Here is a 115,343-nt window from a genome sequence, read left to right as displayed (position 1 = left end):
CGTTTATCTATGTCGCTAAACGACATCAAGCACAGTATCAACAACCTTTGTCTGGTTGGATGGGACACAGCTCGCCTTTCTCATTTTCTCCTGATTACGCTGGCGACAATTCCGTGAAGCAAAACTTGTGCGGTACGCCAGGAATTGTTGGAATGAGCATTTTAGATGCGGCATTAGACGTATTTGAAGATGTATCACTTAAAGCTATTGATGAAAAATCCAAAAAGCTACAGGCATTTTTCATCGCTGAAGCCAAGCGCGCAGGCCTTCTGGACAAGTTTTCTATTGTAAGCCCCAGCATTGATAACCGAGGTAGTCAGCTTGCTTTCGCGCACGACCACGCTTACGCCATTTGCCAAGCGTGGATCGCTGAGGGGGTGATTGCAGATTTCCGTGCACCAAATATTCTGCGAATAGGTTTTGCGCCACTGTATTTAAGCTTCGTCGATATTGAAAAAGCGGTGGCAAGCCTTACCAAAATTATGAATGAAAAGCGCTATGAAATCGATGAGTTTCAGCAAAGACAGAGCGTTACCTAGCTGAAAAGCGAGATTATCAGCTAAATAATTGCAATTTTTGAATTTACGCTTAATACTTCGCGGTTGTCATCGATATCTTCACATGTTTTGGGTGTGCAGTTGAAAAAAATAAAAAAATATCTGCTTTGTACCATGTTGTTTGTAGGAGCGAATTGTTATAGCGCGCTCCTACAAGCAGAAGCTGGTCAAAAGGCGGCATCTGAACAATCTAATAATGTAACGTACTGTATAGATCCTAACTGGGCGCCTTACGAAGCAATCAGAAACGGTATCCATGTGGGGGTTTCTGCTCAGTATATGCAACTGATTGCTGAACTATCTGAATTAACGTTTACCCTAGTGCCCACTGAGAGCTGGCAACAGAGCCTAGAGTACGTTCAGCAGGGGAAATGCCAAGTTATCCCCATGCTAAATACTTCAGACTATCGAAAGCAGTTCCTCGACTTTAGCGTGCCGTATTTTGAAGCGCCCAATGTGCTTGTGGCTAAGTCTGGTATGCCAATGATCCAAGGCTATGCTGGAGTGGGAAATCGAGTAGTAGGGATTGTTCAGGGTTATCGCCAAGTTGAATATATTTCACGTCATTATCCAAGGTTACGTTTAAAGCTTATTCCGTCTGAAGAAGAGGGGCTAAAGCAACTGGCGAATGATGAGTTTGATGTAATGGTGGGCTCATTAATGAGCGTGAATATGCACATCAATAATTTGAAGCTAAAAGACCTCAATATTGTTGGTTACGCCGAGCCCTTCGACTCATTAGCTTTTGGTGTGAACAAAACCTATGGCCACCTGGTGGACAAGCTTAACTTTGCCATTGAGCGTATTCCAGAAACGCGAAAGGTAGAAATTTATAAGCAGTGGAATAATGTCCAAGTTCGCTATAGTCGTAACTATGTCGTTATGGTTTTGAGCACCGCAATTGTCATTTTAGTTTTCTTGCTTTTTACTTTTAGAAATAGAAACGTTAGCGGCTACAAGCGTATTATTAACCAGAAAAACGAGGAAATAGGTGCGTTACAAGCAACCTTGTTAGAAAAGAACAAGACCCTTGCTTTCTTGTCTGCTCACGACACGGTAACGGGGCTATATAACCGCAATCATATGATCCAGCGAGCGGAAGAAGAAATCTCACGTTTCCATCGATTTCACACTACGGCTTCGTTAATTGTTATCGAACTAACCCCTGTAAGCGATGACAGAGATTCAATTGAGCCCTCGGCTAAAGAAGAGGCGCTAAAAGCCGTGGCAACGAATTGTCTAAATACCGTTCGAGAAGTCGATGTTGTTTCGCGTTTTAGCGGTGAACAGTTTATTATCTTGTGCCCTCAAACCGAGTTAAACGCAGCTAAAAATCTTGCAGACAGATTGTTAGACTGCATTTCTACCCATCACTCGCTTGTCGAGAGCTTTAAAACGGCCATGGGTTTATCTGAGCTCAGGGAGTCTGAGGAATTCACAGAGTGGTTTGAACGCACCATGAAGGCACTGTACCAGTCAAAGCGCCAAGGGTATGGCAACGTAACTGTGGCACAGTAACTTCAGTGAACTAGTTAGGTCAAATTAAAGGGTCGTAGTGCCATTGGTGCGAATCGTAACGAATTTGCGCCCTGTCGTATTCTCGCTCAGAACGCCAGTTACGGTTATTAAGCTTCGCCGAGACCCCGGGATAAAGACGTTTGTTTGCGATAAGTTTTATATCTGATTGGTAGTCTTCTTTTGCTGCTTTGACGTCGTTGGCTTTGTTTTCAAGCCACTCCAGCAATGCGCTCTCATTGTTAAAAAGCTCTAACGCTTCAGCTACTTTACGTTGAAGCTCTTTAGGTACTTTCTTACCTTGAATAAGGTTAATCTTTTCTTTGTGTTTAAGATTGTTTTCGCGAATTTGCTTCAACAATTCATCTAAAGAGTCTTTGCGCTCTAACAATTGGTTAAAGCCTGGGCTAAAATCAACTTTCAACGTACTGCCAGATACAGCGCCTAAAGTGCCAGCTTCAACGCGATCTTGGCTGATAATGTCACAAGCAAATAGATTTCCCATGGGCTTATCAATTTGTCCAACTATGACTGCGCCGCCGCAACGCAGGCGACTATACGCCAACTGACGACCAACGGTAATATTACCGCTACATTGAATATCAATGCCTTGACCGTGTTGAACGTGGATACTGCCGGCTGCGACTAATTGGCATTGGAATTCACCTTGGGTATCGTTAACTTTACCCATCGCGCCTTCGGTAATGATGATATCGCCGCCAGACTCGATATACGCCGACTCCACAAAGCCGTTAATGGTTACATCTCCAGCGGCCTTGATTTGCATTTTCTCTGTAACATCGCCGTTTACCAATACTGCACCTTCGTAATTCACGTGCCCAGAGCCAACGTTCACGCCGCTACAAATGAAGGTATCGTCAATGTTCATTATCTGGTCTCGGTATTTCGGCATACCAGAAATTGCAGACATTAATAAATTGGCGTCGCTGTCGGACACCACGGTGCCGCTGCCCATTTTAAAGTTAACCCATTCGCCCGCAACGGCTGGAATTTTATTCCCTTTGATATCGAAGCCAGAACGGCCCTGAGTTGGCTCGGTTCTTCTCAGCACAGGCGTGTTCACTTTAACGCAAATTACTTCGCCTAAATTACGCATGTCCACGCGCTCGCCATCACCCGTCTGGGGTTTTAACACCCTTTCAAGTGCGTTTGGTACCAGGGGAATAAACTTTGAGTTTTTGCCATTTCTAGCTGGTAGGCCCTTCGCGACAATTTGTTCTAATACTGTGCCTGGAGGAGACTGCCTTGCTTGGGTAAGCATAGATTCAATGGTTTTGGTGCTTAAGCCACGAATGATTCTGTTTTTTACTGCTAGAGATTTAACGGTACTTAATGAGGGAAGTTTACCGCCATAGGGTGTGGTCAGCACAAGGTTCGCCTGCATCCCATCCTCGGAAATGCGAAATTCAATTTCAGCATTTTTGCGCTCGCCAACACGTTCCTGAACAACAGTGCTATCACCCGTCTTAAAATAATGATTAGCCGTATCACAGGCCGACTTTAACGCTTTTTCAGAAACATACAGCCGCTTAGTTTCTCCGCTCTCTAATTGCTTTCTTATTTCCCTACTATCAACTTCTGACGTGAAATCAGAAGGATTTAACTGTAAGTTAATGTAGGTTCTTGATTTGTCGAAGCTTATTGTTACGCCATTCATAACTTCTTTATTCCCTTGCGCACGTGTATTCTTTTTATCGGCGGCATCTATCGATTACTTGACGTTGACTTGTTCTCGGCCTGACTATTTTTTTCATCTACTAATTTAAGGCGTTCTAAAACGCTCGTCAAAGGTTTTCGGCATATTGGTAAAGTGCGCGTAAAATGGCCTGCTTCTCAGGATTGTCGCTGTGTTCATGCGCCAGTGATTCCAACCGCATCATATAGTTTTCTAATGTGATTGAGCCGTGAAAAGCTGAATCAGTCAGGCGAGCTTGGCGATGATGCTGCCACCTGGTCATTTCATCTGCGGTCAGCGTATTAGGATAATTTCTAGCGCGGTATCGAAATAGCTGCTTTCTGAGCCCTTCGTGCTGTGTTTTTTCACTCAGAGTGGCTAAATCATCGGGCTGTGCTTCAATTACACGCTCACACCACCTTCTGTCTTCGTCATTAAGAAACCCACCACTATATAGCGCGTGATCTATATCCAGTTCACCACTTTGAATGTCGTCATCATAGACATCTACGATTTTAGTGGCGAGTTCGGGCATACTGGCAAGTACTTTGTAATTGTCTAAGCAGCGCTCGCGATCCAGTCCTAGTCGTGCGGCATTGTCTTCTGTCATTGCTTTGGCTGTGGTAATAAACGGCGAGCGGTTGACGTGAATGAGCTTAAGCCCTGGTCTTTCTAACGCATCGTCAAATGTATCTGCCGGGGCATAAAGCGCCTGTCTAATCTCTTCTGGTGTGTCATTCACTAAACTGTCAATGTCATGCGATAAATCAATAGCGATAAATGCATTGTTGTTGGTTGGGTGCTTTGCCACAGGCATAACCCAAGTGCAACAGCCTTGAGAGGCTGGGAGTTTAGACGAGATATGAAGCAATACCGATGGTTTAGTGAGATCAATTTGCTGCATAACCGTGTGTTTACTGCGTAACGACAGCGCATAATCGAAAAGGCGAGGCTGCTTTTCTTTTATCAGTTTAGCAAGGGCTATTGTGGCGTAGACGTCACTCAAAGCATCGTGAGCGTTTTCGTGGCCAATATTATTAGCTGCAGTTAACGCCTCAAGTTTAAAGCTTGGTGCACCATCTTCTCGGCGTGGCCAATTAATACCATCGGGTCTCAGCGCATAGCACGCTCGCGCTAAATCGATTATATCCCAACGGCTATTGCCATTTCGCCATTCACGTGAATATGGGTCGTAAAAGTTTCTATAAAACAGGTAGCGGGAAACTTCATCGTCGAATCGGATACTGTTAAAGCCCACACTACAGGTATTTGGCGTCGACATTTCCTGATAAATTCGCGCGGCGAAGTCAGCTTCGTTAGAACCGTCGCGAATGGTTTGCTGCGGTGTTATGCCGGTCACCAAACACGCTTCTGGATGTGGTAAATAATCATTCGCAATGGCGCTCATGATATTTATGGGTTTACCAATCACATTTAAATCCATATCAGTTCTTACTGCAGCGAATTGGCAGGGGAGATCTTTTTGTGGGCTGGTGCCAAAGGTTTCAAAATCGTGCCACAAAAATGTAGGTGCGTGCATAACCACTATTGCGATGTTAGAGAAATATTGATGGCAGTGTACACCGCGAGAAATTGAATACCAAATGCTGGCGTTAATATGAACAGTGATTTACTTGTTCGCCATCGGCAAGACCTAAAAAAACGCGTTAATCATTGTCTTTTTTTGAGTATTTTGCGTTTTGATGTATCGCGCGAAACTTGCGCATTAACAAAATGATGACTAGCTTTAAGTTATCAAAATTTATACGGATATTGCCTGTTTGTCGTTCCTTAAATCCAGTTCATCCATCAGTGAAGCTAAGAGTACTTTAGGCTTAGCGTTAGTACTTGCAACAGTGCTTGTTGTACTTGTTGTTGGTTTGTTCGAAAGTAATATCAAAGCGACGGCTGAATCTCAAACTTTCACGGCATTAGAAGAGAGTGCCGCCAGTGCTGAAAATGCTGCAAACTCTCAGGTGAGAAAGTATATCAATGCGCTTAACTTTCTACATCAGACACCACCTATAAGCGGCATCGTCCGCGCGACTGAAAATGAAAATCTAGACCCCAAAGACGGTACGACGTTGGAACAGTGGAAGCATCGACTAGAAACGATTTTCGTTGCTTTTATCGAAAATAACGAAGAAGTCGATCAATTAAGGATCATTCAAGCCAATGAGGATGGAAATGAGTTTATTCGAGTGGAAAGAAACGGGGAAAGTGTTTTAGTAGTTAAGGGCAACGATTTACAACCTAAAGCAGCGAGAAGTTACTTCATAGAGAGTGTTAAGCGCAATAAGGGCGAGTTTTATATTTCAGATATCAATTTGAATCGTGAATATGGGAAGCTCGAGTTTCCTTATAAAAGCGTTATTCGCCTTTCTCTTCCAATCTTCAGCAGCTCTGGTGAGCGTTATGGTTTTATAATCATGAACGTAAACGCCCAGTTTCTACTGTCGCAAATGGAACAAACGCTTGTCGGCAATCAATTGCTATTTGTTACCGACAGTGAAGGCTTTTTTGTAAGTCATCCAGACAGTGATAAGTCCTTCTCCAGAGATTTAAATCCTACGGTGAATTGGGCGAGCGAATTCGAAAGCCCTTCGAAAATAGGTAGGGCTAAAATTAAACAGACCGCACAGACAAACTCATCTTTGTATACGGTCACTCGTGCTTTTACGATAAATGGAAATCAGCAAACCGCCCCGTTTTTTCTTCATACGGCATTGTCTCAGTCAGAAGTGGCAGCCCTTATCAATGAGAAGAGGATTAGCGTTTACAGTGTAATTGGGGTAGTTACGCTAATTTTTGTAAGCGTTTTACTATTCGTACACCGAAGTAACAGTAAAAACATTGAGCTGGCTAAGGTGCGCGGTGAGTCCGTTGCTATTATCGCTATATCTAAAGATGCGATTTTTAGCGTAGATTCTGCTGGCGTGGTGAAAAGTTGGAATATGGCAGCGGAGTCACTTTTTGGGATCCCAAGCCAGCTTATTTTAAATCATCACTATTCGTCATTTGAGCAGCTTTCTCTATTAGGGCTTGAATCGGTTCTCACCAAAGGCGGAAAGCAAAGTACCTTTACAACCCCTTACACCGATGACGAAAAAGAAGAGCACACGCTACTTATAACCGCATCTACCATTTGGGGTGAACAATCACAGTTTTCAGGTGTTGCTGTTGTAATTAGAGATGTGACTGACGAACGAAAGGCAAAAGACGCGATAGAAAGGGTAAACCTGAAGCTTGAAGAAAAAGTGGTAAGCAGGACGAAAGAACTTGTTGAAGCGACGCAAGAGGCGCGAAAAGCGAGCAAAGTGAAAAGCTCTTTTATTTCCAATATTAGCCATGAAATGAGAACACCGTTAAACGGGGTAGTTGGCTCCTTGGCGCTACTTAAGCGTCAGCCCCTTAATGAAAAAGCTGAACAGCTTGTTTCCATGATGGAAATAAGCTGCAACAATCTCAGTGTGCTGATTAACGACGTTCTCGACTTGTCTAAAATTGAAGCGGGCAAGCTTGATATTAATAATCAATATTTTGATCCGCTTGCACTTATCGAGTCTATCGCCAAGGTCTTTGCCGTTAAGGCAGCTTCTAAAGGACTACAGCTTCTTGTTGATACAACAGGTCTTCCCCCGGTGGAAATAAACTCAGATCCACACAGAATCAACCAAATTCTTAGTAATTTATTGAACAATGCTATTAAATTCACTGAAGAAGGGCATATAAAGCTACAAGCATCGTTAAGTGATGTAGATGCGGGGACACAACAGCTTCATTTCAGCGTATGTGACACGGGCGTAGGGATAGCACAAGAAAATCAGCCCAAACTGTTTACCGCGTTTACGCAGGCTGATGCATCTGTTGCTACCCAATACGGAGGTACCGGACTTGGCTTGTCTATCTGCAAGCAATTGAGCCAGCTTATGGGAGGAGACATTACGTTCAATTCTGAAGTTGACATAGGCAGCACCTTCTCATTTTTCGTTACGCTTCCTGAAACAACGTACGACAGCGCGTTCGAGCATAAAATGGCGGTGGAAAACGAAAGTATGCTGCTTAATGGGATCACAATTGGTGTTTCTGCAAGTTATCCACCTTTAGAGGAAAACATCTGTTGTTTAGCCTTACACGTCGGTGCAGAGCCGCAAGTATTAGGTAAGCATTCTGAGTTAGGAACAGTACCTTGGACGCAATTAAATGCCATTATTGTGGACGAGGCCAGTTCACTCATTCGTGAGCTAGATGATATATGGCAGGCACAAGCTGCAACTAAAGACGCTGGTACGTTACCTGTGGTTTATATTCTTCAAAAACTAGAAGGGACACCTTTCCACTTTAATCACCTTGTGCCGCTTTACTTGCCAAAGCCATTATTCAGGTCGAGTTTTGCAATTGTCCAACAAGGGTTAGACGCTGCGCTGTCGGGATATACATTAAACCAGTCAGATATCTCATCAGGTAAAGGGAAAGCTGAGGACATCTCAAACGATGAAGGGGCAGCAGACGATACTGAGCAGCAATTGTCTATTGAGAATGCCAACTTATTGATAGTTGATGACAATATGATCAATCGCGAGGTGGCGAAGGGAGTGCTGGAAAGTTTACCTGTTAAATTGTTTACCTGCAGCGATGGTGAGGAAGTTGTGGCGTTCTTGACGAAATGTGAAAGCAAAGGCCGCAGAATTCACAGCATATTGATGGATTGTCAGATGCCTAATATGAATGGTTATGACGCTACCCGAGCCATACGAGAAGGTAAGGCAGGAGCGATGCACAAAGATGTACCTATAATTGCCATGACAGCCAATGCCATGCTCGGCGAAAAAGAGAAATGTTTAGAGGCAGGTATGGACGACTTTGCGACAAAGCCTGTCATGGCCGATGTACTTATTCCTAAAGTGAAACAATGGTTAGTGCATCAAATAACGGCATTAGCAAGTGCAGAGCTTAACGATACTGATACGAGGTCAAGTACCGGAATCACTGCCAGCGAACCCCCACTGGTTGACAGTTTGTTGAGTGCCATCTCAAAAGAAATGGACTGCGACACGCTATCGGATTCAAGAACAGAGGCTCAGTCAAGTACAGAGTCTGGAGTAGAAATAGATCCCGCGTTACAGAATGCGAAAATAGCTAATGATATTGCCGCTCGCGAGGGCTCGGAGAAGGAGGCTGAAATTGATAACGTCAATCAAACTCAAGCTGATGAAAACAATTCAGAGGGGCTTGATGGATGTTGGGAAAAAGACGATGCCATTGCTCGGATAATGGGCGATAAAGCGCTATTTTCCCGTGTCTGCGACCTGTATTCCAGAAGCGCGCCTGACAAGCTTAAATTACTGCAGCAGGCTGTTGATAGTCGAGACTTCGAAAAGGTTCAGGTGCTTTCATTGAAGCTCAAAGGTATGTCTGCAGATATTGGTGCCGTACAGTTACAACGAGACTTTGAGAGCTTATGGGAATTGTCAAAGGCGAAAAAGTGGGAAGACGCTGAAGCGCTACTCCCTTCCATCACCGATGATCTTAATACTTTCTTAGAGATCCTTGAGGTAGCCTAGCCTAGCCTACCTAAGCTAATTGTGTCATCTTACGTCTAAGGTCGCGTAAAAATCGCATCAACAGAGTGCGTTGAATTGATTCTAGAAATCTGTACTCAAACCATCTCACAGATTATGCGCGCACGTAAAACGTAGCTATTAGGAGTAAAGCTTTTGAACCCATCTCGTATTTTTCGCCAGCCCAATAAAGTTCGACATGCACTGTATGCAATAGGCGCGCTTGCTGCATCGTTTGCCATTACGAGTGTTCCCGCATTAGCGGATGATTCCAAACAATTAGGAAAAACACCCGTAGCTATCGCTATTCATGGCGGTGCAGGAACCATTTTAAAATCATCGATGACGCCAGAAAAAGAAGCGGACTACAAAAGAGTATTAACCCAAGCGGTGCAGCATGGCTACGCCTTGTTGCAGAAAGGCGAAAAAGGTGAAGTGGCGGTAGTAGAAACCATCAAAATTCTTGAAAGCTCGCCGTTGTTTAATGCTGGCATCGGTGCGGTATATACCTTCGACGGTGAGCACGAGCTTGATGCTTCGATAATGCACGGCGGCAGTAAAAATGCAGGTGCTGTTGCGGGGGTGAAAACAATAAGAAGCCCAATAGAGGCTGCGTTATTGGTAATGAATGAATCTCCACACGTTATGCTTTCAGGGAGAGGCGCTGAAGATTACGCAAAAGAAAATGGCCTTGAACAGGTAGACAACACCGTTTTTGATACCGAGTTTCGCAAGCAGGCTTTAGATAAAGCGAAAGCACGTATGCAGCAGGTCTCGAGTGGTTACGGTTCGCAGCAAGGCAATGAGCGCTTTGGCACTGTTGGAGCCGTAGTATTGGATCAAGGAGGCAACATTGTCGCGGGAACATCCACTGGCGGAATGACGGCTAAACGGTATGGACGTATTGGAGACTCGCCTGTTATTGGAGCGGGTACCTATGCCGACAATGAAAGCTGCGCGGTATCGGCCACAGGACATGGTGAATATTTTATTCGATACAACGTGGCAGCAGATATTTGTGCGCGAATGAAGTACCAGGGGTTAACGTTAAACGACGCTGCGAACACTGTAGTTAACGACGTACTTGTAAAAGCCGGTGGCGATGGCGGTGTGATTGCTATTGACGCTAAAGGTAACGTCGCTATGCCGTTCAATTCTGCGGGTATGTACCGCGCTAGTGTTGACATAAATGGTAAAGTTAAAGTGGCAATTTACAAGGACTGATCACTGAAAAACTATTTGTTATTTTAATGTTAAATGTGCTGGCTTGTATGCAACGAAACGTCTAATCTTAAAGTGTGGGGGAAAATTGCTTTCACATGTGGTTAAAAATAATTGAAGTGCCGTAACGCCAATTAAGTCGCAGTATCGGTCACATTAGGCGCCACGGCTGGAGAATTGAAAATGGAATCGTTGCAAGTCAGTGATTATATGAATACTCACCCAGTGAAGCTTAATGTCGATATGCCCGTTGCGCAGGCTGTCGAAGTGTTATTAGCCAGTGGGCAGAGTGGTGGTCCGGTACTCGATAGCAAAGGTAGAGTGGTGGGCTTTTTGTCTGAGCAAGACTGTATCGCTCAAATGATTGCGTCAAGCTACTATCGCGAACAAATTTGTAGAGTAGGGGAAATCATGAAAACCCCTGTGATTTCTATCAAACCTTATATGTCGGTAATAGAGTTAGCGCAGTTGCTGTTAAAGGAAAAGCCGAGAGTTTACCCCATTGTTGATGATGACGGGGTACTGTTAGGCTCAATTAATCGAACGGCAGTGCTACGGGCTATCGATGTTCAATTAAACGATGGATACCGACGCGCGGGCTAGACGTTGGTTGGGATAACGCACTTTTATTTAGCTTGGTAGGATTTAGTGCTGCAGGTAGCGTAATGAATGAAAGTGCGGCGCTGGGTTAGAAAGGCCAGAAGCTAGTGCGGCGCCATGCATTTATCATATACCAGAAAGGAGGCGTTAACTTGCTTAACGCCTCCTTCTTATTTATTTACTTTACGTATTATTTATTACATGTGTGAGTGGCGTTCACGCTTGGCGCTCGATAATTTTCTGATCGCATCTTTAAGTGAGGCACCAGCAACTAGCTTAAAGTTTTGGGTCTCGCTAGGCATGACGTTTCTTCCATCTTGTACTACCCAAAGCCCTTCGGTGAACCTTCCTCCCAAGTTAGCGTTGGTTACATCAAGCCCATCTGTTTCCGACACGCCGTCAATTTGCGTGGCTTTATCTGCCGCAATATGAACAAGCCCCATAAGTTCCAAGACTTCAGGGTTCTCAGTGTGTACGTGATAGATAGCATAGCTGTTATTACCCTGACTCGATGCGATTAGGTAAGTTTGTGCATCTACATTAAACAGTGCCAAACCTTCTACATCTGCTTCTACCGGGGCTTCTATCTCAGCGATGAACTGAGGCTGATTGCTGTTTGTTGTTATATCCAGGGCCCAGATACCAGCACCTTCCTCACCTAGGTATGCCGTGCTCGTTTTTGTATCCACTACACATCCTTCTGGCTGTGAGGGCAGTGAAAAGGATTGTGTTAAGTGTCCATCAACAGTTTTGTCTGGAGCGATAGACACGCTATATCGTTCGAAGCGGCCGCTGGTGTCGTTAGCAAATACATGAGCTATTCCGCCTGACACAAACAGACACATGCCGTATATATCATTGAGTGTAGTGCTTATGTGGCCAAGTTGAGTCATATGACCGCGTTTATCTATTTCAAATACAGACAAACTGTTATTCGACCGGTTTGATGCCACTGTGATATCGATAAGTGGCGTATCGCTTTGCTGAGCTTTGGTTTCTGCCACAGATACCTTGTATCCCACATCAACGTTATTCACTCTGCCAACAGGAAGGCTTTGCACTAGCTTGCCGGCTAAGTCATAGCTATTTAATGCGCCTTTTTTGTCGGTGCCGATTATGCGGCTTTGTGAAGCGCTGTGCGAGTTGACCCAAATGGCTGGGTCGTCAGCAGCGTCGCCATGATTTTCCACTGGGTCAGTTTCAACATCGGGTTTAACCTTGATAGTGAGGTTTGCATGTTGGGATGCGCTGTTATTTGTATATGCCTTCTCCATGTGATTTTCTTTTGGCGAGGTAGCTTTAAAATCGGTGCCGCATTGTCGATGAAGTAAAGCTGCGCTTAGTTTTGAGGGAAGTTCGGCAGAAAACACGTCGCCTGATTCATCATCATCAACAACAAGAGAAATATGCGTGCCTTCTTCACTTAACGACAGGTGAACGAATTCAGGCTGAATAAAAGTAGACTGGTTGGTTGCTTTTAATTGGCGATCTGCTGAGTTACTTTCGTTCGCCGTATTTATTAGCGAGAAAAATTGCGTAAGACATGGAGCTTTAAGCCATATCCCGCTGGCATCCGGGCTCACCCAGGCAGCGATATCCACGCCATCTACCGTCGTTGAAGATAGGGTGGCTACACCTTCAATGGCAACATCTTGATCGTGAAAAATAAGGGTTTTTGCTAGCTCACTTTCAATATCGGTATCTAATTGCCACACACCGGCAAATTCGTCAGCAAGATATAGCGTTTCGGTGTTGGCATTTATCGCGCAACTTTTAATGCCTGGACCTATCGCAAAGTCTCTAAGCGATAAAAAACGCCCGTTATGAAATTCATACTGATTCAGTGTGCCTGTCGCATCGATATTAACAATTTGCAGTTCGCCAGCGCTTGATGTTGTAGCACAAATGGCTTCAGAACCTTTGGTCAACTGGGTTTGCGGTTGGTCAACCTCAAGAGACGCGGCGTTAATGCGATACACCTCTATGTACTGGGTGTTGTTATTGAACACTACTAAAGACACCCATTGTTTTGAATTAGACTCCACAACTTCGGCACGTGCTAAGCTGTAATGTCCCGCAATGAAGTGTTTTTTTCCTTCAGGGTTGCTTAGTGAAATACCCTTATGTTCGTTAACATTAATGTTGATAGCGTGGGTGTCATCGTAAACTTTATGTTTGTTGTTGGCGCGGGCGTCCTTGCTAGTGTTGTTAGCATGGGTGTCTTTGTAAGCGTCTTTGTAAGCGCTTTTGGTGTTGGAATGGTCGGCGTGCGTTTGGTAGTGCAGAGTTAGGCCTAAACCATTTTTTAGCTTTGTTAGCGGTAATGCGATGTCTTGGCTTTCTGCTTTTACTAGCTGGCTTTCGCTGTGCGCTAACTTGATATTTGCATGGGTATCTGCGCTGGTATTGGTACCGTGAGACGCTGCGCAACCGAACAACGTCAAAAGTGCGCTTGAAAGTGCCGCTGTGGTAATTGTGGTTTTAAAAACTGTTTTGGTGTGACGCTGATTGGTCATTGTTGTTATTGTCCTGAAACTTACTGAGATCAAACCATGCATGGCGCATCGACTAAAACATGGCTTACAGATTATTAAGAGCAGGTTTGAAGGCCAAACTACCTACGGCCTTCAAACCCGATAATTAACTTTCGATATACCTGCCTAGTTAAGCTGCCAAGTAAAGCCAAGTTCGAACGTGCGGCCGTATTCTTCATACTGCGCGTTTTGGTTGCGCGTATCGAAATAGTTGTAGAAAGGTTCGTCACCTAAGTTGATGCCGTTGAAATACACCTGCATGCTGTCGTTGATGTAGTAGCGCGCCATGAAATCAACCTGTACGTGGTCGTCTTCAAATCTGAGCATGTCACCATCAATCTCTTCGAAATTGTCGCTTTTATAGGTGGTGGCTAGACGTACACTGAAGTCATTCGCTTCGTACCCAAAGGTGATATTGCCAATACGGTCTGATTGATTTGGCAACTGGGTTTCAAATTTTTCGCCATCTAAGAAGGTAGTCGCTTCAGAATCGGTAAAAGTAGCATTGGCGGAAATAATGAAGCCATTGTTAAAGGCTTTCACCCAAGAAAGTTCTAAGCCGGTTAAATCGGCAGAGTCGCCGTTAATTGGCTGTATGACTTCTTCAAAACCTTCCCAACCGGTTGTATCTGCAACATCAGCGTACACAACGAAGTTATCGATATTCTTGTAGAACAGCCCTGCTGAAATTACACCGATGTCACCAGGATAGTATTCAATCGACAAATCAACGTTTTGTGCTTCGTATGGCTGAAGGTCAGGGTTGCCAACTTCCGCCTCTCGTTCAGTCACAAATACGCCATCATCTTCTTCTGTTTTGCTCTCGATGATTTGAAATGCCGCTACATCTTCAAACTTTGGTCTTGAAATAGTTTGGGTGTAGGCAGCGCGAAGCTGAAGTTTATCTGAAACAGTGTATCTGGCATTTACACTGGGTAACCAGTGATCGTAGTCGCGCTCCGCTTCCCATGGCGTATTTACCACTTCTTCCACGTCGGTTTCTTCGTTTTCTACAAGCTCTACTCGCATACCCGATGTAGAAAAGTCAGTACGTTCATAGCGTACACCTGCTACCAAATGAAGTTTATTTATATCTACGCTACCCATGATATAAGCGGCAAAAATATCCTCTTCATTCACATAGGTCGCGCCACGAGACTCTACTTCAGAATTTAGGATGTCTAATTCCAAGCTCTCGCGGTTTTCGTTAAAGTAGCTACGCATTTCACTTCGATTAAGCCCTGGCCCAAAGTCATCAAGAGAGTAGTCTGGACTGGCAGCTCCGAATTGCGAAGCGTCTAGGTCGTCGAAGTCTCCATCAAAAATAGCGATGCTGCTGTCGCGGTCTTTTTCTCGGCTTCGGTATTTCGAGCCAATTTTTAACTCACCGATATAGCCACCAAGGTTGATGGGGCGGGCGGCGTCGAATTTAATACTGGTTTCGGTATCTTTGGTGTAGTTATCTTCAAAGCTGATCTCATCGACTTCATAGGTTGATAAGTCCATGGCATCAGCGTTTTGTGACACGGTTGGACGCATAGTATTTAAATCTGCGTCGATACTGTCATTTTCAGTTTTGAATACGTAATACAGTGCATCTGGCTCGTCTTCATCAGACTTTGCATAACCAAGCTGCCAGTTTGCTTTCCAGGTATCTAGTTGGTGTTCACCACCTAACGCCACAGTAAAGATACTCTGACTTTCAAAGCGGTCTTTACTTTCTCTTTCTATTTCTGAGTCTTCGCCATCGAACGTGAATATATTACCTTGACGGTATTCGTCGTCAGAAAACTCACTGTAAAGTGTGCGAAGAAAGTATTGGTTGTTGAAGTCAGGACGAAAATCGATATTTAACGCACTACCCAAACGTTCGCGAGTGATCGTGTAGTGACGTTGCTCAAGCTCATCGTCACCGTTACTTTCAACATTGTCTGAACCAAAATCTCGGTCAAAGTAGGAAATAGCGCCAGCCACCCCCCATTCAGGGGAAAGCTTCTTGGTAAACGTACCAGAAAGCTTTGGACTGGTTTCATCGCGTAAATCATTTTGACTGGCTTGCACGGTAACGCTCGCGGTATCTCGAGCCTTATCAAACGCACTCACACTTTTCACCGCGACTGAACCACCAATGGCGTCTCCGTCCATATCGGGCGTTACCGATTTAGACACCTCTAACGTTTGGATGAGTTCAGAGGGAATAACGTCAAGGGCTACTGAACGTACGCCTGATTCAGGCGAGGGAATATTCAAGCCGTTAATGGTTACGTTATTCAAGTTGGGGTCGATACCGCGTATGCCGACGAAACGACCTTCACCCTGATCTCGCTCAATCGACAAGCCAGGTAAACGCTGTAACGACTCAGCAGCATTTTGGTCTGGAAATTGTCCAATGGCATCTGCGGATACAATAGATGAAATACGATCTGACGTTCGCTGCTGGTTTATGGCACTTGCCTGACCGCTTCGTTGACCACGCACCAAGATCTCATCGATAGTATCGCCGCTGCCAAACTCCACGGCTGCGCGCGCAATGCCGTTGTCTGTCACTTTTATCGCTTGCGTAACCGTTTCCTCACCAAGATAAGAAATTTCTAGCGTGTAAGTACCCTCTGGAATAGAGGGAAACCGAAATGTACCGTCTGTGCCTGCTTCAGTAACCAGTCCTAATTCTTTAAGCTTAATTTGAGCACCGGTATAGCTGCGCGTCTGTGCGGCGTCTTTTACTGAACCGATAATTACGCCATCAGCAGCTGAAGCAGGTGTAGCGACGCTAAGGCCCATTGCCGCTATGCAGGCAAGTGTTAGAGAAGAGTACGCGGTTTTAATTTTCATTTATTTTCCAATTAATTAAGCAGTAAAAAGGTGTTTTGAATAAGTGCTAAGTAAGTGAATGAGTACCCTAAGAATCCTGCATGACAGTTATATGACGATTTGATGGAACAAGCGGTACACAATCGGTAATTGTCGCCTATTTGCAATTGGCTGAGCTAAATTGACCCTTGCTTAAATTACTGATTTTGTTTGGTTTGTGTGTCTTTTTTTATGCTCCTAAAGTTCGCTGCCATCAAGATGTCACATTGCTGAGCCAAACTGACCCTCGACAGTTTCATCAGATTTGGGCAAGACTCTCGTTTTGTTATAAACGCTGGCGCTGGCCGGACTAACGCGTGATGTATCCAATTCAAGAGATTTCCAAAGAGAGCACTATGTTTACCTTTACAAATTCAACACAATTTAGACATCACAAGCTTTGGCTAGCATTTACATTTTGCGTAGTGGCGTTGGCGGTTTGTTTAGCTTTTATATTTGGCAATGCAAAAGAAAGCACCGTGATATCAGGCCTCGATATTGTGGGAGAGGGAAGCATTGCTTTTTTAACTTTGGCGTGGATGCTAGCTGCGCTTGCCAGCCGTCCTCCAGGTAAAGTAACGAGCCTTCTCACGGTAGGACTCGGCTTCTTTCTATTTTCAGTCAGTTTAGATTTCTTGGATGAGTTTTTTCATTATCCTGAAGAGGCTTATTGGCTAAGCATGATTGAGTCTTATCCTGCGGCTGTGGGTATGGTAGTAATGACCGCGGCACTGTATCAGTGGCACCTAGAGCAGCGCGCGTTAAACTTGCAATTACGACGCAGAGAATGGGACTTTCGCGATCACGATGCTATCGATCCCATCACTCAGCTTTACCGCGCAGAGTATTGGAAAACACAAATTAATAAATTACAGCAGTCTGGCAAGTCAGCTGTCATCGCCATTATCGATATCAATAACTTCTCTTTGTTCAACCAAAAACATGGGTATACAGAAGGCGATAGGTATCTGCACGATATTGCGCAATTGGTGATTATGAATTTGCGTCAGCAAGATTTAGCGTGCCGCTATGCCGGTGATAGGTTTGCTATTTTGATGCCAGACGTCTCGCCCATGCAGGCCGACGTTATCCTCAACGATATCAAAGTGAGCATTCAGCACCTTGCGTTTAGACACAGCCAAAATGCAAACGCTATTTACACTACCGCTCGCAGTACTCAAGTGACTTTGTTACCTAACCAACGCCTTGCGACAGTGCTTAACACCATGCTCTTAGAACTTGAGCGTGCCCATGGTAGCGCAGCGTAATTAGGCCGGTTTGGTCAGTGTATTTGGCGATAGTAATTGGTAGAGGTAACCGGTGAAGATGAATGAAGATGCCTGCAACGAGTAACTTATGGATTTAATGTTACCAAGACTAAACGCACTACGAGACTCTGAGGACGAAGCAGCAATTGCGGGTGCTGAGTACCGTCATTCAACTCGTCTTTCTGGAGTGGGTGTCTCTCTAAAAGATGATGCTAAAGCGCTTGGCATGGGTGTCACTGTAAAAGATGACGCTAATGAGCTAGACATGGGTGTCATCGATAGTGCTGGTAGTGCTGATGTAGTGATGTCTAGCCAAGATAAAGTAATAGTTGGGTATTGGTTAGTGAGGGCAGCACTTAATGTGGCGCTCTCTCGTGGCGCGAATAAAAATAAGCTCTTGCGCGGTACAGGTATTTTTGAAGATGCGTTGCAACACCAATCACTATTAAGCATAAATCAATATTCATCGCTGTTAGTGAATGTTCAAAGCCAGGCGAGAGGCGGCGACGTTAGTTTTTTGCTGGGGGGAGCTTTCGCCTCGCAGTGGCTATCTAGTCCACTTAATGCGCTCAAAGCATGTGAAAATGTAGAGCAGCTACTTTTACAGCTGACTCAACGCCAAACATACCGGTGGTGTAGCCTACCGCTCTGTCAGTTTCAGCGTTTTGAAAACGCAGACCAAATAATGTTAGTGCCTCAGTTTACAGGGGTAAGCAGCAAACAGCTTCAGTTCTCCATTGAAGTGGCATTCGCAAGCGTTGTTGCACTTATGAAAAGTATAGCGAATAAGCGAATTCGTTTATCTTTCTCTTTTACCGAGAGTCGACCAAGAAATATTGCTGATTACGAAACCCACCTTGGGCTTAAGTTATCGTTTAATCGCGCTTTTAACAGTATTTGGATTGAGAAAGACGTATTACGCCAACCTTTGGAGCTAACAGCTCAGTCGGATTGTTCTGCTGAATCACATGTTTCTATGGAAGGTGTCGTTAGTAATAGCGCAACGCAAACAAAAGAAGGGGCTTCTATTGAATTGCAAAACCGCTTGTCTTTGCCTGATTTTGTGAGGCGTTATGTTTATGCATCCTCCAACACACAGGCAGCAAATATCGGATTACCCGAATTGGCGGAAACCCTAGACGTAAGCGTAGCAACGCTGAAACGGAAATTAAAAGAGTTCGGCACTAGCTATCGCGCTCTGTCTGAAGAAGTTCAGCGCAATCATGCGCTTTTACTTTTATCGGTGCACAAGGTGAGTAACGAGGCTGCGGCCAATGCAATGGGCATTAACGATTTGCCTAACTTTCGACGAACGGTAAAACGGCTTACAGGTAAAACCCCTAGCGAGCTTAGGATTTAACGTGAATGACTGATAGCGCCTCTCCATATTTCTACGTAACAGAGCTATGCCACACACTTATGCCAAACATTTATGCAACACAGCTATGAAAAATAGCTAGGCGGCAGTCGCGTTCTACGGCTAAATGGTTGTAGCTTCACTCCTTTAATAACTCGAAATCTAATCGTAGCGTCTGGCACAGTGCAGATGAGTTAATTATTGGAAAGTAAATTTCTTTTCAATGCTTTAAAAACCTTTTATCCTTTGCAGCTTTAGCTTTTCACTGTTCAAGACCGTCAAAATATGGTTTCGTTGAAGCTTTTTCTTACGCATTTGCAACCGGCAGGTGGCTTTTCCGCGTAGCCTTTAAACTGTTGCTAGCAGGCAATAAAACCCAAAAAGAGAGTTTTCTGTGCACGAAAATAAAGACATTGCACCAAATTCTATTGCACCTAACCCGCTAGGTTTAACGCCTATTTTGCTTTTTGTGATCCTTGTTGTGGTAACCGGCATTACTACAAACGACATCACTGCGATGCCTATTTTGGTTGCGTTTTTTATCAGCGCTGGCTATGGGCTATGTTTAAACCCGAAAGGGAAAAAGGTCAGCTTCTCTGAAAAAGTACAAACGTTTTGCAAAGGCGGTGGCGATAAAAACATTATTCTTTTGGTGCTTATTTTCCTGTTAGCCGGTGCGTTTTATGCGGTGACTATAGATATTGGCGCTCGGGATGCCACGGTGAATATGGCACTTCAATTTGTGCCTTCTGCACTTATATTGCCAGGCCTGTTTTTGATTTGCTGTTTCATATCATTTTCAATGGGCACGTCCATGGGCACCATTACCGCGCTCTCGCCCATAGGTGCAGGTCTTGCCACAAGTTTAGGGCTGCCGGTGGAAATGGCGCTTGGTATTGTGGTGGGGGGCGCAATGTTCGGTGATAACCTCTCGTTTGTTTCAGACACCACCATTGCCGCAACCCGTACCCAAGGCGTTCAGCTAAAAGACAAGTTCAAGGCAAACTTAATGGTTGCTGTGCCGGCCTGCATCGTTACTATGGCGTTGCTGCTTATGGTGGATGTTGATACTTCTGGTATTGTTGAAAGTGGCAGCTACGATTTTTGGCGCATAGTACCGTACTTGTGCATTATTGCTTTTGCGCTAACAGGGTTTAACGTTATTAGCGTACTTGCAGTGGGTATTGCCAGTGCCTGTGTAGTAGGCTTGCTACAAGGAAGCTTTACGCCACTTTCAATGATGCAGAGCATCCAAAAAGGGATGGGCTGGATGCAAGATTTAGCGATGATCGCCATAACCATAGGCGGCATTGTGGCGCTTATGCACGCTAACGGCGGTATAACCTGGTTAATCGAGCGTTTAACCCGTAAAGTCACGTCAAAGAAAGGCGCTGAGTTCAGTATTGCTGGCTTAGTTAGCTTTTTAGACGTTACAACGGCGAACAATACTATTGCGATTGTTACCGCAGGCCCAATTGCTAAAGACCTGAACGAAAAATACGGCGTTGACCCTCGTCGTACTGCATCACTTTTGGATATCTTTTCGTGCAGTTTCCAAGGTTTAGTCCCTTACGGTGCGCAGCTTTTAAGTGCCGCAGCCGTAGTAGGTATTTCACCGTTAGCTATTACACCGTACTGCTGGTATCCCATGCTGATTTTCGTGTTTGGTGTGGCGGCCATTTGGTTCGGTTTTCCCCGTTTTGAAACGCCCCAAGACGATGAATTAACCCAAAGCGCTTAAATTCTCGTAACGCTTAACACGCTGGCTTTTTAGGGCGGTATCTTCTAGGATCACCGCCCTAATTTTATTGATGATTAGAAACACGCTTTAGGATGTCACTTTGTCTTCAACACTTGCAATAAAACCTCTTTACAACAAACTAGATGATTGTTTGAGCGCAGATAAATTTCGCTTGAAGCGCCGCATTACACAGCTTGCACAAAAAGTGAATGATACATCTGGTGTTGACGGAAAAGGGGCGGAGAAAAAAGCAGCTAATCCCAAAGTTTCAAAACGTGATAGCGCGGTTAGCGATGAAAGCTTAAAAGCACAGTTTGAAAAGCTCGAAGGCGACATCAATACATCAATAGAAAAACGCAAATGGCGTAAAGACAACCTACCCAAAGTTGAATACCCACCGCTGCCGGTTAGCGATAAAAAAGAAGATATCAAAGAAGCGATTGCGAATAACCAAGTGGTGATTGTTGCGGGTGAGACTGGGTCGGGTAAAACTACGCAGTTACCTAAGATATGCTTAGAGTTAGGTCGCGGTGTTAATGGCATGATAGCCCACACCCAGCCACGACGATTAGCGGCGCGAAGTGTAGCCACCCGTATAGCCGAAGAGCTCAACACGCCGCTTGGCGAAAAGGTGGGTTTTAAAATTCGCTTTAGCGATCAGGTAAGCGAGCGAAGCTACGTTAAGCTTATGACCGACGGTATGCTGCTAGCTGAAATGCAGCAAGACCGCTTTTTAAATCAATACGATACTATCATCATCGATGAAGCTCACGAACGCAGCCTTAATATCGACTTTTTGTTAGGCTATTTGCGTCAGCTTTTAGATAAGCGCCCTGATTTAAAACTCATCATAACATCAGCTACTATCGACCCAGAGCGATTCTCTAAGCATTTTAATAATGCGCCTATTATCGAAGTGAGCGGACGTACCTATCCGGTAGAAATTCGCTACCACGCGCCAGAAGACAATGATGACGATATTGATCAAAGCGATGCCATCGTAAATGCTGTCGACGAGCTAATGCGTGAAGCGCCGGGCGATATCTTAGTGTTTTTAAGCGGGGAGCGCGAGATACGCGACACCCAAGACGCCTTGAGCAAACAGCATTATCGCAACACTGAAATTGTTCCGCTGTATGCGAGGTTGTCGGCGGCAGAGCAAAACCGGATATTTCAGTCTCACAGCGGTAGGCGCATTGTCCTTGCCACCAACGTGGCAGAGACCTCGCTCACGGTCCCCGGCATTAAATACGTCATTGACCCGGGCTTTGCCCGTATTTCACGCTACAGCGCCAGAAGTAAAGTACAGCGTTTACCTATTGAGCCCATCTCTCAAGCGTCAGCGAATCAGCGGGCGGGGCGATGCGGCCGTGTGTCTGACGGTATTTGTATTCGCCTTTATAGTGAAGAAGACTATTTAGGCCGCCCAGAATTTACCGACCCAGAGATCCTGCGAACCAACTTAGCGTCGGTTATTTTGCAAATGCTTGCTTTAGGGTTAGGCGACATCGCTGCGTTTCCATTTGTTCAGCCGCCTGATAACCGCAATATCAACGACGGTTTCCGTTTACTTGAAGAAATTCAAGCTATTGCGAAAGGCAAAGATAACCGGAAAACCAAGCAAAGCGGCAAGATGCAGCTTACTCCGTTAGGTCGTCAAGTAGCACGTTTGCCTATCGACCCTCGCTATGCACGCATGGTGATTGAAGCCGAACGCACTAATGCGCTAGGCGAAGTCATGGTGATTGCAGCGGGGCTCTCAATTCAAGATCCGCGAGAGCGCCCTCAGGAAAAACGCCAGCAAGCAGACGAGAAGCACAGCGAATACCACGATAAAGATTCTGACTTTATCAGTCTTTACAACTTGTGGGTGGCGTTTAGAGAGCAGCAAAACGCACTCAGCCAAAACCAATTGCGCAAATGGTGTAAGCAAAATTTCATCAACTATTTACGTATGCGTGAGTGGCAGGACATTGTTAGCCAGCTCAAAAAATCTATTGCTGAGCTGGGCTTTGGCATCTCAAAGCAAGAAGCCGACTATCAGGCTATTCACCAAGCCATCGCCAGCGGCTTGCTGTCGCACATGGGCTTTAAAGATAAAGAGCGCGAGTATATGGGCTCGCGTAATTCGCGCTTTCTTATTTTCCCGGGTTCAGGGCTATCAAAGTCTCAGCCAAAATGGGTAATGGCAGCTGAACTTGTAGAAACCTCTAAGCTATTTGCTCGTATGGTGGCAAAAATAGACCCAGCATGGGTAGAGCCTTTGGCCGAGCATGTTGTGCAAAGAAGCTATTCAGAGCCACACTGGTCGAAGAAACGCGGTGCGGTGATTGCCTTCGAAAAAGTAATCTTGTTCGGGTTACCCATAGTGATGAAGCGTGCGAAGGTTTATAGCCTCATCGACCCTCCAATTTGCCACGAGCTATTTATCCGCGAAGCGCTAGTCGAAGGCAATACTAAGCTCAATTACAGCTTCTTACAGGAAAATCAGGCGCTGCTTGAGCAGGCAGACGAGTTTGAACAAAAAACCCGTCGTCGCGATTTGATAGTCGATGATGAAGAACTGGTAAGCTTTTACGCGAAGCGTATTCCAGTTGAAGCCAACAACGACGCGGCGTTTAAGAAGTGGTTTAAGCAACACGGAAGCAACGACAGTTTAACGTTTAAAGAAGAAGACGTATATCGTCAGCAGCCTGGGCAGTCGGTAGCAAACGCATTTCCTGATGTATGGCGCCAAGGCAATATTACGCTGCCGCTTCGCTATAACTTCGAACCTAACGCTGAAGACGATGGCGTAACTGTTGTCATCCCGCTGCCTGTGCTTAACCAAGTCGACAATATAGGTTTTGATTGGCTGGTGCCGGGGCTAAGGCACGACCTAATTGTGGGTTTAATTAAAACCTTGCCTAAACGCTTGCGTCGTAACTTTGTGCCTGCGCCTAATTTTGCTGAGGCGTGCCTTGCTGATATCAGTGAAACAGATAAGAACAACCGTCCGGTGCCTTTGCTTGAAGCTGTAACCGATAAGTTACGCAAAATGACGGGCGTAATTATTGAAAGCGAAGAGTGGAATTTAGATCAGCTTGATAAGCATTTGAAAATGCACTTTGCGGTAGTTAACGATAATGGTGATGATATTGCTAAAGGTGACGACCTTCACGCGCTTAAACAGCAGTGTGCAGGGCAGGTGAAACAAACCTTTGAGAAAGCCGCAACACCGGAGTTAGAGCGAAATAACATAGAACAATGGGATTTCGAAAGCTTGCCAGAAACCTTCGTGCAGAAAGTAGGCGGGTTTGAAGTTCAGGCGTTCCCGGCTCTGGTACAAAAGGGCGATAAGGTAGATATTGCGCTCATTGAAGAAGCAGATAAAGCCCAAGTGCTGCATAAGCAAGGCGTGAATGTCTTGATTAAAAACGCCATGCCTTCGCCGCTTAATTATTTGCAAAGCAAATTACCTAATAAAGCCAAACTGGGTTTGTATTTCAACCCATTTGGACAAGTGAAAGCGCTAATTGATGATTGTATTTTTGCGGGTATCGACGCCATCGTCAGTGATTACTGCAAAACCAATAACACCGACATTCGCAGCAAAGCCGATTTTGAAGCCTGTTTAGAGATTGCTCGTGCAAACATTAATGACAGAGTGTTAGAGATCGCCAAACAAGTGGAGCAGGGGCTTACCCTCGCGCACCAGTGCCAGAAGCAAATGAAAGGTAACGTGCCGCTGACGATGATAAACGCCTTAGGTGACTGTAAAGCCCACTTGGCATCGTTAGTTTTTCCTGGTTTTGTTTCTGAAATTGGCGAGAGCAGATTAGATGATTGGAATCGTTACATTAAAGGTTTAGCTCGTCGGTTAGAGAAGCTCCCCATTGATCCCAACAAAGACAGAATGCATCAGGTCACGGTAGAAAAGTCGATTAAAGAATGGGAAAAGGCGTGCAGCAAATACCCCAAAGGTAAAGTACCTCAAGCTCTTAATGACGTGCGCTGGATGATAGAAGAATTACGGGTTTCCTTGTTTGCGCAGCAGCTTGGTACGGCTTATCCCATTTCGGCTAAGCGTATCACTTTGCACCTCGCTGACTTTTAAAAAAAGGCGTTAGGTGTAAGCTAGCATCAATGGACCAGGCTAGGGCATGAGGGCACATATTTGTTATCGCAAACAAAACAGCGGGCAGAAACGGCTGAGTCGCTGATTTAAGTGGGAAGGTAGTCGAAATTAGACCAAAGTACACTTTTAATAATTGTTGAATAAATATTATACAGTTCGATTGACAAGTTACCGGCATCGCCCTATAACATCAAATGTAGTCGTCAGCGTAACGCTAAAAATCAGGAGAAGTAGACATGTTGGGATACGACGATAAGCGAAATTTTTTCAGGATGATGGTAAATTCGCCTTGTCAGTTGCAAATTACTGATGATGAGTCGAGCCGCACCATGCAGGCAATGTGTAGAGATATCAGTGCTACAGGTATGTCTTTGGAAGTCGATGAACCCTCAATTGAGGTGGGTACACAAGTGAGTGTTGCAATAGAGTCATCTAGTTCGCAAATCCCATCTTTGGCAGCATTAGCGACTGTTGTGCGCTGTGAACCTGAATCCGAGTCAAGCTGCATTATAGGCGTCGAAATTTCTCAGATGAAATAGTCTAATCTAACGTGTTAGGGCGGGGTAAAAGCTTCGCCTTTTCGTGTCTAACTAAAAAAACAAAGCGTCAGGGTCTACATCAATGACGTACTCGCGGTGTTGCTTCTTTCTTTACACTCCTATGTTGACCAGCCCGTTGTGGTTTGAAAACAGTCTTTCAGCTTTCATATACTAAACCGAATAGGCCGTTCAGTTTTTTCTATTTTAACTCTTAGTCTTAATTGCTAATAATTCTCATTAACGAAAAAGCAAACTGATTTAATATTTTGAGAGAGCGATGAATATGAAAAAGACGATGACCTTTGCAGTGATGCACTTTTCAGTGGCCTTTACGGTTGCCTACTTATTGACAGGAAGTGTGGTAGTAGGCGGTGCTGTAGCGTTGGTTGAGCCAGCCATTAATACCGTAGCGTTTTATTTTCACGAGATGGTGTGGAAGAAAGTTGAAGAAAAAGAGGGTGTTGGTAAGGAACAGTCAGATGATAGTTCACAACAGTTATCAAGTCGCTTTTCTAACAATGAGATAACCTTTGCATCTTAGGGGAATGGATTTACCTTCGTAAGCTTTTCGCACAATGTAATGTTAGCTCAATGGATTTCGTTAAGCGCCCTATACATCAACAAGGGCGCTTTTTTAATAGCTAGTCGTCGGTGACTTCACACACTAGACCTTTCAAGTAATAGCCTTCTGGATAGCTGCCAATGATAGGATGATCTGAGGCTTGATTAAGCCTTGCGATAATTTTGATAGTACGACCTGCATCAAGTGCAGCGTCTGCCACAACTTTCTGGAATAAATCTGCCGGCATAAGGCCAGAGCAGCTAAATGTAAGCAGCAGCCCACCAGATTTAACAGCATGTATGCCGTACATATTAATGTCTTTATAGCCGCGGGCAGCACGGTTTAATGTTGCCTTGCTGTCGACAAACTTTGGCGGGTCGAGTATCACCATATCAAACTGTTTGCCCTGCTCGTGATACTCCCTGAGTGCCTTAAACACGTCTTGGTTTACGTAATTGGCTTTGTTTTCGTCTAAACCATTGATGGCTACATGGTGCTTAGCCAAATCAAGAGCAGGCTGAGATACATCAACGTTTGTCACTGACTTAGCACCGCCAGCAAGTGCATAACAAGAAAACGTACCTGTGTAGCTAAAACAGTTGAGTACGTCGGCATCTTTCGCGTAATGTGCAGCCGCCGCGCGACTGTCTCGCTGATCTAGGTAAAAACCGGTTTTATGGCCGTTCTCGATATCAACCACTATGTTGATGCCGTTTTCTTTTACTGTAACTTGCATAGGTGGTTCACCATGCAGTACACCAGTTACAGGCTCTAAGCCTTCTTTCTTGCGCACGTCCACGTCGCTTCGCTCGTATATGTGTACATTAGGCATCAGCTTAGTAATTGCCCACACTATCTTATCTCTGTGTTTTTCGCCGCCCGCGCTTAAAAGCTGAAGTACTGCAACGTTGTCGTATAGGTCTATAGTGATCCCTGGAAGGCCATCACTTTCAGACGCTATCCAGCGAAACGCGTTGGTTTTGTTTGGGTCAAACAAGCGTTTGCGAAGGGCTAGTGCAGTTTCTAAACGGCGTAGGAAAAATCCGTTATCAATGCTTTCGTCTTTTTTGAATGTCCACATACGAACGCGAATTTTTGAATTTGGAGAGTAAGCGCCTCGCCCTAACCAGTCGCCTTCAGAGTCAAACACGTCTACTGTATCGCCAACTCGCGCGCGGCCCTTTAGTTCAGCCACAGCGCTTTCGAATACCCAAGGGTGTTTGCGGCGAAGTGATTTGTCTCTGGATGGCTGTAATATGACCTGTGCTGACATGAAGGCTCTCGTACTAATTTAATAAATGTGAAACAGAGTTAAGCGAACTTACTCGCTTATGAGAATGGTCGCGATTATACGCAATTTCATAAGTTCTGTGTTAATAATACCAGTCCGCATAGATCATTACCCACTCAGCGAGAGTTAAAATACTCTATCCGGACTGGTATAAACATAAAAAAAACCAAACTGTTTGATATAAAAGTACGTAGCCAAATTACGATTGGAATTTAAGACTAGGATTGGATGTAAATTATGCGATATGTCGATTTTGAAAAAGGATGCGGCCCAAGCGAACTTGTTGTAAAGGAATGTGAAGGGCTGTCGCTAGCACCAGGGAAAGTAAAAGTTGACGTAAAAGCGTTTGGGGTGAATCGTGCGGATACCTTACAACGCCAGGGGAATTACCCACCTCCACCAGGCGAGAGCGATATTCTTGGATTAGAGGTAGCTGGCGTGGTGTCAGAGGTTGCCAGTGACGTTACTGCATTTAAAGAAGGTGACGAGGTATTCGGTTTGGTTGCAGGTGGCGGCTATGCCACTGAAGTGATGGTTAATCCAGCCCATTTAATGCCCATCCCCAAAGGCATGCCGTTTTTTGAAGCCGCGGGTTTGGCCGAAGTGTTTCTTACGGCATTTCAGTGTTTGCGCACAATCGCGCATGTAAAGCCGGCTGAACGGGCGTTAATTCATGGCGGTGCAAGCGGTGTAGGGCTGGCTGCCACGCAACTTTGTCGATATTGGGGCGTACACAGTGCGGTAACGGCTTCAAGCCAAGATAAGCTTTCGTTGTGTGAAAGCAATGGCGCAGAGCATCTTATCAATTATAAGCAGCAACAGTTTGATGATGTGCTTAAAAAAGTCTGGCCTGAAGGGGTTGATATGGTGCTTGATATGGTAGGTGGCGACTACCTCAACCGTAACCTTAAAATACTGAAACAAGATGGAAAAGTGGTTTACTTAGCGATGCTGGCAGGGAGATATGCTGACAACCTCGATATGGCTATGCTGTTAGGTAAAAGGGCGTCCATTATTGGCACGACACTTAGAAATCGAAGCGACGATTATAAAGCTGATCTAATTCGTGACTTTACTACCGTATGCTTGCCCGCTTTTGAGAATAAAGAGCTTAGGGTGAATATCGATACTCACTATAGCATTGAAGATATCAGCGAACCCCACGTGCGTTTGGAAAACAACGATACGCAGGGCAAGCTGGTTCTTTCTTGGTAAATTTGCTTTACAGTAAGCTTATCTAATTGCCAACGAAGCCTTCGTCGGGTTTCGTTGGATTGGCTTCTGCCGCATTGCGGGCCAGGTCGTCACAGCGCTCATTTTCAGGGTGCCCCGAATGGCCTTTTACCCAATGCCAGTTTACCTGATGCTTTTTTACCGCTTCATCTAGTCGCTTCCACAAATCTGCGTTCTTGACGGGTTTTTTATCTGCCGTGCGCCAACCGTTCTTGCGCCAGTTATGGATCCACTGATTAATACCGTTTTTTACGTACTGGCTGTCGGTAGTTAATTCAACGTTGCACGGTTCGTTTAAACTATTAAGCGCTTCGATAGGGGCTAATAGTTCCATACGGTTATTAGTTGTGTGGGCAAAGCCGTCGCTCAACTCTTTTCTATGCTGCTTGTAAATCAGTACAGCTCCGTACCCGCCCGGTCCAGGGTTGCCTAAGCACGAGCCGTCGGTGTATATATGAATGGTCTTTTGAGCCACAGCGTTTCCTTTGATTTAACTGGCTTAATTTATATTGTCTTTTCCCTTAGCGGATTGCGAAGGGGTTGATATACTATCAAAAAATGAAAGTGTAATTATAGTAGAGGTTCCATGCGCCAAATTGTTCTCGATACTGAAACCACAGGTATTGACCCCAAAGAAGGCCACCGCATTATCGAAATAGGGTGTGTTGAAGTTGTTAACCGCCGATTGACGGGGAATCACTTTCACGTTTACATCAATCCGGGCCGTCACATTGAACAAGAGGCAATTGAAGTCCACGGTATAACCAATGAATTTCTTGCCGACAAGCCTACCTTTTCTCAAGTGGCTCAGGAGTTTGTGAGCTTTATCAAAGGGGCACAGTTAGTCATTCACAACGCGCCCTTCGACGTTGGGTTTATGGATCACGAGTTTGGCATGGAAGCGTCTACCAAAGGCGTTATTACTAACCAAATTTGCGATGTTCTCGATACACTTACTCTTGCTCGCCAAATGCACCCAGGCCAAAAGAACAACCTCGATGCCTTGTGTAAGCGTTATGGTATAGACAATAGTCATCGTACCCTTCACGGCGCTTTGCTGGATGCGGAAATCCTGGCAGATGTTTACCTGTTGATGACCGGTGGGCAAACTAAGCTAAAATTGGCATCTAGCTCTGGCAGCGACGCTGACTCAACTGCCATTCGTAGAATTAACCGAAGCGCAAATAAATTAAAGGTTATTAAAGCCTCCGCCGATGAAATAACACAGCATGAGGCCCGCTTGGATATTGTCGAAAAAGCGGGTGGCAAATGTTTATGGCGTCCTCAGCCTGAAGAGGTGTCTTAGCAGAACATAATCAAACAGAACTAAAATAGCCAAACAATGCAGGAGCAGCGTAGCGTGAGAGTGTGGTTTTATTGGGTAATTTTTTTATCATTGTTTATACACTTAAGCGCTGGCGCTCAGTCGCAAGAAGACGAACGCGACGCTGCAAGGCAGCTTGCTGATAGCGCTGTACAAAATGCTCAATCAAGCAACACAACAACAGATACATCTCCTCTTACAGAGCTTGGTGATGAATACACCAACTCCATTCAACTGTTACAAAACCGCTTTCGCGTTGACTATAACGTTAAAGAAATCACCATGGTTTTCTTTAGGGAGTACGGTTCTGCCCCTGTAGTGCTGGTTAGACCCGATGGTTCAAAGCTATTTCAAGGGCGCGTCGACGAAGAAAAGGTGCAGTGGTACGACGCTGATACCTTTGACATGATCACCATCAAAGATCCTGTGCCAGGGCCTTGGCAAGCTGTAGGTCAAGTATTACCGCAAAGCCGTGTAATGGTTTTGTCTAATGTTGAACTTCATGCTGAGCCGTTACCGAATGTGCTGTTTGCCGGCGAAATACTTAAATCCACAGCCTATTTAACCAACAACGGCAAGCCTATAGAAAACAAACAGTTCAGAGATGTCGTCGACTTAGAGATTGAGTTTAAGAGTACCAATAACCCTAACTACGGCAACTTTGGTACAAATGACCAGCGCATAGCGACATTTAAAGACGATGGGCGAGGGATGGATGAGCGACCAGGAGATGGCGTTTTTACTGGCCAGTTCAACTTGAAAATACCGGCTGGTGAATGGAAGCCTATTTTTCGCGTAAGCACACCAATGTACACCCGCGAGCAAATAGGCGAACTTATCGTCTTACATGAAAATCCCGTGTCTATTGATGTTGAAATGGATGGAGGCGGAGAGGGCTATCATAAAATTATTATTGATGTAGACCGTGAATTAGTCGACATCGAGTCACTGCTAGTCGATGGCAAAGTGAAGTTTCCTAATTCCGATATGCAGAATTTTTCGCTAACAGAAGGCGGTGTGGATCCTCGAGAGCACTTGATTGTCGCCTACGAAGAAGGAATTTTTAGGGTAAAGCTCACTGCTTACGGCACGACAATGGATGGGCGCGATTTTATATTAGATGTCCCTGAATATAGTTTTGTGGCAGAGGGACCAGCCGAGCCTGAGGTTGAAGACCCTTTAATCAATGGAAAAGATCCTATCGTTGATGGCAGTGCACCCTTAATAACGCAACCTGAAGTGCCACAAGACGATATGCAGCCAAATTCGGTAGAAGATGAAATGGATGATGGGACGCTAACCCTCATTCTGGTGGCCGTAAATGGGTCTATAGTGCTCATCGGAGTAATCGCTGCTGCTGTAATTATTATTATGCGAAAAAAGGCGTCTGCGCCTAAGCAAGCAAATAGTACTGCAAAGCCATCGGGAGAAACCACCGATGCTGACCTTACTATGGAATCTGAACCTAAGGGGTTTAAAAAACTGCTAGGGCTATTCAAAAAGCGTGAAAAAGCTGAAAAGGAATAGCAGGGAGACCAGCGCTTCAGTTTAAGGCGTCGCTAATTTGTTCAGTTTGAATTTTATTTCGACATAATGCCTATTTAACAGGCAAACAAACCGCAGATGACAATTTTATTAATAAAAAGCGTTGACTCCACATAGGGGAATACGTATTATCTGCGCCGCAGTCAGGGGACAGGGCAACAACAGCCAAGTCAACTCACTGATAACATTGAAGATGTGGAGCGGTAGTTCAGTTGGTTAGAATACCGGCCTGTCACGCCGGGGGTCGCGGGTTCGAGTCCCGTCCGCTCCGCCACTCTTTCAATGGTATAACTAAAAGGTCTTCGGAGCGGTAGTTCAGTTGGTTAGAATACCGGCCTGTCACGCCGGGGGTCGCGGGTTCGAGTCCCGTCCGCTCCGCCATTTAGTTATACAGCGCAATCTCGATTATGTGGAGCGGTAGTTCAGTTGGTTAGAATACCGGCCTGTCACGCCGGGGGTCGCGGGTTCGAGTCCCGTCCGCTCCGCCATTAATCGAATAAAGCGCGCTTCCCATTATGCGGAGCGGTAGTTCAGTTGGTTAGAATACCGGCCTGTCACGCCGGGGGTCGCGGGTTCGAGTCCCGTCCGCTCCGCCATTAATGATAAGCTTTTCCTTCTTAGATAATTCCCCCTTCTGGGTACATTCAAAAAGCTCTCTTTTTACTCTGTCGTTAAAATTGCTGTTCTCGCAATCGCACTTTATTTATTCTTACCCCCTTGTCATTTAGCCATTCAAGAAATTGCTCCATTTCCCAATTGCACAATGTGACACTAGAAACATTATTCCTCTTCGATTAATAGTCTTCTATAAAGTAAAAAAACATCCAACAAACAGTAACATGCCCTAAAGTCGTAGTGTCTTTTTTTTAATTTGTACTAAAGTTAGGTCGCTCACGCTAAAAAACACGGAAACCATGAATAAAAGCAACCAAAAACAGTACTTTCTTGCTGATAATGTAAAAGCAATTGGGGTGTCATTGCTAAGCGTAGTGGGTGTGACCCTATTACTCGCTATCGTTATGTTTGTGTTTATTCGAGAACAAGAGGAGAGTCGCGCTACAGAAATACTAGATAATGTGCGCGTAGTATTTAGAGATGCTGAGATCACGCTCGATTACCTAAATGCGCTGCCGTATCAAACCTGTGGAATGGATAACTTAGCGGAAATGCGAAAAACCTTGTTTCGCTCTCGATTTGTAAAAGAGATAGGTTTTTATCAAAATAACGAGCTATTGTGCAGTACTTATTAGGACATTCTAGAAGAGCCCATGAAAGAGGTTAAGCCTGATTTTTATACTCAGCTTGGCGACGCTTTTTGGATTAATACTCCTCTTCAGCTTTTCGATAAACAAGCTACTGGTACTATAGTACAGCGCGGACGTTACAACGCAGTATTGGATATGGATAGTGTCATTGGTTACAGCTACACGCAAGATTGGCAACTGTTCTACAATGGCGATCAGTTTTATCATATGGCAGGTAATCCTAGCCTTGTCGGTTCTACCCTCAGCGAAGATGACATGGACGCACACACTGGCTATTTTTCCTTACAATTTATCCAGTGTGATGAACGCTACAATCATACCTGCCTAAAAGTGAAATCTGATCACGGTCGCGTATTAGATTTGCACATGGGCAAGCTGGTGTTGTTCGTGTTTGCTATGATAATGACAGCAGCGTTGACGCATATGCTTACCTTTAACTATTTAAGACGACGACGTTCACTTGAGTCTCGCGTCAGTAAAGGGCTAAAAGAACATAAGTTCTATTGCTTGTACCAACCTTTTGTAAATTTGGAATCGGGAAAGGTCATTGGGTGCGAAGTATTGAGTCGATTTGAGGATGAATTTGGGCCGATTTACCCTGACAAATTTATTCCTCAGGTAAAAGAGCAGGATATGACCTGGGAATTTACGGTTGATATGATTACCACCGCCATGAGAGAACTCAACGAAAACCCAGAGATCCCCGAAGGCTTTAAGGTATCGTTTAATCTATTCCCCTTCGATTTTACCCGCGAAGGTTGTTTGGACCTAGACTTTGTACTAGATATGAACGTAAAGAACTTCAAGTTAGTTTTAGAGATCACTGAAGATGAGCAAATCGCCACTCATAGCGCGGTGAAGCATATTAAGTCGCTGAAGAGCAAAGGCTTCTTATTTGCAATTGACGACTTTGGAGTGGGTTATTCAAATTTAAGCCAGCTTAAAACGCTAAACTGTGATTACCTTAAAATTGACCGCAGCTTTGTTATGGATATGGAAGATAACAGCATTCGTTCATCGCTCATCCCTCACATTGTGAGCATTGCCGAAGGACTTAATATTGATTTAATTGCAGAAGGGGTCGAAAACATTGATCAATGCAATGAACTGAAAGGATTAACCATCGGCTTTGGTCAAGGGTGGTTATTTGGCAAGCCACAGTCGGTGGATGCGTTGGCCAAAAGCGTTCAAGGCATACAATAATACGGATTGATATTTACATTTTAGCGCTGTTATTTTTCAGTTGGTGTTGGTAGCGTTTAACGCTACCATTCACCGTCTGGAAATTAAAGAAGAATACTCGCATGCAGGACGTGCTAATTTGCCGCAATATTAATAAAACCTATCAAGATGGCAGTAATGCTACCCCCGTTTTACACGATGTCTCTCTTTCAATAAAAGCTGGCGAACATGTTGCTATTTTAGGTAGCTCCGGCTCAGGTAAAAGCACCCTTTTACATATTCTTGGAGGGTTGGATAAACCTTCTAGCGGCGAAGTCGAATTCAATGGAAAATCACTCGGTCAATTATCTGGAAATGCATTAGCAAAGCTTCGCAATGACGAAATGGGCTTTATCTATCAATTTCATCATTTGCTCGGTGAATTCACAGCGTTAGAAAATGTAGCAATGCCGCTAAGAATTAGAGGGCTCTCGACCAAATTGGCCCACGGCAAGGCTCGTGAAATGTTAGATGAAGTTGGGCTTTCTCACCGCGTCGACCATTTACCATCGACCATGTCAGGCGGTGAACGACAGCGTGTGGCAATAGCACGAGCTTTAGTTACCGAGCCATCAGTGGTGCTGGCCGACGAACCTACAGGAAATCTTGATGACTCGACGGGTGAGCAAATTTATAAACTGCTTACTAGCTTAAGTGATAAAAAAGGGACAGCGTTTGTCGTCGTTACCCACGATATTACCTTGGCTAGGAAAATGGACAGGGTGCTGAAGATAAAGGACGGCAGATTAGCGAGCGATACGTTGTTCAAGGAGAGCCAAGATGCTCGCCTTTGAATTGGCCCAACGCTTCAGAAAAACACGTTCAGAACAGCGTTTCATCTCTTTTATTTCGATGTCATCCACCATTGGGATTGCCCTTGGTTGCTTTGTACTAATTGTGTTGCTAAGCGTAATGAACGGATTTGAAAAAGAGCTTACAAGTCGTATTTTGAGTGTGGTTCCTCATGGTGAATTATATAGCAAAAGCGAAAGCGGAATAGAAAATTTAGACGCGCAGCTCTATCGTTTGTCTCAAGATAGCCGTATTGCGTCTGTCACTCCATACACAGGGATAACCGGAATGTTGCAGTCAAAGGGGGAGTTGAAGGCAATTAGCGTTACTGGTATTCCGGTTAACAGTGTTAGCGACAAATATGCTGAAAGAGTCACAAGTGAGGATTGGCAACGTTTTTTGACGCAGAAAAATGGTCTCATTGTTGGAAAGGGCATTTTCGCTTCCATGGATTTTAATATTGGTGACATTGTTCAAATACTCATTCCCCAAACAACTCAGGATCTAACCTTCAAAGCCCCACGTTCAATTAGGCTTTCTATTTCTGGAGTGCTATCTGTTGGCGGTGAACTCGATAACCAGCTGGGTTTAATGCACTTGGAAACAGCGTCTGAAGCTATTGGTATTTCATCTAAGTCACAAGGAATTCAATTTACACTTAACGACCCATTTTCATCTTACGACACGATGCGAGATATAGGTTACAGCTATCCTCAGGCTGTTTACATGTCTGACTGGACACGTACCCAGGGCCATTTGTATAACGATATTCAGCTAGTTAGAGCTGTGGTGTATATCGCCTTGACGCTGGTCATTGCCGTTGCTTGTTTTAACATTGTGTCGTCACTGGTTATGGCGGTTAGAGACAAACAGGCTGCCATCGCAATATTAAAAACCATGGGAGCGACGGATCGTTTAATTCGCAATACCTTCGTGTTACAGGGCGTTATCAATGGCGTTATAGGCATTACTGTAGGTGTGGTTTTAGCGCTACTGGTAGCACCTAACCTCTCTGAGATTGTTCGCTTTATTGAGGTGGCGATAGGCATAGAAATTCTATCAGGCGATATATATTTCATCGATTTCCTACCATCTGATCTACATTGGCAAGACGTTGTAGTAACCGTGGTTGTTGCTATGTTCTTGAGTGTGGGCGCTACTATTTATCCAGCGCAAAAGGCAGCCAAAGTATCACCTTCATCAGCGCTTCACTAACTTTAAGCTCAATAGGGTAAGTAATACCAGTCAGCATAGATCATTACCCACTCAGCGAGAGTTAAAATGTTCGTAATCGCGGCGTGTTACCGCAGGTATAGTGGTTCTACATCAAGGTGACACAACAAAGAGTACGGACAAACTAACTAAAAAGGCCAGCAATTGATGCTGGCCTTTTTTAGTTTGCGACTGCTTATGTAAACTCATATGTAAATCGTGCTACAGAAGCTTTTGTAGTCGTTATTTATTCTTTTCAAAATGTTCGAAGTCCACATCTTCCTGCTTCAAACCGGCTTTAGGATCGTTATAAACGCTTTCGTCCAATGCTCCTTCGCTTTTAGCTACAATGCACGACACCATACAGTCGCCTGTAATGTTTACCGCAGTGCGTGTCATATCCAGCAGTCTGTCTACACCGATAATAAGTGCGATCCCTTCAACCGGTAGGTTCACTTGCTGCAATACCATAGCTAGCATGATAAGGCCCACACCTGGCACACCAGCGGTTCCGATAGAAGCAAGGGTGGCGGTAAGTACTACCATCATATAGTCGCCAAGGCTTAAATCGACAGCGTAAACCTGGGCAATAAAGACCGTGGCAACACCTTGCATTATGGCCGTGCCGTCCATGTTAATTGTTGCGCCTAGCGGCAGGGTGAACGACGATACCGAGTTACCTACGCCAAGCTTGTTTTTCGCCGTTTCCATTGTGACGGGCAAGGTAGCGCTACTGCTTGAGGTACTAAATGCGAATAGCGCAGCGTCACGCATTTTCTTCATCAAGATAACAGGGTTTAATCCCGATAGAGCTTTTAGCAGCACTGAGTAGGTTACCAGGCCGTGAAGGATTAACACGCCAAATACTAAGAAGAAATATTTCGCCAGGCTCAGAATTGTTTCGCCACCAATAGTGGAGAAGAGTTTCGCCATCAACACGTACACGCCGTACGGCGCTAAGTTCATGATGATGGTAACAAGACGCATGATTACCGTATTAATATCTTCAAAGATAGCGGTAAGACGCTTGCCCGCATCACCTGTCATCGCCATAGCTATACCAAACAGTACGGCAAACACAATGATCTGTAGCATGTTGCCCTGTGCCATTGAGTTAATTGGGTTGCTTGGGAACATGTTAACGATAACGTCAGACAGGCTAGGGGCCTCTTTCGCTTGGAAGGTAGTTTCTGTTGTTAGATTTAGCCCGTCACCCGGAGACACCACTAAAGCTATACTCATGGCTAGTGTTATGGCAATGGCGGTTGTGACAACATAGAGTCCGACTGACTTTGCGCCAAGTCTTCCCAATTTACTAGGGTCAGACAGTGTGCTGGTTCCGCAAATTAAGGAAACAAACACAAGAGGAACCACAAGCATTTTTAAGCTGGCAATAAATATTTGGCCGAGAGTGGAAAATATACCTTCTACAAGAATGTTATACGTTGAGAACTCTAAACCGAATATCGAAAAAGTAAAATCTCCGCTATCATCAAACAATAATTGGAGAAAGACACCAGTCAAGATACCGGCAGCCATGCCGATAAAGATGCGGGCGGTTAAACTATATTTATGTGCAGATGAAGACATTGATGTTCCCTGTGCATTTTTATATTTTTAATCTTTCGTAGTGTGCCAGATTCAGTTGATTTTTAAACATAAAAAACGACGCAATTGTCAATAAAAGAGGTTCAGGAACGAATTATGTCGACATTAGCGAAAACGCTAAGCCTAATTAGCGCATTATTTATGCTAACAGCATGTGGTGGGGGCGGTTCATCAGTCTCTCGAGATAACACGGATAACGGAAGCGGAGACGGCGGTACCACATCACCAACCTATACAATCGCTTTAACACTGGAAAATGAGAGTGGAGCAAGCGACAACAGCTTATCCTCTAGCAACGCATTAGTTGCACTGGCAACCGTGACCAATTCTGAGGGGGAGCCTCAAGCCGATTTGCTCCTAACTTTCTCATTGAGCAACGATGATTTAGCGACGTTTTCTAACGATACTGCCACTGCACTGACTAATGCTGAAGGCGTAGCGTCGATCGGTATGTCGGTGGGAAGCGCATCAGGGGATGGTGAAGTAACGGCTACTTTGCCAACGGGTGAAGCGGATTCAACTACATTCAGCTCTACGGGCAGTACAACGGTAAGTGAAGAGCCCGCGTCACTGGAGCTTTATGCTAACAGCATTCAGCTCGCCTCAAGCGGTAGTGATGAAGTTGAGTTGATAGCACTGGTTAAAAATGAACAAAGTGTGCTGATGGAAGGGGTAGAAGTAAGCTTCTCTGCCGCATCAGGCGATGGGGTTGAACTTCAATTAACTCAACCAGAAACCGCCGCAGATGGTACAGCGCGCGCAATATTAACGTCTCAAAACGATGCGTCAAACCGCACCGTCACCATTACAGCCGGTGCAGGCAGCCTTACGCAAACAGTTGAAATTACCATTGCTGGTACAGAAGTCACCATCAACGGTGCATCGTCAGTTATTTTGAACGACAGCGTAGATTATACAATTCGTGTTCAGGACTCTGACGGAACATCAATTCTCAACCAAGACGTAGTGCTAAGTGCGGTTAACGGAACGCTTAGCAGCACGACTGTTAATACGGGCGCAAACGGACAAGCGACAGTGTCTTACACTGCATCAACGTCTGGCGAAGATACTATCACTGCGGCAGCACTTAACGCTGAGACAAGCTTTACGGTGCAAGTTCAGCAAGACGAATTTAACTTTGTCAACTTGCCTACAGAGGAAGTGCCGCTAGGGCAGACTCAAACTATTACGGTCCAGTGGCGTCAAGACAATACGCCTGTGGTAGGTCAGAATGTTACTTTTAGCGCGTCACGTGGCGTTATTGCGGGCAACGCAACTGTAGTGACCGATGCAGAAGGGCAAGCAAGTATTGATATCAGTGCGAATAATGCAGGTATTTCTTCAATTACTGCATCAGCGAGTGACGGAAGTGGGAATGTGTTGGTTACAGCACTCACTCAGATTGAGTTTATTGCTACCACACCTCACACACTGATTGCCGATGCATCACCTGACATCATTGGCCCTGACGGTCAAACTAGCACCATCAGTGCAGTAGTCCGCGACGTTGATGGAAACTTAGTGAAAAACAGTGTGGTTAACTTCTCCGTATCTGACGTATCGACTGGCTTTGTATCACCTTCCCAAGCGACAACCGATAGCAAGGGTATAGCAACCACAGTTTTTACTTCCGGTTCAGTCACTTCTGAAGACGATGTAGTAATAACAGCCACGGTTGCTGACGATGAATCAATCTATGACGAGATAATGCTGACAGTGGGTGCAAGGGCATTCGATATCGTCATTGGTACGGGTAACGCTATTGAGACACCCAATACTACTTCTTATCTTAAGCGTTTCGCGATATTTGTCTCTGATTCAGTGGGGCGCCCAGTCAGCGGGGTAAATCTGACTGCATCAGTTACCCCTGTGAAGTACGGCGATGCTAGCGGACTTGGTGTTTATCTCAGAGGGGAGTGGCAATATAGTACGATAGATTCAATCTGGCAGCCTGTTAATGTTACGGAGTGTAATAATGAAGACCAGAATTTCAACGGTATATTAGATGCTGGAGAAGATCTCAACGATGACAAACAACTGACACCTGGAATAGTCGGTACCGTAACATTAACCAACGATGGTATTACGGATGAAAATGGATATGCAGAACTAGAATATCGTTACCCTGAAAGTTACGCGGTATGGTATTTCGCGGAAGTAACGGTGTTTGGGCAGTCCACAGGTAGTGAAGCTCAAGCATCCATGAAGTATCGACTGGAAATTCTTGCAGATGATATTAACGACGAAGGTGTTAGCCCCCCTGCAAACCCTTTTGGTGAAGGCGATGATGATTTCACGGATGACGACTTAGTTTGTGAAACTGGCGTACCTTTCAACTAAGGTAATCAGAACGCTAAATTTGGTTTAAACCGCGAGTTACGAAGAGTAAATCGTTTGAAGTTTGAATAAAGCCTGAGTTTGATTTTAACCTCAAATTCAGGCTTTTTTAGTAGAGCCTTATAAATATAAGGACACGTGATAAGAGTGAGGAAATGTTGCTTTTAATTGCTTATTTTTTCAATTCATCGAGTTGATAATGATTATTTACCCCTGCTGGAACGGGTAAACCGAACCAATCTTAAGGAGCTGTGTTAGCTCATCAAGCGCAGTACGAGACTCAATTAGCAACTGCGGATCGCGCAAGTCATCTTCGCTTAATTCATCGCGATAGTGTTTGTCGACCCATGCATTTAAGCGTGCGAACTGTGAATCGTTAATTAACGTATTTTGATTAACCGCGGCGAGTTCTTGGTCATTCATTGCAACGCGCAAGCGCAAACATGCCGGACCACCGCCATTACGCATGCTTTGTTTAACATCAAAATAATTAACCGACTTAATAGGCGTGCCCAGAGTTACCAGCTTGTCTAAATAGCGCTTAACGGCTTCATTTTCCTCACACTCAGTTGGCGCGATGATGGTCATATCACCACCTGGAAGCGTTATAATTTGCGTATTGAACAAGTAGGTTTTTACTGCGTCTTGTACAGAGACTTCAGCAGTCGGCACTTCAATAAAATGCAGCGGTTCGCTACCAAATTTAGCTTGAAGCTCTTTAAATCCAGCGTCTTTTTGATAAAACGCTTGCTCGTGGAAAAACAACACATTTTGGTTACCAACAGCGATCACATCGTTGTGGAATACGCCCTGGTCGATAACGTCTGGGTTTTGCTGCATGTAAACTACGCCATCGTCGTCTAGACCATGTAAGCGAGCTACTGCTTGGCATGCTTCTAGCGTTTGGCGAGCCGGATATTTTTTCGGTGCTGGTTTGCTGGTATCAAATGCATGACGACCATAAACAAACAACTCTACGCCTGCCTGACCATAGTTGCTGCAAAGTCGCGTGTGGTTAGCTGCACCTTCGTCACCAAAATGCTCGTTATCTGGCAAGTGCTGGTGATGAGCAAAGTGCTTTTCATTGGCAAATGTACCGCGCAGGATATTGCCTGTAACCTGAGGCTCTAGTGAACGATGGAACTTGTTGGTTAAGTTTGCAGGGGTAAAGTGAACGCGACCATCGGCAGTATCGGCACTAGGAGACACAGTGGCGGCATTTGCAGTCCACATGCTACTGGCAGAACAACAAGCAAGGAAAATCTCGCGAGATTGCTTTGCAGCGCTTTCTAGCACGCGAGCATCAGAGCCTGTGAAGCCTAATCGGCGTAGTGCGGCGATGTCAGGACGCTCTTGTGGGGCCAACACACCTTGAACCATTCCCATATCGGCCAACGCCTTTGCTTTGGCTAAGCCTTGCTTTGCAGCTTGCTTTGGACTGCTCTTTGCGTTTGCGTTGTTCAGGGAAGCGACATTGCCAAACGACAAACCGGCATAGTTATGGGTAGGTCCTACAAGACCATCAAAGTTAACTTCAAACTGCTTCATACTTTCCCTCATTCTTGGAGTTTTGGCGCTTGACCCTATATGTTACTTTTCCATACGCACTGCGATTAATTTAATAGCAGCGGCAACGCTTTCGTTCTTTTACAGGGACAAACGATGCACTTCTTCACACCTGAACATGTTGTCAGGCTAGGTTGGAATGGCTGGCATTATACGGCTTTTAAGGCCAATGCCAATCGCACTGTTTATTTATTGTACAGTTTTTGCGCGTGTTTAAAGCAAAGGAAAGAATAAGTATGAAGAAGATCTTGTTTTCCATTCACTTTGTAGATATATGTTAAAAAAGAGCGAGTACCCTATATATAGTGCAAGGTTGCTCCAATTTTCAGAATTTGACGTAAATAGTCATTAAAAATCAATAGGTTTAGTTCAATTATATGGCAAAATCACTGGTCATAGTCGAGTCACCAGCCAAAGCGAAAACGATAAATAAATATCTCGGTAAAAATTTTATCGTAAAAAGTTCGGTTGGCCACGTGCGAGATCTTCCGACGAAGGCTTTAGGCAAAGTAGAGCCTAAAAAACCGGCTAAAGAACTCAAAACTTTAAGCGAAGAAGAGCGTCAAGAATATCTTCGCCGTCACGAATATTTGAAGCTTGTAGACAGAATGGGTGTGGATCCAGAGAAAGATTGGAAAGCCCACTATCAAGTGCTACAGGGTAAAGAGAAAGTCGTTAACGAACTTAAAAAGCTTGCTAAAGATGCTGACACTATCTATCTCGCGACCGATTTGGACCGCGAAGGGGAAGCGATTGCATGGCATTTACAAGAGCTGCTAGGTAAAAAAGACAAAACTTACCAGCGAGTGGTGTTTAACGAAATTACTAAAAACGCGATTCAAGATGCGTTCTCAGATCCGGGCGAACTAAATATCTCTCGCGTCAACGCCCAGCAGGCTCGTCGATTCCTAGACCGTGTTGTAGGCTTCATGGTATCGCCACTTCTGTGGAAAAAAATTGCGCGAGGCCTCTCAGCAGGGCGAGTTCAATCGGTAGCGGTTAGACTTGTTGTAGAGCGTGAGCGAGAAATTAAAGCGTTTGTACCTGAAGAGTTTTGGGACGTACACGCAGATTTAACTAGCCAGCAAAAAGCGGCACTGCGCATGCTGGTAGCAAAGCACCAGGGCAATGCGTTCAAGCCTAAAAACAAGGCCGAAACTGATAAAGCGCTTGCTGACTTAGAAGGGGCTAACTACACGGTAGAAAGCCGCGAGTCAAAGCCTACGCAAAGTCGTCCTTCTGCACCATTTATTACCTCAACGCTACAACAAGCGGCAAGTACTCGATTGGGCTTTGGTGTTAAGAAAACCATGATGATGGCACAGCGCCTTTATGAGGCGGGCTACATCACCTATATGCGTACGGATTCAACCAATTTAAGCCAAGAGGCGTTGGACAGTGCTCGTGCATACATTTCAGATAATTTTGGTGACAAGTACCTGCCTGATTCGCCAAATCGCTACGGCAGTAAAGAAGGTGCGCAAGAGGCGCACGAAGCGATCCGTCCTTCAAACGTGAGCATAAGTGCTGCAAGTTTAGGCGATATGGAACGCGATGCACAGCGTCTTTATGAGCTTATTTGGCGCCAGTTTGTGGCCTGTCAAATGACTCCAGCTAAGTACGATGCAACCACTATCAAAGTGGCGGCGGGTGATTACGAGCTGACGGCGAAAGGCCGCGTACTTAAGTTCGATGGTTGGACTCGCGTTCAACCTCAGCTTCGCAAAAAAGGCGAAGAAGAGCTCATGTTGCCTGATGTACAAAAAGGCGATGTGCTTGACTTAAAAGCGCTTGATCCTAAACAGCACTTTACCAAGCCTGTAGCGCGATTTAATGAAGCTTCGTTGGTAAAAGAGCTTGAAAAACGTGGTATTGGTCGTCCATCGACCTACGCCAGTATTATTTCGACGATTCAAGATCGCGGCTATGTGCGCTTAGAGAATAAGCGTTTTTATGCCGAGAAAATGGGCGAAATCGTAAACGATCGTCTGATGGAAAACTTTGACGATTTAATGAGCTATGACTTCACTGCCAACATGGAGCAGCATCTTGATGATATTGCTGAAGGCAAGAAAGATTGGAAGGACGTGCTCAACGACTTTTACAGCGGCTTCTACGGAAAACTGTTAAACGCTGAGAAAGACCCTGAAGAGGGCGGTATGCGCTTGAATCAGGCAGTGCCTGCAGGTGTTGAGTGCGATAAATGCGGCCGTGAAATGAACGTGAGAACCGCGTCAACTGGCGTATTCTTGGGCTGTTCAGGCTACAATTTACCGCCGAAAGAGCGCTGCACAAACACCATGAATTTAACGCCTGGTGACGAGGTCGTGAAAGTGGACGATGAAGAAGAGCTCGAAACAGAAGCGCTTCGTTCTAAAAAGCGTTGTCCTAAGTGCGGCACGGCGATGGACAGTTACTTGGTTGACGAAACCCGTAAACTTCATGTGTGTGGTAACACACCAACATGTGATGGCACCTTAGTTGAAACAGGCACATTCAAGATAAAAGGCTATGACGGCCCCATTATTGAGTGTGACAAATGTGGCAGCGATATGGAGCTTAAAAACGGTCGATTTGGTAAATACTTTGGCTGCACTAACGAAGAGTGTAAGAATACTCGTAAGCTGCTTAGAAACGGCGAAGCTGCGCCGCCAAAAGAAGACCCGGTAGATTTACCTGAGCTTCCGTGTGAAAAGTCTGACGCGCACTTTATGCTACGTGATGGCGCTTCGGGAATTTTCTTAGCGGCGCATAACTTTCCAAAGTCGCGTGAAACTCGTGCACCGAAAGTGGAAGAACTTGCTCGCTTTAGAGATAGAATTTCGCCGAAATTCTACTATCTTGCTGATGCGCCACAAACAGACCCTGATGGTAACCCTGCAATAGTTCGATACAGCAGGAAGACCAAACAGCAATACGTGATGTCTGAGAATGACAACGGTAAAGCAACAGGATGGTCTGCGTGGTACGACAATGGCAAATGGCAGGAGCAAGCCGCTAAAAAGCCAGCGACTAAAGCCAAGAAGAAGTAACGCCTTTACATCGGAAAAGGTAAAAATAGACCTTTAATTGAAATTCACAAGCCCGACATTGCTCGGGCTTGTTACGTAGTTAAAAGACGGTAAGCGTCTGCAAAGCGTATCAATAGAAACAGAGTAACAGAGAGTAATTATGGCCTCCTTACAAGACCAACTACTGAAAGCCGGTTTGGCCGATAAAGCGTCTGCTAAACAAGCGCGTGCAGATAAACGAAAAAAACAAAAGCAAAAGAATAAGCAAAAGCAACCTGTCGTTGATGAAGCGACTATTGCTGCTCAACAAGCAGCTGAAGAGAAAAAAGCGCGCTCACGCGAGCTAAACCAGCTTCAACAGCAGGAGCGAGAGAAGCGCTCAATTATTGCGCAGGTAAGGCAGCTTATTACGGTAAACAAACAACCGCGCAATGGCGAAACTTTACTTAACTTTACACACGACAACGTAGTAAAGCGTCTGTATGTAAGTGAAGAGATGCATAAGCAAGTGACAAAAGGTCGTTTGGCTGTTGTATTGTTAGATGACGCTTATGAACTAGTACCAGCCCCCGTTGCTGACAAAATTGCGCAGCGCGACGAGGCTTCAGTTATTTACCGTGCTGATTTAGATAAGAGCGGAGCCGACGGTAAAGATGAAGAAGAAGATGATTGGTACGCCGATTATGAAATTCCAGATGATTTAACCTGGTAGTCCCTCAAATTCATTCTCGCAGCCGCGCTCTGTATCACAGAGCGTGGTAAGGGGGAAAGTCGACGTAAAAAAGTTTCAATAATTCGCCCCCTCCCAATACGTCGTTGTGCCAATGGCGAACGACTTACCACTGAACATTCTCTGTTAAAAAATTCAACACGTTGATCTTTAGTAATTTTTACTTTTGCCGTTAACAAGCAATCTTTCTCATAACTACTTACGGTTTTCTCTACTATAGTTTTTTAGTCCTTACCCTGTTGAGCTTTGAAATACAGCAAAGATAAACAGGCCTACGTTACTCATTTTATTTGCATCGAATGTTTTTTCTTAGTTTTGGAGGGGTGCCATGGGTGTCTCAATTAAGTGGTTCTTCAGTGTTGTGGTGTCGTTGTGTGTGTCTTTTTCAGCAAATGCAGGACTATTCAAAATTTCTATTAACGATCTTGGTGGTTTAACACCTTCACAATCCAGTGTTTTTGATGATGCAATCGCTTATTGGGAGTCTTACCTAATAGGCGTTCAAAGCGAGTTTAATCACAATATTGTTATAGATGCGAGTGGCGTTGCACTTGATGGTGTGGGTGGCGTATTGGGTAGTGCTGGCCCAACGGGTATCACTCAGCTACCAGACAGCACTTTTGTTTATGCAAATAAAGGCCGCATGCGCTTTGATACGGCAGACCTTGCTAGCTTAGAAAGTCGCGGTACGCTTTTTGATGTCATCGTACACGAGATGGCCCATGTAATTGGATTTGGAACATTGTGGACGACCGACTTTTTTATTGCGGGCAGCCAATCTAACTACGTCAGCGGTTCAGGGCGTTACACCGGAGAGTACGCTTTGGAAATTTATCGCCGCGAGTTTGTTGAAAACGCCACATTTATTCCTGTAGAACTGGGGGGAGGAGCCGGCACTGCCAACAGTCACTGGGACGAACCTTGGCCTGGTGGTTCATCAGACCTAATGACAGGGTATTTGGGGCCATATCCAATTTCGTTAAGTGATACCACTGTAGCGTCGTTTGCTGATATTGGCTATTTGACTACAGTTACTCATGCAGTAAGTGAAGCCGCAACGGTATGGCTATTTCTATTTTCAATGGGACTTGTTGTAACAAGGCACCATCAAAGGACAACGGGCGCTAGTACACGTCGTCTACAAATTTTTCAGGCGATGTCGGTCGAGCAGCGTTGAAGCGCTTGCGCAGAACAAAATGCTTAATCTATGCTGGGCGAATAATCTTGAGTGATAGTTTCTATCAATCAGTATGTGCACATATTTTTGGGATTTTTGGCTTATTCTAAAAACATGCGTTTAATGTACTTACAAGTCAATCATTCCATTGGTAGAATCATGATAGAAGCTATCTATCATGATTAAGGTATTGGTCTTTGGATATTCGTCAGCTCCGGTTTCTGGTCGCGTTAGATGAGACGCAGCACTTCGGTAAAGCGGCTAAGTCGTGCAATGTTACACAACCCACGCTTTCTTCACGCCTTCATAATTTAGAAGATGAGCTTGGCATTCAGTTGGTGGCTCGCAACCACAGATTCCAAGGCTTTACGCCGGAAGGTGAAAGAATTTTGGCATGGGCAAGGAATATCTTAGCGGCGTGTGACGGACTACAAGCGGAAGCTGCATCGTGCAAAGGTGCCTTAGTTGGCCGACTTCGGATCGGTGCCGTTCCTCTAGCGAGTGTCGATCCTATCGACATTATTGACACCCTCTCAAAACAGCACAGTGCACTACAGTTTTCCTTACAAACACATAGCAGTGAGTATATCGTTAACGCGCTACACCGTAACGAGCTTGACCTGGGTCTTTGTTACCTTGAAGGCATGAGCGCGCAACACTTCCATATTTTGCCGTTTAAAGCTACACCAATGGTGTTGCTGTATCACCCTAATCATTACTGCTTTGAGCAAGATACCCTAAGCTGGCAGTCTCTTTCATCACTGCCACTTGGGTTATTAACACCTTCAATGCACTTTAGGCAGTCAATCACGTTAAACATGGCTAATGTGGGCGTGAACAATGAGCCTGTTATTGAATCAGACTCGGTTCATTGTTTACTGCAAGCAGTGAAAAAGGGGATGTGTTGTACGATCCTTCCAACCAACGTCGCAAAGGCCAATGATGATTTAGGGCTCGCCTATGTTACTGTTGACGATGGTAAAACCATTTCGCCTTTAGGGCTCATCATGCGAAAAGGCGAACCCAGCTCTCCCATTGCCAAACAATGCTTTGAGTTTTTAAAAGGATATGAGGAGATTTTCAATAAAGGGGGCATATGCAGTGAGTAAAGTGAATACGACACTCATCGGTTTAGTGCTTGCGGGTGGTCAATCGCGCAGAATGGGGCAAGATAAAGCACTTATGCGTTATCAGGGCCGTACTCTCATCGATAATGCTTCGTTACTTTTACAGTCTGCGAGTTGCGATAAAGTGTTAATTAGCCGCAACGCGCCAGGCTTTTTGAATGACAAAATTGAAGATGCAGGTCCGCTTAGCGGAGTACATGCTGTTTTAGACGCACTATCTCAACCTGATAATCACAATGGCAATCCTTGTGAACTACTTGTTCTTCCCGTTGACATGCCGCAGATGACGCCCGAGCTTTTGAGAATATTAGTTTCGCGAGGGCGAGAGGCTGAAAAGGCATGTTATGTGGAAAAACGCTTTTTGCCTTTCTACTTACCCGTTACGCAGAAGACCAAAGCCCTCTTAGCCAACTATCTAGTTGAGCAAAAAAAAAGACGAGTGGTAGGATTTTTAGAAATTCTCAATGCAGTTTCTCTTAAAGAAGGCGACCTCAAAAAAACAGCGCGTAAAGATGAAAGCGATAACAAAAAGCGTCTCGCAAATATGTCCAATGAAGATGGCGTAGAGTGGTTGAATGTGAATACTCCAGGTGAATGGCCACATGAAAAGTAACACTGAACTGCACGCATTAGTTTTAGATGCTACACCCTATACTCAAAAGTTTGCCCTTGCCGAAGAAGTCGCTTTAAGCATTAGTTATAACGGTATTAATTATGCCGTAATGCTGATAACCCCAAACGACATTGAAGATTTCATTGTGGGCTTCAGTTTAAGTAACGACATTATCGAACATCCCCGCCAGCTTTACGGTATTGAATTGACGCATCACAAAGAACACATCAATGCGGAAGTTGAAATTGCCAATCAGGCGTTCTGGAAGTTAAAGGAAAATAAGCGGCAATTGGAGGGGGCGTCGGGCTGTGGGCTCTGCGGTGTTGAGGCATTAGACAACGCTTTGCCTCAATTGACGTCTATTGATGTATCGCCTTTGCCTGATGTGAGCTGGTTTAAAGGATTGCGAAGCCTTATATCTAATGCGCAAGCATTAGCTCAGCAGAGCGGTGCGGTGCATGGAGCGCTCTACATTGATGCTAAGCGCAATGTGCTGGCATGCCGAGAAGATATAGGAAGGCATAATGCTTTTGATAAATTAATTGGTGCTATCACCACCAAAAAACTCTTTCAACCTGAAGGTATTGTTGTGCTCACAAGCCGCTGCAGTTTAGAGTTGGTTCAAAAAGCGATAAGAGCTAAATTACCTTTGGTAGTGACGCTATCTGCTCCTACAGCCTTATCAGTAAAGTGGGCAAGCCGTTATGGTCTCACCCTGATCCATGTACCTAAGTATGACCCTCCGAGAGCTTACGCACCGCAAGAAAAGTAGTGCGCAGCGAGCCAGTTAGAAACAAAGGGCCTGTACTGATAAGTACCGGATAAGCAACGAAAAGCTTACACCGCAGAGACTGCTATTCGGCCATCTGATTCAGATTTCGAAAGTTTGATCGCGATAAATTTCGATGTTGGTGTGAACGTGCCATCACCGTAACTTTCTAGTGGTACTAACGGATTGGTTTCGGGGTAATATGCTGCTGCTTGACCTTGCGGGATGTCGTAAGCCACCAACATAAACTGTTTAACTTGGCGTGTTTTGCCGTCGTTCCACATTGACGTAATGTCGACTTTATCGCCATCGTTAAAACCCAGCTTCTTAATGTCACGTTCATTGACAAACAGAACGTCCCGCGCGCCAAACACGTTTCTGTAGCGGTCATCCATACCATAAATAGTTGTGTTGTACTGATCATGAGAGCGCAGTGTTTGTAAAATGAGGTCCGGCTCTTCACCTTTCGCAACGAGGTCAGCATTTAACAGTGAATCAGGCAGGGCGTTAGCAGCAAACTCGGCTTTGCCCGATGGTGTTAACCAGCGTCTCTCACCTGCTGCATTACCTAAATGAAAACCACCTGGTTGAGCGAGTTTGGTGTTAAAGTCTTTAAAACCGTCTATGGTGTCGGCAATGAGCTCACGAATATTGTCGTAATCGCTTATTAAGAAGTCCCAGTCTACCGGCGTGTTGCCTAACGTCGCCTTCGCGATACCAGCAATAATAGCGGGTTCAGAGCGAAGTTCGGGCGAGCTTGGCGGAAGTTGGCCATAAGAAATATGGACCATAGAAAACGTATCTTCCACAGTCACGCCTTGTTGCCCGCTAGCCTGCATGTCAATTTCAGTACGTCCCAAGCAGGGTAATATAAGCGCGTCTTTACCTGTGGTTAGGTGAGAACGATTTAACTTGGTGGCGATATGAACGGTTAAGTCGCATTGTGACAGCGCAGCGTGAGTACGCGGCGTATCTGGCGTCGCCTGGGCGAAATTACCGCCTAGGCCGATGAAAACTTTGGATTCACCACTTTCCATAGCCTGGATAGCTTGAATCGTATTGTGACCTCTTTCTCGTGGAACGGCGAAGTTAAACTTGTTCTCTAGTGCGTCAAGCAATGCTTTGGGGGGTACTTCGTTAATACCCACAGTTCTATCCCCCTGCACATTGCTGTGGCCACGAACGGGAGAAAGCCCTGCACCAGGCTTGCCCACGTTTCCTCGTAGTAGTTGTACGTTCACTATTTCCTGAACCGTAGCTACTGAGTGCTTGTGTTGGGTGATCCCCATTGCCCAGCACATGATCACCCGTTCTCCACGTTTGTACATGGTTGCCGCGTGACGTATTTCGTCTTTTGATAAACCGCTCTGCGCTTCAATATGCTCCCAGTTCGTCGCTTCAACGGCACTCAAATAGTCGTCCATTCCATTGGTATGTGCGTTAATAAAGTCGTGGTCGAATACGGGAGGAGCATTGTTTGCTTTGGCTTCTTGTTCCCAAGTTAATAGCCATTTAGCGATGCCGCGCATAACCGCCATGTCACCACCAAGAGCTGGCCTGAAATAGGCGCTATTAGTTGGCTCAGAGCCATTGGTTAGCATCTCAACCGGATGCTGCGGGTTTTGAAATCGTTCAAGGCCACGCTCTTTTAACGGGTTGAAGCATACCACTTGCGCCCCTCTTCGTACTGCTTCACGAAGAGGTTCTAGCATACGAGGGTGGTTAGTTCCCGGATTTTGGCCGATAACAAAAATGGTGTCTGCTTTTGCAAAATCATTGAACGTAACTGTGCCTTTGCCCACGCCAATCGTAGGTTTCATACCTTGCCCCGACGCTTCGTGGCACATATTTGAACAATCGGGAAAATTATTTGTGCCAAATGCGCGCACGAATAACTGATATAAATAGGCGGCTTCGTTACTCGCCCGCCCGGAGGTATAAAACTCCGCCTGATGAGGGGAATGTAAACCCTTCAAGTGTTTGGCAATAAGTGCGAAGGCATCGTCCCATGATACTGGTTCGTAATGGTCTGCTTGAGCATTGTAGCGCATAGGGTGGGTGAGTCTCCCTTGTGACTCAAGCCAGTAGTCGGTGTGCTTTTTCAGTGAGCCGACCGAATACTTTGAGAAAAATGTTGGGTCTACATAGCGACCGGTAGACTCCCAGTTCACTGCTTTAGCACCATTTTCACAAAACTTCACTAAACCACTTTCTGGTGATTCACCCCACGCACAGCCTGGGCAGTCAAAGCCTTTGTCTTGGTTCGTCTTGAGCATGGCTCGTAGATTCTTAAGTGGCTTTTCGCTTTGGATCCAGCTCTGGGTTACACTCTTTAGTGCTCCCCATCCGCCAGCGGGTTTGTTGTACGTTTTGATGTTGCGCTTATCACTCATGTTCTGCCCCTGTGTCTACGCGGGCATTTGCCCTTGTCTACAAAACCTAACCAAGACTTTTTGTCTAAACAGCGTAACCATTCTGGTTACGGTATTCCAATTGATTACGCTAACTAGATGATAGGGTTCATCAATTAACCGCTTATTTCCAGTCGCCTGTCTTTAGTGCATAGGGGGACATGTCTGTGATCTCATGGGAGTAGGGATACACACCCGAAATATGTGTTATCGAGAGTACCGAAAGAGACACAAAGCGCTCTGCACCTTCAAATGCGGTTATATTCGACTCGAGGGATTCGATACTCGCCTTTGCTTTAATAAACAGAAGGTCACCTGTTTCATTATCCCAAAAACACAGACCGACGCGTGGGTCTAGTAAGATGTTGCCCAAGGTATTAAAGAATTTATTACCGCTAAAATCGGGAAAGATTAACGAATTCCCTTCCACTTTAACAAAGCCTGCTTTGCCCCCCCTGTGAGAAACGTCTAGCCCTTCATTCGCTGCATGGCCTAAAGATTTATGTCGTGAGGCAATAAAAAACGTTTCAGCCCTTGATATTAGCGAGCGTGCGCTTGGGGTGAGCACATTCGATGTTGAAGTAAAAAATGTAGAATCACCGGCACCTACTGTGTTTTTCATTGGGGCAGTCTGAACGGCACGTTGTTTTTTGACTGTGGTTCGTTTGTGAATGTATTGGGGGCAGTTACCGAAACTTTGATCTACCAATACCGTAAGGTTTTCATTAGTTGCGTGACTTATCGTACCGTTCAACCGATTTCTTCGCCTTGTAGCGTATTCAATGCCGACGATTCCAATTTTGCTGCCTGAAGTCGCGTCGAGATTTAACGAGTGTTGCATCATATTCCAAACTTCTACTGGTAGGCTAAAGCGCAATTGGGTAGCAGAGGGACTTTCTATGAAATCTCCTTCTCCCCAAACAGGCGTGGCTACAGGGTGGCCTTTTTCGTCTACCAAGGCGAAAACAGTGAACGGACTGGATGTAAAGAACTGCCTGTGTTGTTCCGGCATAAAGCTACGGATAAAACCATTCGTTCGCTCACCGATTTCCCTGTCAATTTCCAGCTTTTTTTGCAGTGCAATTTCGCCTTGATGAAACGCTGGGTTCAAGGATGATAGCTTAGGTAGAGACATAACGACCTCAATTAACTATGCTGACTGGTATTGCGCGCTGGTGCGATGTCAGACGCTGGCATTGGGACAAAATTATCCAGACTCTCAACCGCATTTATCCAAGCATTGATAAGAGGAAACTTGGACAACGATATTCCTCCTTCAGGGGCATGAGCTATATACGAATACATGGCGATGTCTGCTGCGGTAACGTGTTCGCCAACCAAAAAAGCACTTACCGTGTTTTCTAGATGAGCCTCCATGTTTGCAAGTAACGTCTCGCTGGTGGCTAGTACTGTGGGCACATGAATAGTTGCTCCAAATACGTATTCTAATCGCGCGGCGGCCGGCCCTTTAGCAAGTTCACCCGCTGAGACTGATAGCCAGCGTTGAATTAGCGCTTTTTCTTTGGCGTCCTTTCCGAGCCAATAGTCACTGTCTGCGTATGCGTGGATCAAATAAACCAGAATGGCATTGGAGTCAGCCAAAGTGATATCACCGTCTGTTATCACGGGGACTTGTTTAAACACGTTAAGTGAGCTGAAGCGTTCACTCTTGTGCTCGCCTTTGGCCATGTCAGGCTCAACGGTTGTGAAAGGGATGGCATTCAGTGCCATAAACAATGAAACCTTGTGGCAGTGGCCAGATTTAGGGTTTTGAATCAAAACAATAGGGCTTTTTGGCAATGTATTGCTTGTTGGATTTGTCATAAATTCATCCTCTCAATAGAAATGGTTAGTTGGGTGTTATTATCAACATTGTTTACAGCTCAAGCTCGGACAGAGTGGGAAAATCGTCAGGGCGTCGTTCGCCATCCCACGTGAACTTTCGGTCACTTTCTGAAATAGGATGTTCGTTGATACTGGCAATACGTTTTTCCATTAGGCCATCAAGGTTGAACTGCCAATTTTCATTACCGTAAGCTCTATACCATTGACCAGAATCGTCCTTGTACTCGTATGCAAAGCGCACTGCTATGCGGTTTGCGTTGAATGCCCATAGCTCTTTTACTAATTTATAGTTGAGCTCTTTGTTCCACTTTCTCGTCAAAAAACTCACTATTTGAGCACGTCCTTCAATAAATTCTGCTCGGTTGCGCCAACGGCAGTCAAAGGTATAAGCACCTGCAACTTTTACCGCATCTTTGGTGTTCCATGCGTCTTCAGCAAGGCGCACTTTTTGCGCTGCGGTTTCAGGTGAAAAGGGGGGAAGCGGTGGTCTCATAAATAACTCCTGTAGGCATTGGGCTGTAGTGTAAAAACGTTAACCTGAACGAAAACGTGTAAAAGCTGATAGCGATACTAGAACTTTCCTTTTATTTAATAATTAGCTATTTTTGAAATTTATAATTTCATTGAGTGAAATAATATGGACAAGCTTTTGTGCATGAGAGTGTTTGCAGAGGCTGCTAAGTCGGGAAGCTTTGTAGGAGCTGCAGACGTGATGTCGATGTCAGCGCCTGCGGTTACTCGGTGTATTGCGCATTTAGAGGCACAGTTAAATACTCGACTTTTTCATCGCACAACGCGGCAAGTGAAATTGAGTGAGGTTGGTGAACATTACCTTATTCATGTTTCACGTATACTGGCAGATATTGAGCAATGTGAAGCTGCTGTGTCTGGCATTGATTTAGTGCCCAAAGGTGAGCTTAATATCACGGCACCCATTTTGTTCGGCGAACGTTATGTAACGCCAATAATATCCCAATTCCTTAAGGACTATCCCGACATTAGGGTTAACGGGCATTTTCACGACGATGTGGTGAATCTAATTGATAGCAATATGGATGTAGCAATACGTATAGGTAACCCGAAAGACTCCTCGCTTTACGGTGTTACGGTAGGATACGTACGGCGTGTAACCTGTGCGGCGCCTAGCTACTTGGCGAGTAGCCCGGCCATAAAAAAGCCAGAAGATTTAAAACGGCATAGTGTGCTTTATCCGACGCGCTTTAACGAGCCAGCGGTATGGACGTATCACAAAAACGGCAGACCTATTGCCATTAAGCTCACACCTCGTTTTCAATCCAACCAAAACAGAGCGGCTATTAACGCCGCCATTGCAGGCGTTGGGGTTGTTCGGTTGATGTCCTATCAGGTTGCAGAAGCACTTAGAAGTGGTGATTTGGTAAGTTTGTTAGAAGATGTGGAAGACAAAAAGTTGCCTATACAGGTGGTAAGTGTTGAAGGGCGTAAGAACCTTACTAAGGTTAAAATGTTCATTGACTATGTCAAGGCAGGGTTGGCGAACAACGAGTATCTTAACCCTAGAGCCTGAATAATCCAGAGTATCTTGACCTACGCGTGTGGTGCTCAGGCTGTAGCATAAGTTGTGAGTAAAATGGGTTGCGTTACACTAAACCAATCGTTATCGTCGCAGAGATTTTAAAGTTAGCATTTTAAAATTGGCATCTTAAAATTTGTATTTTGACATCTATAACTTTAACAGGATCTGTTAAAGGCGCTACTCAAACGTTAATAATAAAAAATCATCGAGGCAACATGGTTTCCTGGCAATCACTTACATTTAATGAACTGACTAATCATCAACTCTTCGACTTGCTCAAGCTGCGTGTCGATGTTTTTGTCGTTGAGCAAAACTGTGCCTATTCGGAGCTTGACGAAAAAGACCGCCATCCAAAAACTCATCACTTAATGGGGTTTCAAGATAACAAATTGGTAGCGTGTGCACGATTACTTGGCGAAGGGGTTAGTTATCCATCGGTGAGTATCGGTCGAGTAGCTACCAGCGAAGCTTTCAGAGGTAAAGGGGCGGGCAGAGCACTTATGCGTGAAGCCATTGATCATTGTGAGGCGTTATGGCCAGGCTGTGATATTGAAATTGGCGCGCAAGAGTATTTAAAACGGTTTTATGAAGGTTTTGGGTTTGAAGCCACCTCGACTATGTACTTGGAAGACGATATTCCTCACATCGATATGAAAAGAGCAGGCACGGCAACAGAGTAGCTCAGTGCCTAGCTCGAAATATTGGTTTGCATGACCTTTTATGGCCCAGGCGTTTAACCTAATAATTATGTTTACCCGTGCCAACCTTTAAGCTGTGCTTTTATGTGCACCTAGATACCATCAACCCTAACGCTTATTTGGCATCAGGTAATTGGGAGACTAATTCATCTAGTCCGCTTACCACCGTGTCAGGCGCTATTGCTAACGGGTAAAGTACCTTACCGGGGCGTGCAATGAACGCGGCTTGCCAGCCTGCCTGTTTAGCACCAGCAATATCCCAACCGTGGGCCGCCACTAACATAGCGTCTTCTGCTGCTATACCCATTTTTTCAATAGCCCACTCATACGTGCGTGTATCGGGCTTATATAAGTTAATGTCTTCTACACTTAGTCGTTCGTCGAAATAAGACAAAAGATCAGCATTCTTAAATTGAGTATATACGCCTTGATTAGACGAGTTGGTAAGGCTTACTAGTTTATAACCCTTGTTTTTAAGTGCCTGTAAGCCATCGCGCACGTCAGGATGGGGTGGTAGGCTTCGCAATGGCGTGACAATTGCCGTTTTCGCTTGCGCTTTGGTCAATTCAATACCTTCAATTTCAGCCACCATCAGCAAGGAGGCAACGCCAATTTCTCCAAAGGTATGAAAGCGGCCAGTCGTTGAATCAACCAGTGAATGATGCAGCATAGTAGAGAACCACAGTGGCAACAAATCATCTCGACCGCCCAAGGCTTCGCCTACCGAGCTGCGCATGGCGGTGAGGTCAAGTAAGGTCTCATTAACATCGAAAAAGATAACCTTTGGTGCTCGCAATTCCCGTGCAGACATTGCTGTATTCTTATCAGGCTGCGCGGCACCTCTGGTGTCTGTCTGAGCGAAGACTGGTGATGACAATAGACTAATGCCTACAGCGGTTGCGCAACATAGCCTTGAGAGTAATGAAGAAGGTGAGCGAGCCATAATTATCCTTTATAAAATTTGAACGAGTGTTCAAATTAGGCGGGATAACACATGAATGCAATAGCTAATGAGACGAAACGACTATTTTCTGGTGGTCAACCGATAGCCGTTGCCTCTCAGAGTTTCAATAAATATGGCATCACTGCTGTGAAGCTTTTGTCGCAGCCTACTGATATACACATCAACAACATTAGTTAACGGATCGCTGTGGCTTCGCCATACTCGACTTAATATGCGTTCTCGAGACAGCACTTTTTCAGCATTTTCTGCGAAGTAGTAGAGCATGTCGTATTCTAGTTTGGTGAGTGAAATCTCTTCCCCAGACAATGTCGCAATACGTGACTCGTCATCGATGTTTAACGGTCCGATGGTGAGGCCTAATTGGGTAACCGGTGTATTCGTCACTCTTCGGCTTAAGGCCGTTATGCGCGCAAGTAGTTCGTCAAAGTCAAATGGCTTGCACAAATAGTCATCCGCGCCTTGTTTTAAACCATTCACGCGCTCGCGTACTTCGTCCACCGCGGTTAGTAACAAAACCATAGGGGCATGGGGAAGCGACTTGATTGCGGGCAGCAGCTCTACGCTATCTTCATCACCAAACATGCGATCAAGTACAATAATAGCAGGGGCTTCATGGCGAATGCGCGTGACTAAGTTGTGTAATGCCGACTCTTCGATGCACTCAAAACCTTCAGCGCTTAAGCCTCGTGATAGAAAGCGTAGCAAGGGGGCTTCGTCATCAGCAATAAGAATTTTCATTGTTGTTATGATCCTAGTCGTTCGAAGTTACTTAACGGTTGTTATTAATCTAAGGACGTCGCGTGGTCTTGTAAAACTGGCAGCGTCAACGTGAACTGCGAGCCTTTACCTAATGTGGAATGCGCACTCAATGTACCGTGGTGGGCTTCTGCTATCGCTTTAGCGATAGACAAACCTAGCCCCATTCCATTGCCTTTGCGCTTTAACCTAACGAAGCGTTCAAAAACGTGCTGCAAATCACTTGACGAAATGCCTTCACCGCTATCAATGACCGATACGTTGATATTCGGGCCTTCGCTCTCAACGCGCAGCACAATGGGCGTATCGGGATAAGAATATTTGTGCGCGTTTTCGATAAGGATGGTCAGTACCTGCGCAATTCTGTCTTTGTCGATGAGCACTTGGACCTCATTATTGGCAAGCCATTTAAGATCTAAGTCTCTTGGCTTTGTGAGCTTTTGCCATAACGCCATATTTTGTGTAAGCAGGTTATGTAAGTCAGATTTAACCAGATCTACAGTAAATTCGTGCATCTCGGCACGCGCTAGCAGCAGCAAATCATCAACCAACTTACTTAAGTTCACGGCTTGCTCAAGTATGGTTTCTAGCGTTTCTTCATAAATCTCGTTGCTAGCCGCAGCCTGCCTAAGGGTTACCTGAGCTTCGCCACGAATAATGGTTAAGGGTGTGCGCAATTCGTGACTTACATCAGCCATAAATTGTCGGCGCTTTGCGTCCAGCTGAGTGAGTTTATTGTTGGCTTCTTTTAAAGCCCGGGTTCGGCTCTCCACTTCAAACTCTAAGTGCTTACGATGGGCATCAGCCTGGTCTTCGTGTTCTTGTAGTCGCGCTATCATGGAATTTAGTGCTTTGACCAAGTCAGTAAATTCGCTATCCAGGGTTTCAGGCAATCGATAGTGGTAGTTTCCCGAGGCAATGGCATCGGTACCCGTGCGAATAACTGTAAGCGGCTGATACAGGGCATTGAATAGCCAATAACAACCCAGCAGAATGAAAGGACAGGTGATAAGGCCTAAACTGATAGTAAACCACACAATGCTGCTGTTTAGCGTTTCAATGCTAGCGTTAATGCGGGATACAACGCCTGTCTGGCGGTTTACTGCAGAGTTGATGGCCTCCCTAAACTGGTTGTCGATAGTTATTTCAAGTAATGTTTGAAGGCGCTGCTGTTGATTAAGTGGAGTACTGTCGTTACTTAGCGCAATAGCTCTAAACTCTTCCACAATGCCTTGAATCAGCGCTTCAAGTTCATCGGTATCTTCAACACTTCCTAATGTTGCCTCAAGCCCTAGTGCTTCGCGTTGGGCAAGTTCCAGAGATTTTATACGGTTCAACGAGTTTTCTATTTGTTGTTGTTTGTTTCTCACTTTCGCTTGGTTCGCATTCTTGCCAAAAATAAGCTCATCGGTTAGCTGTTTGAAAAGCCTGTAGGAAATACTTGATAACTGCTGGTGCTCTGACAGCAGGGATTGAGCGAGTTGAGCTTGCGCTAAGTTAGTGCGCGTTAAATGCGCAGATATGGCTGCACTGGCTAAAGCAATCAACAGAATAAAAGTGGAAAGTAGCCCAAAAAGGTAGAGTTTACGTTTGTACATTGGCAGCAGCGTTATGATTATTTGTCACTATATACGCTAAATGTAATTTAATGGTGCAGTTTCACGGCAATAAAATAGTAAGTCAGAGCAGATGGGCTACCAGCGACATGTCGTCTGAATTGGTGTAGAAATAGAACGTAAAAAAGGGCGCGCGAGAGAGAAAAAGTACGTTCATAAAAGTCGTGATCACTATGAAAACGTAATCGTTTAAGCCGTGCGCTCAAGAATAGACAAGGCAATATCTGTTTGATATTGGAGCTCTTCATCTATTTTCCAGTGTTCGGGGCTCCAACCCGCTAAGAACCGATAAAAGTCAGCGCAGGCGAAGGGGTACAGGTACTTCCATTCAGCAATGATAAGCGCAATATCAGCACGCTTGAAACAAGCCGAACTATCATTGTTAGCCAATCGAGTGTGTAGCGCATCTTCGAGCGCTTGAAAGTAGTTATCGAGCAATGCATCACGATGTTTCATGTGGGTTTGGGTTGATAGGGCACTGCCCAAAAAATACGCCACGTCCTTTATGCCTGCGCCATAACCCACGTACTGAAAGTCGACAGCTGCACAGTCAGAAAAATCTTCGGTAAAACAAAAGTTAGCCACTTTAGCATCGCCGTGCACCAAAGTGTGATAGTGAGCGTCGCCTAACGTGGTAGATATATCGACAGCATGTTGCTTTAGTAATCCATCCGACATGGCGTTGAACTCATCTTCACGGGTTGCCAAGTGCCAATAAGTGCCTTCAGGCCATAATTGTAAACGTCGGCTATCAAATTCATCTCTCACATTGACAAAGCGTGCATGAAAGTTGGCAAGCCATTTTAGAACAGTGATGCATTGCGCAGCGGTAAGTGAAGAGGCCGTGCGAGAATAGCCGCTGTGTGCTAAGTCTTCCATAACAAGAAGGGAGGCTTCGCCCTGTTGGCTGTGCCCTAAGTATTTAGCTGTACGGCACGACGCATCAGTTTGGACTTGAACGTCGCTATAAAAACAGTTCTCTACCTTAAAAGATTGGCACTTACGGTTGTGGCTAGCTTCACCATTCCAGCCTTTAGGGTGAGAGAGCCTGTGTGGCGGAGTGGCGCATTTCACGACTACTTTTAGCGCTGCTTCGTCTCCACCTTGTTGCGCGCCAAGTGGGTTTTGTTGAGCTTGGTGATACTGGCTTTCTTGGAAAGGGCTACTCTCGTCCTGGTTCTTTGAAAAAGTACTATTGGGATAGCCCAAAGTGGCACGAAAGCACGCACCGTAGCCACTCCAAAGAGGTTGAATCATTTGTGTGTCTAATACTTGCGCGCTACATACTTGGCTTAACCAATCTATATACTGCTGGTTTACCGTATCTGACATTTTATTCTCAACTCGGACTCGATGTTAAACGTACACTAGCAAACAAAAAAGCCGCTCGAAAGCGGCTTTTACATCAATTAGCTAGTAGCGCACTAGCGACTGAAAATTATTCAGCCACTGCTGCTACTTCGGCAACGTCATCTACCGACTGAGGAAGCGTTGTTACTGCTGATGCACGTGACGTTACGTGCGACATCGCTGCAGTTTTACCCGATACTGCGAGTGCAGGTCGTGTGTCGTCAGCTTTAGCGGTAAGCGCTACATCAACAAATGCGTCGTTTACTGCTGCAGGCAATGCCATAGGGTGCGATGCGCCACGCTTTCCTTTGCCACTCGCTGCTAGGCTCGAAGAAGGCGCTGCTGTTGTTTCAGCCTCTTCTTTAGCCGCTGGCGTATCTGCTTTCGCCTCTTGTACCTGTGCTTCTGGTTCTGCAACTACAGGTGCGTCAGCCAAGTTTATTTCAACTTGCTCTGGCGATGCTGTTGCTTCGTCTTTAGCTTCTGGCGCCGTATCAGCTTGCGTTGTTTTAGCTTCAACTGCCGGTTCCGCTTGTGCTGCCGGAGCTGTTTCTTCAACGTTGCTTTCTTGCACTGAAGTTTGAGCTTCTTTAGCCGGTTTAGCTTCAGTTGTCGCGTTATCGTCTGCTGACGTTACTTCATCAGTTGAGTCTACAGCTTCCGAAGGTTTATCGTTCGCTGACGGCTCTGCATCCGCTGAAGGCTTATTTCCCGCTGAAGGTTCTTTACCCGCTAAAGGCTCTGCATCAAACTGAAGTTCGTCCTGAACGGCTTCAACGTCAAGTTTTGCTTTCTCTTGCTTAGCAACAGGTTGCTCTTCAGCTGGCGCTAGTTGCCCAGGCTCTTTTGCTTGTGTTTCTTCGACAACAGGTGCATCTGTCTTAGCTGTCGCTTCAACTTCTGCTTCTGGCTGCTGCGGTGACAACTCACCAGGCTGTTTAGCTTGCGTGTCTGAATCGTCAACTTGCTGCGACTCTTTCTTACGACGTTGACCAGCGGCACGAACGTGACGTGGAGAGCGGCGTGAACGGCCACGGCCTTCACGTTTTTGACCATGCTCTTCGCTGTTAGCGTCGGTATTTGCATCAGTGCCGTCAACGGCATCACTGGTAATCGCTGATGAGTCATCTTCACCCTTAACAGCATCCGATACTGGCTTCGCTTCAGCAGGTTTATCCGCTGGCTTTTGCGCGGCTTTGACTGCTGGCTTTTGCTCATCCTTCTTCTGTTCAGCAGTGTTTTCAACCGGTGACTCTGCTTTCGGCGCTTTAGGCTTGGCGTCAGCTTTAGCTTTGTGCTGCGATGGCGCTTCTTTAACTACTGGCGCAGCCTGGGCTTCGTTTTGTTCAACAGTAGTTGCCCCGTTGTCATCTTTCTTCACACGGACGCTGCGGCGCTTGTCACGACGTTTTCTGCGTTCAGCAACTTCACGCTTCTTCTGCGCTTGGTTTTCTTGCTGCTCGCCGTCTTGCTTCTCGTGCTTAGGCTTTTGTTGCTCATCGCGAGGTTGTTGTGCCTTACGAGGCTTACGACCTTTGTTATTGCGCTTATCATCTTGATCTTGGCGCTGGTCTCGCTGCTGATCGCCGCGCGGTTTGCGATTATCATTCTGCTCACCATCGCGATTTTGGTCTTTACCTTGGTCTCTGTTTTGAGACTGATTGCCACGACGATTGTTCTTGTTGCGCGGCTTGCGGCGACGGTCGTCATTATTGCGGCTGCGGTTGTTTCTATTTTTATTACCAGACTGTGGCTTCTTGTCTTTATTGGTTTCTTCTTCGCTTTCGCTACCGAATAAATCACTAATCCATTTGCCAAATCGGGCAAATAGTGAAGGCACATCGTCGGCTTTCTTTGCTGTTTCTTCTTTTGGCGCAACTACAGGTGCAGCCGTTGGTGCAACAAGGCCTTTCAGTGCTGGCTCTTCACGCTTAACCGGTGCAGAAGTCGTTGTTTCCGTCTCAGCTTCTACCGCAGGCATTAACTCTACGTCGTAACTCGCTTCAGATATAACGTCATCTGGACGTCTGCGTAATACCTGGTAGTGCGGTGTATCTAGGTTTGCATTAGGAATAAGCAGTAAATCTACGCCGTGACGCTTTTCGAGAAGCTGAATTGACTTACGCTTTTCGTTAAGTAGATAGGTCGCAACTGGAACGGGTAACTGCGCTTCAATTTGCCCCGTGTTTTCTTTAATGCTCTCTTCTTCCAAAATACGAAGAATAGACAGTGCCAAAGACTCAGTGCCACGAATGGTACCGTGACCAGAGCATCGTGGGCACACGTGGTGCGCAGATTCGCCTAGAGAAGGACGTAAACGCTGACGGGACATTTCAAGAAGGCCAAAGCGGGAAATACGACCCAATTGTACTCGTGCTCTGTCGCTTCTCACCGCGTCTTTCATGCGGTTTTCAACTTCACGTTGGTGACGTACTGGCGTCATATCAATGAAGTCGATTACAACCAATCCACCTAGATCACGAAGACGCAGTTGACGGGCAATCTCGTCTGCCGCTTCTAGGTTTGTGTTAAGCGCTGTCTCTTCAATATCACCACCTTTTGTTGCACGGGCAGAGTTAATATCTATAGAGGTTAGTGCTTCTGTTGGGTCGATAACAATTGAGCCGCCAGAAGGCAAACGCACTTCGCGTTGGAATGCAGACTCAATTTGGCTTTCGATTTGGTAGTGACTAAATAACGGCACTTCACCACGATAGAGCTTTACGCGATTTGCAAAGTCAGGGCGCACTAATTGAATGTGCTGTAAAGCTTGCTCATAAATACTGGTTTTATCGATAAGGATTTCGCCAATATCGCGACGTAGGTAGTCGCGGATAGCACGAACAATTACGTTACTTTCCTGGTGAATTAAGAAAGGGGCTTCGCGTTCTTCAGCAACGCTAGAGATAGCTTCCCAATGGGTAAGCAAGACTTTTAAATCCCATTCTAGCTCTTCGTAAGATTTGCCAACCCCCGCAGTGCGAACAATCAAACCCATACCTTCAGGAAGGTCCAATTTGCTTAGTGACTCTTTAAGCTCTGTACGCTCATCGCCCTCTATTCGGCGTGAAATACCGCCAGCGCGAGGGTTGTTTGGCATAAGTACTAGGTAACTGCCTGCGAGCGATAAGAATGTAGTTAATGCAGCGCCTTTTTGGCCGCGCTCTTCTTTATCAATTTGAACAATTACTTCTTGGCCTTCTTTAATCACATCTTTGATGTTAGGGCGGCCTTCGAATTTGTAACCTTTAGGGAAGTAAGTGCGGGCAATTTCTTTGAGGGGTAGGAAGCCGTGGCGCTCTGCACCGTAGTCAACAAAAGCAGCTTCTAAGCTGGGTTCAACGCGGGTAATTTTACCTTTGTAGATGTTCGCTTTTTTCTGCTCGTGTCCTGGACTTTCTATATCTAAATCATACAACCGTTGCCCATCGACAAGAGCAACGCGCAACTCTTCTTGCTGAGTTGCATTAATTAACATTCTTTTCATTGTATCTAACTCTGTTTTCGTACAGCCGTTAAGACACAAAATTAAAGTGACATGTGCAAACCCTCACCGCGCAACCTCACGGCTGGACGGGGACCTTGTTGTAACGTCGCATTATCCCTGGTGGGCAAACACTCACGCGAATAAACAAGCGCCTTTATCTTAAGCGCAAACCCATACGATCGTGAATTGACACGTATAATCGTACAGATGCATTCATGTTCACACTGCTTTAAGGATGTCGGGAGCGACTAGCCCTTATTACTCATTTCATTTTTTCAAGCGGCATCATTTTTGCCACTCAATTGTCATTTAATTCTGTTAGCTAAACGGCAAACTTATTTTATGTTCGCAAGCATGGCCTCGCTTTTTACGGCAGTGTAGTCGTTGCCTCTCTCGCGGGGTCGGTATGAATGTGTTATTTCATCGAACACTTATCATTGCTGATGTCACCGACGCTCAAACCATGCTTTTATCGTTTACAAGTTAAAACAACACACTCAGATGCGTGCTGATTTTCGGTCTTGTTGTTGTTTTTATAACGCTGTGTTTCACATTGTTAAAGTGCGGCAACGAAATGCCTGTTCCACACCTTTCTTTTTACGTGAATTTAATCGTGTTAAAAACATCGATAATTATCGCACTAAAAGTCAAATTTTAGCAAGGAAAGCGAATGAATAAATCCCATAAATTGAGATGTTAAATACAGAAAACATGCGCTTTGGATAAAAAGTATGCGCAAAGGTGGGTTTTCTAAGTCCTAGCTAAGCGCTGATATAATAATTATTTAGTAAAACGTAACTTTCAGTATGTTGGGCACTTTGCAATAGGGTATAATGCCCCTATGAAAGAAGAAGCTCCCCAAAAAGTACGTTTTGTAACGGTTGAAGCCGACTTGGCTGGTCAACGTATCGATAATTTTTTGCGCACCCAGCTAAAAGGTGTGCCGAAAAGCATGATTTATCGCATTTTGCGCAAAGGTGAAGTGCGGGTGAATAAAGGTCGTGTTAAGCCTGAATATAAGTTACAAGCCGACGATTTAATCAGAATTCCACCGGTTCGCGTGTCGGAAGGTGCGCCTGCGCCATCGCCAAAGCTCGATAAAATTGCATCATTAGAGTCGCATATTCTTTTCGAGGACGACCGTATACTTGTTATCAACAAGCCATCGGGAATGGCAGTTCACGGAGGAAGTGGCTTGAGTTTTGGTTTAATCGAAGGCTTAAGAGCCTTGCGTCCCGATGCCAAATTTATGGAATTGGTACACCGATTAGACCGTGACACGTCGGGCTGCATTTTAATTGCTAAAAAACGTTCTGCCCTTCGCCACATGCATGAGCAGCTTCGCACTGGCAAAATGGACAAGCGATATAATGCGCTAGTTGCAGGTGAGTGGCCTAAAACTCGATTTAAAGTTAAAGCGCCGCTTCGTAAAAATGTGCTGCAATCGGGTGAGCGCATGGTAAGTGTAAGCGACGATGGTAAACCGTCAGAAACTCGCTATCGCATATTAGAGGAATACGCGGGTGCAACCTTGGTTGAAGCGTCGCCTATTACAGGTAGAACCCACCAAATTCGCGTTCACTGTTTGCATGCGGGTCATCCTATTGCTTGTGACCCAAAATACGGTGATGCGGATTTCGACGCGGCAATGCGCCAAAAAGGGCTGAACAGACTGTTCCTTCACGCTCGCAGTATTTCACTGCTGCACCCAGCGACTGAAGAGCGCGTCACATTTACCGCGCCATTAGACGACACTCTCTCAAATACACTTAAAGCGCTGTAAGTTATGCATTCAAAAAAACAGGCTGTGGAAACACAGCCTTTCATTTCGTTAGATAAAACACTGCCTAAGTACAAACTTGTTATCTTCGATTGGGATGGCACGCTCATGGATTCGGCGACAAAAATTGTTAGCTGCATGCAGCTTGCTGCAAAGCAGTGTGATATGCCTGTTCCTACCTACGATGAAGTAGGTCACATTATTGGTATAAGTTTAAAGCCTGCCATTAAACAGCTTTTTAATATCAAAGACGATGAGTTAGCCGAACGTTTAGTCGCCGCCTATAAAGAGGCATTTGTCACTCGCGATACAACGCCGTGTCCTTTGTTTGATGGCGTTGAACAGTTACTTAGCAATTTGAAAGAAGCGGGATGCACATTGGCCGTTGCGACAGGTAAAGCGCGCCGCGGTCTTGATCGAGCGTGGGCACAAACAGGGACGGGACCTTTCTTTAGTGCGTCACGTACCGCCGATGAGGCAGAATCAAAGCCTTCGCCCGATATGCTCCTACAGTTACTTGATGAACTTAGTGTAAAAATAGAAGACGCCGTGATGATTGGTGACACAACCTACGACATGCAAATGGCGAAAACGATTGGTATGGATAGGATAGGTGTGTCATATGGCGTTCACGCGCAGGTTCATTTAGAAGCGTTGTTACCTGTAGCACTTGTACACTCTATAAGTGAACTAGAAACAGCGCTATTCAAATAGCGCTGGTTTGTAGCACTGCTTTGATACAACTGCTCTGATACAACTGCTCTGACAGAATTAGTGGCTTACTGTGCAGCCATTGCTAATAAATCGACATCGAAGTGTGCGCCCAGTAATTCATTTAGCAGCATTATCGGAAGACCGATTAAACTGTTAGGGTCGCGGCTTTCTATTTTATCGAACAGTAATACACCCAAACCTTCGCTTTTAAAACTGCCGGCGCAATCGAGTGGTTGCTCTTTATCTACATAGGCGCGAATGGTAGTTTCACTGTTATGCCGAAAGAAAACGCGTGTTTCATCTACCTGCGTTATCGTTTTATTGGCACTAGGTTGGTGAAGGCAAAGTGCAGTATAAAATGACACTTGCTTACCTTGGCATGCCATTAGCTGGTTTACTGCATTTTCAAACGTGCCAGGCTTGCCAAGTAGCTGCGGGCCCGCATCGGTTTGGACCAAAGCTACTTGATCACTACCTATAATAATGGTGTCGTTATTTACCTTTTCTAATTCAGCGGCAACCTTGTGCGCCTTTTGTTCGGCTAAACGTAAACTCAATGCAGTAGGGCTTTCGTTCGCAAAGGGCGTTTCGTCAATATCTGGTGCGTGGGTGTCTACCTGAATACCAATGTTGGCGAGCAACATTTTTCGGTATTGCGATGATGAGGCAAGAACAAGGGAGGCCACAATTACTCCTTTTATAAAATCAATATGTTGCGTACTTTCAGTTAGTAGTACAATGTTACATTATCACTGCGTACCACATACAGCGTTTTATTGTAGGTTAAAACGCAATTTTGCTTTGACAGGAAGGGGTTGACCCTATATCATGCGCGCCCTATGCAGAAAGTGAAACTCCCTCATTCGGTTGAACCGACTAAAAGTGCCATGAAACGTTCCGATTACCGGGGCGTGATTGCGTCTAAAGATATGGAACGATTGAGTGAAGCAGTTGTCCGATGCAATGACTATGTGGACGCAGAAGTACAGTTCGAAAAAGACGCGCAGGGTCTTACTGTCTTTCACGGCCATCTAGCCACGCAGGTAACACTTATCTGTCAAAGGTGTAATGGTGAACTCGATTATCCCGTGGAAGCGGAATTCTGTTTTACTCCAGTGCAGGGAGAAGAACAGGAAAGCGATGACATCATTCCCGAGGCTTACGAACCGGTAGAGGTCAACGACCACGGAGAAGTTAATCTGCTTCAAATTTTTGAAGACGAGCTACTGTTATCTTTGCCAATTGTGCCCCTTCATGCAGAGTCGGAGTGTACAGTGAAGCAGGACGATATGTCGTTTGGAAAGATTGAACCGGAACAAGAGCGACAAAACCCTTTCGCGGTTTTGAAAGAACTTAAGCGAGACCAGGAGTAAGTTATGGCAGTACAACAAAATCGTAAAACGCGTTCTAAGCGCGGTATGCGTCGCTCACACGATGCATTGACAGGCGCGACTTTGTCTGTCGATTCAACGTCGGGCGAAACTCACCGTCGTCACCACGTGACCGCTGACGGTTATTACAAAGGCAAAAAAGTAATCGGCGCGTAATACGGCGACTACATTTTGTCTAAACTAACCATCGCGTTAGATATCATGGGGGGCGATCATGGTCCCCCTGTTATCCTTTCCGCAGCCGTAAAGGCTATTCAACTTCACCCAGACGTGCACTTCACGTTATGCGGTGATGAAGATACCATCAAAGCAGGTATACAGCCCCTTACCAACGCTGAACGCAACCGCGTTACTATTGTGCACTGCTCACAAGTCGTTGAGATGGGCGAAGCGCCAACGTCAGCGCTACGAAACAAAAAAGATTCTTCTATGCGTCGCGTTATTGAACTTGTCGAAAGTGGCGAGGCAAACGCGTGCGTAAGCGCAGGTAATACCGGTGCACTGCTTACTTTATCATTCTATTTGCTTAAAACCTTATCAGGCATTGATAGGCCCGCACTCATTAATATGATGCCTACAACAGGGCACCATAACGTATTTCTTTTAGATTTAGGCGCAAACGTGAACTGTACGCCTGAAATTCTTTTCCAATACGGCGTTATGGGCTCAGTGCTTGCGCAAGAGGTGGCGGGCATAGCATCGCCACGGGTTGCCTTATTGAACGTAGGCGAAGAAGATATTAAAGGTAACGCACAGGTAAAATCTGCCGACCAGCTTTTTAAAGATGCGCCAGGCATAAACTATATTGGTTATGTAGAAGGCGACGACATTTTCACCGATCATGCCGATGTAGTGGTAACAGACGGTTTTACTGGAAATGTAGCGCTTAAATCGAGCGAAGGGCTGGCTAAGTTAGTGATAAACGAAGTAAAACGCCAGTCACAGAAGAACTTTTATACCCGATTATTGGCAAAAATTGCCTTCCCATTACTGAAATCTATCTATAACAGCGTGAACCCCGACCAGTATAACGGTGCGAGTCTGATAGGATTGCGCGGCATTGTTATCAAGAGTCACGGAAATGCACAAAAAGACGCCTTTTATTACGCCATCGTGCAAGCAATGAAAGAAGCAAAAATGCATTTACCTGAAAAGATAAAGACAAAGATAGAAACGGTATTGTTGGAGCAGCTTTGAGCAAATATTCACGCTTTATAGGAACAGGTAGCTATTATCCCAGCGACGTGCGTACAAACGCAGATTTAGAGCAAATGGTGGACACCAGTGACGAATGGATCACTGACCGTACCGGGATAAAAGAGCGACGTATTATTGGAGCAGATGAAACCGCTGCTACCATGGGGGCAGAAGCCAGTAAGAAAGCCATTGAGATGGCTGGCATTGACCCGAATTCTATCGACATGATTGTGTGCGCTACCACAAGTGGTCGCTATGCGCTTCCAAGCACAGCATGTGAAATTCAACGCATTCTTGATATTGACGGTATCCCTGCATTTGACGTAGCTGCTGCATGTGCAGGTTACTGCTACGCATTAAGTGTTGCCGATCAATACATTAAGTCTGGCATGGCGAAACGTATTCTTGTAGTCGGTACCGACTGTTTGAGCCGCTTGATAAACCCTGAAGACAGAACCATGGTTATCTTGTTTGGCGATGCGGCAGGCGCAACGATTATTGAAGCGAGTGATGAACCTGGCATTCTTTCCACACATATCAATGCATCAGGCTCTCACGGTGATTTGCTGTACGTGGGTAATCCAACCCGTGGTGACGAGCAGTCGGTTCACGAGAACTGGGGTGTGATGCGTGGTAATGAAGTCTTTAAGGTTGCGGTAACCAAGCTTTCAGAAGTGGTAGAACAAACCCTTGCTGCCAACGGTATGCAAAAATCTGATCTTGACTGGTTAGTACCTCACCAAGCAAACTTTAGAATTATTAAAGCGACAGCTAAAAAGCTGAATATGTCTCTTGATCAAGTAGTGCTTACGTTAGAGCAGTATGGTAATACCTCTGCTGCTACTGTGCCTACAGCGCTTGATACCGCTATCAGAGACGGGCGCATTCAACGCGGACAGCACTTATTACTAGAAGCATTCGGAGGCGGATTTGCTTGGGCATCGGCGCTTGTACGCTATTAGCCTTGCAGATATTTGCCTTGGTGATATTTGCCTTGTTAGGGGGCACTCCAACTCCGACGTTTTCTCGCTTCTAGTAAATTAAAAATAATAAGGAATCGACATGACAAAGACAGCCTGTGTATTTCCAGGACAAGGTTCTCAAAGCGTAGGTATGCTAAAGGAACTTGCTGAGACTTCTCCGATTATCGAAGCAACGTTTAAAGAAGCCTCTGACGCGCTCGGCTACGATCTGTGGGATTTAGTCCAAAATGATACAGACGGTAAACTTAACGAAACCCATATCACTCAACCAGCGTTGCTTGCTGCTAGCGTAGCAATTTGGCGTGTTATTCGCGAGCAGGGCATCGATGTAGATTACCTAGCGGGTCACAGCCTTGGTGAGTACTCAGCATTAGTATGTGGCGGCGCCATGGATTTTGCTGATGCTATCAAGCTTGTGGAAGCCCGTGGTAAATACATGCAAGAAGCTGTACCAGCAGGTGCGGGTGCCATGTATGCCATTATCGGATTAGACGATGCCGCCATTGCGGATATTTGTCAGCAAACTGCTATTGCTACAGGCGATGTAGTTGCACCAGTTAACTTTAACTCTCCAGGCCAAGTGGTTATTGCAGGGGAAAAGAACGCCGCCGAGCAAGCTGCTAATGCGTGTAAAGAAGCGGGCGCCAAGCGCGCACTTCCTCTTGCGGTAAGCGTTCCTTCACACTGTGAGTTAATGCGTCCTGCAGCAGACAAGTTAGAAGACGCGTTATCGTCATTGAACGTTAATGAGCCTGCAATCAATATCGTGAATAATGTTGATGTCACTATTGAAACCCAAGGTGATGCAATCAAGAACGCATTAGTGAGACAACTATATTGCCCCGTTCAATGGACGCGTACTGTTGAATACTTGGCGGCAGCGGGCGTTGAGCGCGTTATTGAAGTAGGTCCTGGTAAAGTACTTACTGGATTGAACAAACGTATCGACAAGAGCCTAGAATCTCTTGCAGTTAATACACCTGATGGTGTTGAAGCATTAAAACAATAAGGAAACGCAATGAGTCAATTAGACGGTAAAATTGCGCTTGTTACCGGCGCAAGCCGAGGTATAGGCAAAGCGATTGCTACGCAGCTTGCACAGCAAGGTGCTACGGTTATCGGCACAGCAACCAGTGAAAATGGTGCACAAGCAATTAGCGATTATCTTTCTGAATTCGGCGGCAAGGGCTTTGCGCTAAATGTCACCGAAAAAGAAAGCGTAGATACCACGATTAAAGCGATCAATGAAGCACATGGTGGTATCGATATCTTGGTCAATAATGCCGGTATCACACGTGATAATCTGCTAATGCGCATGAAAGATGACGAGTGGCAGGATATTATCGACACCAACTTAACCTCAATTTTCACACTGTCAAAAGCGGTACTTCGCGGTATGATGAAGAAGCGTTTTGGTCGCATCGTGAACATTGGTTCAGTGGTGGGCAGTGCAGGTAATGCCGGACAGGCAAACTACACTGCAGCGAAAGCAGGGGTCATTGGTTTTTCTAAATCTATGGCGCGTGAAGTGGCTTCTCGTGGTATTACCATCAACGTTGTAGCGCCTGGTTTTATCGATACCGATATGACAAAAGCGCTGACCGATGACCAAAAAGAAGCCATTTTCAAAGATATTCCGGCTAACCGATTAGGCGAGCCTGATGAAATTGCAGCCACTGTTGCCTTTTTAGTAAGCGATGGTGCAGCCTATATTACAGGCGAAACTATCCATGTAAATGGTGGTATGTATATGGGGTAAATTCGCAAAAATTGCGAATTTTCCTTAGTTTGGGGTGGTATTTACCCGAACTTGGATGTAAAAATAGTATTTTACGAATTTCGAATGTCGCTGGTTTGACCAGAAAATTTGTTTAAACTGGTGCTTGCAAGGATGCACCTTGCAAAATAAACTAGCGGCACTTTTATTATCTAGTGACGTTTAAGGGAAACCTAGAATTATGAGTAACATTGAAGAACGCGTTAAGAAAATCATCGTTGAACAACTTGGCGTGAAAGAAGAAGAAGTAAAAGCAGAAGCTTCATTCGTTGACGATTTAGGCGCTGATTCACTTGACACTGTTGAGCTAGTAATGGCTTTGGAAGAAGAATTCGATACTGAAATTCCTGACGAAGAAGCAGAAAAAATTACTACTGTTCAATCAGCAATTGATTACATCAACGCTAACAAAGACGCTTAAGTCTTAAGTAGCGACAAAACGGCTCTTCTAACAGAGCCGTTTTTGTATCTCCTACCTTAGTTCCAAAGCGAGGGCTTTTTGTGACAAAACGTCGCGTAGTGGTTACTGGTCTTGGAATGCTTTCACCATTAGGTCTTAATAGCGAAGACACATGGCGCAAATTGCTCGCGGGCGAAAGCGGCATCGGTGAAATCACCCATTTCGATTGTAGTAACTATTCAACCCGTTTCGCAGGTCAAATTAATGATTTTGATCCGCAGGAATACATTGAAAAGAAAGAAACCAAGAAAATGGACCGCTTTATCCAGCTGGGTATAGCAGCAGGCAAGCAAGCCTTGGTCGATTCTGGTTTAACTATTTCACAAGATAATGCGCATCGTGTAGGTGTAGCTATTGGTTCAGGTATTGGTGGTTTAGAACAAATTGAACAAAACCATTTGAAACTGACAAATAGCGGTCCTAAGCGCGTATCGCCATTTTTTGTACCTTCAACCATTACCAACATGATCTCAGGCTTTTTGTCTATCATGGAAGGGTTGAAAGGACCGAATTTAAACGTTGTGACTGCTTGTACAACAGGCGTTCACAACATTGGTATTGCCGCAAGAACAATTGCTTATGGCGATGCTGATGCCATGCTGGCCGGAGGCGCAGAAGCGTCTATTACTCCGCTAGGCATGGCTGGTTTTGCCGCGGCACGTGCGTTGTCATCTCGCAACGACAACCCACAAGCAGCAAGCCGCCCATGGGATAAAGACCGCGATGGTTTTGTCATGGGTGAGGGCGCTGGCGTGGTAATGCTAGAAGAATACGAAGCTGCAAAAGCGCGTGGCGCGACCATTTATGCAGAACTGGTTGGTTTTGGCATGAGCGGCGACGCATACCACATGACTTCTCCACCTGAAGATGGAGAAGGTGCGGCAGCGTCTATGCAAAACGCGATAAATGATGCGAAGTTGGATGCAAGCGAAATCGGCTATGTTAACGCACATGGTACGTCTACGCCTGCAGGTGACATTGCGGAAGTGGCAGCAGTAAAACGCGTGTTCAATGACCATGCTCACAAGCTACTTGTTAGCTCTACCAAGTCAATGACAGGCCATTTGCTAGGGGCCGCCGGTTCAGTTGAGGCAATTTTCACTATTTTGGCACTGCGTGACAAAATGGCGCCGCCAACCATTAACTTGGACGAACCAGGTGAAGGCTGTGACTTAGACTTTGTTGCACACAAAGCAAAAGCATTCAATGAAGACTACGCACTGTGTAACTCATTCGGGTTTGGCGGTACGAACGGCTCATTGATTTTCAAGCGTATCTAATACGGCGTAACTAATATAGCGTACTTATCGCTGATTAAGTGAACTTCACGTATATTTAAAAGGCAGCTTCGGCTGCCTTTTGTTGTTTATACAGTTATATCTCACAGTAAATATCATAAAACTCAGGTCTCTTTGAGCACAGCTACAGCCAAATCAATTCAGCTAGACGTTGTCTGACCAACGCAAGTTGGTATACTTCCAACAACCACAATAACGGCGAACAAGAGTAGGCAGTGAGAATTATTCCTAGCGCTACGCCTATTTCATCAAGTGACAGGGCGTTTAATTATGGCGACGGTGTGTTTACCACATTGTTGGTAAGTGAACATCAAGTAAAATTATTGCCTTATCATATTTCACGTTTAGAGCACGATGCGGCAGCCATCAAGCTCAATATCGATATCCGCGCGCTTGAAGCCGCAATTGCTGAACAGGTTAAGACGATAAAGAGCGGTTCAGGTGATAACGCTTCTCCAAAATATGTGCTAAAAGTTCACGTGTCGGGAGGTCAAGCCGGAAGGGGGTATGCGCGAAGCGAAGACAGTGAAGCATTAGTCAGATTTAGCCAGCACCCTTACCCTGTCCATTACGATAGTCTTGCGAATGAAGGGGCAACGGTAATATGCGCTCAAACGCGGTTAGCCATTCAACCATTGCTTGCGGGTGTAAAGCATATGAACAGGCTAGAACAAGTCTTAATTAAGCACGAAGTAGACGACGCTGGCGTACACGATGCTATTGTTTGCGATACCCAAGATAACATTATTGAAGCGAGTGCTGGCAATGTATTTTTCTACCTCAATGAACAATGGTATACCCCGTCTTTGAAGGGAAGCGGTGTCAATGGCGTAGTCAGGCAGTGTCTTATTGATTCGCTGTTAAACGACAATTGTTCGCTTCACGTGGGGGAATATGACCTTTCTTATTTGCGAAAAGCGAGTGCAGTGGTAATTACCAATGCACTAATGGGCGTAATGCCGGTACAGAAAATACAAATGCCGGATTTCTCTTATGTCGATTTTGATGTAAGAAGCGATGCGATTGTAGCGCTAAAGACACGGCTTCAGACTGCGCTTCAAAATTAACTAAAACGCACTTCTCACAACGGGGTTCGTCAACGTTTTACGAGCTTCACCAGATTAGTAGTAAAAAGAAATAAAATGGAATGTAAAGCAATGAAGAAAGGGGAAGTTCAAGCATGAAGCGGGTAATTGTTATTCTATTATCTCTTGTCATGCTTGCCGTTGTTGGGGCAGCCTCTGGCGTAATGTATGTCTCGAGCAAGGTTACCAATGAACTAGCATTAAAAAGTGAAACCTTATTTACGATAGAGAGCGGCAGTAACGCTTATCGTACCGTGAAACACTTGCGTAAAATAGGCATGACCGATGTGTCGCCCTTTGTTGCTAAGGTGTGGCTCAAATTCTTTGCAGGCAGTACGTCTGTTAAGTCTGGCACCTACATGCTGCGCCCAGGGCAGTCACTAGTAGATGTGTTTACCTTGTTTACTGAGGGCGATGAGCACCTCTTCGCAGTGAGTCTAGTTGAAGGGCTAACTCTTGCACAGTGGCTTGAGGCGCTTAAACAAAACACAGATTTGGTGTTTGATTTAAATGAAGGGAAATTAAACCAGCTCACTCAGGATAATGGTGTAGATTGGTGTTGCGAAAACGTTTCGCAGACAGAGGGCGTATATTTGGCTGATACGTATTTCTTTACCAAAGGCACAACCGCAAGCGAGGTATTGAAAAGAGCACACCGCGCGCTAATTGACTTTGTTTCTAGCGAATGGGAATTACGGGATGCCGAACTGCCGTTAGCCACACCTTACGAGGCTCTTATCTTAGCGAGTATCATTGAAAAAGAAACGGCTGTGCCTGCGGAACGTGACATGATTTCAGGCGTTTTCGTCAATAGGCTAAACAGAAATATGCGTCTTCAAACTGATCCCACCGTGATTTATGGTATCGGTCCTACGTTTGACGGAAACATTACCCGTAAGCACTTGCGAACAGCAACGCCTTACAATACCTATGTTATTAAAGGGCTCCCACCTACGCCTATCGCGATGGCAGGCAAGGCCGCCATTCACGCTGCGTTGCACCCACTGACAACGGATGCACTCTATTTTGTGGCGAAGGGCGATGGCAGCCATCAATTTTCTACGACACTAGCTGAACACAATGCAGCTGTGCGAAAATACCAGTTAAAACGATAGCCGTATTGATGCAGACAACCGATACGTTATAGCTAAACAAAAAACAGAGTTTAAAAAGTAATGCGCGGAAAGTTTATTGTAGTTGAAGGCCTTGAAGGGGCAGGAAAAAGCTCAGTAATAGGGCTAATTGTTCAAGCATTAAAAGACGCGGGAAAGCGCGTTGAGCAAACTCGTGAGCCGGGCGGCACACCTATGGCTGAAGCTATTCGAGAATGTGTAAAACACGACTGGGATGAGACCGTTAGTGAGGAGACTGAACTACTTCTTATGTATGCGGCGCGTGTGCAATTACTTACCAATAAAATCTTACCATCACTTGATGCTGGTGCGTGGGTGGTAGGTGACAGACACGACCTGTCATCTCAAGCCTATCAAGGCGGTGGTCGGGGCGTCAGTGGAAAAACAATGTCGGCCATCAGCGATATCGCCCTTAAAGGGTTTAAGCCAGATTTAACTTTATATCTGGATGTCGAGCCTGCGGTTGGACTAGAGCGCGCCCGTGGGCGAGGGGAGCTTGACCGCATTGAGCAAGCGGGGCTCGCCTTTTTCGAACGAACTCGTGCAAAATACTTGTCTCTTGCTAAGCAAGATGAATCTATCGTCGTGGTCAGTGCAATGCAGCCTATGGAAAAGGTTCATCAAGACGTGATTGCGATTATCAATGACTATGTGACGAACACAAGTAGCGAAAGCCAGCAGGGGAAAGGTTAATGCAAGTAATGCCTTGGTTTGCTACAACGTTCTCGACGTTACTGTCGCGATATATGGCAAAGAAACTACACCATGGTTTATTGCTGACAGGGCCAAAGGGAATTGGAAAATACCAACTCGCGTTAGGGTTAAGCAATGCGCTATTGTGTAAGCAGCCAAGCATAAATGGGCCATGTGAACAGTGTCAAAGTTGCCATTTGAAGCAAGCTGGAAACCACCCAGACTTTCATGTTTTAGAAAGTGAAAAGCAGTTAGGTGTGGATAAAATTCGCGAGGGCATTGGTAAGCTATCAGGTACTGCGCAAATGGGGGGCAATAAAGTGTTGTTGATTCCCCGTGCCGATACCATGACGGAAGCGGCAGCTAATGCACTGTTGAAAACCTTAGAAGAACCCACAAATAATACCTTCTTGCTGCTGATCACTGACAGTATCAATAAAATTATGCCGACCATATTAAGTCGATGTGAACGGCAGATACTCTCACTCCCGTCAGTGTCAGATAGTTTGAACTACTTAAACGCTAAGGGCGTAGAAGATGCAAGCGAAGCGTTACTGGCAGCTTATGGCTATGCTCCTCTTCGCGTAGAAGAGGCCCTCAGTGGTGAAGAAGACATTAGCTATCGCAATTTTAGCGATGGTATGCAAGCGCTCTTAGCAGGCGATGCAAATTTGCAAGTACAAACGCTTGCGAATAAGTGGCAGGACAATGCGCCTCAAATCGCATTGTGGTGTCAACAGATGGCCCATGACGAATACATAAAACGTCAACAGGCTGTTGATTTTAAACGCTATGAAGCGTGTGTTGATGCGGTAAGAACGCTGCAGCACGCAGGTGTTAACAAATCAATGGTACTTTTTGGGTTACTAAAGCAATTTCAACGTTAATAGGCAAACGCTGGCTTGTCGAAGCCCTTTTGTCTAACAGCAATTTTTTAAAACAGGTGTAGTTTGTTCGTAGATTCTCATTGTCACTTAGACCGACTTAAGCAAGGGCCAGAAGAGCTGGCTGAAACCTTAAATTTCGCAAGAACCCGAGGTGTTGAACACTTCCTTTGTGTGTGCGTATCTGTTGGTGATTACGACAGCATGTTAGCAGCTGTAAGTCAGTTTGAAGATGTATCAGTATCTTGTGGTGTGCACCCACTACATCAAGATGAAGCGTGTAGCTATGAAGAACTGTTAGAGAAGGCGCAGCGTGAAGAAGTGGTAGCCATTGGCGAAACTGGGCTGGACTATTTTTATAGTCCGGAAAGTAAAGAAGTCCAGCTAACGTCTTTCGTCGACCACATCAAAGTAGCTAACGAAACTAAAAAGCCGTTAATAATTCATACGCGGGATGCAAGGGAAGACACCATTAACTTACTCCGCCAACACAAAGCTGCGCACACCAAAGGTGTTTTGCATTGCTTTACTGAGTCATTAGACATGGCGCTGGCAGCAATAGAGATGGACTTCTATATCTCTATTTCAGGCATCGTAACCTTTAATTCAGCAGATGAATTGCGTGAAGTGGTAAAAGCGATCCCTTTAGAGCGACTACTTATTGAAACTGACTCACCATGGCTTGCGCCAGTTCCTCATCGAGGTAAACAAAACCAACCAGGTTACGTGGTAGAAGTGGCAGAATTTATTGCTGAGCTTAAAGGCGTGACGGTAAAAGAACTAGCGGAAATTACCACGCAAAACTTCTACTCCCTGTTTTTTTTAGCTGCGAAGAAGAAAGCCGCGTAGCGGTAAGTATAGGCGATTTTACTCTCGGAGGTGGTTATGCCCCAGTGGCGACAAGGGTTGACAAAGAGTCTTCACCAAACCCGCAGTATGCCAGAAAGTCGTTACTTTCAGTTAGCTACTGTGGACGGTAGTGGTGTACCGTACTGCCGTACCGTGGTTTTTAGAGGGATCACCGACGACAACCAACTGGTGGTTATTTCTGACACCCGCTCAGATAAATATGACCAGCTTGGCCAGAATCCTCACTCGCAGGTTTGTTGGTATTTTTCTAAAACCAGGGAGCAATATCGCTTCTCTTGTACTGCAACAATAATAACGTTACATCAAGATGCTGACTTAGTTACTCAGCACTGGAATAAATTGTCAGATGCAGGCAAAAAGCAGTTTTTGTGGGGCGAGCCCGGCACGCCAAGAAACGATGGTTCGGCACTACAGGTTGAAGGGGATTTTGGTGTAGTTCCACCTCATTTTTGCGTGATCATGCTAGCTATTGATAGCGTAGATTACCTGAATTTGAGAGGTAACCCTCAAAGTCGAGAGTGGCATCAAAAAGACGGAAATGGCAACTGGGTTAGCCAGTCATTGATACCGTAGGTAACCACCTCTAGTCTCTAAGTAGGCACATATTAAGTGCGTGATACTGCCTATTCTGGGCACCACCTAAGTCAGCAGTATACAAACCGGCGACCTAAGCAAAAAGTAAGCCCTCTCTAGCTCGGATAGACGCGATAACGCATTGGCAAATGAGAGGGCGCCGATCACCTAGAAAAGTCGCTCACCTAGAAAATATGAGAAATTGGTGTATCACCTTTGAACAAATAGGTGATTAAATCATCATTGCTTTCTCTTGCAACGCTTTCGACAATAGCTGTCGCTACATCTTCTCTTGGTATTACAGCATCGTCCCTATTGCTTGGCATATCGGTTCGTACTAAATGCGTGCCCGGTTCATTTAATAAAGTGCCAGGTCGAAGTATTACGTGATGTAAGCCGCTATTAATTAGATGCTCGTCGGCCATGTGTTTGGCAACCAAATATGGTTTTATTGCTGACTCCACGGCGTCAGGATCGTCTGCACCAATAGAACTAACCATAACAAATTTGGGTGTCCCCGCCGCTTTTGCATAGTTAACCGCGTTGCGGGCCGCCCAAAGATCAATCAAAAGTGTTTTATCTGCGCCGGTGCTACCGCCAGAACCTGCTGTGAATACCGCAACGTCCACACCTTCAAAGTGTGCTGAAAAATCTTTTTCTAAATCCTGCTCAACCACTGTGAGGTTGGCATTTTGGATATCTGACAGTTTGTCTGGGCTTCTTACTGGCGCTACGACTTTGTGACCAGCATCCAACAATTTCACTGTTGCTTGCTTACCAATTTGGCCTGATGCGCCGATTACTAATACATTTGCCATGTTTTCATCCTCCTTGTGGGTGATATCGCTCATCTTAAGCTACTTAAGAATTCACAATACATAGGTGGGTAAAAAGGAAAGCGATCAATTACTGCGATAAAATGCATGACAAAACGTTTGCCTGCATGCATTGCCATTTAAACGGCAATGCAATGGGGGGAAGAGAAACTAAAGGGTACGATGATGAGCCAGCGGCTATTTTATCACCGCATTTCGGCCTGATTCTTTGCCGACATATAGCTTTTTATCGATGGCGTGGATGCAAGCCTCGACGCTATCGTAATCTCGTATATCCGCTACACCACAGGTTATGGTAGCCGATACAGAGTAGGGGGGAGCATCGATTTCGTAATCCGCGACAGTTTTACGTAGCTTTTCTGCCACCCAAAATGCTTCTTGTACCTTTAATGAAGGCAGCAATATAAGAAACTCCTCACCGCCCCATCGCGCAATTACGTCACTTTCTCTTAAACTATCTTCCAGGATCCTAGCTATTTTGACCAGTACTGTGTCACCCACATGATGACCGTATTCATCGTTAATACGCTTGAAGAAATCAATATCAACAATTAGCAAGGAGAAAGTATGATTATGGCGCTTATAATTTTGCCATGCTGCCTTGGCTCTTTGTGTAAAGTAGCGACGATTTTTGAGACCCGTCAATGCGTCCTGAGTTGAAAGCTGCGTTAACTTTTCTACGACCGCCTCTAAGTCTCGGGTTTTTTCCTCAACTTTTAGTGCAAGTTCAGCAGAGCGCTTTTTCAACGATGCTATCCTCAGCCACACCATCGATGAAATCAACAGCATGCCTAGCAGGGTAATCGCCACACGCCATATAGGCTTATCCCACCATGGTGGAACTACAACTATTTCAAGTTGCGCTGCATTGGTGCTCCATTCATTCTCTTGATTTATAGCTTTAACAGTGAAGCGGTAGCGTCCTGGGTCCAAGTTGGTGTAGGTGGCCGTTCTTGTCTTGTAGTCAGTAAAGCGCCAGCTGTTCTCAAAGTCTGCGAGTTTATAGGCATACGTAAGTTCGTTTGCATTCATATAATCAGTGGCGGCAAATTCAATCGTGAGCGCAATATCATTATGTTTAAGTTCGATTACCTCGTCTAGGCGCTGTCTTTGCTGATAGGTTGTTCCGTTTTGCTCGTTCCTACTCACCGTTTCAACGTTTGTGAGGTGCACTCCAGGTGACCACTTTACATTTGCCACTTGTGAGGGAGTAAATTGTGTTAAGCCTTCCGCTCCACCAAACATTATTGTGTTATTTTCAGTTACGGTGACAGAGCCAATATAGTAACCCGTAGACAGTGCGCCGTTTTCTGCACCGAAATAAGAAAGGGTAGACAAGTCAGGTGCTAAATACGCAATCCCTTCAATTGTAGAGATCCAAAGTCCATATTCATCATCTTCAACAATTGCCCCGATGGATACATTGCTCAATCGACTTTCAGGCTTAATTTGTGTCACTTTAATCGTTGATAAATCACTGCCTTCTTTAGACATAAAGAAGAGTCCAGCTGCTTGCGTTCCAACCCAATAACCACCGCGTTTTGACTGAGAAATCCACGTCACTACAGTTTGATCTGATATCTTGTCCGTAAACTCACTGACGCTGGTCAAGTCTCCAGTCAGTTTATTCGCAACAAATAAACCGGATACCGTACTTAACCATGCGTTTTCATTGTCGTCCAAAACAATTCTCGTTGTCAGCGACAATGGCCATTGCTTTATTACCCTATCTTCTGACGGGCGATATACAAACAGCCCATCGCTGTAGCCGCCATACCAAATGTCTCCGTCATCATCGATATTAATGCTGTAACCCGACTTACCATTCAGCGCAACAAATTCTAGGTTTCTGGTCTGAGGGTTCAGTTTGGCGAGGCCTGTGCGTGTGGTTACCCATAATGCATCGCTTTTCGTATGATAAAACACGCTCAACAGCTTATCGTTAGTGTCTTCGCTACTCGCAAATGCACCATTGGAAGTAAATGGGCCTTCTTGAGTTTTACTTATCGTGTCGTAAAGCCAAAGGCCCTTTTCGTTCGCTACCCATACTTGGTTATCTTTGTAATTCGATAAAGAGGAGATGATTCGTCCTTCGCCTATTTCCTGTGAGTAGAAGTTGCTAAGCAGAGGGTTACTGATCGCAAACCCATCGTCTGTGGTGCCAACGACAACCAGCCCAGCTTTCGTTTGATAAAGGCTTGAAATTCTCTCTTTGGCCGCATCTTTCTCGTTAATCGGTGCACGCAGCACAGAGTTGGGGTTATGTGACGTTAAAATATTCAGCCCACGCTGAGTAGAAACCCATATATCACCGTTGTCCTTTAATAAGATGTCTGTAACGTAGTTATCAGATAATCCGTGAGTTTCAGAGGTACAGCTTTTGTCGATGGTAGTGCTTTGTTCGTCGGGATTGAACAAACATGCGCCGTGGGTAGCGGTGCCCAACCAGAATCGAGATTTCTCTGCTGCCACCAGTCGAGTAAAGTTCATGTTTTCAAAAGCCACTAACTCAAGAGACTTCTTAAACGGATCAAGTTTATAAAGGCCCGAGGTGGAAGTGACATAAAGGGTGTTGCCGATAAGTTCTATGTCTGTCAGCGTACTCGTGGTACTGGGAAGGTAGCTGACCAGTTCTACACTGTCTGATTCTGGAGAGTATGTGTAAAGGTTTCGCTCAGAGACTATCCAAAGCTGGCCATTGTGGGTGGTCTTGATCCTATTAATTACCTGTTTATTGAAAGGCTCTGACGCCGGTAACGTGTAGTGCTTGAACGACTCAGTATCAACATCTATACGGCTCAGCCCGCTGTATGTCCCCACCCACAGGTATTGACCGTCTAAGCTTGCCTCTATCTGAAGGGCGAACAGGGTCTGGAGGCCTGTTGACTTGTCTTCACCCCACAAGCCGAAGTTTCGAAATGTATAGCCGTCAAATTTATCGACACCAGACTGCGATGCCAACCACAGAAAACCATACTTATCTTCCGCAATATCTGAAATGGATACGTGGGCGATACCACTATCCATATTGTAGGAGTGAAACGCTGGGGCAATAGGTTTCGCGCGTGCAGGTAGGCTGCAAGTTGCAGTAAAAACTATGAAAAGCGAAAGTACCAACAGGGTGCGCATAATATAATCAAAAATTACATAAAATTTATACACTAACGTTACGCTAATCTACCGCTCTTACAATGGTACAAAAGTTTAAATTCAACAAAAAAAGCCTCGAAATTCGAGGCTTTTTGGACTGCATTAATTATGTTAGCCAGTGGCTAATCATAACGGATATAGTTACCAGCCACACTGGCGTGTAGCATTTTGCTCATCTAACCACGTTTTTAGTGGCGCAAAGTAGTCAGCGATAGTACTGGCATCCATTTGCGATGAGCCTGTCAGTGTTTCTAACGCATTTTGCCAAGGTTGGCTCATACCCATCTCTAGCATTTCGTTAAGTGCTTTACCGGCTTCTTCACTGCCGTAGATAGAACAACGGTTAAGCGGGCCCTCATCACCTGCAATGTCACACAGTGCTTTATGGAACTGGAATTGAAGGATATGCGCTAGGAAATAGCGTGTATAAGGTACGTTCGCAGGCACGTGATATTTTGCACCCGGATCAAACGCGTCGGCGCTGCGCTCAACAGGCGCCATCACACCCTGATACTTTTCTCTCAATTCCCACCATAGTTGATTGTATTGTTCAGGTGTTACTTCACCTGACATCACTTTCCAGCGCCATTGGTCAACCATCAGACCAAAGGGAATGAAGGCAATCTTGTCTAACGCAACTTGCATTAACATACCGATATCGTTTGATGCGTCTGGGATCTCATCAATTAACTCGATTTGCTTAAGGTACTTAGGTGTTATTGATAAAGCGATGGTGTCGCCAATAGCCTCGTGGAAGCCGTCGTTTGCCGAACCACGGTAAAGAAGTGGTTGGTCTTTATAAGCGCGTTGATAGTAGTTGTGACCTAATTCGTGGTGAATAACGTTAAATTCTTCGCCAGTCTTTTGAATACACATCTTTATACGAAGATCGTCTTTGTCATCTAAATCCCACGCAGAGGCATGACACTGAACGTCACGGCCTTCAGGCTTTTGAAACATAGAGCGTTCCCAAAAGGTATCTGGAAGTTCTTCAAAGCCAAGTGATGAGAAAAATGACTCTGCTTGTTTAACCATGGCGATTTCGTCATACCCCTGTTCAGCTAATGCGCCTGTAACATCAGGAACTTTCATTTCTTGCTGAGGTTTAACGATATCGTAAATATTCCCCCACGACTGTGCCCACATGTTACCTAATAAATGGGCTGGGATTGGTTTGTCTTGAGGTACTACGTCTTCGCCATAGTGTTCACCTAGCTTAGCGCGCACATGGCAATGTAGTGACTCGTAGAAAGGCTCTACTTGCGTCCATAAGCGATCCAACTCCTTGGGAAATTCATCTGCTGGCATGTCGTACTTTCCACGCCACAAGGCGCTGACGTTCTCAAAACCTAGCTCTGTAGCACCTTCATTGGCAAGCGATACTTGTTCTGCATAGAGTCCTGCCATTGGTTTAGATACTTCACGCCAGCCTGTCCAATATTCTAGTAGCTTGTCAGCATCGCGTAGGGTGGCCATTTCAGAGCTCATTTCAACCAAGCTTTTGCACGTACCATCTTCGCTGCAATACTCACCAGAGCCGTACATGGCACTTAAGTCAGAACCAATTTTTGCAAGCCGCTCTGCTTTTTCCGCATCTGCCGGCGGCGGCATTGTTAAACTGTTTTTAAGTAGGTCAAGCTGTCTGCGGGTGTCGGCATCTACGTCTACATCGTTAAATTTCGCCGCTTCTTTAGCTAACTTTGCAACCTTGGTAGAAAGCACTTCATTAAAGTAAGCACTGACTGCTGCTGTATCGAAATTGATATTCGTGGCGTAGCTCCACTCGGCGTGCGCGGCAGGAACTTGCATTTTTGCAATATCATTTTGCGCCTGTGTTAAAAACTGCTTGGCGTCTTGTGCAGTGAGTTGCGGTTTAGTTTCTGTCTGTGTTGTACTTTCGTCACATCCCATAAGCGAAACGCTTACCAATGCTGCTATCAGAGTACGTTTGTGATTGAGCATACTTTGTCCTTTAATTATTGTGTTTTTTTACGTGAATCGACGTTCACATAGACATGCTCTTGCATTGTGTAACGCTGTGTTGCTTTTGTAAAATAAATTCGATATTACTCTCACAAAAGCACTGGCTTTTTTAGGCAATTTATAACTAGCAATGCGAACGGTTGGGGCCTATTTTTAAATTTACCTCAACACCTGACGAAAAGTTTTTTAATAATGGGTCAAAGTAATGCAAAACAATGACAATGTAACGTCTGCTACACCTGATTTAGAAAGGTTGTTTATTTACGGAAGCCTTGCTCCTAATTGTCCAAATCACCATATCGTCGCTCATATTGGTGGCCAGTGGCAGTCTGGTACGGTAGAAGGGCACTTAGTTCAACAAGGGTGGGGAGCAGTTATGGGGTTTCCAGGAATTGTTATTTCTGATCTAACTAAAGCAAAAGAAGAGGTGAAGGGCATGATGCTAACGTCTTCTCAACTTGCCGAAAACTGGACCATGCTGGATGAGTTTGAAAGTGAGCAATATGAGCGGGTCATAGTTCCTGTTAAGCTTGATGCCGGTCACACTGAAAACGCCTATATTTATCAAATCAAACCAACGCAATAAAAAGGACCATTATGTCAACGGAAGAACCACTCTACTGGGGCTTGAACGCTCGAAGCTACTGTACACTCATTCATGTTTCTCAGTTATCCAGTTTCATTATACCTGGCTTAGGTATCATATTGCCTATCGTGCTATGGATTGCTCACAAAGATCAAAACGAAGACATCAATCAGCACGGCAGGGTGACAGCGAATTGGTTAATAAGCTTGCTCATTTACTCTGTTATTTGTTTTGTCTTGACGCTGATTATCATAGGAGCGCTAGGCTTCATCGCTCTTGGATTGATGAACATCGTCTTTGCTATTGTGGCAGCAGTCAAAGCGAACAAAGGGGAGTTGTGGGTGTATCCGCTAAGCTTTGAGTTTTTTAAACGTTAACCTAAAGAATCCTACGTCACGTCTAGCAAGAAAAACTGCGACCTAAGATCGCTTTCGAAGGGCGTTTCCATGTTGAAACGCCTTCGTGCTTATCCCATTGCAGATACTGCAATTGCCAGCGTGAACAATAACGCGATGTGTTTTGGTTTTAAAAGCATGTTCACCTCTTTCCTGTGACTTCTTCTACCTGTGGTAATCTTGAAGATAGTTTTCAAATAGGTGTCGCGCTATTCACAATTAATATAATTAACTCATATGTCGCTAATGTCATTACGAGGGCGTTGCTTTTTCAAAAGCGCTATGTCGTCGGTTAGCACTTATCTATGCGGATTGGTATAAATATTTGATTCGTAGAATACTATTGCTGCGTGTGCGATAGAGTAAAAAAGAATAGTAAACGCAAAGAATGGCTTTAAATAAAAGATTAACCTGATAGACGAGTACTCGCCTAAAAATTACTTAGCGCTGAAGCGGTGACTTGGCAGTGCGCTATGAATAAGGTATTGGCTTTTGGATTGTTTGGTGGTTTGAAGCGAAACATCAGTACCGCGCTTTACTGTGCTTAGTGCTAGCGGTTTATTTTGACGTTGCTTCTTTAATAGTTGGGAAGAAGGCACTTCCTTCATATTTACAAGCGTAGATTGGGCTTCTTGCGCAATACTAACGTTAATCAACGAATAGGTTATACAAAGTGTAGTAGCTAAAAAAATGTTTTTACTTGGCTTTTTCATCACATTTTTCTCTTTTTGTTCAACTTAATCGCTAAATAAAATTATTGGGTTTTACTTGATGGGGGTCGATTGCAGAGGCGGTTGCACTCGCCTCATTCATCGATTTTGTTTGTTCCTCTTCATTACACCTAAAGTAGAACGAAAGAGAAACATGATGAGTCATACAAAGGTATGTCAAAAAATACCTTTGCATGTATTTCGAAACTGCGAGATAAAAATTACCACGCTGTAACACCACCATCTACTGCTATGGTTTGCCCGTTCATGTAAGAGTTGCCAGGGGAAAGCATCAGCATCATGGTGTTAACGATTTCTTGCGGTTCGCCTAGACGTTTCATAGGACTTCCCATGCCTAGTTGCTCGCGCGCTTCAGGGGTGTTGTACCCGTCTACGTTCAAAATATTGGTAGGACTATAGAATGGGCAAATTGCATTAACGCGAACATTCTTTCGGCCGTATTCCACCGCGGCTGTGCGGGTTATCCCCGAAACCGCGTGTTTTGCTGCAGCATAAGCACCGCCTTTAGGGGCTCCACCTAGTCCTGCAAGTGAGCTTACATTTAAAACGTGCCCTTGCTTTTGTGCAAGCATAACGGGTATTTGGTACTTCATTCCAAACATAACGCCTTTTACATTCACAGCGAACTGCGAGTCCATGATTTCCTCTGTCATTTGATGAATTGGTGCAGGGTTATGCGCTATGCCTGCATTATTTACGGCTATATCCAGTTTGCCAAAGGTTTCAATGGCTGTTTCAACCAGCGCCTTATTTAGCGACTCGCTAGCAATATTACCCGCTAGCACCACGACATCAGTGAGTGCTTTTACATCCTTTTTCGTTTCCTCAAGGGCGGTTTCGTTAATGTCTGAAAGAACGAGTTTTGCTCCTCGGTTGGCAAGACCTAGCGATAACAAGCGGCCAAAGCCACTGCCTGCGCCGGTAATTAATACAACTTGCCCTGAAAAGTCGAGTAGAGCATCCATGGTAATCTCCTATTGGTAACTGTTTAATGTTTTTTGAAACGTGGCTATTTCAGCTGCGTTTGGTTTATAAATTGAATGAGTAATTTGGCTAGCATTTCCCCTTGGTCTTCCTGGATAAAGTGACCACCGTTTTCTACAAGGGTATGAGCCATGCCGCTGCTGCCAGGAATGAGCTTTTGAAATACCTTATCGCCACCTTTAGTGACAGGGTCGCTATCACCGAAAGCCGTAACAAAAGGTTTGTTATATTGCTTTAGCTTTTCCCATGCCTGTCTATTCGCCTGTGCCTCAGCATTGTCTGGGCTTGTAGGAACAAGAATAGGGAACATACGTGCACCTGCTTTAAAGCTTTCGTCTGGAAAAGGGGCGTCGTAAGCAGCAAGCGTCGCCTCATCTAGAACAGTGGTTGTGGCGTTTTGAATGATCGTAGATGTGGGAAATACGGCGACATCCTGTGAGAATCGGCGCCATTTGATGAAAGCATCACTTGGCGGGTGGTCGCCAGTGGGCAAACCGGTATTAGACACCATTACACCCGAAAAACGCTCAGGCATATCGGCGACAAGTCGCAGGCCTAGTAGACCTCCCCAGTCTTGACAAAATAGTGTAACGGGGCCTTTAGTAGCCTGTGAAAACCAGTCTTTTAGCCATATCACATGACGAGCGTAGGAGTAGTCCTCCTTTCTTACTGGTTTATCTGAGCGCCCAAAACCAATGAGATCCGGCGCGATGACATTGAATCCCGCATCAGCCAATATAGGCATCATCTTGCGGTATAAATAAGCCCACGTCGGTTCGCCGTGTATTAATAGCACGGTATGTCCATCTTTCGGTCCACATTGATAATGGGCCATTGTTATTTCACTGCTTACCGTGTCTGTTACTTCAGTGAAACAGGGGGAGTAGGGAAAGTCAGTGATCGTGTCGAAGGCGCTTTCCGGTGTTTTAAGCACTTGCATAGCCAATCATCCTTTTGTAAATAAAATGTAATTACAAGTGTTGCCTGATTAACAAAAACACCGGTTTTATTTTCTGTCAAATAAACCTTAGGCAAGGTAGGACAGGCTCTGCGCAGAGAAATGAATTCACAAAGGGGCTGGCGGTCAATATTAAATATTATGATAAATGTCTATAACACCAATAAACTTGGATGATTGACAACACTGCAATAACATCCAGTTAACGTGATAAACAGGACATGGTTATGACTGAGATGGAAAATAAAGCCGTAGATTATGCAGTACAACAGGGTGTTGCCACGCTGACAATGCAAAGTGCGCCCGTTAATGCGCTGTCACGCGCTATCAGAGTAGGGTTGATAGAAGGCATAAACAATGCACTAGATGACGACAGCGTAAGTGCCATTGTTATTACTTCTTCACTACCTATTTTTTCGGGGGGAGCTGACATCAGCGAATTCTCTGGTGGCGATTTGTCTCCCATGCTGCCTGAGGTACTAGACAAGATTGAAAATGCGTCTAAGCCGGTTGTTGCTGTTCTCCCTGGACCAGCATTCGGCGGTGGCTTAGAAGTGGCGTTAGCTTGCCATCATCGCATCACCTTTGCCGACAATAAGGTGGGTCTTCCAGAGGTAAATCTAGGCATATTACCGGGCGCAGGCGGTACTCAGCGCCTTCCTCGTTTAGCCGACGCACAAACATCGTTAGAAATGATCGTAACAGGCAAGCCTACGTCGGTGGTCAAACTTCCAGGTGTCTTCGACAAAATTTCTGATAAGCCTGAGCATTTACTTGAAGATACAAAAGCGTATTTACAAGCATTAACGCCAGATAAAGCGATTAAACGCACCAGTGATATCACGCTGTCCATGTCTGACGAAACGCAGGCGGTGTTTGATGCAGTAACTGCACAAACTAAAAAAGCGACTCGTGGTTTCTTTGCTCCATTAAAATGTATCGAAGCGGTACGCGGCGCTTACACGCTTGCTTTTGAAGATGGCCTTAAAAATGAAGGCAAGCTTTTCATGGAGTGTATGAATACGCCACAGGCACGTGCCCAGCAGCATTTCTTTTTTGCTGAACGCGCAGCAGGTCATGTGAGCGATTTCGACAAAAATACTCCTGAGCGCAACATTGATAAAGTTGCGATTATCGGCGCCGGAACAATGGGCGGTGGTATCGCTATGAACTTCGCCAATGCCGGCATTCCAGTCACAATGCTTGAGCTCAAAGAAGAAGCGCTAGAGAAGGGATTAGCGCTTATTAGAAAGAACTACGAAAACTCAGCGAAAAAAGGCAAGTTAACCCAAGAGCAGGTAGAGAGCCGCATGGCACTGCTTTCAGGTACTACGTCGTATGACGACTTAGCTGATGTTGATCTCGTCATCGAAGCCGTTTTCGAGAAGATGGAAGTAAAGAAAACCGTATTCTCGACGCTGGATAAAGTGTGTAAGCCAGGCGCCATTTTGGCTTCAAATACGTCAACACTGGATATAGACGAAATAGCGACAGCCACATCCCGTCCTGAAGATGTAATTGGTCTTCACTTCTTCTCGCCAGCGAATGTGATGAGACTGCTAGAAGTGGTTAAAGCAGAGAAGACATCTGCTGAAGTCATTAAAACCTGCATGAAGATGGCTAAACGCATCAAGAAAGTAGCGGTGTTGGTAGGCGTTTGCTTCGGATTCGTAGGTAACCGCATGATTGAGCCTTACGGCCGTGAAGCTAACCGCTTACTGCTTGAAGGAGCAACACCTGAGCAAGTTGATCGTGTTTTAACCGAGTTTGGCATGCCAATGGGGCCGTTCACTATGGGTGATATGGCTGGATTAGATATTGGTTACTATGTACGACAGTCTCGACAAGAGCACATTGCACACGACCCCGCTTACGGTGCAGTGGCAGATCGCTTGGTAGAAAAGGGGCGCAACGGACTCAAAACCGGACGCGGAGCTTACAACTATGAACCTGGGAGTCGAGTTCCTGTCCCAGATCCAGAAGTACTAGAAATTGCCAAGCAAGAAGCAGAACGTTTAGGCGTGGTTCAGCGTTCAGACATTAGCGATGAGGAAATTCTAGTACGCGTCATGTACTCATTGATCAACGAAGGTGCTGCCATCTTAGAAGAAGGCATTGCAGCTAAATCTAGCGATATCGATGTGATTTATGTTTACGGTTATGGCTTCCCTGTGTATCGCGGCGGCCCTATGCAATATGCCGACGAAGTAGGGCTAGGCACTATTTTAGATAAGCTGACTACCTATCGTGATCAATTGGGTGATTACGGAAAGATGTGGCTTGAACCAAGTGATTTGTTGGTGAAATTGGCCCAAAGCGGCGGCACGTTTAAAAGCTATAAAGCGAAGTAGATAAAGCTCTCGTTAGCGAGAGTTAATCGACGGTGAGAGCTAGCGCTAGCTCTCGTTTCCCGACATCCGAATTTGGTAAAGCTAGGTAACTTCGAGAGGAAGCACGTAGGCCTAGCTAAACTTTGGCTGAACTTTCAGCCCAACTGAAAGGAATATGAAAATGCGCGATGCAGTTATCGTAAGTACAGCACGTACGCCAATCGGGCGCGCTTATAAAGGTGCACTGAACAATTTACCAGCCCCTTCATTAGGTGGCCATGCTATTCAAAACGCAGTAGCACGCGCAGGGATCGACCCTGCCAGTGTTGATGACGTGGTAATGGGTGCAGCGCTAACCCAAGGCAGTGGCGGCATGAATATTGGCCGCTTGGCTGGTTTAGCGGGTGGTTTACCGGTCACCGTAGCGGGTATGACACTCGACCGCCAATGTAGTTCTGGCATGTATGCCATTGCTACCGCAGCGAATTCAATTCGTACGGGCGATACCAACATAATGGTTGCGGGTGGCTTAGATTCTATCTCTTTAGTGCAAAACAAAAATATGAATATGTTTCGTGCAGTAGACCCTGCACTGGTTGCTAAGCACAAAGATATTTATATGCCAATGCTTCAAACTGCAGAAGTGGTGGGTAAGCGCTACAACATTAGCCGTGACGTACAAGACGAATACGGTTACCAAAGCCAAATGCGCACAGCAGCGGCTCAAGAAGCGGGCAAGTTTGATGATGAGATTGTACCTATCACAGCAACGCAAGCCTTATTTAATAAAGAAACAGGTGAAACCTCTGAGCGTGAAGTGACCTTGTCAAAAGACGAAGGAAATCGCCCAGAAACAACGCTAGAGGGGCTTAAAGCGCTTAACCCAGTGATAGAAGGTGGTTGTATTACCGCAGGTAATGCAAGCCAGCTTTCTGATGGAGCCAGCGCGACAGTGATTATGGATGAGCACTCAGCGGCAAAAGGCAATGCTAAACCTCTTGGTATTTATCGCGGTATTGCAGTGGCAGGCTGTGAGCCAGATGAAATGGGAATTGGCCCAGTGTTCGCCATTCCTAAGCTATTAAAGCAGCATGGATTAACCATGGACGATATCGGTCTATGGGAGCTTAATGAAGCGTTTGCAGTACAGGTACTGTATTGCCGCGATAAGTTAGGCATTCCAGACGAATTATTAAACGTAAACGGCGGTGCCATTTCTATTGGTCACCCATACGGCATGAGCGGTGCTCGCATGGTGGGTCATGCACTCATCGAAGGTAAACGACGCGGTGCGAAATATGTTGTTTGCACCATGTGTATCGGTGGCGGCATGGGCGCTGCTGGTCTATTTGAAGTAATATAGGTATTGGGTATGGAAGGTTATAAAGCTCCACAACGTGACGCCATGTTTGTAACACATGAGCTACTAAATTATCAAAATCACTATCAAAAGCTAGGTTTCGACGAAGCATCAGAAGACTTGGTGTCAGCGATTTTCGCTGAAGCTGCAAAGTTTTCAGAGAACGTACTGGCGCCCATCAATGCATCAGGTGATGAAGAAGGGTGTAAGTGGGTTGATGGTGAAGTAACAACGCCTAAAGGTTTTAAAGAAGCTTATCAAACGTATGTTGAGGGCGGATGGCCAGGAATGTCTCACCCTGAGGAATTTGGCGGTCAGGCACTACCATATTCATTGTCATCTATCATTGCTGAGTGGTTCTCAGGCGCAAACCATTCTTGGGCGATGTACCCAGGTCTAAGCCAGGGCTGTATGGCAACAATAAAAGCCCATGGCTCTGAATTGCTACAAAAAATGTTCCTTGAAAAACTGGTTAGCGGTGAGTGGACAGGTACTATGTGTTTGACCGAGGCACACTGCGGTTCAGACCTTGGCATGTTGAAATGTCGCGCGGAACCTCAAGAAGATGGTACCTACAGCTTAACAGGAACGAAGATTTTTATTTCGGCAGGTGAACACGACTTGTCTGAAAATATCGTACACATTGTGTTAGCTCGATTGCCAGATGCGCCAGAGGGTACCAAAGGTATTTCTTTGTTCGTTGTGCCTAAATTCAATGTCTCTGAAGACGGTGAAAAGCAAGACCGCAATGCGGTAAGCTGCGGAAGCATAGAACATAAAATGGGTATCAAAGCCAGCGCAACCTGCGTGATCAACTTCGATGGCGCAAAAGGTTATTTGATTGGGCCACCAAACCGCGGCCTAAACTGCATGTTTACGTTCATGAATACCGCACGTATTGGCACTGGTCTTGAAGGCTTGGCATCATCTGAAGCAGCATTCCAAGGTGCGCTTCGCTATGCAAAAGACCGCATTCAGTTCCGTTCATTAACAGGGCGTAAAAATCCTGATGGCCCAGCTGATCCTATTATTGTGCACCCTGATGTACGTCGTATGCTGTTAACGCAGAAAGCGTTCGCGGAAGGCAACCGAGCGCTTGCCGCTTACTGTATGCAGTTAGTTGACGTTACTTTGTATGGTAGCGACGAGGCTGAGAAGCAACTTGCGGATGCAAAACTTGCATTCTTAACGCCTATCGTAAAAGCCTTTTTAACTGAAACCGCGCAAGAAGCCACGAGTTACGGTATGCAGGTTTATGGCGGCCACGGCTTTATCAAAGAATGGGGCATGGAGCAGCTAGCTCGTGATACCCGTATCTGCACCATGTATGAAGGTACTACCGGTATTCAAGCCGTTGACCTATTAGGTCGTAAAGTAATGGGCTCTAATGGCGAATTGCTTAATGTGTTTGTTCAAGAAGTGCGCGACTACTGTAATTCATTGCGTGACAACGCTCAGTTTAGTGCTTGGACTAACGCGCTAAACTCTCACCTTGACGAGTGGCAGCAGATTACTATGGACATCGGTAAGGCAGCAGCATCGAACCCAGATGAAATTGGTGCAGCGTCTGTCGATTACTTAATGTATTCAGGTTACGTTACCGTTGCTTACTTCTGGCTAAAAATGGCAGTGAAAGCACAAGAACAGCTTGATGCAGGCAGCACCGAAACCGAGTTTTATAAGAGTAAAATCTTAACAACGGGCTTCTACTTTGACCGTTTGTTAACCCGTACTCGCTCACTGGTTTCTGCTATGCAATCAGGTGCAGACAACTTAATGTCTATGCCAGAGAGTATGTTCGCTATCGAGTAACGACATAAAAGTAATACACGTGCGCTACTAAAAGACGTACGAAAGGCCGAGAAAATAATGTAGCCGAGAAAATGATTTAACCTAGTCATCATTGGATACGTTATTTTGCTCGGCCTTTTTGTTTCTTAAAAACAACATAGAGGAAGTGAGCACAGTGGTTGTGTCAAAGTACGTGAATGTTGAGGGAGCCAGCCTTCATTATTTATCCCGAACGCGTCGCACTGGTTACACAGGGAAAAACCTGAATGGGTACAAAAAGAAGTGATAAATTTTATAGGGTTCTAGAAAGGGGTGAGGCCCCTAAAAGGGGCCTCCAGTGCGGCGTCCTGCCGCTACCATGTTGAATCGTTACATCACATGGTGTGATTAATTAGTTATATTAGATTCTGCCGTTAAGCTCTGTTGAAATAGGAGAGCTTTGAAGACCTTGTTCAGCAATCCACGCTTGAAGTGTCTTACCGTCTGACTCAGGCTCTGCTAAGTCTTTGCTTGGCATTTTCTTAACCAGTAGAGTACCTACTTCAACCGCATTGCTAGTAAGAGCAGTGCGAATTAGGCTTTGGCCGTTACAAGAAATGCCAGAGTAGTAATCGCGAAGCTTAAGTTTGTAGTCCGATTGAACGCTACGCATTTTCTTACGTAGTTCGCCCTTGTCATCTGCTTGAACAATTGTGCAAATGTTTGCAAGTGCTTCGTTGATGTCATTAGCCTGAGCTGCGTTAGAAAAAGCTAAAGTTGATGCTGCAATTACTAGAGAAGTTTTAACGATTTTCAACATGGTTAAATTCCTTCGGTTGTTGTTATTAAGATTGTGTTCGTTCGTTGAGATGCATTAAACCCGAATCTAACTATTTGAAAAACATGTTGTAAAATAACATGGTATGTCAAACCATACCTAAAGGGGGGCTTGCGTTACGAGCTCACGCATACGGCAGCTTGATTACCTAAGTCACTGGGTTGAAGAACGTGAAAATTTAAAGAGACAGAAAGTAAAAAGGCCCCGTAGCGGGGCCTTTCATTGCAGCTGACGCTGCAACCATGTTGAATCGACTCACATGGCTATGTGAATTAGTGCTTAGATTCTATCGTTAAGCTCAGCAGAAATTGGCGAGCTCTGTAAGCCTTGCTCTGCTATCCACGCTTGAAGTGTTTTGCCGTCTGATTCGGGCTCAGAAAGGTCTTTGCTTGGCATTTTCTTAACAAGCAGTGTACCTACCTCAACTGCGTTGTTCGTTAAGGCCGTGCGGATAAGGCTTTGACCACCGCATGAAACACCTGAGTAATAATCACGTAACTTTAATTTGAAGTCAGACTGTACGCGACGCATCTTCTTACGCAATTCGCCTTTGTCGTCAGCCTGAACAATAGTACAGATGTTTGCTAGTGCCTCGTTTACGTCATTTGCTTGTGCTGCGTTTGAAAAAGCTAATGTTGATGCTGCGATGACTAGAGAAGTTTTAACGATTTTCAACATGGTTAAATTTCCTTCGTTATATTTGTTTAATTAATCGGTTTGTCTGTTCGGGATTAATTAAAAAACAATCAGGTCGAATGAAAAACATTCATTCAAATAACAAGGTATATCGAATAATACGTTAGACTAAAGATGTAAGAGGTATGAAATGCGTTGTAGCCTTTAGTATTAAAGGGCGCAGGCAAACTTAGTTGAATTGCAATTGCAGATCAATAAATAGTCAAATAAAGTGCAAAAAAACAACGTTAATGCTGTTTTTTTGCTTTTTGTTGAAGTTAATGCGTATTAAAAATGTACGCAATAGGCATTGTATTAATAAGAAAAGAACGAAATTAAGAAGTAAGCAGTGCTGAGGCAGTACGTTCTGTCGTGATGAGCCCATTGAGCAATTTCGATCGCAGAGCGCCTCTTATAGCGTGCAGTTTGTTGTCGCCCGCTGCAACACCCACTACAGGCTTTTCTGGCATTGCTTTCAACTTAAAGCTCGTTACTCTCTCGTTAATATCGCAACTAATCAGCGCACCTTCTTCATTAAAGATCCAGCTTATGATGTGGAGAACGTTCAAACGGGTATTGTTCACATTGATGTTGGTGGTTTTCATCGGGCATATGAAGCCATGTAAGTAGACAGAATAACGCCTGCATCCACAAATGACGATATCGCAACGTTAAAGGCTCAGGGAGTAGGGGATACTCTTTTTTTTATGCATTGAATTTTATCAACTGATACAAAAGAAAAAAGCGACCCGAGGGTCGCTTTCTAAAGTGCAGATTTCTCTGCAACCATGTTGAACTGGTTCACATGGTGTGAAACTGTTTTATAGGCGGTCGTTGATAACCGCAGCAATTGGGTTATCTTGCAGACCGTTTTCCGCAACCCAAGCTTGAAGTGTTTTTCCATCAGCTTCAGGTGCTTCTAAATCACTTTTTGGCATTTTCTTAACAAGTAACTCGCCAGCTTCTAAAGCATTGTTTAGCAGTGCTGTACGAATTAGGCTGTTACCGCCACAGCTAATTGCTGAGTAGTAGTCTTTAAGTTTCATACGGTAGTCTGATTCGACTGAACGCATTTTCTTACGTAGTTCGCCTTTATCGTCCGCTTGAACGATAGTGCAAATATTCGCTAGTGCTTCGTTAACATCAGCCTGTGCTACGCCCGACACACCTAATGTCGCTGCGATAACAAGAGAAGTTTTAACAATTTTCAACATGGTTAATTCCTCAAGTACTTCTATAGATTGTTTATTTGTTCGGGAGGATTAAACGACAAAAATGAAATCTTGAAAACGTTCTAAGCGATACTTAAGTATGTGGTTTTATAAGTTTATGGAGACAAAAAAGCGCCCATAACGAGCGCTGTTTGGAGAAGTGGCGTTAGTGAGGTTTATAGTTGCTCGCTACTTCCATTATTTGTTCACGCATCCACATATGAGCGTGATCATGGTCGGCGCTTACGTGCCAATAAAGGAAATACTCTACAGGCGGTAAATCAAAAGGAACCTCGTACAACGCAAGATCGTAATGTTTAGCAAGGTGATACGGCAGGCACGCGATTAGGTCTGTCTTTACTATCGTACTTGGAACGGTTAAAAAATGTTGACCTCGCATAACTTCCTTGCGTCTTTTGCCCATTTTATCTAACGCAATATCTATTGGACCCACACCAGATTTACGCTGTGACACATTAATATGGCCTAATCGTAGAAAGGTATCTAAGTTAAGCCCGTTTTTAAGCGCAGGATGATTTTTACGTGCTAACACAACAAGTCTGTCTTGGGCGATTTTTTCTTTACACAAATGAGGGTCTGTAAATGTCGATGCATCTGAGTAAAAATCCAACGTGCCCGATGCCATCGCCGAAACAACTTGGCTTCTAGGAATCTCGTAATTGGTCAACCCAATATTTGGCGCCAAATTCTGCAAACGTGAAATGAGTCGAGGCATAATGCTTACTTCAAGCAAATCACGGCTGGCAAAGTTAAAGGACTTCTCGGCTGTGAGAGGGTCGAATGTATGACTTTCTTGCACGCTTCTGCGTAGTAAGGCTAAAGCTTGTCGAGCTGGAACAATAATATTTTGCGCTACGGGGGTAGGCGTCATACTGTGGCCAGTACGAACGAACAGCGGGTCGTTAAGCATTTCTCTTAGCCTTGCTAAAGAGTTACTTACCGCTGGTTGAGTAATGCATAAGACATCTGCTGCCTTGGTTAAGCTTCCTGCCGTGTAAATGGCGTCGAATACTGCAAAAAGGTTCAAATCGATTCTATTGAGATTCATAACTAATCCTTTAAGAGCGAGTGCCCTGAAAAAAGCCAATAGATGAAGAGGCGCTAGTTTGTATCACGGTGCGTTTAATAGAAAACTGTGATCCAATGCTACATAGCATCTACGAATAATTTACGTTAGTGTAACAAGAATATTTATAAATACCTATTATTAAAAGTTAATTGAAACATTCAAGGTAATAATAGTAGTTTTATCGTCAATAAATGGAGATTGGACTGAAAAATGAAAACACTTTTAGACTTAGCAGTGGGAGATACCCTTGAACAACCTGAATGGCTGGCGGTTACGCAGGACATGATCAATCAGTTTGCAGACGCCACGGGCGATCACCAGTGGATACATTTAGATGCTGCGCGCTGTGAAAAAGAAAGTCCCTTTAAAACAACAATTGCGCACGGCTTCTTGACTGCCAGTCTCATGCCTAAAGCATTCGCTGAAGTGATTGCGCCAGACGAACGTATCGCGTCTATGATTAATTATGGCATTGATAAGTTACGTTTTCTTGAACCAGTAAAAAGTAATGATGCCGTTAAATACCGATTCAAACTTGTCGAAATCACTGAAAAGGCGCAAGGGAAGCTTTATAAAGTAGAGGCAAGTTGCTTACTTAAATCGAATGGGAACCCTGCGCTAATAGGTGGCTTTCTCATGCTCGCGGTGCTTAAGCCTTGATAGATTGTTGTTGTACGCGGTAAAAGTGGCTGTATAGACTAGTACGGCATATTGCCAAATGCGTATTTCGATGCGTGTACTACGTCGTTGTCTAGTTGATATGTCGCACCGTGTATTGCAGAATCATAATGCCACAAAATAAAAAAAGCCTGAGATGCTGGCGTTGGTTGACCTTTGATATATAGCAAAAGTCAACAGGGTCAAGTTTAGCAATCGTCAGGCTTTTACCTACACGGTCGTACTTTATCGGCAAGACCTATGTCGACAGAAACTAGTTAGTTAGACGCTTCCTCGGCACCTTCTTCAATGGCTTCTCCAGCACTTTGAATATCTTTACCGGCCCCTTCAACTGTTGCACAACCGCCTAAACTCCCAAAACTGGCTGCGAGTATAAGTACTAAAAAAGCGTGTTTAAGTGTTTTTGAATTTAACATTTCCATTTGCATCTCCGTTAGTTTCATTCTTCTGCGGGTTGCTCAGGGTTATCACCCGCTTTCACATCAGACTGCTCAGTTGATGAATTTGTATTACCTTTACTTGGACTTCTCTCATCCTGCTTTTTAAGCATGCTATTAAGCTTATCTCCCCCTTTGGCATTGAAATCCAATGTTCTGATAGGGAAAGGAATAAGAATATCGTTTTCTTCTAATACCGTTTTTACTGTACTGATCGCGTCGTGGCGTACGACCATAAATCCAGGCTCTCCTGGATATCGAATCCAAAACCACAGTAATAGGTTGATACTTGAATCGCCAAAAGACTCTGCGTAAACCGCGGTCTCTTCTTTTTTGATGACATAATCTTTTTCATTCATAGCATCCGTAATAACTTTAGCGGCTTCTTCTATATCATCAGCGTAAGAAATACCTACAGGGACCTCTATTCTTCGATAACCAAGATATGAATAATTGGTCAATATATTTCGGAAAAGTATCTTGTTGGGTATAACTTCAAGTTGGCCATAAAAGGTTTCAACTAAGGTGTTTCTAAGGTTTATTTCCTTCACGTTACCAAATACACCTTCTGCCTCAATGACGTCGCCAATCTCAAAGGGTTTTCGAATTCCCATGGCCACACCGGCAATGAAGTTTTCCGTCATGTCCTGAAACGCAAAACCAATGGCCAACCCGACAATACCTGCGCCTGCAAGTAAAGAGGTAACAGTACCTTTGAGGCCAACAAAGTCTAGCGCAATGAAAATTCCCGCTATTAAAACGATAGATTTGATTATCGAGGTGAGGAGGCTTGCAATTTGTCGAGACTCAAACGTTCTGCGCATAATCTTGCCAGCAACGTTGCCGATCACTTTGGCGATAATGCCAAAGGCTATTGCAATAAAAAATGCGACAACAATATTAGGTAGAAGCGTAATGCCGCCTTCTACCCAAGACTCTAGCTTTTCGCTGAGTAATTTATAAACCTCATCTATTTTTGGAAACTCCATTGACCTCGTGCACCTTCATATAAAGTGTTCCTGATGTTTCAAGAATCATTCCTTTCAAAGAAATCTTGTAACATATTGAAAATTATAGGGTATGGCTGAGTTTTGACGTGTGCGAACAATCTAGCGTAATGAATAAATTTCCCTAATTGGGAAACATATTCCCAATTGAGATGTTGCTAAATTCAGCGGAGAGCCTTCTATTTATCCTAGAGAATATCTGGTCAGACCATGTGTAAAATTAATGTAAATATATTATTTACAATAAATTTACAAGGGTGGGATTCAAGCATAGTATCAATTGCGTAGGTCAATATTTGTTCATGGCCTCAGACAATAACAACACGAAATCGAACAGCCTGTCGCTAGCGGAAAGTGTGGGTAGTAATGCCGGTAGTGATAAGCCCAGATTTGGAATCACACTATGAAATTTAAAACGCGTAAGACAGCAGTGGCGGCAATGGTCGGTACTGCTTTATTTTGCTCTCCTTATATCGCATCAGCCCAAGAAGCAGACGTTGAAAGTGAGCAAGAAGCTAAGAAAGACGTAGAACTCATTTTGGTTACCGGTAGTTTTGTTCGCCGTAGCGAAAACTTCGAATCTCCTTCTCCACTAGCCGTGGTAGATAGCGTGGCTATCGACGCGATTGGCGCAAAGAATATTGCGGATATTACACAAACACTCACTATTAACACGGGTGCTGAAAACAACCCGGATGCATTTACGCAAAACGCAACAGCGGGTACGTCGAATATTAACCTTCGTGGTTTAGGCGTAGCGTCTACTCTGGTTTTACTTAACAATAAGCGTCAGGTCGTTACAGCGCAACCAACGAACGAAGGCCTGAACTTCGTCGATACCAGTTCGCTTGTACCGATGATTGCCATTGATCGTATGGAAGTAGTTAAAGATGGTGCGTCGGCTCTATATGGTTCTGATGCCGTTGCAGGTGTCGTTAACTTTATCACCAAACGCAATTATGACGGAGCAATGGTAAGCCTTGACTATCAAGATGGTGCGCATGGCGACAACAAAGAATACATTTTACAAGGTTTATGGGGTGCAACCGGAGATAACGGAAGCGTACTAGCGGCGATAAGCTATACCAACCGTTCGCCGCTTTTTCTCAGCGATAGACGACTAAGTCGTCCCCAAGACGATACAAGTGCTCTGGGTAACCCAGGCTCTTTCTTCTTAAATATCCCAGGTGCAGGGGCACTGCCTATTATCGACCCTTACGGATGTGAGGAGTTTGGTGGCGCACCCGATTTACTTGCGCCAAGTGGTACAGTGCCAGGTTTAGAAATTGGTTTTTGCGGTTTTGATTTCGGTAAATTCTATTCATATGTTGCCGATGAGAGCCGAACAAATGCTTATGTACGTGCAGACTACGAGTTCGATAACGATATTACATGGTCGGCTGAATTCAGTTTAGCGAGAAACCGTGCAGAACGTGGTGGAGCACCGAGCTTCCCAATTTTAACCTCTCCAATTGTTCCGGATTACCATCCGCAGAATCCATTTGGTCAGCCTGTTGCTTTCTTCGGCCGCGCTGAAGGTAACGGCTTCCCTGGTGACCCAGCTAATACCGAATCAGATACCTTTCGCTTTAGCACCAGTTTACAAGGTGTGACAGATACTGGGTTCTGGGAAGTAAGCTATACACGTGCGGTTAACGATTTTGTATTTAGGGTTCCTGACGTACTAAATACCGAGTTTCAGCTTGCGCTATACGGTCTAGGTGGCTCTAATTGTGATCCTATCGCAGGAACGCCAGGGGTAGGGGATTGCGAATTCTTCAATCCATTTGCAACGTCTTACACAACGGCACCTAACTCTGATTATGTGGTTAGCTCCTTTACGGGAACCGAAGTGATTGACTCTAAAGCGGACCTTGAAGTTTTCGAAGCGATTACATCGTTTGATGTGTTCGAAATGGGCGGTGGCTTTGCGGCGTTAGCTTTGGGTGTTCAATATCGTGAAAACCAGCTTAGCCAAGATTACGATGATCTTGCTAACCAAGACAGTTTCACATTCGTTATCGGCAACCCTGATATTGATGGTAGCCAGGATGTATGGGCAGCGTTCGGTGAACTTGCATTACCAATAAATGACGAGTTAGATGTTCAACTAGCGGTTCGTTATGAAGATTACGGCGGTACCATTGGAAGTACGGTGGATCCAAAGTTAGCGATATCGTGGCGTGCGACTGATGAGTTTTCACTTCGCGGCTCGATATCTACGTCGTTTAGAGCGCCAACAGTGTTCTTAGCACAAGGTGGCGCAACGTCGTTGCAACAGCTTATTGACCCCGTTCAAGGTGCTACGGCATTTGTGGCTGTTAGAACATCGGGTAATGAAGAGCTAAAACCCGAAGAGTCGACAGCCTATAATATTGGCTTCTCATACGAGCCTTTCAGAGACTTTTCTGTTGAAGTTGATTATTGGAATTTCGAGTTTGAAGACCTAATCATTCAAGAGAACGCGCAGGCGGTACTAAATGAAGACCCGACTAATCCAGACCGCGTTATCCGTGCTGGAGACCCGATGACTGGGCCTGTTCTTCAAGTAAATAACACGTATGTTAACGCGAGTTCTATGGAAACATCGGGTATTGATTTTGTAACCAGTTATAAAATAGAGACAGACTTCGGTAACTTTACACCTACGTTGAATGCGACCTACATCACTAAGTATGACTTGATGGACCCACAGGCAGGAAACATTGATGGTGCTGGACGCCGTAACTTCAATAACATTGGTGTGTCTTCTCCTGAATTGCGCGCGAACTTGGGACTGGCTTGGCAAAACGATATCCATGCAGCCAATATCTTCCTTCGCTATATCTCATCATATGATGATGATCAAAATTGCGCGGACGGTACTGCAAACGTGGGTGGTTGTTCAGGTGGCTTTTACGAAGTGGATAGTCACTTGACGGTAGATGCTCAATACAACATCGACTTAGGCGGCTTATATGATACAGAACAAAGTTATGTGTTGACGTTAGGCGCAATTAACATGTTCGACGAAGAGCCTCCACAGCTATTCACTAACAGCGGGTTTGACTCTAAGGTTCACGATCCACGAGGTCGTCAAATCTATGCGCGCTTAGCTATCGAGTTCTAATCTGTTAATAAGGTAGAAGTATCGCCACCCTTTGACTATAGAAGTTAAAGGGTGGCCTTTTGTAAACCTTAGCCTCCATTCCTCTTTGTGATTTTGTCTCCAATCTCTTCTAATGTTAAACCAATCGATTAAAGTATCCCGTAGTAGGTAAGGTTTTTACGTAATAATCAGTGATTGAAGGAGATAAGAATGGCGACGAAGCTGTCTGATAATGAAATTAACGAAAAATTGAAAGCGCTCAATGAACTGGTTTCCGATGACACACCATGGGAGCAAAGTGGAGACACTATCAAAAAGACGTTTATGTTTAAGAGCTTTATCCGAGCTTTTGGGTGGATGTCTCAAATTGCGATTTGGGCGGAAAAGCTAAAGCATCATCCGGAGTGGTTCAATGTTTATAATAAAGTAGAAGTAACATTGACTACGCACGACGCTGGTGGGCTCACAGAATTAGATTTTTCGTTGGCTGAAAAAATGGAAAAATTTAAATAGCTTGAATCTACGTGTGTAAATAGGAGCTGAAAATCGGTTAATTCGTATTAACTTTGTTCATGTTGGTCAATTAAACCGCTAACAGTCAGAAAAATGAAATATTTCGCATGCTGGTACTTGTGTTGCGAAAGTCCCTATGTATAATACGCACCACGTTGAAGCGAGGCATTAAATGACGCGCTTACAACAATAATTTTCTGGCGCGGGATGGAGCAGTCTGGTAGCTCGTCGGGCTCATAACCCGAAGGTCGTAGGTTCAAATCCTGCTCCCGCAACCACAGAAAATAACCAGAATTTAAAAGCATTGCAAAGGCAGGCTTTACCGTACAAGCGCGGGATGGAGCAGTCTGGTAGCTCGTCGGGCTCATAACCCGAAGGTCGTAGGTTCAAATCCTGCTCCCGCAACCAATTTGAAAACCAGAATTACAAAGCATTGCAATCGCAAGCTTTACCGTACAGTCGCGGGATGGAGCAGTCTGGTAGCTCGTCGGGCTCATAACCCGAAGGTCGTAGGTTCAAATCCTGCTCCCGCAACCACTTTAAAAACCCAGCTTTTGCTGGGTTTTTTCTTTTCAGCAAAAAAACACTTTGACTTCTTGTTTTACACGATAATCTTGAATTAATTGCTACGAATTGATAACCGCACTTCATATGTGAATGTGCTAAGTTATAGCTGTCGCACCATTAGAAATTAGATTAATAGGTAGTATGGCCGCGTTATGATATCCCGTTTTTTTACTTTTGAAGAACACGCCACCTTAATAGAAGGTGCTTATCATGTTCCTTTGGTCATTCTATCGCTTATGGTGGCTGTGTTTGCTTCATATATGGCGTTTAATGTGGCAGGGCAAGCCGCGATCACCGAACACAAACTTCGACGAAATACCTTATTAGGCACCGGCAGCGTTGCATTAGGCGGTGGTATTTGGTCTATGCATTTCTTAGGGATGACCGCTTTTGATTTATGTCTGCCCGTTGACTATGATCCACTCATTACTGGGCTCTCTGCCGTTCCCGGGTTTGCCGCTGCTTGGGTGGCGCTTCACCTTTTAACTAAGTCCCGTATTAGCCTCGCTGAAATAATGATAGGCGGTGTACTGGTAGGTGCCGGTATTGGCACCATGCACTATAGTGGTATGGCCGCTATGGAAATGGCACCGCTTCTTCGTTATGACCTCGGTATGTTTGCTCTTTCTATTGTGGTAGCTGTGTGTTTAGCCATGCTCTCGCTGTGGATTAAATTCGGCATTACAGCTGCTACGAAAAGTAAAAAGCTGTTAGGAAAACATGTATTACTTGCAAGTATCGTCATGGGACTGGCTATTTCTGGTATGCACTATACGGGGATGGCGGCAGCAAGATTTGTATTGCCACCAGGAATGGAAACGTCGAACCAGTCGTCAGATATTGCTGTTTTTCTAGCAATTTCGATTGCTATCGTTACGTTGGTATTAATTACCACGGTATTGGGCATTAGTCTTCTGTTTAAATATCGCGATGTAATGGTACGCGCCATTGAAAGTGAGCGAATTCAAAGTGCTATCACCGATACCGCGGTCGACGCCATTCTGACGGTAGATGAAAAAGGCATTATCAAAACCGCTAACCCCTCCGTTGAGCGTATCTATGGCTATACCCAGCAAGAAATAATTGGTATGCACGCATCTGAGATAATAACTCCTGAAAGACGCCATTTATTCGGTGATGACTTCTTCAGTCAGCGAGTAGTGCCAACTGTGCAAATTATTGGTACGGGAAGAGAAGTAGAAGTACTTCGCAAAGATGGTGAGCGTATACCAGTGCGCCTAGGTGTCGGCTACACAAAAATTGATGGAAAACCCGTTTTTGTCTCTTTCGCTTCTGATTTACGTAAACGCAAGGAAATGGAAGATGCATTGCGCGAGAGCGAAGCTAAATTTAGAAGTCTTATCTCAAATATTCCTGGTATGGCTTATCGCTGTTTAAGTATGCCAGGGTGGCCCATGGTATTTATTAGTGATGCAGTAATAGAAGTAACCGGATACCCGCCTGAAGATTTTATACTGCCTAATCCGAAGCGCTCTTTCGCCGATCTTTACCATCCTAGTGATGTAGAGCGCCTATCATCTATTAGTCCTGATGAAGGCGCATTTTCATATGAATATAGAATTGTCGCGAAATCTGGAGAGGTGAAGTGGGTTATCGAGCATGGAGTGCAGGTTAAAGACGATGATGGCATGGTACTCTATGTAGACGGCTTCATATCTGACATAACACATAGAAAAGTGATGGAAAATGAACTAAAAGCGGCGAAGGAAAATGCTGAGCAAGCTGCCGCTGCGCGCACCGCATTTCTTGCTAATATGAGTCACGAAATCCGTACGCCTATGAATGCAATTATAGGTTTTAGCGACCTTATGTTGGGAGAAGCGCTACGCGAAGAGCAGAAATCTCACTTAACCACGATAAACCGTTCCGCACGCTCATTGCTGCATCTTCTTAATGACATACTTGATAGTGCGAAGTTAGATAAAGGCAAGCTTGATTTAGATTATCGCGATTTCCTTATTCGCGAAGAGTTGGATTTGGTTATTTCAACATTTTGGTTAGAAGCCAAACGCAAAAAAGTTGGACTTGTACTTAATGTCGATGATTCGGTAGCTAACGGATACAGAGGTGTACCGGAGCGAATGCGACAAGTACTTAACAATTTGATAGGCAACGCCGTTAAATTCACTCACGAGGGTGAAGTGACTATTAATGTCAAAAGTGATGAAAAGTATGTCTATTTTGACGTGACAGATACCGGTATTGGTATGACGCAAGAGCAAGTAGAAAGAGTATTCGATCCGTTCTCTCAAGCAGATGCATCGATGAGTCGAAAGTACGGCGGCACAGGGCTGGGTACAACTATTTCCAAGCAGTTAGTTGAACTGATGGGCGGTAATATTTGTGCAACTAGCGAAAAAGGTAAAGGAACGACCTTTACTTTCAGGCTTCCTCTAGAAGTTGTAGAAATTGATGATTATGTATCTAGTGAGCTCTCATCGAAAGCAGTACGCATTGAAACCTCGTTAACCGTACTGATTGTTGACGATGTGCAGCAAAACCTTGAGTTGCTTTCGTTGCTGCTAAAACGCGCTGGCCACAGTGTAGAAACGGCAACAGATGGACAGATTGCATTAGATAAAATGCGCGCTAAGTCGTTTGACGTGGTGCTGATGGATTTACAGATGCCTAAGTTAGATGGCCTAGAAGCAGCCAAAAAGCGTCGAGAGTTTGAAAAAGAAAATAGCTTACCACCTACGCCCATTATTGCGCTGACTGCTAGCGTGTTAGTACAGGACAAACATGCCGCGCAGCAGGCGGGAATGGAAGGGTTCGCCAACAAGCCCGTCGATTTCCCTCAATTGATGGACGAGATTGCTCGCGTGCTTAACATAGATACGCTTCAGGTCGACTCGGTACCAGACACATTAGAAGTAAATGCCCCAGCATCTGCGCTTAAAGTTGATAAAAACGTGTTGGATTTGAAGAAGGCCGTCGATTTATGGGGGAGTGAAGAGGCCGTCCTACAAGAGGTGGATAAATTTTCTACTACCTGCAGGGATAAAGTCGACGACTTAATGGGGGCTGCAATTCGCGAAGACTATAAAGCGGTTGCTGCACTATCACATGGTTTAAAGGGTACATCGGGTAATCTTTGCTTAACCACCTTCTATCATACGACCAGGGAGATTGAAGCTCAGGCTCTAAAGTCAGAGGTGAATATTGAAGACGTTAACCGTCTTCGTGATGCCTTAGATAAAATCGAGTTGATGCTTGGCAAATCACCACTGTATGCCGAAAATGCCATTAATGAAAGTATCGATAATGCATTGCTGCTGAGTCATTTGGAGGCTATGCTCGATAGTGTAGAGCATAACATGGTAGATGATGATGAATTGTCATTTTTACGCGAAGTTGGGTGTTCTAGTCACAAAGAACAAATAACTCAAATTCTCTTAGATATCGATGATTTTGAGTTCGAGTTGGCGCATGAGCGCATCTCTACACTGATACAAGAATTAAAGTAGCCAAGAGACGCGGCATGTTAAACATTGAAATTACAAAACCTACTTTATTACTCGTTGACGATGAGCCAGTAAACCTAAGGGTTTTAAAGCAACTTCTCGCTAATGATTATCAGCTTATTTTTGCGAGAAATGGCGAAGAAGCGCTAAAGCTCACTGAGACTAGACAGCCAAATTTGATATTGCTTGACGTTATGATGCCAGGACTGACGGGTTTTGAAGTATGCCGCCAGCTTAAACAGCAAGCAGATACAAGGCACATTCCCGTTATATTCGTCACCGCCTTAAATGATGAACACGAAGAAACGGAAGGCTTCGAAGCGGGCGCTGTGGACTACATTACTAAGCCTATATCTCCGGCCATCGTAAAAGCGCGGGTTAAAACCCACCTCAGTTTGGTGCAAGCTGACGAGCTACTTGATAGCCGTTTACAAGTTGTACAGCGTTTAGGTAGAGCGGCGGAATATAAAGACAATGAGACGGGCATGCATGTCATGCGCATGAGCCATTATTCGAAAGAACTTGCGCTTGCCTATGGACTTACAGATAAACAGGCTGAAATTCTGCTTCATGCTGCACCGATGCACGACATCGGCAAAATTGGTATTGCTGATAGTATAATGTTGAAACCAGGGAAGCTGACAGACGAAGAGTTTGCCACCATGAAAAACCACCCTGAGATTGGTGCGGAAATCATTGGTGATTGCGGCGATTCTTTGTTGTTGAAAGTTGCAAAGTCTGTTTCGCTTACCCACCATGAAAAATGGGACGGGTCAGGCTATCCTAAAGGGCTTGCGGGTGAAGATATTCCCATTGAGGGGCGAATTTGCGCCATTGCAGACGTGTTTGATGCCTTAACCAGCAAACGTCCTTATAAAGACGCCTGGAGTATTGAAAAAACGATAGATTTTCTTCAAAGCCAAAAGGGAAAGCATTTCGAACCCAGACTTGTCGATTTGATGATAGAAATTATGCCTAAAATTCTTGATATTAAAGCGACATTTAAAGACGAAGACTAAGTCTGCTGGACTAAACCGCAATTAAAATACTTTCATGCTGGCCGAATTTTGCACAGAAAAGATCGACCCCCTCCAGTGTCTGCGCCTATTGGCTGTTGCTTAATGCGACGGCTATACGTATAATGTACTCATTAAGTGATTAGAGCGGGCTCCCTCAGTACAGGAAAGTAACGCACTTATCATTAGCAAGCTATCACCTAACGGTGGTTTTACCCATAGGTTTGCAACTGCCCTTGTTGGTAGGTATGGGTTCAGAATTTTAATAAAAGCCCCGCTAGTCCGGGGCTTTTTGTTGTATTAAAACCTGGAGTCAGCCTCGCTGAGCCGGGTGATGACAGGTGGGCTTTAGGCCCTTTTTTCGTTTTTGGAGGTTTGCATTGGCAAAACTTGAAGAGAAACTAACCGAAATGCTAGAGCCAGGTGTTGAAGCACTGGGTTTTGAGTTGGTTGGGATCGAGTTTGTACGAGCGGGGAAGCATTCTATTCTTCGCGTTTTTATTGATCATGAAAACGGTATTACCGTTGATGATTGTGCAGATGTAAGTCATCAGGTTAGCGCAATTTTGGACGTTGAAGATCCAATTAGCACTGAATACAACTTGGAAGTGTCATCACCGGGTATGGACAGACCGCTTTTCAAAGAGAAGCACTATATCGAGTCTGTGGGTGAAGTGGTTCAAATTCGTTTGTCTATGCCAATGGATGACAGACGTAATTTTAAAGGCAAAGTACTCGCGTGCGAAAATGGCATCGTAAGTATTGAAGTGGATGGCCAGCAGTTCCAGTTAGCTGTGGCGAATATCGAAAAAGGTAACGTTGTTCCCACGTTCGATTAACGGAACAGCTCTGCTTTCATCGACGAAAGCAAAAGAGAGGCGAAAATGAATAAAGAAATTTTGTTAGTGGCGGAAGCCGTTTCAAATGAAAAACAAGTGCCTAGAGAGAAAATTTTTGAAGCGCTAGAGTTTGCGATCGCTAGTGCAACAAAAAAGAAAAACGAAGGCGAAATTGAAGTTCGTGTAAGCATCGACAGAACGTCTGGTGACTTTGATACATTCCGTCGCTGGTTGGTTATCCCTGATGATCAAGAACAGGAAAACCCATTTGCTGAAATTACGATTTCTGCTGCACAAATCGACGAACCAGAGATACAACTCGGCGATTATGTGGAAGAACAGATTGAATCTATTAAATTCGACCGCATAACTACGCAGACCGCTAAGCAAGTGATCGTACAAAAAGTACGTGAAGCTGAGCGTCAGCAAATGATTGCTGAGTACGAAGATAAAGTAGGTGAATTGGTTACTGGTACGGTTAAGAAAGTAAACCGTGACAACATCATCATCGACTTAGGTAACAACGCTGAAGGTGTTATCTACCGCGATGACATGCTTCCTCGCGAAACGTTCCGCCCGGGTGACCGTGTACGTGGTCTTCTTTACGTGATTCGTCCAGAAGCTCGTGGCGCACAGCTATTTATTAGCCGTACGCACCCAGACATGCTAGTTGAGCTTTTCCGTCTGGAAGTACCAGAAATTGCGGAAGAAACACTAGAAATTAAATCTGCGGCTCGTGATCCAGGCTCTCGTGCGAAAATTGCAGTTAAAACTAATGACAAACGCTTAGACCCAGTTGGTGCGTGTGTTGGTATGCGTGGTTCACGTGTACAAGCCGTATCAGGGGAACTTGGCGGTGAACGTGTTGATATCGTGTTATGGGACGAAAACCCAGCGCAATTCGTTATCAATGCTATGGCTCCCGCCGAAGTGGCGTCAATCGTTGTTGATGAAGACAGCAACAGCATGGACGTAGCGGTTGAAGCAGACAACCTAGCACAGGCAATTGGCCGTAGTGGTCAAAACGTTCGCCTAGCTAGCCAGCTTACAGGCTGGGAACTTAACGTGATGACGGTTGAAGATCTCAACAAGAAGCACGAAGAAGAAAACGCGAAGGTACTTGATCTATTTACTGCTGGTTTGGACATTGACGAAGAATTCGCGTCTGTCTTGGTAGATGAGGGCTTTACAACGTTAGAAGAAGTGGCATACGTGCCTGCAAGTGAGCTTTTAGCGGTTGAAGGGTTAGATGAAGAAATGGTTGAAGAGTTGCGCAACAGAGCGCGCGCTTTCCTAACCACGCGTGCACTGGCGAACGAAGAATCGCTTGAAGGTGCAGAGCCTACAGAAGCCTTATTAAATCTTGAAGGTATGAGTAAACACGTGGCCTATGTGTTGGCCAGCCGCGGTGTTACCGACCTGGAAGAATTAGCAGAACAAGGTACCGATGATATCAGTGATATCGATGAACTAGACGAAGAGAAAGCCGGTGCGTTAATCATGGCGGCTCGTAATATCGTATGGTTCAGTGAAGAAGAGTAAGGTCAACAGGGGGAAAATTACGTAATGGCAGATGTATCTATTGAAAAGCTCGCCAGCGACATTGGTACGACCGTTGACCGATTGGTTGGCCAGTTTAAAGACGCGGGTATCACTAAGAATGCCGGCGATCAGGTAAACGAAGACGAGAAACAAAAACTATTGGATCATTTAAGTAAGCAACACGGCAGCGCAGCTGAACCGACACGTATGACACTTAAGCGTAAGACAACCAGCACGCTAAGTGTTGGTAAGTCTAAAGAAGTGAAAGTAGAAGTACGTAAAAAGCGCACTTACGTCAAGCGTAGCGATGTTGAAGAACAGCAGCGTCAAGCAGAAGAAGAGGCGAAGCGTCTTGAAGAAGAAGCACGTCTGAAGCGCGAAGCGGAAGAAAAAGTAGCAGCTGAAGCGAAAAAAGCCGCTGAAGAGAAAGCACGTAAAGCTGAAGAAGCGAAGAAAGCTGCTGAAGAAGAGCGTGCTCGTCGTGCGGAACAAGCGAAAAAAGAAGCTGAAGCACGTAAGGCCGACGAACCTGAGCTAACTGAAGCTGAAAAAGCGGAAGCTGAAGCGGCTCGTCAGGAAGAAGAACGTCTGCGCAAAGCGCAAGAAGAAGAAGCGCAGAAGAAGCTTGAAGAAGACGCGAAGAAAGCGGCTGATGAAGCGCGCAAACTTGCTGAAGAGAACGAGCGTCGCTGGAAGGAAGAAGAAGAGCGTCGTAAGAAAGAAGAAGCTGAAGAAGTTCACTTGCACTCTAACCGTTATGCTCAAGAAGCTGAAGACGAAGAAGACATGCAGGTTGAGCGTTCATCACGCCGTCGTCGTAAGTCGAAGAAAAATGCGGGTGAGCATCTTAAGCAAGGCTTTAACAAGCCAGCAGCACCTGTAGAGCGTGTAGTTAAGCTTGGCGCCACCATCACAGTTGGCGAACTTGCAAGCAAACTTGCAATTAAGTCTAACGAAGTTATCAAAACGATGATGAAGATGGGCGAAATGGCAACCATTAACCAAGTACTAGACCAAGATACAGCGGTACTAGTAATTGAAGAAATGGGTCATAAGTACGAACTTGTTAACGACAACGCACTTGAAGATGAGTTGTTGGCAGATGGCACTGGCGGTGAAAAAACCACACGTGCACCTGTTGTAACCATCATGGGTCACGTTGACCACGGTAAAACGTCATTGCTTGACTACATTCGTCGCGCGAAAGTTGCAGACGGTGAAGCCGGTGGTATTACCCAGCACATTGGTGCATATAAAGTAGAAACAGAAAATGGCGAAATCACGTTCCTAGATACACCTGGACACGCCGCATTTACCGCAATGCGTGCTCGTGGTGCTACGGCGACGGATATCGTTATTCTTGTTGTTGCTGCAGATGACGGCGTAATGCCTCAAACGAAAGAAGCGGTACAGCACGCTCGCGCTGCTGGCGTACCTCTTATCGTTGCAGTGAACAAAATGGATAAAGAAACAGCTGACCCTGATCGCGTTAAAACTGAGCTATCTCAACTAGAAGTTATCTCAGAAGAGTGGGGCGGTGAGCACCAGTTCTGTAACGTTTCTGCGAAAACAGGTATGGGCGTAGACGAACTGCTTGAAGCTATCGTTCTACAAGCTGAAGTTCTAGACCTTAAAGCAGTAGCTGAAGGCCCAGGTCGCGGTATTGTTATTGAATCTCGCCTTGATAAAGGCCGTGGTCCAGTAGCATCTGTATTGGTTCAAGAAGGCCAATTACGCGCTGGTGACATTCTACTTTGTGGTGAAGAATACGGCCGTGTTCGTGCAATGCGTGACGAAAACGGTAATGAAATTAAGATTGCTGGTCCTTCTACGCCTGTGGAAGTACTTGGTCTGTCTGGTGTTCCGGTAGCGGGTGAAGACGCAGCCGTTGTTAAAGACGAGCGTAAAGCGCGTGAAGTAGCAGCGAAACGTCATCAGAAGAAACGTGAACTTAAACTTGCTCGTCAGCAGAAAGCGAAACTTGAAAACATGTTTGCGAACATGGAATCAGGTGACGTTAGCGAACTTAACATCGTACTTAAAGCTGACGTACAGGGTTCTGTAGAAGCAATTTCTGAATCACTTGTTAAGCTTTCTACTTCTGAAGTAAAAGTGAACATTGTAGGTAGTGGTGTAGGTGGTATCACTGAGACTGACGCAACCCTTGCGGCTGCATCAGGCGCTATCGTACTAGGCTTTAACGTTCGTGCCGATGCAACAGCGCGTCGCGTACTAGAAGCTGAAGAAATTGATTTACGTTACTACAGCGTTATCTATAACCTAATTGACGAAGTGAAAGCGGCCATGAGTGGTATGCTTGCACCAGAATTCAAGCAGGAAATCATTGGTCTTGCAGAAGTACGTGACGTATTTAAGTCACCGAAACTGGGCGCAATTGCGGGCTGTATGGTTACTGAAGGTAACGTTAAGCGTAGCAACCCAATCCGTGTACTTCGCGACAACGTAGTAATTTACGAAGGTGAACTAGAATCACTGCGTCGCTTTAAAGATGACGTACAAGAAGTACGTAACGGTATGGAATGTGGTATCGGCGTTAAGAACTACAACGACGTGAAAGTAGGCGACCAAATCGAGGTCTTCGAAATCGTTGAGGTTAAGCGCGAAATTTAATTGCCTTAGTTAATTCGGCATGTGAAAAACGGGGGCCGAGTGCTCCCGTTTTTGTCTGTATACAGTAAACAGGCTTCACGCATGCCCTGCGTTAAATAAGGAAAGGAGAGTATAATGGCCCGTGAATTTTCACGTACCGACAGAGTCGCTCAGCAAGTCCATAAAGAAGTGGCGAGCATTCTGCAAAATGAATACAAGCACCGCGTTGGCGACATGCCCTTGATCACGGTTTCTGACGTAGATGTGTCGCGCGACCTAGCGCATGCAAAAATCTTTGTGACTATTTACAACAGCACCGAAGAAGAAGGTAAAGCGCAAATTAAACAACTGGCAGAATACAAAAAGTTTATCCGCAGTATTCTAGCTAAACGTATTCGCATGCGCTCAGTGCCTGATCTTCACTTCTTTGAAGATAAGTCGATTGTTGAAGGTATGCGTATCTCTAATCTTGTGTCTCAGACCATCGCAAAAGATGAGTCAAAGCGCGATAAAGACGATCCACAAGAGCAGGAGTAAATGGCAAGACGTCGTAAAGGCCGTGAGATTAACGGCATAGTATTGCTTGATAAACCGCTTGGTGGGTCATCTAACCAACTGCTTCAAAAAGTGCGCTGGCTGTACAAAGCTGCGAAGGCTGGGCATACAGGCGCACTTGATCCACTTGCCAGTGGCATGTTGCCGCTGTGCTTGGGGGAAGCTACGAAGTTTTCTCAGTTTCTTCTGGATGCAGAAAAGACCTACGAGGTAACTGCTCAACTGGGTGTTCGCACCACCACGTCTGACGCCGATGGCGAAGTGGTTGAAGAAAAGCCTGTTGATGTAAGCGAAGAACAAGTACGTGATGCGTGTTTGGCGTTCTTAGGTAAGAGCAAACAAATTCCATCCATGTTCTCAGCGCTTAAACATCAAGGTAAGCCGCTTTATCACTATGCACGTCAAGGCATAGAAATTGAGCGGGAACCCCGCGATATTGAAGTGTATGAACTGGATGTACTGCGTATTGAACTGCCGTTTGTAGAAATGCGCATTAAATGCAGCAAAGGCACCTATATTCGCTCTATCGTAGATGATTTAGGTCAGAACCTTGGCTGTGGCGCCTACGTGACTCGCTTACACCGTACGGAAGTAGCAGACTATCCTACGGATAAAATGGTCTCGCTGGACAAGTTAATTGAAATTCAGGAATCACTGGAAGAAGGTGACTTTAAAGCGCTGGATGACTTATTGATTCCTATGGATACTGCCGTAAGTCGTTTACCTTTTGTGACCATTAACGACGCTGAAAGAAACCGTTTTGATAACGGCCAATCTGTAAAAGGGACTTGTAGCGAAACGCTGAGTGAAGGCATGTCTTACCGCGTTTACCATGGCGACGATACCAGTGGTATTTTCTTAGGCGTAGGGGAAGGGGTTCTTGACCCGAAAGACCAAGGTATCCCTAAACAAGAAGTGTTTGTTAACCCAAAACGTCGAGTTGTTTATCCATTGTAGCTGCGACGGTAAATAAAGACGGTTTATGGCTTGCTAAGTCTGTAAACGTCATTATAATACGGCGCTCATTCCGCTTTGCTGAATTAGTGATCGGCGAAGCATTAATATTAGGAGAATGATATGTCACTAACTAAAGCAGAAACCGCAAAAATCATTGCTGAGTACGGCGTTAAAGAAGGCGACACTGGTTCACCAGAAGTTCAAGTTGCTTTGCTTACTCACAACATCAACAAGCTTCAAGGTCACTTTGCTGATCACAAGAAAGATCACCACTCACGTCGTGGTCTTCTACGTATGGTTAGCCAACGTCGTAAGCTTCTAGACTACCTTAAAGGCAAGAACGCAGAGCGTTACCTTGACCTTATCAAGCGTCTAGGTCTACGTCGATAAGACTAGGTTTCAAGAAAAGCGCCCAATGGGTGCTTTTTTTTTGCAAAAATGTACAGCGAAGTGCAATACACCCTAGTACATGTATGAAGCTGGCCAATTAACCTTGTGTTTGTACTACGCGTTAGTTCGACGGTATGTTTTGCTTTTTATCTTCAAACATCCGCTCATCTGCAATAATACCAATTGTCTTAAAAGTTTGATCTAATAGTGGTATTCATATTCGAGTGATTTTGATATGCATACAGCCGACGACTTTAAACAATTAGCAAAGCAAACCTCCAACGGGCAACTGCGAACCCGCTA

Annotated in this window: 90 protein-coding genes and 7 tRNA genes (1 of these 97 running past the window's edge); 66 read left to right on the top strand and 31 right to left on the bottom strand. The window is 45.1% G+C overall.

Translation table 11 applies throughout. The annotated features are described in order from the left end of the window. Window positions 1-539: the final stretch of a kynureninase gene (kynU, locus tag MHM87_RS10260; protein WP_239258919.1), read on the top strand. It extends 697 nt beyond the left edge of the window; only the last 539 of its 1,236 coding nucleotides appear in the window; its start codon lies beyond the left edge, outside the window; its stop codon occupies window positions 537-539. Window positions 540-671: 132 nt separating this feature from the next. After that, entirely contained in the window at window positions 672-2,075 is a 1,404-nt protein-coding gene (locus tag MHM87_RS10255) for a transporter substrate-binding domain-containing protein (protein ID WP_343213322.1), read from the top strand. A 19-nt stretch (window positions 2,076-2,094) separates the two neighbouring features. Here the strand turns inward: MHM87_RS10255 and MHM87_RS10250 are convergent, their stop codons facing one another. Both MHM87_RS10250 and sbcB read right to left on the bottom strand, forming a co-directional pair. Then, window positions 2,095-3,750, bottom strand: coding sequence for a FapA family protein (locus MHM87_RS10250; RefSeq protein WP_239258914.1), 1,656 nt, complete (start codon window positions 3,748-3,750; stop codon window positions 2,095-2,097). 127 nt (window positions 3,751-3,877) lie between these two features. Continuing rightward, complete coding sequence (gene sbcB / locus MHM87_RS10245) at window positions 3,878-5,308, bottom strand: exodeoxyribonuclease I (RefSeq protein ID WP_061485649.1); 1,431 nt, start codon at window positions 5,306-5,308, stop codon at window positions 3,878-3,880. Window positions 5,309-5,549: 241 nt separating this feature from the next. On the opposite strand from sbcB, the gene MHM87_RS10240 reads away from it, so the two are divergent. The 3 genes from MHM87_RS10240 (at window position 5,550) to MHM87_RS10230 (ending at window position 11,153) form a co-directional block, all read left to right on the top strand. Beyond that, the gene (locus tag MHM87_RS10240) at window positions 5,550-9,332 is read left to right on the top strand and encodes an ATP-binding protein (protein ID WP_239258912.1); all 3,783 of its coding nucleotides are present in this window, start codon (window positions 5,550-5,552) and stop codon (window positions 9,330-9,332) included. A 153-nt stretch (window positions 9,333-9,485) separates the two neighbouring features. After that, complete coding sequence (locus tag MHM87_RS10235; RefSeq protein WP_239258910.1) at window positions 9,486-10,553, top strand: isoaspartyl peptidase/L-asparaginase; 1,068 nt, start codon at window positions 9,486-9,488, stop codon at window positions 10,551-10,553. A gap of 180 nt (window positions 10,554-10,733) precedes the next feature. Further along, complete coding sequence (locus MHM87_RS10230; RefSeq protein WP_239258908.1) at window positions 10,734-11,153, top strand: CBS domain-containing protein; 420 nt, start codon at window positions 10,734-10,736, stop codon at window positions 11,151-11,153. Between the two features lie 194 nt (window positions 11,154-11,347). On the opposite strand, the gene MHM87_RS10225 is transcribed toward MHM87_RS10230, so the two are convergent. After that, complete coding sequence (locus MHM87_RS10225) at window positions 11,348-13,666, bottom strand: phytase (RefSeq protein WP_239258906.1); 2,319 nt, start codon at window positions 13,664-13,666, stop codon at window positions 11,348-11,350. A gap of 144 nt (window positions 13,667-13,810) precedes the next feature. Further along, on the bottom strand, window positions 13,811-16,516 hold the full coding sequence (locus tag MHM87_RS10220) for a TonB-dependent receptor (protein ID WP_239258904.1): 2,706 nt from the start codon (window positions 16,514-16,516) through the stop codon (window positions 13,811-13,813). A 374-nt stretch (window positions 16,517-16,890) separates the two neighbouring features. On the opposite strand from MHM87_RS10220, the gene MHM87_RS10215 reads away from it, so the two are divergent. From MHM87_RS10215 to MHM87_RS10190, 6 genes are all read left to right on the top strand, one after another. Continuing rightward, window positions 16,891-17,802 carry a diguanylate cyclase gene (locus MHM87_RS10215; protein WP_061485660.1) on the top strand — a complete coding sequence of 304 codons (912 nt, stop codon included), beginning with the start codon at window positions 16,891-16,893 and terminating at the stop codon, window positions 17,800-17,802. 88 nt (window positions 17,803-17,890) lie between these two features. Then, window positions 17,891-19,162: a helix-turn-helix domain-containing protein gene (locus MHM87_RS10210; RefSeq protein ID WP_239258902.1), complete on the top strand. Its 1,272-nt coding sequence runs from the start codon at window positions 17,891-17,893 to the stop codon at window positions 19,160-19,162. Between the two features lie 391 nt (window positions 19,163-19,553). Next, on the top strand, window positions 19,554-20,900 hold the full coding sequence (locus tag MHM87_RS10205; RefSeq protein WP_239258900.1) for a Na+/H+ antiporter NhaC family protein: 1,347 nt from the start codon (window positions 19,554-19,556) through the stop codon (window positions 20,898-20,900). A gap of 100 nt (window positions 20,901-21,000) precedes the next feature. Continuing rightward, window positions 21,001-24,996 carry an ATP-dependent RNA helicase HrpA gene (gene hrpA, locus MHM87_RS10200; RefSeq protein ID WP_239258898.1) on the top strand — a complete coding sequence of 1,332 codons (3,996 nt, stop codon included), beginning with the start codon at window positions 21,001-21,003 and terminating at the stop codon, window positions 24,994-24,996. Window positions 24,997-25,253: 257 nt separating this feature from the next. Further along, complete coding sequence (locus MHM87_RS10195) at window positions 25,254-25,556, top strand: PilZ domain-containing protein (protein ID WP_014949177.1); 303 nt, start codon at window positions 25,254-25,256, stop codon at window positions 25,554-25,556. 283 nt (window positions 25,557-25,839) lie between these two features. Then, a complete protein-coding gene (locus MHM87_RS10190) occupies window positions 25,840-26,097 on the top strand; it encodes a DUF2061 domain-containing protein (protein WP_187446460.1) in 258 nt (85 codons plus the stop codon). A 100-nt stretch (window positions 26,098-26,197) separates the two neighbouring features. Here MHM87_RS10190 and MHM87_RS10185 read toward each other — a convergent pair whose 3' ends face one another. Next, a complete protein-coding gene (locus MHM87_RS10185; protein WP_014949179.1) occupies window positions 26,198-27,391 on the bottom strand; it encodes a class I SAM-dependent methyltransferase in 1,194 nt (397 codons plus the stop codon). A gap of 255 nt (window positions 27,392-27,646) precedes the next feature. Here MHM87_RS10185 and MHM87_RS10180 point away from each other — a divergent pair, with 255 nt between their 5' ends. After that, window positions 27,647-28,624, top strand: a complete 978-nt coding sequence (locus MHM87_RS10180; protein WP_061094833.1) for an NAD(P)H-quinone oxidoreductase — start codon at window positions 27,647-27,649, stop codon at window positions 28,622-28,624. Between the two features lie 22 nt (window positions 28,625-28,646). Here MHM87_RS10180 and rnhA read toward each other — a convergent pair whose 3' ends face one another. Beyond that, window positions 28,647-29,117, bottom strand: coding sequence for a ribonuclease HI (gene rnhA, locus MHM87_RS10175; RefSeq protein ID WP_014979088.1), 471 nt, complete (start codon window positions 29,115-29,117; stop codon window positions 28,647-28,649). Window positions 29,118-29,228: 111 nt separating this feature from the next. On the opposite strand from rnhA, the gene dnaQ reads away from it, so the two are divergent. From dnaQ to MHM87_RS10125, 10 genes are all read left to right on the top strand, one after another. Further along, the gene (dnaQ, locus tag MHM87_RS10170; protein WP_014976297.1) at window positions 29,229-29,948 is read left to right on the top strand and encodes a DNA polymerase III subunit epsilon; all 720 of its coding nucleotides are present in this window, start codon (window positions 29,229-29,231) and stop codon (window positions 29,946-29,948) included. A 54-nt stretch (window positions 29,949-30,002) separates the two neighbouring features. After that, entirely contained in the window at window positions 30,003-31,493 is a 1,491-nt protein-coding gene (locus MHM87_RS10165) for a TIGR03503 family protein (RefSeq protein ID WP_239258896.1), read from the top strand. A gap of 215 nt (window positions 31,494-31,708) precedes the next feature. Further along, window positions 31,709-31,785 (top strand) — tRNA-Asp (locus MHM87_RS10160). A gap of 30 nt (window positions 31,786-31,815) precedes the next feature. Then, window positions 31,816-31,892, top strand: a tRNA-Asp gene (locus MHM87_RS10155). Window positions 31,893-31,922: 30 nt separating this feature from the next. After that, window positions 31,923-31,999 (top strand) — tRNA-Asp (locus MHM87_RS10150). Between the two features lie 31 nt (window positions 32,000-32,030). Then, a tRNA-Asp gene (locus MHM87_RS10145) sits at window positions 32,031-32,107 on the top strand. Window positions 32,108-32,425: 318 nt separating this feature from the next. Beyond that, window positions 32,426-32,761, top strand: a complete 336-nt coding sequence (locus MHM87_RS10140; RefSeq protein WP_239258893.1) for a CSS-motif domain-containing protein — start codon at window positions 32,426-32,428, stop codon at window positions 32,759-32,761. Between the two features lie 18 nt (window positions 32,762-32,779). Next, window positions 32,780-33,979, top strand: coding sequence for an EAL domain-containing protein (locus MHM87_RS10135; protein ID WP_239258891.1), 1,200 nt, complete (start codon window positions 32,780-32,782; stop codon window positions 33,977-33,979). 101 nt (window positions 33,980-34,080) lie between these two features. Further along, entirely contained in the window at window positions 34,081-34,791 is a 711-nt protein-coding gene (gene lolD / locus MHM87_RS10130; RefSeq protein WP_061094835.1) for a lipoprotein-releasing ABC transporter ATP-binding protein LolD, read from the top strand. Further along, a complete protein-coding gene (locus tag MHM87_RS10125; protein WP_239258889.1) occupies window positions 34,778-36,004 on the top strand; it encodes a lipoprotein-releasing ABC transporter permease subunit in 1,227 nt (408 codons plus the stop codon). The genes lolD and MHM87_RS10125 overlap by 14 nt, the downstream gene beginning before the upstream one ends. 240 nt (window positions 36,005-36,244) lie before the next feature. On the opposite strand, the gene MHM87_RS10120 is transcribed toward MHM87_RS10125, so the two are convergent. Beyond that, the gene (locus MHM87_RS10120) at window positions 36,245-37,591 is read right to left on the bottom strand and encodes a dicarboxylate/amino acid:cation symporter (RefSeq protein ID WP_014949187.1); all 1,347 of its coding nucleotides are present in this window, start codon (window positions 37,589-37,591) and stop codon (window positions 36,245-36,247) included. A 114-nt stretch (window positions 37,592-37,705) separates the two neighbouring features. Here MHM87_RS10120 and MHM87_RS10115 point away from each other — a divergent pair, with 114 nt between their 5' ends. Next, window positions 37,706-39,949 (top strand): Ig-like domain-containing protein, encoded by a 2,244-nt coding sequence (locus MHM87_RS10115; RefSeq protein WP_239258887.1) that lies wholly within the window; start codon window positions 37,706-37,708, stop codon window positions 39,947-39,949. Between the two features lie 204 nt (window positions 39,950-40,153). Here MHM87_RS10115 and astB read toward each other — a convergent pair whose 3' ends face one another. Next, window positions 40,154-41,494, bottom strand: coding sequence for an N-succinylarginine dihydrolase (astB, locus tag MHM87_RS10110; RefSeq protein WP_239258885.1), 1,341 nt, complete (start codon window positions 41,492-41,494; stop codon window positions 40,154-40,156). Between the two features lie 395 nt (window positions 41,495-41,889). Between astB and topA the strand changes: the two genes are divergently transcribed. The 6 genes from topA to fdhD all read left to right on the top strand — a co-directional run bounded on the left by topA (window position 41,890) and on the right by fdhD (window position 48,942). Further along, window positions 41,890-44,544 (top strand): type I DNA topoisomerase, encoded by a 2,655-nt coding sequence (gene topA / locus MHM87_RS10105; protein WP_039229698.1) that lies wholly within the window; start codon window positions 41,890-41,892, stop codon window positions 44,542-44,544. A gap of 139 nt (window positions 44,545-44,683) precedes the next feature. Continuing rightward, complete coding sequence (locus MHM87_RS10100; RefSeq protein ID WP_014976306.1) at window positions 44,684-45,235, top strand: DUF2058 domain-containing protein; 552 nt, start codon at window positions 44,684-44,686, stop codon at window positions 45,233-45,235. A gap of 346 nt (window positions 45,236-45,581) precedes the next feature. Further along, window positions 45,582-46,430 carry a leishmanolysin-related zinc metalloendopeptidase gene (locus MHM87_RS10095; protein ID WP_239258883.1) on the top strand — a complete coding sequence of 283 codons (849 nt, stop codon included), beginning with the start codon at window positions 45,582-45,584 and terminating at the stop codon, window positions 46,428-46,430. Between the two features lie 197 nt (window positions 46,431-46,627). Beyond that, entirely contained in the window at window positions 46,628-47,539 is a 912-nt protein-coding gene (locus tag MHM87_RS10090) for a LysR family transcriptional regulator (protein ID WP_014976308.1), read from the top strand. Then, the gene (locus tag MHM87_RS10085; RefSeq protein ID WP_239258881.1) at window positions 47,532-48,170 is read left to right on the top strand and encodes a molybdenum cofactor guanylyltransferase; all 639 of its coding nucleotides are present in this window, start codon (window positions 47,532-47,534) and stop codon (window positions 48,168-48,170) included. The genes MHM87_RS10090 and MHM87_RS10085 overlap by 8 nt, the downstream gene beginning before the upstream one ends. Next, window positions 48,160-48,942: a formate dehydrogenase accessory sulfurtransferase FdhD gene (gene fdhD / locus MHM87_RS10080; protein ID WP_239258879.1), complete on the top strand. Its 783-nt coding sequence runs from the start codon at window positions 48,160-48,162 to the stop codon at window positions 48,940-48,942. The genes MHM87_RS10085 and fdhD overlap by 11 nt, the downstream gene beginning before the upstream one ends. Before the next feature lie 65 nt (window positions 48,943-49,007). Here the strand turns inward: fdhD and MHM87_RS10075 are convergent, their stop codons facing one another. The 4 genes from MHM87_RS10075 to MHM87_RS10060 all read right to left on the bottom strand — a co-directional run bounded on the left by MHM87_RS10075 (window position 49,008) and on the right by MHM87_RS10060 (window position 53,688). After that, entirely contained in the window at window positions 49,008-51,332 is a 2,325-nt protein-coding gene (locus MHM87_RS10075; protein WP_239258877.1) for an FdhF/YdeP family oxidoreductase, read from the bottom strand. A gap of 142 nt (window positions 51,333-51,474) precedes the next feature. Then, on the bottom strand, window positions 51,475-52,485 hold the full coding sequence (locus MHM87_RS10070; RefSeq protein ID WP_239258875.1) for a pyridoxamine 5'-phosphate oxidase family protein: 1,011 nt from the start codon (window positions 52,483-52,485) through the stop codon (window positions 51,475-51,477). A gap of 11 nt (window positions 52,486-52,496) precedes the next feature. Continuing rightward, a complete protein-coding gene (locus tag MHM87_RS10065; RefSeq protein ID WP_075176416.1) occupies window positions 52,497-53,174 on the bottom strand; it encodes a glutathione binding-like protein in 678 nt (225 codons plus the stop codon). A 52-nt stretch (window positions 53,175-53,226) separates the two neighbouring features. Then, window positions 53,227-53,688 carry a nuclear transport factor 2 family protein gene (locus MHM87_RS10060; RefSeq protein ID WP_014979105.1) on the bottom strand — a complete coding sequence of 154 codons (462 nt, stop codon included), beginning with the start codon at window positions 53,686-53,688 and terminating at the stop codon, window positions 53,227-53,229. A gap of 144 nt (window positions 53,689-53,832) precedes the next feature. Between MHM87_RS10060 and MHM87_RS10055 the strand changes: the two genes are divergently transcribed. Beyond that, the gene (locus tag MHM87_RS10055; RefSeq protein ID WP_239258873.1) at window positions 53,833-54,741 is read left to right on the top strand and encodes a LysR family transcriptional regulator; all 909 of its coding nucleotides are present in this window, start codon (window positions 53,833-53,835) and stop codon (window positions 54,739-54,741) included. A 224-nt stretch (window positions 54,742-54,965) separates the two neighbouring features. After that, complete coding sequence (locus MHM87_RS10050; RefSeq protein WP_239258871.1) at window positions 54,966-55,430, top strand: GNAT family N-acetyltransferase; 465 nt, start codon at window positions 54,966-54,968, stop codon at window positions 55,428-55,430. Between the two features lie 133 nt (window positions 55,431-55,563). Here the strand turns inward: MHM87_RS10050 and MHM87_RS10045 are convergent, their stop codons facing one another. The 5 genes from MHM87_RS10045 to rne form a co-directional block, all read right to left on the bottom strand. Then, window positions 55,564-56,391, bottom strand: a complete 828-nt coding sequence (locus tag MHM87_RS10045; protein ID WP_014976317.1) for a haloacid dehalogenase type II — start codon at window positions 56,389-56,391, stop codon at window positions 55,564-55,566. An 81-nt stretch (window positions 56,392-56,472) separates the two neighbouring features. After that, the gene (locus MHM87_RS10040; protein ID WP_014949203.1) at window positions 56,473-57,150 is read right to left on the bottom strand and encodes a response regulator transcription factor; all 678 of its coding nucleotides are present in this window, start codon (window positions 57,148-57,150) and stop codon (window positions 56,473-56,475) included. Between the two features lie 44 nt (window positions 57,151-57,194). After that, window positions 57,195-58,766: a HAMP domain-containing sensor histidine kinase gene (locus MHM87_RS10035; RefSeq protein ID WP_239258869.1), complete on the bottom strand. Its 1,572-nt coding sequence runs from the start codon at window positions 58,764-58,766 to the stop codon at window positions 57,195-57,197. Between the two features lie 207 nt (window positions 58,767-58,973). Next, complete coding sequence (locus MHM87_RS10030; RefSeq protein WP_239220241.1) at window positions 58,974-60,116, bottom strand: ecdysteroid 22-kinase family protein; 1,143 nt, start codon at window positions 60,114-60,116, stop codon at window positions 58,974-58,976. Between the two features lie 106 nt (window positions 60,117-60,222). Continuing rightward, window positions 60,223-63,621, bottom strand: coding sequence for a ribonuclease E (gene rne / locus MHM87_RS10025; protein WP_239258867.1), 3,399 nt, complete (start codon window positions 63,619-63,621; stop codon window positions 60,223-60,225). Window positions 63,622-64,462: 841 nt separating this feature from the next. Between rne and rluC the strand changes: the two genes are divergently transcribed. Next, on the top strand, window positions 64,463-65,404 hold the full coding sequence (gene rluC / locus MHM87_RS10020) for a 23S rRNA pseudouridine(955/2504/2580) synthase RluC (protein WP_014979112.1): 942 nt from the start codon (window positions 64,463-64,465) through the stop codon (window positions 65,402-65,404). A gap of 3 nt (window positions 65,405-65,407) precedes the next feature. Further along, the gene (locus tag MHM87_RS10015; RefSeq protein WP_239219674.1) at window positions 65,408-66,115 is read left to right on the top strand and encodes an HAD-IA family hydrolase; all 708 of its coding nucleotides are present in this window, start codon (window positions 65,408-65,410) and stop codon (window positions 66,113-66,115) included. A 65-nt stretch (window positions 66,116-66,180) separates the two neighbouring features. Here MHM87_RS10015 and MHM87_RS10010 read toward each other — a convergent pair whose 3' ends face one another. Continuing rightward, on the bottom strand, window positions 66,181-66,801 hold the full coding sequence (locus tag MHM87_RS10010; RefSeq protein ID WP_239219676.1) for a nucleoside triphosphate pyrophosphatase: 621 nt from the start codon (window positions 66,799-66,801) through the stop codon (window positions 66,181-66,183). Window positions 66,802-66,954: 153 nt separating this feature from the next. Here MHM87_RS10010 and yceD point away from each other — a divergent pair, with 153 nt between their 5' ends. From yceD to MHM87_RS09940, 14 genes are all read left to right on the top strand, one after another. Further along, window positions 66,955-67,488 (top strand): 23S rRNA accumulation protein YceD, encoded by a 534-nt coding sequence (yceD, locus tag MHM87_RS10005; RefSeq protein WP_014976324.1) that lies wholly within the window; start codon window positions 66,955-66,957, stop codon window positions 67,486-67,488. A gap of 3 nt (window positions 67,489-67,491) precedes the next feature. After that, the gene (gene rpmF / locus MHM87_RS10000) at window positions 67,492-67,662 is read left to right on the top strand and encodes a 50S ribosomal protein L32 (protein ID WP_012518206.1); all 171 of its coding nucleotides are present in this window, start codon (window positions 67,492-67,494) and stop codon (window positions 67,660-67,662) included. 15 nt (window positions 67,663-67,677) lie between these two features. Further along, window positions 67,678-68,703, top strand: coding sequence for a phosphate acyltransferase PlsX (gene plsX / locus MHM87_RS09995; protein WP_239219678.1), 1,026 nt, complete (start codon window positions 67,678-67,680; stop codon window positions 68,701-68,703). Next, complete coding sequence (locus tag MHM87_RS09990; protein WP_239219679.1) at window positions 68,700-69,665, top strand: beta-ketoacyl-ACP synthase III; 966 nt, start codon at window positions 68,700-68,702, stop codon at window positions 69,663-69,665. Before plsX ends, MHM87_RS09990 begins: the two co-directional genes overlap by 4 nt. Before the next feature lie 100 nt (window positions 69,666-69,765). After that, a complete protein-coding gene (gene fabD / locus MHM87_RS09985) occupies window positions 69,766-70,695 on the top strand; it encodes an ACP S-malonyltransferase (protein WP_014949213.1) in 930 nt (309 codons plus the stop codon). Between the two features lie 9 nt (window positions 70,696-70,704). Then, window positions 70,705-71,445, top strand: a complete 741-nt coding sequence (fabG, locus tag MHM87_RS09980; protein WP_239219680.1) for a 3-oxoacyl-ACP reductase FabG — start codon at window positions 70,705-70,707, stop codon at window positions 71,443-71,445. A 199-nt stretch (window positions 71,446-71,644) separates the two neighbouring features. Beyond that, complete coding sequence (gene acpP, locus MHM87_RS09975) at window positions 71,645-71,884, top strand: acyl carrier protein (RefSeq protein ID WP_012518211.1); 240 nt, start codon at window positions 71,645-71,647, stop codon at window positions 71,882-71,884. Window positions 71,885-71,964: 80 nt separating this feature from the next. Beyond that, window positions 71,965-73,203, top strand: a complete 1,239-nt coding sequence (fabF, locus tag MHM87_RS09970; RefSeq protein WP_014949215.1) for a beta-ketoacyl-ACP synthase II — start codon at window positions 71,965-71,967, stop codon at window positions 73,201-73,203. 233 nt (window positions 73,204-73,436) lie between these two features. Next, window positions 73,437-74,288, top strand: a complete 852-nt coding sequence (gene pabC, locus MHM87_RS09965; RefSeq protein ID WP_239219682.1) for an aminodeoxychorismate lyase — start codon at window positions 73,437-73,439, stop codon at window positions 74,286-74,288. Between the two features lie 113 nt (window positions 74,289-74,401). Further along, window positions 74,402-75,421: an endolytic transglycosylase MltG gene (gene mltG, locus MHM87_RS09960; RefSeq protein WP_239219683.1), complete on the top strand. Its 1,020-nt coding sequence runs from the start codon at window positions 74,402-74,404 to the stop codon at window positions 75,419-75,421. A 60-nt stretch (window positions 75,422-75,481) separates the two neighbouring features. Then, complete coding sequence (gene tmk, locus MHM87_RS09955) at window positions 75,482-76,132, top strand: dTMP kinase (RefSeq protein ID WP_239258865.1); 651 nt, start codon at window positions 75,482-75,484, stop codon at window positions 76,130-76,132. Beyond that, window positions 76,132-77,019 carry a DNA polymerase III subunit delta' gene (gene holB, locus MHM87_RS09950; RefSeq protein ID WP_239241638.1) on the top strand — a complete coding sequence of 296 codons (888 nt, stop codon included), beginning with the start codon at window positions 76,132-76,134 and terminating at the stop codon, window positions 77,017-77,019. The genes tmk and holB overlap by 1 nt, the downstream gene beginning before the upstream one ends. 63 nt (window positions 77,020-77,082) lie before the next feature. Continuing rightward, complete coding sequence (locus MHM87_RS09945) at window positions 77,083-77,865, top strand: YchF/TatD family DNA exonuclease (protein ID WP_239241637.1); 783 nt, start codon at window positions 77,083-77,085, stop codon at window positions 77,863-77,865. Between the two features lie 36 nt (window positions 77,866-77,901). Then, on the top strand, window positions 77,902-78,459 hold the full coding sequence (locus tag MHM87_RS09940; protein ID WP_156086316.1) for a pyridoxamine 5'-phosphate oxidase family protein: 558 nt from the start codon (window positions 77,902-77,904) through the stop codon (window positions 78,457-78,459). Between the two features lie 185 nt (window positions 78,460-78,644). On the opposite strand, the gene MHM87_RS09935 is transcribed toward MHM87_RS09940, so the two are convergent. The 3 genes from MHM87_RS09935 to MHM87_RS09925 form a co-directional block, all read right to left on the bottom strand. Next, on the bottom strand, window positions 78,645-79,277 hold the full coding sequence (locus tag MHM87_RS09935; RefSeq protein WP_239241636.1) for an SDR family oxidoreductase: 633 nt from the start codon (window positions 79,275-79,277) through the stop codon (window positions 78,645-78,647). 195 nt (window positions 79,278-79,472) lie between these two features. Next, window positions 79,473-82,424, bottom strand: a complete 2,952-nt coding sequence (locus tag MHM87_RS09930; protein WP_239241635.1) for a ligand-binding sensor domain-containing diguanylate cyclase — start codon at window positions 82,422-82,424, stop codon at window positions 79,473-79,475. Between the two features lie 162 nt (window positions 82,425-82,586). Then, on the bottom strand, window positions 82,587-84,407 hold the full coding sequence (locus tag MHM87_RS09925; protein ID WP_239241634.1) for a M2 family metallopeptidase: 1,821 nt from the start codon (window positions 84,405-84,407) through the stop codon (window positions 82,587-82,589). A gap of 226 nt (window positions 84,408-84,633) precedes the next feature. Here MHM87_RS09925 and MHM87_RS09920 point away from each other — a divergent pair, with 226 nt between their 5' ends. Both MHM87_RS09920 and MHM87_RS09915 read left to right on the top strand, forming a co-directional pair. Next, window positions 84,634-85,014 (top strand): gamma-glutamylcyclotransferase family protein, encoded by a 381-nt coding sequence (locus MHM87_RS09920; protein ID WP_049588753.1) that lies wholly within the window; start codon window positions 84,634-84,636, stop codon window positions 85,012-85,014. Between the two features lie 11 nt (window positions 85,015-85,025). Beyond that, on the top strand, window positions 85,026-85,391 hold the full coding sequence (locus MHM87_RS09915) for a DUF4870 domain-containing protein (RefSeq protein ID WP_014949226.1): 366 nt from the start codon (window positions 85,026-85,028) through the stop codon (window positions 85,389-85,391). Window positions 85,392-85,846: 455 nt separating this feature from the next. Here the strand turns inward: MHM87_RS09915 and MHM87_RS09910 are convergent, their stop codons facing one another. From MHM87_RS09910 to MHM87_RS09900, 3 genes are all read right to left on the bottom strand, one after another. Beyond that, complete coding sequence (locus MHM87_RS09910) at window positions 85,847-86,122, bottom strand: hypothetical protein (protein ID WP_014949227.1); 276 nt, start codon at window positions 86,120-86,122, stop codon at window positions 85,847-85,849. A gap of 218 nt (window positions 86,123-86,340) precedes the next feature. Further along, window positions 86,341-87,105 (bottom strand): glucose 1-dehydrogenase, encoded by a 765-nt coding sequence (locus MHM87_RS09905; RefSeq protein WP_014949228.1) that lies wholly within the window; start codon window positions 87,103-87,105, stop codon window positions 86,341-86,343. Window positions 87,106-87,149: 44 nt separating this feature from the next. Beyond that, window positions 87,150-88,064 carry a haloalkane dehalogenase gene (locus tag MHM87_RS09900; protein WP_014949229.1) on the bottom strand — a complete coding sequence of 305 codons (915 nt, stop codon included), beginning with the start codon at window positions 88,062-88,064 and terminating at the stop codon, window positions 87,150-87,152. Window positions 88,065-88,309: 245 nt separating this feature from the next. Between MHM87_RS09900 and MHM87_RS09895 the strand changes: the two genes are divergently transcribed. The 3 genes from MHM87_RS09895 to MHM87_RS09885 all read left to right on the top strand — a co-directional run bounded on the left by MHM87_RS09895 (window position 88,310) and on the right by MHM87_RS09885 (window position 93,584). Beyond that, window positions 88,310-90,433 (top strand): 3-hydroxyacyl-CoA dehydrogenase NAD-binding domain-containing protein, encoded by a 2,124-nt coding sequence (locus tag MHM87_RS09895; RefSeq protein WP_239241534.1) that lies wholly within the window; start codon window positions 88,310-88,312, stop codon window positions 90,431-90,433. A 160-nt stretch (window positions 90,434-90,593) separates the two neighbouring features. Continuing rightward, window positions 90,594-91,775 carry an acetyl-CoA C-acyltransferase gene (locus tag MHM87_RS09890; protein WP_239241536.1) on the top strand — a complete coding sequence of 394 codons (1,182 nt, stop codon included), beginning with the start codon at window positions 90,594-90,596 and terminating at the stop codon, window positions 91,773-91,775. Window positions 91,776-91,784: 9 nt separating this feature from the next. After that, a complete protein-coding gene (locus MHM87_RS09885) occupies window positions 91,785-93,584 on the top strand; it encodes an acyl-CoA dehydrogenase C-terminal domain-containing protein (RefSeq protein ID WP_239241537.1) in 1,800 nt (599 codons plus the stop codon). A 379-nt stretch (window positions 93,585-93,963) separates the two neighbouring features. On the opposite strand, the gene MHM87_RS09880 is transcribed toward MHM87_RS09885, so the two are convergent. The 5 genes from MHM87_RS09880 to MHM87_RS09860 form a co-directional block, all read right to left on the bottom strand. Then, window positions 93,964-94,362 (bottom strand): DUF3718 domain-containing protein, encoded by a 399-nt coding sequence (locus MHM87_RS09880; protein ID WP_014949234.1) that lies wholly within the window; start codon window positions 94,360-94,362, stop codon window positions 93,964-93,966. A gap of 297 nt (window positions 94,363-94,659) precedes the next feature. Beyond that, window positions 94,660-95,058 carry a DUF3718 domain-containing protein gene (locus MHM87_RS09875; RefSeq protein ID WP_014949235.1) on the bottom strand — a complete coding sequence of 133 codons (399 nt, stop codon included), beginning with the start codon at window positions 95,056-95,058 and terminating at the stop codon, window positions 94,660-94,662. A 332-nt stretch (window positions 95,059-95,390) separates the two neighbouring features. Beyond that, entirely contained in the window at window positions 95,391-95,660 is a 270-nt protein-coding gene (locus MHM87_RS09870) for a sugar-binding domain-containing protein (protein ID WP_239241539.1), read from the bottom strand. A 216-nt stretch (window positions 95,661-95,876) separates the two neighbouring features. Beyond that, window positions 95,877-96,269, bottom strand: coding sequence for a DUF3718 domain-containing protein (locus tag MHM87_RS09865; RefSeq protein ID WP_014949240.1), 393 nt, complete (start codon window positions 96,267-96,269; stop codon window positions 95,877-95,879). 163 nt (window positions 96,270-96,432) lie between these two features. Next, the gene (locus MHM87_RS09860) at window positions 96,433-97,335 is read right to left on the bottom strand and encodes a LysR family transcriptional regulator (protein ID WP_014949246.1); all 903 of its coding nucleotides are present in this window, start codon (window positions 97,333-97,335) and stop codon (window positions 96,433-96,435) included. Window positions 97,336-97,566: 231 nt separating this feature from the next. Between MHM87_RS09860 and MHM87_RS09855 the strand changes: the two genes are divergently transcribed. Continuing rightward, window positions 97,567-98,016, top strand: coding sequence for a MaoC family dehydratase (locus MHM87_RS09855; protein ID WP_049586644.1), 450 nt, complete (start codon window positions 97,567-97,569; stop codon window positions 98,014-98,016). Window positions 98,017-98,291: 275 nt separating this feature from the next. Here MHM87_RS09855 and MHM87_RS09850 read toward each other — a convergent pair whose 3' ends face one another. Further along, on the bottom strand, window positions 98,292-98,456 hold the full coding sequence (locus tag MHM87_RS09850; RefSeq protein ID WP_014949248.1) for an entericidin A/B family lipoprotein: 165 nt from the start codon (window positions 98,454-98,456) through the stop codon (window positions 98,292-98,294). Window positions 98,457-98,473: 17 nt separating this feature from the next. Next, window positions 98,474-99,460 (bottom strand): mechanosensitive ion channel family protein, encoded by a 987-nt coding sequence (locus tag MHM87_RS09845; protein ID WP_039229619.1) that lies wholly within the window; start codon window positions 99,458-99,460, stop codon window positions 98,474-98,476. Window positions 99,461-99,881: 421 nt separating this feature from the next. Between MHM87_RS09845 and MHM87_RS09840 the strand changes: the two genes are divergently transcribed. The 13 genes from MHM87_RS09840 (at window position 99,882) to rpsO (ending at window position 115,040) form a co-directional block, all read left to right on the top strand. Then, window positions 99,882-102,587: a TonB-dependent receptor gene (locus tag MHM87_RS09840; RefSeq protein WP_239258863.1), complete on the top strand. Its 2,706-nt coding sequence runs from the start codon at window positions 99,882-99,884 to the stop codon at window positions 102,585-102,587. 189 nt (window positions 102,588-102,776) lie between these two features. Next, window positions 102,777-103,079: a 4a-hydroxytetrahydrobiopterin dehydratase gene (locus MHM87_RS09835; RefSeq protein ID WP_014949251.1), complete on the top strand. Its 303-nt coding sequence runs from the start codon at window positions 102,777-102,779 to the stop codon at window positions 103,077-103,079. A 201-nt stretch (window positions 103,080-103,280) separates the two neighbouring features. After that, window positions 103,281-103,357 (top strand) — tRNA-Met (locus tag MHM87_RS09830). Between the two features lie 53 nt (window positions 103,358-103,410). Next, window positions 103,411-103,487, top strand: a tRNA-Met gene (locus MHM87_RS09825). 52 nt (window positions 103,488-103,539) lie between these two features. Next, a tRNA-Met gene (locus MHM87_RS09820) sits at window positions 103,540-103,616 on the top strand. Between the two features lie 182 nt (window positions 103,617-103,798). Then, entirely contained in the window at window positions 103,799-107,134 is a 3,336-nt protein-coding gene (locus MHM87_RS09815) for an MHYT domain-containing protein (protein WP_239258861.1), read from the top strand. 14 nt (window positions 107,135-107,148) lie between these two features. Next, window positions 107,149-108,150, top strand: coding sequence for a two-component system response regulator (locus MHM87_RS09810; protein WP_239258859.1), 1,002 nt, complete (start codon window positions 107,149-107,151; stop codon window positions 108,148-108,150). A gap of 377 nt (window positions 108,151-108,527) precedes the next feature. Further along, complete coding sequence (gene rimP, locus MHM87_RS09805; protein ID WP_014949254.1) at window positions 108,528-108,986, top strand: ribosome maturation factor RimP; 459 nt, start codon at window positions 108,528-108,530, stop codon at window positions 108,984-108,986. A gap of 45 nt (window positions 108,987-109,031) precedes the next feature. Further along, a complete protein-coding gene (gene nusA / locus MHM87_RS09800) occupies window positions 109,032-110,528 on the top strand; it encodes a transcription termination factor NusA (protein WP_014949255.1) in 1,497 nt (498 codons plus the stop codon). A 24-nt stretch (window positions 110,529-110,552) separates the two neighbouring features. Next, on the top strand, window positions 110,553-113,159 hold the full coding sequence (gene infB / locus MHM87_RS09795) for a translation initiation factor IF-2 (RefSeq protein ID WP_239258856.1): 2,607 nt from the start codon (window positions 110,553-110,555) through the stop codon (window positions 113,157-113,159). Window positions 113,160-113,273: 114 nt separating this feature from the next. Further along, window positions 113,274-113,675: a 30S ribosome-binding factor RbfA gene (gene rbfA, locus MHM87_RS09790; protein WP_014949257.1), complete on the top strand. Its 402-nt coding sequence runs from the start codon at window positions 113,274-113,276 to the stop codon at window positions 113,673-113,675. Next, window positions 113,676-114,650 (top strand): tRNA pseudouridine(55) synthase TruB, encoded by a 975-nt coding sequence (gene truB, locus MHM87_RS09785; RefSeq protein ID WP_014949258.1) that lies wholly within the window; start codon window positions 113,676-113,678, stop codon window positions 114,648-114,650. Between the two features lie 120 nt (window positions 114,651-114,770). Next, window positions 114,771-115,040, top strand: a complete 270-nt coding sequence (rpsO, locus tag MHM87_RS09780) for a 30S ribosomal protein S15 (RefSeq protein ID WP_012518257.1) — start codon at window positions 114,771-114,773, stop codon at window positions 115,038-115,040. Window positions 115,041-115,343 lie beyond the last annotated feature (303 nt).

Source organism: Alteromonas sp. Cnat3-28 (assembly GCF_022348265.1).
In the GTDB taxonomy this organism is placed as follows: Bacteria; Pseudomonadota; Gammaproteobacteria; order Enterobacterales; family Alteromonadaceae; genus Alteromonas; species Alteromonas macleodii.
The sequence above is the reverse complement of the archived record's forward strand: the minus strand, read 5'-3'. Positions and strand labels throughout refer to the sequence as shown.

What these genes read in the sequence shown, in the direction of transcription:
- MHM87_RS10255 (WP_343213322.1), top strand. Translation starts at nt 672, where the DNA reads ATGTTGTTTGTAGGAGCGAATTGTTATAGCGCGCTCCTACAAGCAGAA.
- MHM87_RS10250 (WP_239258914.1), bottom strand. Translation starts at nt 3,750, where the DNA reads ATGAATGGCGTAACAATAAGCTTCGACAAATCAAGAACCTACATTAAC.
- sbcB (WP_061485649.1), bottom strand. Translation starts at nt 5,308, where the DNA reads ATGCACGCACCTACATTTTTGTGGCACGATTTTGAAACCTTTGGCACC.
- MHM87_RS10230 (WP_239258908.1), top strand. Translation starts at nt 10,734, where the DNA reads ATGGAATCGTTGCAAGTCAGTGATTATATGAATACTCACCCAGTGAAG.
- MHM87_RS10225 (WP_239258906.1), bottom strand. Translation starts at nt 13,666, where the DNA reads ATGACCAATCAGCGTCACACCAAAACAGTTTTTAAAACCACAATTACC.
- MHM87_RS10220 (WP_239258904.1), bottom strand. Translation starts at nt 16,516, where the DNA reads ATGAAAATTAAAACCGCGTACTCTTCTCTAACACTTGCCTGCATAGCG.
- MHM87_RS10215 (WP_061485660.1), top strand. Translation starts at nt 16,891, where the DNA reads ATGTTTACCTTTACAAATTCAACACAATTTAGACATCACAAGCTTTGG.
- MHM87_RS10210 (WP_239258902.1), top strand. Translation starts at nt 17,891, where the DNA reads ATGGATTTAATGTTACCAAGACTAAACGCACTACGAGACTCTGAGGAC.
- MHM87_RS10195 (WP_014949177.1), top strand. Translation starts at nt 25,254, where the DNA reads ATGTTGGGATACGACGATAAGCGAAATTTTTTCAGGATGATGGTAAAT.
- MHM87_RS10190 (WP_187446460.1), top strand. Translation starts at nt 25,840, where the DNA reads ATGAAAAAGACGATGACCTTTGCAGTGATGCACTTTTCAGTGGCCTTT.
- MHM87_RS10185 (WP_014949179.1), bottom strand. Translation starts at nt 27,391, where the DNA reads ATGTCAGCACAGGTCATATTACAGCCATCCAGAGACAAATCACTTCGC.
- MHM87_RS10180 (WP_061094833.1), top strand. Translation starts at nt 27,647, where the DNA reads ATGCGATATGTCGATTTTGAAAAAGGATGCGGCCCAAGCGAACTTGTT.
- dnaQ (WP_014976297.1), top strand. Translation starts at nt 29,229, where the DNA reads ATGCGCCAAATTGTTCTCGATACTGAAACCACAGGTATTGACCCCAAA.
- MHM87_RS10140 (WP_239258893.1), top strand. Translation starts at nt 32,426, where the DNA reads ATGAATAAAAGCAACCAAAAACAGTACTTTCTTGCTGATAATGTAAAA.
- MHM87_RS10135 (WP_239258891.1), top strand. Translation starts at nt 32,780, where the DNA reads ATGAAAGAGGTTAAGCCTGATTTTTATACTCAGCTTGGCGACGCTTTT.
- lolD (WP_061094835.1), top strand. Translation starts at nt 34,081, where the DNA reads ATGCAGGACGTGCTAATTTGCCGCAATATTAATAAAACCTATCAAGAT.
- MHM87_RS10125 (WP_239258889.1), top strand. Translation starts at nt 34,778, where the DNA reads ATGCTCGCCTTTGAATTGGCCCAACGCTTCAGAAAAACACGTTCAGAA.
- MHM87_RS10120 (WP_014949187.1), bottom strand. Translation starts at nt 37,591, where the DNA reads ATGTCTTCATCTGCACATAAATATAGTTTAACCGCCCGCATCTTTATC.
- MHM87_RS10115 (WP_239258887.1), top strand. Translation starts at nt 37,706, where the DNA reads ATGTCGACATTAGCGAAAACGCTAAGCCTAATTAGCGCATTATTTATG.
- astB (WP_239258885.1), bottom strand. Translation starts at nt 41,494, where the DNA reads ATGAAGCAGTTTGAAGTTAACTTTGATGGTCTTGTAGGACCTACCCAT.
- topA (WP_039229698.1), top strand. Translation starts at nt 41,890, where the DNA reads ATGGCAAAATCACTGGTCATAGTCGAGTCACCAGCCAAAGCGAAAACG.
- MHM87_RS10100 (WP_014976306.1), top strand. Translation starts at nt 44,684, where the DNA reads ATGGCCTCCTTACAAGACCAACTACTGAAAGCCGGTTTGGCCGATAAA.
- MHM87_RS10095 (WP_239258883.1), top strand. Translation starts at nt 45,582, where the DNA reads ATGGGTGTCTCAATTAAGTGGTTCTTCAGTGTTGTGGTGTCGTTGTGT.
- fdhD (WP_239258879.1), top strand. Translation starts at nt 48,160, where the DNA reads ATGAAAAGTAACACTGAACTGCACGCATTAGTTTTAGATGCTACACCC.
- MHM87_RS10075 (WP_239258877.1), bottom strand. Translation starts at nt 51,332, where the DNA reads ATGAGTGATAAGCGCAACATCAAAACGTACAACAAACCCGCTGGCGGA.
- MHM87_RS10070 (WP_239258875.1), bottom strand. Translation starts at nt 52,485, where the DNA reads ATGTCTCTACCTAAGCTATCATCCTTGAACCCAGCGTTTCATCAAGGC.
- MHM87_RS10065 (WP_075176416.1), bottom strand. Translation starts at nt 53,174, where the DNA reads ATGACAAATCCAACAAGCAATACATTGCCAAAAAGCCCTATTGTTTTG.
- MHM87_RS10060 (WP_014979105.1), bottom strand. Translation starts at nt 53,688, where the DNA reads ATGAGACCACCGCTTCCCCCCTTTTCACCTGAAACCGCAGCGCAAAAA.
- MHM87_RS10055 (WP_239258873.1), top strand. Translation starts at nt 53,833, where the DNA reads ATGGACAAGCTTTTGTGCATGAGAGTGTTTGCAGAGGCTGCTAAGTCG.
- MHM87_RS10050 (WP_239258871.1), top strand. Translation starts at nt 54,966, where the DNA reads ATGGTTTCCTGGCAATCACTTACATTTAATGAACTGACTAATCATCAA.
- MHM87_RS10045 (WP_014976317.1), bottom strand. Translation starts at nt 56,391, where the DNA reads ATGGCTCGCTCACCTTCTTCATTACTCTCAAGGCTATGTTGCGCAACC.
- MHM87_RS10040 (WP_014949203.1), bottom strand. Translation starts at nt 57,150, where the DNA reads ATGAAAATTCTTATTGCTGATGACGAAGCCCCCTTGCTACGCTTTCTA.
- MHM87_RS10035 (WP_239258869.1), bottom strand. Translation starts at nt 58,766, where the DNA reads ATGTACAAACGTAAACTCTACCTTTTTGGGCTACTTTCCACTTTTATT.
- MHM87_RS10030 (WP_239220241.1), bottom strand. Translation starts at nt 60,116, where the DNA reads ATGTCAGATACGGTAAACCAGCAGTATATAGATTGGTTAAGCCAAGTA.
- rne (WP_239258867.1), bottom strand. Translation starts at nt 63,621, where the DNA reads ATGAAAAGAATGTTAATTAATGCAACTCAGCAAGAAGAGTTGCGCGTT.
- rluC (WP_014979112.1), top strand. Translation starts at nt 64,463, where the DNA reads ATGAAAGAAGAAGCTCCCCAAAAAGTACGTTTTGTAACGGTTGAAGCC.
- MHM87_RS10015 (WP_239219674.1), top strand. Translation starts at nt 65,408, where the DNA reads ATGCATTCAAAAAAACAGGCTGTGGAAACACAGCCTTTCATTTCGTTA.
- yceD (WP_014976324.1), top strand. Translation starts at nt 66,955, where the DNA reads ATGCAGAAAGTGAAACTCCCTCATTCGGTTGAACCGACTAAAAGTGCC.
- rpmF (WP_012518206.1), top strand. Translation starts at nt 67,492, where the DNA reads ATGGCAGTACAACAAAATCGTAAAACGCGTTCTAAGCGCGGTATGCGT.
- fabD (WP_014949213.1), top strand. Translation starts at nt 69,766, where the DNA reads ATGACAAAGACAGCCTGTGTATTTCCAGGACAAGGTTCTCAAAGCGTA.
- fabG (WP_239219680.1), top strand. Translation starts at nt 70,705, where the DNA reads ATGAGTCAATTAGACGGTAAAATTGCGCTTGTTACCGGCGCAAGCCGA.
- acpP (WP_012518211.1), top strand. Translation starts at nt 71,645, where the DNA reads ATGAGTAACATTGAAGAACGCGTTAAGAAAATCATCGTTGAACAACTT.
- mltG (WP_239219683.1), top strand. Translation starts at nt 74,402, where the DNA reads ATGAAGCGGGTAATTGTTATTCTATTATCTCTTGTCATGCTTGCCGTT.
- tmk (WP_239258865.1), top strand. Translation starts at nt 75,482, where the DNA reads ATGCGCGGAAAGTTTATTGTAGTTGAAGGCCTTGAAGGGGCAGGAAAA.
- holB (WP_239241638.1), top strand. Translation starts at nt 76,132, where the DNA reads ATGCAAGTAATGCCTTGGTTTGCTACAACGTTCTCGACGTTACTGTCG.
- MHM87_RS09940 (WP_156086316.1), top strand. Translation starts at nt 77,902, where the DNA reads ATGCCCCAGTGGCGACAAGGGTTGACAAAGAGTCTTCACCAAACCCGC.
- MHM87_RS09935 (WP_239241636.1), bottom strand. Translation starts at nt 79,277, where the DNA reads ATGGCAAATGTATTAGTAATCGGCGCATCAGGCCAAATTGGTAAGCAA.
- MHM87_RS09930 (WP_239241635.1), bottom strand. Translation starts at nt 82,424, where the DNA reads ATGCGCACCCTGTTGGTACTTTCGCTTTTCATAGTTTTTACTGCAACT.
- MHM87_RS09925 (WP_239241634.1), bottom strand. Translation starts at nt 84,407, where the DNA reads ATGCTCAATCACAAACGTACTCTGATAGCAGCATTGGTAAGCGTTTCG.
- MHM87_RS09920 (WP_049588753.1), top strand. Translation starts at nt 84,634, where the DNA reads ATGCAAAACAATGACAATGTAACGTCTGCTACACCTGATTTAGAAAGG.
- MHM87_RS09915 (WP_014949226.1), top strand. Translation starts at nt 85,026, where the DNA reads ATGTCAACGGAAGAACCACTCTACTGGGGCTTGAACGCTCGAAGCTAC.
- MHM87_RS09910 (WP_014949227.1), bottom strand. Translation starts at nt 86,122, where the DNA reads ATGAAAAAGCCAAGTAAAAACATTTTTTTAGCTACTACACTTTGTATA.
- MHM87_RS09905 (WP_014949228.1), bottom strand. Translation starts at nt 87,105, where the DNA reads ATGGATGCTCTACTCGACTTTTCAGGGCAAGTTGTATTAATTACCGGC.
- MHM87_RS09900 (WP_014949229.1), bottom strand. Translation starts at nt 88,064, where the DNA reads ATGCAAGTGCTTAAAACACCGGAAAGCGCCTTCGACACGATCACTGAC.
- MHM87_RS09895 (WP_239241534.1), top strand. Translation starts at nt 88,310, where the DNA reads ATGACTGAGATGGAAAATAAAGCCGTAGATTATGCAGTACAACAGGGT.
- MHM87_RS09890 (WP_239241536.1), top strand. Translation starts at nt 90,594, where the DNA reads ATGCGCGATGCAGTTATCGTAAGTACAGCACGTACGCCAATCGGGCGC.
- MHM87_RS09885 (WP_239241537.1), top strand. Translation starts at nt 91,785, where the DNA reads ATGGAAGGTTATAAAGCTCCACAACGTGACGCCATGTTTGTAACACAT.
- MHM87_RS09880 (WP_014949234.1), bottom strand. Translation starts at nt 94,362, where the DNA reads ATGTTGAAAATCGTTAAAACTTCTCTAGTAATTGCAGCATCAACTTTA.
- MHM87_RS09875 (WP_014949235.1), bottom strand. Translation starts at nt 95,058, where the DNA reads ATGTTGAAAATCGTTAAAACTTCTCTAGTCATCGCAGCATCAACATTA.
- MHM87_RS09870 (WP_239241539.1), bottom strand. Translation starts at nt 95,660, where the DNA reads ATGAAAACCACCAACATCAATGTGAACAATACCCGTTTGAACGTTCTC.
- MHM87_RS09865 (WP_014949240.1), bottom strand. Translation starts at nt 96,269, where the DNA reads ATGTTGAAAATTGTTAAAACTTCTCTTGTTATCGCAGCGACATTAGGT.
- MHM87_RS09860 (WP_014949246.1), bottom strand. Translation starts at nt 97,335, where the DNA reads ATGAATCTCAATAGAATCGATTTGAACCTTTTTGCAGTATTCGACGCC.
- MHM87_RS09855 (WP_049586644.1), top strand. Translation starts at nt 97,567, where the DNA reads ATGAAAACACTTTTAGACTTAGCAGTGGGAGATACCCTTGAACAACCT.
- MHM87_RS09850 (WP_014949248.1), bottom strand. Translation starts at nt 98,456, where the DNA reads ATGGAAATGTTAAATTCAAAAACACTTAAACACGCTTTTTTAGTACTT.
- MHM87_RS09845 (WP_039229619.1), bottom strand. Translation starts at nt 99,460, where the DNA reads ATGGAGTTTCCAAAAATAGATGAGGTTTATAAATTACTCAGCGAAAAG.
- MHM87_RS09840 (WP_239258863.1), top strand. Translation starts at nt 99,882, where the DNA reads ATGAAATTTAAAACGCGTAAGACAGCAGTGGCGGCAATGGTCGGTACT.
- MHM87_RS09835 (WP_014949251.1), top strand. Translation starts at nt 102,777, where the DNA reads ATGGCGACGAAGCTGTCTGATAATGAAATTAACGAAAAATTGAAAGCG.
- MHM87_RS09815 (WP_239258861.1), top strand. Translation starts at nt 103,799, where the DNA reads ATGATATCCCGTTTTTTTACTTTTGAAGAACACGCCACCTTAATAGAA.
- MHM87_RS09810 (WP_239258859.1), top strand. Translation starts at nt 107,149, where the DNA reads ATGTTAAACATTGAAATTACAAAACCTACTTTATTACTCGTTGACGAT.
- nusA (WP_014949255.1), top strand. Translation starts at nt 109,032, where the DNA reads ATGAATAAAGAAATTTTGTTAGTGGCGGAAGCCGTTTCAAATGAAAAA.
- infB (WP_239258856.1), top strand. Translation starts at nt 110,553, where the DNA reads ATGGCAGATGTATCTATTGAAAAGCTCGCCAGCGACATTGGTACGACC.
- rbfA (WP_014949257.1), top strand. Translation starts at nt 113,274, where the DNA reads ATGGCCCGTGAATTTTCACGTACCGACAGAGTCGCTCAGCAAGTCCAT.
- truB (WP_014949258.1), top strand. Translation starts at nt 113,676, where the DNA reads ATGGCAAGACGTCGTAAAGGCCGTGAGATTAACGGCATAGTATTGCTT.
- rpsO (WP_012518257.1), top strand. Translation starts at nt 114,771, where the DNA reads ATGTCACTAACTAAAGCAGAAACCGCAAAAATCATTGCTGAGTACGGC.